This is a genomic window from Geobacillus sp. C56-T3 (assembly GCF_000092445.1).
GTDB classification, from domain to species: Bacteria; Bacillota; Bacilli; order Bacillales; family Anoxybacillaceae; genus Geobacillus; species Geobacillus thermoleovorans.
The window spans coordinates 2,332,508-2,447,850 of sequence record NC_014206.1; the positions used below are offsets into that span (position 1 = coordinate 2,332,508).

The window sequence follows — 115,343 nt, forward strand, 5'->3', positions numbered from 1 at the left end:
AGCAAATAAAACATGCCGCTTAACTGGCGGTAGTCGATCGTTCGTCCTAAATACGTTTTCAAGCCAAGACGAATGACAATCAGCCCGAGCAAAATCCAAATAAAGGATTTTGAGCGTTTCAAATAAATATCGCTGCCGCGGATTTCAAATTTCGACGTTTTAATGAGAAACAGCGAGAAAAACAGGCCGAGAATGACCGCTTCGATGAGCTCCCCGCGCGTAACGCGAAAGACCGGATCGATGAACATCAGCGCCCCGGTGCTCATAAACAGCGGCGGCAAAATAATTTTTTTGGCATTCGTCGGCTTTTCCGACGCCTTCATGCGCACAAAAAAGATGAAAAACGCCATCACAACGGCGATGAGCGATGTAATGAACGCCAAAGCCATCACCTTCTTCCGACAAAATTCACGGACAACGCTATTATAGCAAAAACCGCTCCGCTTGCCTACCGTCCTCTAAAGCCGCCCCCGCCTTCGCCAAACATCGCGCTCGCTTCATCCCTCTCGCTTGCCAAGAGGAACGCAGCCAGCTGTCTTCCAGCGGTCATAAGCCGGCGCTTTCCTATGACGTACGGAGCCGAAGCCCGCTTACAAAAGACGGGCAATCGCCTCGAGCACGCGGGTTTCTTCAAACGGCTTGACGATGAAGTCGGCCGCTCCGGCTTCAATGGCCTCAACGACCATACGCTGCTGCCCGAGCGCCGAGCAGATGATGATTTTCGCCCCGGGATCGATCTCCTTAATCGCCCGCACCGCTTCAATCCCATTCATGACCGGCATCGTAATGTCCATGATGACAAGATCGGGGCGCAGCCGGCGATACAGCTCGACCGCCTCTTTGCCGTTTTCCGCCTCACCGGCTACGGTGTGATCCGTTTTTTCCAGTATGCGCGCCAGCGTTACCCGCATAAACTTCGCATCGTCAGCAATTAAAATGGCAGCCATCTTTCCATCGCCCTCTCCTCAACGATATTCCTCCAACAACAGCCGCACAAAGGGCGGCTCCATCGCCGCTAAAAACCAGTAAATCCGCCAAACAAGCTTGTCGTATAAGCAATCAGCTTTGTCATCCAGTCAAAGTACAAAACAACGCCCATCGCCACCATGACATAGCCGCCCGCCTTCATGATGGATGCGCTATGGCGGCGGATCCATTGCAGCTTGCCGATAAAAAACGACAACATGAAAAACGGAACGGCAAATCCGAGCGTATAAGCAAGCATATACATCATTCCTGAGCCCGGGTTGGTGGCGGCTAGAGCGACAACCGCCACCAAAATCGGCCCCATGCACGGCGTCCAACCGGCGGCAAACGCCATGCCGATCAGCACGGAGCCGACATATCCCGATGGCCGTTCACGAAACGAAATGCGCCGGTCTTTCAGCAAAAACGCCGGCTTCCACAGCCCGGCGACGACGAGGCCGAGAGCGACGATCACGACCGCGCCGATTTGCCGGATCGCATCTTGATAATCAACAAACAGCCTTCCAAGCAGCGAGGTGCCAAAGCCAAGCGAGATAAAAATGAGCGAGAAGCCGAGCAAAAAGCAAAGCGTATGCCATAAGCTGCGGCGGTTCAGCATCGCGTTTTCCTCTTTCAACTCGCTGACCGACACGCCGGTGATATACGATAAAAACGCCGGATAAAGCGGCAAGCAGCACGGGGAAATAAACGACAAAAACCCGGCGCCGAACGCTAAAAATAGATTGAGATCATTCATTGGTGAACCAGCCCCTGCTTTTTTACTTTTTATTTTAGCAGAATTCCTTCTTCCCGTAACGTGTTTCTCATTGTTCCTGGTCAATTTTTCTATTTTCCATTTTTGCGTTCACTGATAAAATAGTATAAAGCACCATACACAATACTTCAAGCAAAGGACGGTCGATTCGTGCCAAAATGCAAATTGTTGACCTTGATTGAACAAAAGCGGATGGAGCTTGTCGACACGGTGGCCAAAACGGGGTTAAACTCCGCGGCGGCCATGAAAATCAGCAAAGAACTTGACACGTTGCTCAATGCCTATCAACGCGAACAAACCAAGCGGCGAAAGCAAAGCGCCTCCCGCTAGGCGGGATGTGGCGCTTTCTTCTTTTTGTTCCAAGCAGGGGCGGCAAAACGCCGCCATTTACGCATGGACGTCGACGAGACCGTTTTGCAGCAAGTACATTTGGTAGTAAAGCCCTTTTTGCGCCAGCAGTTGCTGATGCGTACCGCGCTCGATGATTTCGCCGCGGTGAAGGACGAAAATTTGATCGGCGTCTTGAATCGTTGATAGACGGTGGGCGATGACGATCGTCGTCCGCCCTTTCCGCATGCGCATGAGCGCATCTTGAATCGCTTCCTCTGTTTCAGTGTCAATATGGGCGGTCGCCTCATCGAGCACCAAAATTTTCGGATCAGCAGCGATCGTGCGAGCAAAGGAAAGAAGCTGGCGCTGACCGCTTGATAACGTCGCCCCGCGCTCGGCGAGCACATGGTCGTAACGATCGGGCAATTGCTCAATAAACGCATCGGCCTGCACGAGCCGAGCGGCCTCCTTAATGGCTTCGTCGTCCAGTTCCTGATTATACATGCGAATGTTCTCTTTGACCGTCCCGTAAAACAAAAACGGATCTTGCAAGACAAGGCCGAGGCGGCGGCGCAGCTCGGCGCGCGAGTAATCGCGGATCGACCAGCCGTCAAGCAAAATATCGCCGCGGTCAAACTCATAAAAGCGCATGAGCAAGTTGATGATCGAACTTTTGCCGCTGCCGGTATGGCCGACAAACGCGACCGTCTGACCTGGACGGATGACAAACGACAGCCGTTTCAGCACATCCCGTTTGCCGTCGTAGGAAAAGCTGACATCCCGAAATTCGATTTCCCCGCGCTCGATCGCATGCGGCGACCAATTTGGATTGGCCGGCGCCTCTTCTTGATGATCAAGAAGGGCAAACACGCGAGAGGCGGAAACGATCGCCTGCTGGTAAAGAGACAGGCGCATCATCATTTGCGTCACCGGTTCGAAAAAGCGCTCCAAATAGTTGACAAACGCATACAGCACGCCGATCTCAACTGGGCCATCAAGCGCCGTGATACCAAAAAAGCTGAGCACGACCATGATCGACAACATATACACCACATCGATCGCCGGTCGAAGCAGCAGTCCATCGAGGTGGATGTTTTTCATCCCCGCCTTGTAATGCGCTTCATTGACGGCGGCAAACTCTTGATATAAACGGCGCTGCTGGCGGAACGCTTGAATGACGGCCATTCCTTGCAGCGATTCGTTCAATTTGGCGTTCAGTTCGCTCAGCCGTTCGCGCATCTCTTGATAAAACACCGAGCTGTAGCGTCGGTATGTGTGCATGATGAACGCGATCGCCGGGAGGATGAACAGGCAAAACAACGCAAGCTTAGCATCAAGCGAAAACATGGCGACAAACACGCCGATGACAAACAAGCCGTTTTGCACAAAGGCCGCTAGGACGCTGATGAACATGTCCTTGATCGCTTCTGTATCGTTCGTCACCCGCGAAACGATGCTTCCGCCCGGCGTCCGGTCAAAATAGCTCATCCCGAGCCGGTGCACTTTCGCAAACACATCCATCCGCAGCGCTTGAATGACGTGCAAAGCGAGCCGCTGAAATTCGACAAGCTGGAAGTAGGAAATGATCGTTTTCAAGACGAGCACGCCGAGATAGGCGGCGGCCAGCGCCGCCACCGGTCCAAAAGCAAGGCGGCCCGGCACCAAATAGTCGTCAATGAACACTTTCACCAAATACGGGCTGGAAAGCTCCCCGGCCGTTGCCAACAGAAGAAGCGTAAACGCAAGCGCAGTTTCTTTTTTGTATCTTCCCATATAAGCGAGCAGCCGCCATAAAACGCGCCGCTGCTCTTTTGTTGTCAACCATCGGTCGTTCATCCACTTCCCCCTATTTCACAAACAACTTGTATTTTCAAGCTTTTCGCTCCGCTCGTTTTTGGCGAGAGCTCGAACGTTCAGATCTGTTGTTACTCCGCAAGCGCCTCAAGCTGCTGGCGTCGATGCATGTCACGATACCAGCCGTCTTCTGCCATCAGCTGCTCGTGCGTTCCGGCCTGCACAATTCGCCCCCCGTCAAGGACGAGAATCCAATCGGCATGCTCAACCGCGCTTAAACGATGAGCGGCGATGATCGTCGTTTTTCCGCGCCGCTCCTGTTTGAGCGCCGCTAAAATCCGCGCCTCGGTTTTGGCATCCACGGCCGACAACGCATCATCAAAAATGAGCACTTCCGGGTCAATGAGAAGCGCCCGGGCGATTGACAGCCGCTGTTTTTGCCCACCGGATAGGGAAACGCCGCGCTCGCCGATGACCGTCTCATACCCGTCAGGAAACTGCAAAATGTCATCATGAATGTCGGCCAGCCGCGCCGCCCGGACGACCTCGTCCTCTCCGGCTTCCGGCTTGGCAAAGGCGATGTTGTCGCGGACAGAGGCAGAAAACAAGAAATGGTCTTGCGGCACATAGCCGATCGCCGAACGGAGCGCGGAAAGCGTATAATCACGAATGTCGCGGCCGCCGAAGCGAATCTCGCCGTCATAGCCGTCAAACTCACGCAGCAGCAAACGAAGCAACGTCGTTTTTCCCGCCCCGGTTTTGCCGACGACGCCAAGCGTCGCTCCACGCTTAAGCCAAAAACGAATGTCCGCGAGCGCCGGCTTTGTCTCTCCCGGATAGGCAAATTGATCAACGCGGTATTCAATATCCCCTTTCGGCGGGACATCTACGGCATCGGGGCGCTCGATGATTTCATCTTGTTCAGCCAACAGCGCCCGCACCCGGTCGTACGAAGCGCGCCCTCGCTCAACAATGTTAAACAGCCAGCCGAACGCCAACATCGGCCAAATGAGCAGGCCAAGGTAGGTCGTAAACGACACAAGCTCGCCGATCGTCAATTCGCCCGCCAAAACCATTTGGCTGCCAAACGCCACAGCGAGAAAAAACGACAGCCCAACAAGCAGCCCGATCGTCGGATCAAACAAGGCGTCAATTTTGGCGACGGCAACGTTTTTCGCCACGACGTCTTCCGATTGACGGCGAAACGCCTCGACATCGTGTTCCTCATAGCCGAACGCCTTGATGACGCGGATGCCGCTTACGCTTTCCTGCACCTTGTCGTTCAGCGACGAAAACGCCGCTTGCGCCGTTAAAAACCGACGATGGAGCATCGTCCCATAGCGGCTCGTCGCCGCCGCCATCACGGGCATCGGCAATAGGCTGATGAGCGTCAGCTTCCAGCTGATCGAAAACGCCATCGTTGCCAACACAAACCCGCCAAGCGTCACCGAGTCAACAAGCGTCAAAATGCCGCTTCCGGCCGTCTGCTGAATCGCTTGCAAATCGTTGGTCGCATGGGCCATTAAATCGCCGATCCGCTTCCGCTGGTAAAACGACGGCGACATGTTCGTAAAATGCTGATACAGCTCGTTGCGCAGCTGGCGGGCAAGCTTGACCGCCGAACCGAAAATGAAAATGCGCCAAGCGTAGCGGAGCCCGTAAAGCGCCGCCGCAACGGCGGCGAGGACGGCGATCCAGCGGATGAGCACTTCTTTTGTCATCGTGCCGTTTTTCATATGATCGACCAACAAGCCGATCACTTTCGGCGGGACTGTCTCCAAAAACGCCACGATGACAAGCACGAAAATGCCGGTGATATACGCCTTCTTTTCTTGACGGAAAAACCAAAACAAATCGCGAAACACGCGCATAAGGCCCGCCCTCCTTTCATTTGGCTGACGAACAATCGCCATATTATTGTAACAAAACTAGAAAAATTTTGAAAGAACATTTTGGCAAAATAAAAAGACACTCTCGATCGAGTGTCCGTTTCGCTTATTTCAGTTGATTGTTCATCATTTTCATCATCTGATTGATTTTCTTCTGGGATGGCGTCATTCCCATTTGCATCATCATCATGCGAATCATTTGTTCATTGATCGGCGGGTTTTTCTTCAAATAATTGATCATCGTTTTGCGGGCGACGAAAAATCCGATCGCCACCCCGGCGATGAGCGCCAGCACGCCAACGAGAATCGTACCCCACATAACAGCGATTTTCCTCCTTCTTGTTGTCTCCCTAACAGTGTACTAAACGATGCGTCATTAGACAATATTTCGCGACAAAAATCTTTTCATTACGCAAATTTTCTTCCTTGCCGAGGCGCAGACAGCCAGTAGTAATCGACAAAATCGGCGTCGACCGCCAAAAACGTCGGCGAAAGCCGAGCGAGCGCCCGCCCGATGTCCGAGGCAAGCGGCGCGCTGTCAGCGACAAGAAGCAAGCGGCGCTTTTGCACGACAAGCAACGCTTCCTCGCCGGAATCGTTTTGCAAAACAAACATATTGCGCTCCAAATTTTTGCCGACGCGGCCGGCAAAATATTGCTTTAAGCCAAGTTCCAGGCGCGAAAATGACAGCCGTTCGGTGATAAATTCGACTTGCTTGCGGCAAATCGCCTTCAGCGGCGCTTTCGCGTATTGATGCTCACGAAGCAGTTCGACAATTTTTTCTGCCCGATGGCGGTAATGCGACGCCACATCGTCATTCAACAAATAAATCCAATAGCGGACCATGCCTCATCCCCCATTTCTGTTCATCTATTTTCTATTATAGAAAAGGAAAAGGGAAAAATATGTCTATTAACGGCAAGTTTTTTCACTAACATTGTCGATTTTTGTTTGCGATGGCCATGCGGCCGCAAACAGGCCAACAAACAAGCCTTTGTCCTCGATTCAACCCCGAAAATACTTGACCAAAGCGCAGCCATCTTTCACAAAAACAAGCTGCCCCTGCAACAACGCAAGGGCAGCTTTTCCGGTTACTTGCCGAGCAGCGCTTTTGTGCGGCGGACGACGTTGTCAACCGTAAAGCCATACTCGGCCATGATTTTCTCTCCCGGAGCGGAAGCACCGAATCGGTCGATGGCCAAAATGTCGCCCTCGGCGCCGACGTAGCGCTCCCAACCGAGTGACGCGCCCATTTCAATGGCGAGCCGCTTCGTCACGGCCGACGGGAGCACTTCATCGCGGTACGATTTTGGCTGCGCTTCGAAGCGGTCCCACGATGGCATGCTGATGACGGAGACATGGATGCCCTCAGCGGCAAGCGCTTCTTGCGCTTTGACGGCCAGACCGACTTCCGAGCCAGTCGCCAACAACAGCGCCTCCGGAGCGCCGTTTTTCGCCGGTGAAACGACGTACGCACCTTTTTTCACGCCTTCATACGCCAACTCAGCTGTTGCCGCCAACGTCGGCACATCTTGACGCGTCAAGACGAGCGCAGTCGGCTTGTCCGTCGATTCGAGCGCCAGCCGCCATGCTGCCGCCGTTTCGTTTGCGTCAGCCGGACGGATGACCGACAAGTTCGGCATCGCCCGAAGCGAAGCGAGATGTTCGATCGGCTCGTGCGTCGGGCCGTCTTCGCCGACGGCGATGCTGTCGTGCGTCAAGACGTAGATGACCGGCAAGCCCATCAGCGCCGCCAAGCGGATCGCCGGACGCAAATAGTCAGAGAACACGAAGAACGTGCCGCCGAACACTTTCAGCCCGCCGTGAAGCGCCATGCCGTTCAGCGCCGCCCCCATGGCAAACTCGCGCACACCAAACCAAACGTTGCGCCCTTCGTAGCTGTCCGGCAAGAAGTTGCCGCCGCCTTTGATGAGCGTTTTATTCGAGCTTGCCAAGTCCGCCGAACCGCCAAACAATTGCGGCACCGCTTTGGCGATGGCGTTGATCACTTCCCCGGACGATGAGCGGGTTGCCAAGCTTTTGCCTGCTTCGTATACCGGCAAAGAAGCTTCCCATCCATCTGGAAGTTTGCCTTCGATCGCTCGCTTCAATTGGGCGGCCAGCTCCGGATGCGCCCGTTCGTACGAGGCGAACTGTTCGTTCCATTCCGCTTCTTTTTTCGCACCGGCCTCTTGCACCGTTTCTCGGAAATGGGCATATACTTCTTCCGGTACATAAAAATCTTCAGCAAACGTCCAGCGGTACGCTTCCTTCGTCAGCTTCGCCTCTTGGGCGCCGAGCGGAGCGCCGTGGACGCCGGACGTGCCCGCTTTATTTGGCGCGCCGTAGCCAATCGTCGTTTTTACTTCAATGAGCGTCGGCCGGCTGAGGTCCGCCCGCGCCTCCTCGAGCGCTTTGGCGATTTCTTCAATATTGTTGCCGTCCTCAACGCGCAAATATTGCCAGCCGTACGCTTGGAAACGTTGGGCGACGTTTTCCGAGAACGACAGGTTGAGCTCCCCGTCCAGCGAAATGTCGTTCGAGTCATACAGGACGATCAGACGGCCGAGCTTCAAGTGGCCGGCGAGTGACGCAGCTTCGCTCGCCACTCCTTCCATCAAATCACCGTCGCCGCAAATGGCGTACGTATAATGATTGATAATCTCAAACCCGTCGCGGTTGTATGTAGCGGCCAAATGCCGTTCCGCCATCGCCATGCCGACCGCCATCGCAATCCCTTGGCCGAGTGGGCCGGTCGTCGCTTCCACGCCCGGCGTATGGCCGTATTCCGGATGGCCCGGCGTTTTGCTTCCCCATTGGCGGAACTGCTTCAAGTCATCCATCGTGACATCGTAGCCGCTTAAATGCAATAAGCTGTAAAGCAGCATCGACCCGTGCCCGGCTGACAAGACAAACCGGTCGCGGTTGAACCAGTTTGGATTCGCCGGGTTATGATTCATAAATTTCGTCCAAAGCGTGTACGCCATCGGCGCCGCGCCCATCGGCATGCCCGGGTGCCCGGATTTCGCTTTTTCGATCGCGTCAATCGACAGCGTTCGAATCGTCGTAATCGCCAACTCCTCGATTGAATGCGCCATCGTCTTCCTCCCTTTCATTAACATGGTGTCATTTACTATCATATAGAAAATCGATCGGCTTGTACAACGTTATTTTCCGGGCACCCCTCTTTCGACCGTTTAATGGAAGCGCCGCCGCTGGCTTTCCTTTAATTTTTTCGGCGTCACGTCGTTGCCGTTCGGGTCAATGACGGTCACTGTATGGAGCATATCGGTCATCGCCTTGCGGAACGCTTGAATGTACTCACGGCGCAGCTTCGCTTGCTCGAAGGCCTCTTCGGCCGACAAGCCGGCCGTTTTCGCTTTTTTCGCCAGTTCATTGATGCGGGCTAATTTATGTTTGGCAAGCATTGATCATCTTCTCCTATCTGCCATATTCTCACTCTGTTTTATCTTATCTGATCAACCGGGAAGATGGCAACGATGGCATCTTGGCTTCCTTTGCCCGCTCGCCGCTTTAGGGTCAGGCGCAGTACACGATCAACGCCGCCTTTGTTGCTCGTCCATATATTCCTGGTAACGCCGATGGACGGTCGCCTTGGACGCCTCGTAACCGAAGCTTCGCATCGTCGCGGCGATATCGGCAAACGTCAGTCCGCGCTCGCGCAAGCGGACGATCTCCTCAACCGGCAGATCAATTCGATCGCGCCCGGCGTTTTCGCCCCGGCGCCTTAGGTTCCGCTCCGGTCGGTAGCCGCTGGCGATGGCTCGCTGCATGCCACGCTTAATTTTGGCGTTATGTATTTTTCTTTGGTACTCCTCGACAATCGCGATGATGGATAACACCATCTCATCGGCCTCCGACAGCGGCATCTCCCCGCGGTGGCTGGCGCTGTATATTTTCACCCCTTGCTTTTTCAAGCAATGCAGCACCGCCATGCGCGCATGGCCGCGCCCAAGCCGCGTTTCATCTTGAATGAGCAGCACATCGACCTCGCCTTCCTCGCAAAGCGAAAGCAGCTCCAACACGCCGTCGCGGTCGGCTTCATAACCGCTCGCCTGCTCGGCGATCACTTTAACGACTTCAAATCCACACTCGGCCGCCAGCTGCTCGAGCTCATCTCGTTGCCTCGCGAGCGACGTTTCCTGTTCAGCTTTGTCCGTGCTGACTCGGCAGTAAATGACCGCCCTCATGGCCAATCCCTTCTTTCCATCACTGATTGACGGCCACCGAGCCGCCCTGCTTTGATTTTAACACAGGAATGACAATTTGTTCACCGGCGGCAAGACGCGGGCTCGGCAAATGGTTGAAATCGACGACCCAGCGGATGAACTCATCAGGCGGCATATGGTGTTCCTGTTCGTACTGTTTTGCCAGCCCCCAAAGCGTATCGCCGGGAGCGACCGTGATCGTCACGTATTCTTTTTTATCGACCGGGTTGCTGGCGTAAACGAACCCTGCCAACACGAGCGCAAACAAAAATGAAAACAAAACATAGTGCAGCAACGTTTTCCCCATTCTCCCCACCCTTTCCAGAATGTTTGTTCGCTTTCCTTCATTATAGCCAGGAACATTTGTTTGTGTCAATAAAAAACTCGAACTTATGTTTGTTTTTTCGTCTTCCACATGGTATAATGAAGGCAAATGATGTGGCGAGAGGTGTGAAACAATGACGAAACTGTCAAAACGACAACAGCAAATTTTAGAGTTTATTAAACAGGAAGTAAAAACAAAAGGCTATCCTCCGTCGGTGCGGGAAATTGGGGAAGCGGTTGGACTGGCGTCAAGTTCGACGGTCCACGGGCATCTCGCGCGCCTAGAAAGCAAAGGGTACATCCGCCGCGACCCGACAAAGCCGCGCGCCATTGAAATTTTGGACAACGATATGGCCAAGGAGAGAGAAAAAGAGGAGATCATCTCGGTGCCGATCATCGGCAAGGTGACGGCCGGCCAACCGATTACAGCGGTGGAAAACATCGAAGGCTACTTTCCGCTGCCGAAGCGGCTCGCCGCCGGCGAGGAGCAGCTGTTTATGCTTGAAGTGATGGGCGACAGCATGATCGAAGCCGGCATTCTCGACGGCGACTACGTCATCGTCCGCCAGCAGTCATCGGCCAACAACGGCGACATCGTCGTCGCCATGACGGAAGACAACGAGGCGACGGTGAAGCGGTTTTTCAAGGAAAAAGACCACATCCGCCTGCAGCCGGAAAACGCCCATCTTGAGCCGATCATCGTCCGCGACTGCACGATTCTCGGCAAAGTGATCGGCGTCTATCGCCTGTTCGACTGACTCGTGCCGGCCTGCGCCCATAAAAAAGCTGCCCTGAAAAAAACGGGGCAGCTTTTTTATGAATCAGTAGAGTTCCATATATTGGTCCAATTCCCATTGATGAACCGTTGTCCGATACATATCCCACTCAATTTCTTTCGCTTCGACGAAATGCTCGAATAAATGTTTGCCGAGCGCGTGAATCATCACTTCATCGGACTTCAAGTTTTCCAACGCTTCATGCAGCGTTGCCGGCAAATCGACAATGCCTTCTTCGAGCCGTTCTTCTTTCGTCATGACGTAAATGTTTCGATCCACTGGCGCCGGAGGAGTGAGCTTGTTGCGAATGCCGTCAAGCCCAGCGGCTAAAAGCACCGCCATGGCCAAGTATGGGTTGGCCGACGGGTCAACGCTGCGCACCTCAATGCGCGTGCTCATGCCGCGCGAAGCTGGAATGCGGATGAGCGGGCTGCGGTTGCGCGCCGACCAAGCGACGTAGCACGGCGCTTCATAGCCTGGAACAAGCCGCTTGTACGAGTTGACGGTCGGGTTCGTCACCGCCGTAAAGTTCGGCGCATGCTTCAGCACACCGGCGATAAACTGCCGCGCCGTATCGCTCAACTGCAAGTCGCCGTTCGGATCGAAAAAGGCGTTTTCACCGTTGCGGAACAGCGACAGGTTGCAATGCATTCCTGAACCGTTAATCCCAAAAATCGGCTTCGGCATAAAGGTCGCATGCAATCCATGTTTGCGGGCGATCGTTTTGACGACGAGCTTAAACGTTTGAATGTCGTCGCACGCTTTAATCGCATGGGCGTATTTAAAATCGATCTCATGCTGGCCCGGGGCGACTTCATGATGGGACGCTTCGATTTCAAACCCCATTTCCTCAAGCTCGAGCACAATGTCGCGCCGGCAGTTTTCCCCAAGATCGGTCGGCGCCAAATCGAAATAGCCGCCGCGATCGTTCAGCTCCATCGTCGGGTGTCCTTTTTCGTCAAGCTTGAAAAGGAAGAATTCAGGCTCAGCTCCTAAGTTAAAGGCGTTGAAGCCAAGCGCCTCCATCTCTTTCAGCATCCGCTTCAAGTTATAGCGCGGACAGCCTTCAAACGGCGTGCCGTCCGGGTTGTAAATGTCGCAGATAAAGCGGGCGACTTTTCCTTTTTCTGAAGTCCACGGGAAAATGACGAACGTATCCAAGTCCGGATACAAATACATATCCGACTCTTCGATGCGGACAAATCCTTCGATCGACGACCCGTCAAACATAATTTTGTTATTAAGCGCTTTCTCCAGCTGGCTGATCGGAATTTCGACGTTTTTGATCGTGCCCAAAATATCGGTGAATTGCAGGCGGATGTACTTGACATTTTCCTCTTTGACGATGTGTAGAATGTCGTCACGCGTATATTTTGCCATGTCCAAACTCCTCCCCGGCTCGGAAATCATTTTCCGTCATTAATGAAAGAAGCGAGCGAGATCTCCTTGGCGAAGCGATGCGCGCTGGAACCGCCCGGCCTGCAGCAATTCATTCCGCAAAATTTCGCGCAGTTCTTCGTCCGACAGCTTCGGTTTTCCTACTTTTTCGACTTTCTCCGCCTGCTGGTGGCGTCCTTCCTCCCGCGCGGCAAAAATTTGCTTAATGCCCGCCAAGTTGACGCCTTGGTCGATCAAATCTTTAATTTCCAGCAAGCGGTCAATGTCATTGAGCGAAAACAGCCTCCGGTTGCCTTCGGTGCGCGCTGGCGAAACGAGGCCGTGCTCTTCATAATAGCGGATTTGCCGAGCCGACAAGTCGGTCAGCTGCATCACGATCCCAATCGGAAACAATGGCATGGAACGACGAATTTGGCTGCTCATGCCAATTCCTCCTCGCTTTTGATACCTTTATTTTACCATAATGTTAGGAAATGAGTCAATGAAACGTGACGTTTCCTCACAAACAAATCAACCGCTGTTCAAGCAAACGCTGAATGGCGGAACAGACGGCGATTTTCACATGCGAATACGTCAATCCGCCTTGCACATACGCGACATACGGGGGGCGCAACGGCCCGTCGGCCGTCAACTCAATGCTTGCCCCTTGGACGAACGTGCCGGCGGCCATGATCACTTTGTCTTCATAGCCGGGCATGTCGCTCGGATACGGAGTGAAATGAGCGTTGACCGGGGAGGAAGCCTGAATCGCTTGGCAAAACGCCACCATTTGTTCCGGATCGTCAAAACGGACGGACTGAACCAAATCCGTGCGCTTCGCCTTCCACGATGGCGAGGTTTTTAGTCCGATCCGCTCGAGCATCGCCGCTGTAAAAACCGCCCCCTTGAGCGCCTGGCCCACGGTGTGCGGCGCAAGGAAAAAGCCTTGATACATATCCGGCAAGCTGTAAAGCGACGGACCGACTTCCGCTCCAATGCCCGGCGAGGTCATCCGATAGGCGCACGCCTCCACATATTCCCGTTTGCCGACAATGTAGCCTCCCGTTTTCGCCAAGCCCCCTCCCGGGTTTTTAATGAGCGAGCCGGCCATCAAATCGGCGCCGACATGGCATGGCTCTTTCTCCTCGACGAATTCTCCGTAGCAATTGTCGACAAACACGACGACATCCGGTTTGATCGACTTGACGAATGCAATCATGTCGCCGATCTCTTCGACAGTAAACGACGGCCGGTCCGCATAGCCGCGCGAACGTTGAATGCCGATCATTTTCGTCCGCTCATGGATCGCTTCGCGAACGGCCGGAAAATCGACCATCCCTTCTGCTGTGAGCGGCACGCTGCGATAACGAATGCCAAACTCTTTCAGCGAGCCGACGCCGCGGCCGCGGACGCCTACGATTTCCTCAAGCGTATCGTACGGAGCGCCCGTGATGTAAAGCAATTCATCGCCCGGGCGCAACACGCCAAACAGCGCGATCGCAATCGCGTGCGTGCCGGAAATGATTTGCGGGCGCACAAGCCCCGCTTCCGCTCCAAACACATCAGCGAAAATGCGATCGAGCGTATCGCGGCCCGCATCGTCATACCCATAACCGGTTGACGGGATGAAGTGGGCGTCGCTCACTTGATGGCGACGGAAGCTCTCAAGCACGCGGTATTGGTTGACGTCGACCAGTTCATCGATGCGGCGGTGAATCGGCGCGATTTGTGCTTCGATTTCCTCGATGAGAAGAGCGATGGTTTCTCCGTGTCTCCATTGTGTCCAAAACATAGATGAACCCTTTCTACCGTTGGAATGATTGCAGCTCCCCATACAAGGGGTGCGTCGGCAGCACGTACCCTTGGCAGTCGTACGTGCCTCCCTGTTCATTATAATGCCATTCGTGCAAAATGGTGTCCGATTTTAACCGAGCGAGCAATTTTCCTTCACCGCTTGGGATCGACACGTCGTAACGGGCCATTTGCTGTTTCACCGCCTCTTCAAGAAAATAGCGGAGCCGGTCAATGTCGGCGGCGGAAAGCGCGCTGATCATGATGGAAGCAGTCGTTGTCGGAATGAATTCCGACGCTTTTTGATCGCTTTTATTGTACACCGTGACCATCGGAATGGAAGAAGCCCCTAATTCAGCGAGCAGCCGCGACACCGTTCGCTCGTGCGCAACGTAATCCGGATGAGACGAATCGACGACGTGAAGCAATAGATCGGCTTCCGTCACTTCCTCGAGCGTCGAGCGGAACGCGGCGACAAGCGTCGTCGGCAAGTCTTGAATGAACCCGACCGTATCGGTGACAAGCACCGTGTAGCCGCATGGCAAGACACATTTGCGCGTCAACGGGTCGAGCGTGGCAAACAACAAGTTTTCTTCCAACGAATCGGCGGCGGTCAGCCGATTGAAAATCGTTGATTTGCCGGCGTTTGTATAGCCGACGAGCGCCACTTGAAACGCTTGGTTTTTTTGCCGGCGCTCGCGGTACCGCCCTCGATGCTCAGCAATGCGCACAAGCTCAGCTTTAATGTCGTCAATGCGGCGGCGAATATGGCGGCGGTCGGTCTCGAGCTTCGTCTCCCCCGGGCCGCGCGTGCCGATGCCGCCGCCCAAGCGGGATAGCGCCTCTCCTTGACCGCTAAGGCGCGGCAACATATACTCCAGCTGGGCGAGCTCGACTTGCAGCTTTCCTTCTTTTGAGCGGGCGCGCCTTGCAAAAATGTCTAAAATGAGCTGCGTCCGGTCAATCACTTTCACCTCGCCAAGCATTTTCGTCAAATTGCGCGCTTGGCTTGGAGAGAGCTCGCTGTTGAAAATAACCACGTCCGGTTCCAGCTGCTTGACTATGGCGGCGAGCTCTTCCGTTTTCCCTTTGCCGATATACGTCGCCGGGTGCGGCGCTTCACGTTTTTGCGTCACCTCTGCCACAACCTCGCCGTTCGCCGTCGCAACGAGCGAAACGAGCTCCTCCATCGAATAGCGAAACCGTTCATCATCGACACCAGCGAGCTGGCAGCCGACAAGGATCGCTTGTTCACGGCTCATGGCATCCCCCTTCCTTTCCCTCGCGGCGAACATGTTCTCTACGTTCATGATACCAAATCCCACCGTCGGTCTGCTAGTTCGTTCCAAAAAAACGATTGATTTTCCGCCGCTTTTGCCCCTACAATGATACAAGAACACCGCACGGAAAGGAACAGCACGAATGACGTGGGAAGTATTGAGCATCATCGGCACGATCGCCTTTGCCATTAGCGGGGCGATCGTCGCGATGGAAGAGGAGTACGATTTGCTTGGGGTGTACATTTTAGGGATTGTCACCGCTTTTGGCGGCGGGGCGGTGCGCAATTTGCTGATCGGGGTTCCCGTGTCGGCGTTATGGGGACAGCAGCCGCTCTTTCTTGTCGCTTTGGCGGCCATGACAGTTGTGTATTTGTTCCCAAAGCAAATGCTGCCGCCGTGGAAGCGGTGGGGCAACTTTTTTGACGCCCTTGGGTTGTCCGCGTTCGCCATTCAAGGAGCGCTGTACGCGGCAAACATGGGGCATCCATTAAGCGCGGTCATCGTCGCCGCGGTGTTGACCGGAAGCGGCGGCGGCATGATCCGTGACGTGTTGGCGGGAAGAAAGCCGCTCGTGTTGCGCGCAGAAATTTATGCCGCCTGGGCCATTCTCGCCGGCCTCGCCGTTGGGCTGAAATGGGCCGAATCGCCCATGGAGCTGTATGTGTTGTTTATTGTCGTCGCCGCCCTCCGCATTTTGTCGTACACATACGGTTGGAAGCTGCCGCGGCGGGCGGTTGGAGAAAAAGCGGGCGAGCAATGATCAAACGGCAAAAACAACATCTACTCATTGATTCGTACGAAAAGATAGACGGCTCCTCGCTTTTATATATATAAGTTGCAATAAAGATTTTCCGATTGTTCGATTCTGTTTTCCTTCATAACAAGTCATTTTGATAGAATGCAGCGGGCGCTCTACTGGATGTAAAACAAAGTTTCAACTTATATAGATGCAATTTAAAGCTTTGCCATTTTTCTTTTTTACCGGTCATTTCATCCGACTGTCGAGTGACCGAACAACGCCGCTTAAAGACCCATATATGGGTCTGTGAAGCAGGCGGTTGTTCGGTCCTCCGTCACGCCAAGGCGTGACGGAGAAGCCTGTGGCTTTCCTCCGACAGTCGAAAAGGGGAAAACCGCTTTTCCGTCAAGGATATGTTAAACTTCTTCGTTGCATCTATATAGTTTGCTGACGCTTTCCTTTACGCGCTTTGCCCGCTTCGCACCGCCACGACCACCCCAGCAACGATCAGCGCCCCACCAAGCCAAAACGAGGCGGTGAGCTCCTCATGCAACAGCAGCCAGCCAAAGAGCGAGCCGACAAGCGGCTGGAAAAAGAAAAAGAGCGAGCCGACGCCGGCGTCGATCATTTCCATCCCTTTGTTCCAAAGAAAAAATGCCCCCGCCGTCGATACAACGCCAAGATACAACACTCCAAGGGCGACGGGAACGCTCCAATGGCTCGCGGCAAGCCCTGGCCCTTCGGCGAACATCATCGGGGTCATGCCAATGAATGCCACAAAAATAGCATACGTAGTGACCGAAAGCACGGACAGGCGGCCCGAAGCGATTTTCACAAGCACCGACAACAGCGCCCAAGTGATCGCCGCGCCGACTAACGCCATATTTCCAGCGAACGTCGACTCCCCGCTGCCCCCGAGGCCAACGATGACGATGACACCCGCTGTCGCCAGTAGCAGCGCGGCCATTTTCCGCCATGTAAGCGCCTCGCCAAGCAGCCAGCGGGCAAACAAGACGACAAACGCCGGCGTTGAGGCGGTAATGAGCGAAGCAGTATGGGCGTTCGACCATTTCGTGCCGACAAACTGCAAGGAAATAGAAACGACGTAGCCGATGATTCCGATCGCGATGACCATTCCCCAATCACGCCCGTTTTTCGGCGGGCGCTCACGTTTCATCGCGGCGATGGCACCGAGCACAATCAAGGCAACGGCGTAGCGCAGCCAGACGAGCGTAAACGGCGGAATGTAGTCCAACACGTATTTGCTCACGACGTACATCCCGCCCCAAATGCTGGCAGCAAGCGATAAACACAAGGAAGCGAGAACAGGTTGTTTCATGGCATCGATCCCCCTATGCGTTCTTCTTTCTGCTGCTGACATCAAAGGCGAAGCCGTTATTTCCAGAGATGGCAGTCAAACAAGGCTGTTCTCCATCAGCTACACATCGCTTTCTTCCGGAGGAAACACGGGGGCGAGCGAAACCGTCAAATCCGGTTGCCAAAAAGAAACCAACTCATCGCTTGGCCCAAAAACCGCTCGCTGCTCGAATCGTCCATCTTGCCAGCTGAGCACTTCGATCGTTCGATTGCTGGGGTCTACCATCCAATATTCATGCACACCATATTTTTCGTATAAATAGTATTTCTGGTTTCGATCGCGTAGAGCGGTGCTTGGTGACAGCACTTCCACAACGAGATCGGGAGCCCCCTTCATTCGCCGATTCCCGATTCGCTCCACCCGACAAACGACTGATAAATCCGGCTGAACAACCGTTTTCGCCATCCGTTCCGGCTCCTCAGGATCAAGCTGAACATCAAACGGGGCCAGAATGACATGACAGCCACGCGCCTGAAAATGCGAAGCCAATGCAAGGTGCAGTTGTCCGACCACATACTGGTGCTCAAACGACGGAGACGCCAATAAATAGGGAACGCCATCGATCAGTTCCCAATTCCCTTCCCAATGTTGAATGTCGCCATACGTGTAAAACGGCTTCTCCTTCTGCACTGCGCTTCCCCTTTCACTTTCTTTTCTTTCATCTTATCACACGGCACTGGCTCCGTCCCATACTTTTATGTTCCCGTCACGAAAGAAAAAACAGCGGGCGCCCCCGCTGTCGAGCGTGTGTCACACAAATGTTTTTCCGCACGTTGCCCTTACTCCCGTTCGATGATCGTCGCCGTCGCCATCCCGTGGCCGATGCAAATCGTCAATAGCCCATAGCGGCCGCCGCGCCGTTCCAGTTCGTGAACGAGCGATGTCATGAGCTTCGCACCGGTGGCGCCGAGCGGATGGCCAAGCGCAATGGCGCCGCCGTTGACATTCACCTTCTCAAGCGGAGCGCCGATTTCCTTTTGCCAAGCGAGCACGACCGGGGCGAACGCTTCATTGATTTCAATAAGGTCGATGTCGTCGATCGTGAGGCCGGCTTTTTTCAATACTTGCCTCGTCGCCGGGATGACGCCATCCAGCATATACGTTGGGTCGGAGCCGACGACCGTTTGCGCGACAATGCGCGCTTTCGGCTTCAGTCCGAACCGCCTCGCCGCCTCCCGTTCCATCAAAAGCACAGCGGCCGCCCCGTCGCTCATTTGGCTCGCATTGCCGGCGGTGATGACGCCGTCTTCTTGAAACACCGGCTTGAGCGCGGCGAGCGCTTCCGGTGATGTATCGGCCCGCGGCCCTTCATCATCGGTGACAAGGATTTCGCGGCCATCGCGGTCAAGCCCTTTCACCGGAACGATTTCGGCGCGAAATTTCCCCTCGCGCAAGGCGGCCAAGGCGCGTTGATGGCTTTCGTACGCGTAGGCATCCAGCTCCGCGCGCGTCAGGCCGTATTTTTTGGCGATCCGCTCAGCCGAGACGCCCTGGTGGATGAATTCGTATTTTTCATGAAGCGACGGCGGAATCGTCTGCTCGTTGCCATCGCTTAAAATCGGCACTTTCGTCATGCTTTCGACTCCGGCGGCGATCGTGACATCCATATCGCCAGAGCGGATTTCCTGGGCGGCGAAATGAATCGCCTGCTGCCCCGAGCCGCACATTCGGTTGATTTGCACGGCCGGCACTTCAATCGGGAATCCGGCCTCGAGCGCCGCCAGCCGGCCGATGTTGTACCCTTGTTCGGCGATCGGCGTCACGCAGCCCATGACGATGTCTTCGACCATCCGTTTCTCAATGCCCGCCCGGCGCACGACTTCATCGAGCACCACCGCGGCAAGATGCACCGGATGAACATCCCGGAAGACGCCGTTTCGCTTGCCGACCGGCGTCCTGACGACTTCCACAATCACCGCTTCACGCACCATTTTCTCCTCCTTGTTGATGTTGTCAACGCCACGCCTTGACGGCGCAGCCGCACCGTTGTATCCAACGATGCACCGCGGCGCCGCCAAACGAGCCCGTTTCTGTCCACCTCTCCGTGAGAGGCGCTTGTTCATTTTGCATACGTATAGAACCCTTTCCCTGTTTTCCGCCCTAAATGCCCGGCTTCAACGAGCTTGCGCAAAAGCTGCGGCGCCCGGAACCGGTCGCCGTATGCTTCCGTCATGTTTTCACTCACAAACAGGAGCGTATCAAGCCCGACCATGTCGGCGAGCTCAAAGGGACCCATCGGGTAATTGAGCCCAAGGCGCACCGCTTTATCGATGTCTTCCACAGAGGCTACTCCCTCTTCGTACATGCGGATGCACTCGATCATATGAGCGGCGATCGCTCTTGTCGTCACAAATCCTTGCCGGTCTTTCACGACGACCGTTTCTTTGCCAAGCTCCACAGACAGCCGACGGATGGCGTCGACTGTGTCGTCAGAAGTCGTCTCACCTTTCACAATTTCGATCAACTTCATCACTGGCGCCGGATTGAACCAATGCATGCCGATGACGTTTTCCGGCCGCTTCGTCGCGGCGGCAAGCGCCGTGACGCTCAGCTCGGATGTGTTGGTCGCTAAAATGGCGTCCGGCTTCGCCAGTTGATCAAGCTGCTGAAACACGTCTTTTTTCAGCGCCAAGTTTTCCGGCACGGCTTCGATGACGACATCCGCCCCGCGCACCGCTTCGGCCAAATCGACGGTCGAGCGGATGCGCCCGAGCGCCGCTCGCGCTTCCGGCTCGGACAGCCCGCCGGTTTTGACAAAGCGGCGCAAGCTTTTTTCCGCCGAAGCGAGCCCATTTTGCAAGGCCGCTTCGGACACGTCATATAAATACACCGTTTTTCCCGCCATCGCCGCCGTTTGCGCGATGCCGCTTCCCATCACCCCGGCGCCAATGACCGCAATTGTGTCTGCCACGGTGTCCGCCTCCTTTACTCCTTCGCCGCATCGGCATAGCGCGCTGCCATCTCATCGCGCAGTTTTCTCTTTAAAAACTTGCCGACGCTCGTTTTCGGAATTTCATCGAGAAACACAATGTCATCCGGCAGCCACCATTTTGTAAATTGCGGGCGCAAAAAGTCGTACAGCTCTTCTTTTGTCACGCTTTTGCCTTCTTTCAGCACGACGCAGGCAATCGGGCGCTCTTGCCATTTCGGATGCGGCACAGCGACGACCGCCGCTTCGAACACCGCCTCATGGGCCATAAGCGCATTCTCCAAATCAACCGATGAAATCCATTCGCCGCCGCTTTTAATGACATCCTTCGTCCGGTCGACAATTTTCACAAACCCTTCTTCGTCCACGGTGACGACATCGCCGGTATGGAGCCAGCCATCGCGAAATGCTTCGTTCGTTCTCTCATCGTTGTAATACTCGGCCGCAATCCACGGACCGCGCAAGCAAAGCTCGCCCATTTCCTGGCCGTCCCAGCGAACCGGCCCGTTTTGGCCGATCACTTTCATCTCAAGCCCCGGCGCAAGCAGCCCTTGCTTGGCGCGAATGTCCAGTTTCTCCTCGTACGACAGCCCGTCTTGATAGCTTTTCGGGCGTGAGACAAGCACAAGCGGGCTCGTTTCCGTCATGCCGTACGCGTGAATGAACGGAATGCCGTATTTTTCTTCAAACGCACGGATGATCCCTTTCGGCGCGGCTGAACCGCCGCAAATGACACGCGTCAGGCTGCTGACGTCATAGTTTCCTTTCTCCAACTCTTGCAACAGCCCGAGCCAAATCGTCGGCACGCCGGCGGTGATCGTCACCCGTTCGGCGTCAATCAGCTCGGCAAGCACTTTCGGCGTAAACGCCGGTCCCGGCATAACGATCGTCGAACCGAACCAAGTGGCGGCAAACGGCAGCCCCCACGCGTTGACATGGAACATCGGTACGACCGGCATGACGACATCGCGCTCGCATAACCCTTGCGTATCAGCCAGCCCTAACGCCATCGCGTGCAAGACGGTGCTGCGGTGCGTATACACAACCCCTTTTGGATTTCCCGTTGTCGCCGACGTATAGCACATGCCAGCCGGTTGGTATTCATCGAGGTCTTTCAAGAACGGAAATGTTGGATCGCCCTCGGCAAGCAGTTTCTCGTAATGGTACACCGGAGAAAGCGTCGTTTCCGGCAGCTCGTCGGCATCGGTCATGACGATGAAAGCGCGTACATTCGGGATCTCGTCCTTGATCGCTTCAATTGCCGGCAGCAAATCATCATCGATCAGCAGCACACGGTCATCGGCGTGGTTGATGATGTAAGAGATATGCTGCGGCGAGAGGCGGATGTTGATCGTATGGAGCACCGCCCCGATGCCGGGAATGGCAAAATACGCTTCCAAATGGCGGTGATGGTTCCAAGCGAACGTGCCAACGCGGTCGCCGACTTCCACCCCGAGCCGCTTCAACACGCTTGACAGCCTGCGCGTCCGCTCGCCGATCTCCTTGTATGTATGGCGGACGACGCCTCCTTTCATGCGCGAAACGACTTGCTTTTTTGGGAAAAACAACTCCGCCCGCTCAAGCATCATGGAAATGTTTAACGGTGTTTTCATCATCGGTCATTCCTCCCCCTTTACCAAATGCGCATGTTCATTGACTTTAGGCGGCTCCCCGCCGCCCCATTGGCCGTCCGGCCCATGTGCGGCCGTCCATGCGCCGCCCGGCTGCAGCCGAACGAGATGGCGGAGCCGGCTGTCAGCAAACAGCGCCTTCGCCTCACCCGTCTCCAGCACCGGGGCAAGGCAGACGTCGACCGCTTCGGCGAACGCGCTCCACTCATCCAATGTCTTTTCACGGAACAAGGCGGCGAGCTCGTCATATACGGCTTCCCCCGATCGCGCCGGCGCCCATTGCGCCTCCGTCCATTCCGGATGGCCGACCGCCTCGCAAAACCGCTGCCAAAAGTGCGGCTCGAGCGCCGCTAAACTCATATAACGGCCGTCTTTTGTCTCATACAGCTGGTAGCACACCACCTCCCCAGACAACTCGGAAAGACCGGTCTTCGGCCCACCGCCGTGTTCAATGGCAAAATGGCCAGCCATCATCGCTGCCAAGCCATCGACAAGCGAAACATCAAGATGGGCGCCTTTGCCGGTTCGCTCGCGTGCAAAGAGGGCAGCCAAAATGCGCTCGGCCGCCGCCATGCCGCCGATAAAATCGGCAAGCGTGATCTTCGGATGAACCGGGCGGCCGCGTTCATCGGCCAGCTGCGCAAGCAAGCCGGAGAGCGCCATATAGTTTAAATCATGGCTGCCAAGCAATGAGCGGCTGCTCTGTTGACCGAAGCCGCTGATCGAGCAATAGATGATTTGTTCGTTCATGCGGCACATATCGTCATAACCGAGCCCAAGCCGCGCCATCACCCCGGGGCGGAAGCTTTCGATCACTACATCGGCGCGGGCGGCGAGCCGCCGGGCTTGCTCGCGACCCGCGTCCGTTTTTAAATCCAACCCGATGCTTTTTTTGCCGGCGTTATAGGCGGCAAACAACCGGCCCTCGGCGAACGGGCGCAGCCGATCGCCGGACGGCGGCTCAATTTTGATGACTTCCGCTCCGAGCTGGGCGAGCCGCCAGCTGGCAAATGGGCCCGGCAAGTAATGGGAAAAATCAACGACTACAATGCCACGAAGCATATCTTTCCCTCTCTCTACAAATCTAGCTGCCGGGCGATGATTGTTTTCATCATCTCGTTCGTCCCAGCGTAAATGGCGCTTACGGGAATGTCGCGATAGCGCCGGGCGATCTCATATTCTTCCATATAACCATAACCGCCGTGCAGCTGCATCGCCTCGGCCGCGACACGTTTTGCCATCTCGGTAATCCACCATTTCGCCATCGACACTTCCGTGACGATCTGTTTTCCCGCCATATGCTCTTCAATGACGCGGTCGACAAACGTGCGGCCAAGGGCGATTTCCGTCGCCATCTCGGCAAGGCGGAACTGGACGGTCTGAAACTCGCTCACCCGTTTGCCGAACGCCGTGCGCTGTTTGACATATTGCTTCGTCAAGGAAAACATCACTTCCGCCGCCGTTTGTGCGGCAATGGCGACAACGAGCCGCTCCTGCTGGAGCTTTTCCATCAAATAGTAAAAACCTTTTCCTTCCTCGCCGAGCAAATTATATGCTGGCACTTTCGCATCTTGGAAAAACAGTTCGGCGGTATCTTGGGCGTGCAGCCCGACTTTCTCGAGCTTCCGACCGCGCGTAAACCCCGGCGTATCCCGCTCCACGACGAGCAGGCTGATGCCGCGGTGCGGCGGCTTTGCCTGCGGGTCGGTTTTGCAGGCGACGACGATCAAGTCGGCATGAATGCCGTTCGTGATAAACGTTTTTTGTCCGTTGACGATGTAGTAGTCACCGTCTTTTACTGCCGTTGTCGAAATGTTGGCCAAATCCGAACCCGCCCCCGGCTCGGTCATGGCGATCGCCGTGATGAGCTCGCCGGTGACGCATTTTGGCAGCCATTTTTGTTTTTGCTCCTCGGTTCCGTACGATGCGATATACGGCGTGACGATGTCGTTGTGCAGGCCGATGCCGACGAGGCTCGATCCGACTTTTTCTAGTTCTTCGTTAATGACAACCGAATAGGCAAAATCGGCGTTTAGACCCCCATACTTCTCATCGACCCACGGGCAAAGAAAGCCGTTCTCGCCCATCTTCGCCCAAAACGAACGCGGAATGATGCCGCGCTTCTCCCAATCGTTATAATGCGGGTACGCTTCTTTTTCCAAAAACTTGCGAAACGCCGCGCGGAACATATGGTGCTCCTCACGCAAATAGCGAGCCGTCACCCGTTCATCCCTCTCTTCTGTTCGGTCACTTTTTCTCTGTTCCGCCCGCCGCCTGTTTTTTCAGCTGTTTGCGCAGCAAAAACTTTTGGATTTTCCCGCTCGCGTTGCGGGGCAGAGCATCGATGAAATAGTAGGCGCGCGGACGTTTGTACGGAGCAAGGCGGTCGCTCGTTTTGCAAAACTGCTCGAGCTCATCGGCGGTCAGGAGGTCGTCTTTTTTGACGACGAAGGCGACGACTTTTTCGCCCCACAACTCATCCGGCTCACCGAGCACAGCGACATCGAGCACTTTCGGATGCTCGTACAACACGTCCTCGACTTCGCGCGGATAGACGTTTTCCCCGCCGCTGATCACCATGTCATCGACCCGGTCGGCGACATACAAGTAGCCGTCTTCATCAAGGTAGCCGAGGTCGCCGGAATGATACCAACCTTTGTACAACGCTTTTTCCGTCGCTTCCTCGCGCTTGTAGTAGCCAGCCATCATGCACGGCCCGCGCATCACAATTTCACCGACTTCATATGGCGGCAGCACATCGTCTGGGTCGGACGGCCCGTCTTCACGCGCACGGACGACGCGGATCTCATGGTTCAGGCAGGCGCGTCCAGCGGAACCGGCTTTTTTCAGCTGCTCGTCTTCCAACAAAAACGTCACCGCCGGCCCCATTTCCGTCATGCCGTACGCTTGAATCAGCTCGATGCCGAGCTGCTCTTGGCATTGCCTGACAAGCGCTGGAGCCATCGGAGCGGCGCCGTATAGGCCGAGGCGAAGCGAAGATAAATCGTAACCGCTTACATTCTCCTGCAAGATCATGTTCCACATCGTCGGGGCTCCGAATAGGATCGTAATCCGCTCCCGTTCGATCGTTTCAAGCACGAGCTTGGCGTCAAAATGGTGCAAAATGACGCTCGCCGCTCCGGCATGCACGCGCGGCAGCAAGCAGCAATGCAGCTCGGCGCAATGGAACAGCGGCGCTGCCGCCAGCCCGCGATCCGTCTCGCGGATGCGCATGACGCCATGGCAAATGACGCTTTGCTCGATCATGTCGCGGTGACGGTGCATCACTCCTTTTGGACGCCCAGTTGTGCCGCTTGTATACATAATGGCATAAAGATCGCTCTCATCCACATGAACACGCGGCGCTTCCCCTAGGGCCCGCGCGGCCTGCTCGTGAGCGTTTTTGGCAAACGGCGGCGGATCGCGGTCGATCGACCAAAATGACACGTGCGGGAAACGGCTGTGAATCGCGGCAAGTTCCGGTTCCACCGCCCGTTCAAACAGCACGATTTTCGGCTCGGCGTCCGTCAAAATATAGGCGATTTCTTCCGCCCTCAGCCGAAAGTTGATCGGATTGAACACCGCGCCGATTTTGGCGCAGGCAAACAAAGCGGTCGCGAGCTCAAGCGTATTGTACAGCACCGTCGAAACGCGATCTCCTTTGCGGACGCCCGCTTCCAAAAACGCGTTCGCCCACCGGTTCACTTCCCTCTCCCATTCGGCGTACGTATAGCGGCGTCCGGTCGCCGCGTCGACGACCGCCTCCCGGTTTGGAAACTTTCGCACTGTCTGGGAAAACATCTCCCCAATCGTCATGTACAAGCGCCTTTCCCCCTTTTCTCCGAATGGACGCAGGGCGTGCAGATCCACTAGACAGATAATTCAGATAAATAGGTGTATGATGCCCCCGCTGTTTATGTATTCGCTCTTTTTGATCGCATTCCTCTTTTTTGCGGCACAAAAAAGAAAGGAAGACCTCTTTCTTTCGACAAGAAAAAGAAAGAGGAGCCTCCTTTGCTTTTTTTCATCTCGCGCCGAGAAGACCCCCACTTCCACGTGTGAGCGTAGGTGGGAGAGCGTTCAAGCATGAATCACTAAATCGCGGTCACGGATCGTCATCAGCTCTTTTTTGTCGTAGCGCCCTTCATGAAGAAGGCGGACCGCCTGCTTGCGGATCGCTTTTTCGATTAAGTTGCGCACATAGCGGCCGTTGCTGAACTTGAGGCGGCCGGTCGCTTCCAGCGTCCCTTCGAGATGAATGTACAGTTTCCGCTCCGCTTCCGGCGTCATTTCATACTCGCGTTCGCGCAGCATTTGCTTGGCGATTTGCACAAGCTCCTCGACCGTATAATCGGGAAACTCGATTGTGAGAGGAAAGCGCGACGGCAAGCCGGGATTTAGCGACAAAAAGTAGTCCATTTCTTTCGGATAGCCGGCCAAAATCACAACCAAGTCGTCGCAATAGTCTTCCATCCCTTTGACAAGCGTGTCAATCGCTTCTTTGCCGAAATCTTTTTCGCCCCCGCGGGCGAGCGAATACGCTTCATCGATGAACAAAATTCCGCCGCGCGCTTTTTTGATCAAATCGCGCGTTTTGCTCGCCGTATGCCCGATGTACTCTCCGACCAAATCGGCCCGCTCCGCCTCGATGAAATGCCCTTTGGACAGCACGTTCATCTCAAAAAACAGCTTGCCGAGCAAGCGCGCCACCGTCGTTTTGCCGGTGCCGGGATTGCCTTTGAAAATCATATGGAGCGCCTGGCGGTTGGCCTTTAAGCCGTTCTCCTTGCGCAGCCGGTTGATGTACAGCCAGGCGTAAATTTCCTTGATGATTTTTTTGACATGATCAAGGCCGATCAGCTGATCAAGCTCCTTTTGAATATTGCGGAGCGCCTGATGCTCTTCGCCATCGAGCCAGTCGTTTCTCTCTTCTTTCACTAAATGGTTTACCGTTTTGGAGTTCAACACGATGTTGATTTGCCCTTTCGCCTTGTTCATCGTCAATTCTGACAAGGGGCGTCACCTCGCTTCCCGTTTTCTGCCATCCGCACCCGTTCCGACTTGGCTTTTGACGCCTTGCCTTTTCGTTACTAGTATACGTACGCCACCGCCGATCCGTGACAATCGCCCAAACGAACAGCGGGTCGGCTATAGCGGAAAAAGTTTGTATATGTTTATTCACAAAAGCGGCGGTTTACGCATCTGAATTCACCTCGTCCCTCACTTCCCTTCGGGTGACGCAGGAGCTTGTCGATCAAATAGCGGGCGCGGAAGGAAAACGGGAAATGGCAAAAGGCGCCCTCCGCGAAGGAAGGCGCCTTTTTTCGGCGGCGTATGTACCGTCGGTCTTACTGTTCGGTTTCAAAATGGATGTTCCGCTCCGGCGCAAACGTCGAAATGGCGTGCTTGTAAATGAGCTGTTGTTTTCCTTGCACTTCCAAAAGTACGGTGAAGTTGTCAAACCCTTTAATGTACCCGCGCAGTTGGAAGCCGTTCAATAAGAAGACGGTCACTTGAATGCCCTCTTTGCGCAGCTGGTTTAAAAACTGGTCTTGAATATTGATCGTATTTTTCATCAAACGTCCTCCTCTTTTCTCTCTAAGGATATACTTATATATTCGCTTCAAGTTGAAGCTTTCCTGCTACATAGCGAGAAATTTCCTGCACCTTGGCGGCGAACTGCCCAGCGTCGGTCATGTCAAACCATTTCACCGGCATTTGGTTGCGAAACCAAGTGAGCTGCCGTTTCGCATAGCGGCGCGAATTTTGTTTCAGCTGCTCGATCGCTTCATCAAGGGAAACGCGGCCGTCAAAATAGTCGTACAGCTCCTTGTAGCCGATGGCTTGCACCGCCTGGCAGTCGCGCAGGCCGCGGTCATAAAGCGCCCTCGCCTCTTCGATCAACCCTGCGGCGATCATCTCATCGACCCGCTCGTTGATGCGGCGGTAAAGCGCCTCCCGCTCCGCCGTCAAGCCAACGATGGCCGCCTCATACAAAAGCCGCTTTGACTGCCCTTGCTGCCACTCGCTGAACGGCTTCCCGGTGCAATGATACACTTCTAAGGCGCGGATGACGCGGCGGATGTTGTGCGGATGAATGCGGGCCGCACTTATTGGATCAACCGCCTCAAGCCGCCGGTGAAGCGCTTCGGCTCCTTGCTCGGCCGCCAGCTGTTTGAGCGCCCGGCGGTACGCTTCGTCGGAAGGGGCGGCGGAAAATTGGTAATCGTAAAGGGCTGCCTGAATGTACAGCCCGGTGCCGCCGACGATGATCGGCAGCCGGCCGCGCGCCGAAATCTCGGTGATGAGCGCACGGCAAAGCCGCTGAAATTCGACGACGGAAAACGGTTCGCACGGCTCTTTGATGTCCAGCAAATGATGCGGGATTCCTTCCATCTCATCGGGCTTCACTTTCGCCGTGCCAATGTCCATCCCTTTATAAATTTGCATCGAATCGCCGCTGATGACCTCTCCGCCCAGCTTTTTCGCCAACGCGATGCCGAGCTTCGTTTTGCCGACCGCCGTCGGCCCGACGATGACGGCGACTTTTTCAGCCATAGCGCGTCACTGCTTTCTGTTGTGGGACTTGTGTCAACCATCATTATACATAAAAACAGCTGTGCATGGAACCATTTCTTTCATACGTTTTCGCCATCCACAAATCGTTTTATACATGGCAACGCGAAAAATCGCCTTTCTTCCCTTTCGCCATAACCATATGGAAAAAAATGAACGCCATAAAAGGCGCTCATCATAATGAAAACTTGTTGACAATCGCCTGCAAATCGTCCGCCATTTTCGAGAGCGACGCGGCCGAAGCTGAAATTTCCTCCATCGAGGCCAGCTGTTCCTCGGTCGCCGCCGACACCTCCTGCGCACCGGCCGATGTCGACTCGGCCACGTCGGCGACAAGCCGGACGGAGCGCACCATTTGCTCCGAAGAAGAGACCATGTCGCTGACCGCGGTGGATACGTCGCGGATTTGCGCCGCAACTTCGTCCACGGCGGCGCGAATGCGGGCGAACATTTCTCCCGAGGCGCGAATGACGTTCGTTCCGGCCGTCACTTCGTTGACGACCGACTCCATCGATTGGACGGCATGGACCGTTTCTTCTTGAATGGCAGCGATCAATTCCGCGATTTGCTGGGCCGATTGGGCCGATTGCTCGGCGAGCTTCCGCACTTCGTCAGCGACGACGGCAAAGCCGCGCCCGTGCTCGCCGGCGCGCGCCGCCTCAATGGCGGCGTTTAAGGCGAGCAAGTTCGTCTGCGCCGCGATGCTGCGGATTGCTTCGATGATCGAGCCGATTTGCTCGGAACGGTGGCCAAGCCCTTTAATGAGGTCAGCCAGCCGCTCGACCGTATCGTTCACTTTGTTCATTTGCGCGACGCCCGCCTCGATCGTTTGCCCGCCCTCAGCCGCTTGTCTCGACGCCTCACTAGCGATGGCGGACACGCTTTGCGCCCGTCCGGAAATTTGCTCGATTCTCTCAGACATCGAATCGACGGCGGCGGACGTTTCTTCCACGCTTTGCATTTGCTTGTCCATGCCGGAAGCAACGCCCTGAATCGTCATGGCGATTTGCTCGGTCGCTTTGCTCGTCTGTTCGGCGCTCGCTGCCAGCTCCTCCGACGAAGCGGCGACTTGCTCGGCGTTTTGCGCCACTTCTTGGAGCACTTCGCGCAAGTTTTTCGCCATTTGCTCAAACGAAGCGGCAAGTTCGCCAATTTCGTCGCGGTTACGGACACTGGTTTTTGTCTCTGTCAAATCGCCGGCGGCGATCCGCTTCGCCGCTTCCGACAGCGTCAATAGCGGGCGGGAAAGCGAGCGGCTGATGTAGTAGCTGACAGCTGCCCCGGCCGCCGCCGTCAACAAGCCGACGATGATGATCAGCCGCTGGACCGCAGCCGCCGATGCGCTCGCATCATCATTAGCCTCCTTCATTTCCCGCTGCTGGAGAGCGACCAATTGATTCACCTTTTCATCAAATTGGGTTGTTAAGTCGCGCCCTGTTGTGGTCATAAGGGCGATGTACTGCTCTGGTTTGTTTTGCACTTTTAAGTCGAACGTTTTTTGCCCAAGTTCGTAAAACTGCTGTTCAAGCAAATCGAGCTCGGCAAGCAGTTGTTTCGTTTCTTCCCGCGTCAGCTCCGCCGCAAGCTTTTCGCTTATTTTCTTGTACTCCCCATGCGCTTTTTCAAAGTTTTTCCTTGACGTCTCATCGCCGGTCAACAAATAGCCGCGCATGCTGCCGACCTCGCGGCGGATCAATACTTCAAGCTTTTTGGCATTGACAAGCTTCGTCACCCGTTTGTCGATCACATCGGTGTATGTACGGTCAAGAGTCGAAATCTCGTAATAAGAAAACCCGACTAACAGCGCGATCAACACGTAGACGAGGCCGAAGCCGGCCAGCAGTTTTTTGCGCACGGTCATTTTCATGTTCATTGGCAAGTCCTCCGTCTGTGAATCAGTATGTTGTTCCATCTACATTATCGGATGATAACAGCCAATGTTTAGTTTTTTTTTGGCTCTTTCGCCATCTTTGATGAAAAAGCCTGCTTCATTGAGGAAATCAACTGGATTTTCTCAATGAGCCTCCTCTTTCACCGTAAACTCGCAAGAAGAGCAAACAGGCCGCACCCATGCCGCTTCCCAGCCTTACGCCGTTCCTTCCGGCTGCCACGTGTTTCGGCCGGCTTCGGCTTCATCATGAATGAAAAGCGAGGTGACAAGCGCCGCGATACTGCCAATGAGGCCGAATAAAAACAAATGATGGATGCCGGTCATAAACGTCGGCGCCTTCGTCAAAAACGCTCCCATGACGGTCACGCCGATCGCCGTGCCGATATTGCGGCAAAACATAAAAAAGGACGTCGCGATTCCTTTTTCATGAGCGTCGGCAAGCTGCTGCGAGCCGATGACGCCGACGGTCGAGGTCAACCCAAACGACAGCCCTTGGACAAACATGACGAAAAACACATACCAAAATCCGTGACTTTCGTTCAGCAGCGCCAGAAGCAGGCCGGACGCGACAAGCAACACATTGCCGATGATGAGAAGCGGACGGTAGCCATAGCGCAAAATCCATTTCCCGGCCGGCACGGCGGCGATCATCCAGCCAACGGACGAGCCAAGCAAGGCAACGCCGCTTATAAATACGGACAAATGGGCGACGTTTTGCAAAAAGAGCGGGATGTAGCTTGACGTTCCAAACAACGCGACGCAGCTGACAAAGCCGTTAATGTTCATCCATTTGAGCGTCCGGTGCTGGACAAGCGACAGCGGCACGAGCGGAGACGGCTGCCGTTTTTCGAAAAAGTAAAACGCAACAAGTAAGAGCGCGCCGGCCGCCCCGTACCACCATTGCCCCCGCGCAACGACGGTGACGAGCAAAAGCAAACTGACCGCCGCCGCAAACAACGCAGCCCCCATGTAATCGACCGCCGCCCGCTTCGGTTCATATACTTCTTTATATGGAAACAACGTCACAAGCGAGAGCAAGCAGATGGGAATGTTGACATAAAAAATCCAGCGCCATGTCGCGTATTCGACAAACAGCGAGCCTAAAAGCGGCGCCAAGACGGCGGAAATGCCCCACATGGCGGTAAAAAACGCCTGGATCTTTCCGCGCTTTTCCACCGGAAACAAATCACCGGCGATAATGGCCGGAAACGGCATCATAAACCCGGCGCCGACCCCTTGTACGGCGCGGAACAGGACGAGTTGCACCATATTTTGCGACAAACCGCAAAGAAGCGAGCCAATCAAAAATAAAATGATGCCAAAGCTGAATACGTTTTTGCGGCCAAACAGGTCGGACAGACGGCCGGCAATCGGCGACAGGACGGTCGTCGTAATCATATACGAAGCAAACGCCCACGCGTAAAGGGAAAATCCCCCGAGTTCTTTGGCGATGATCGGCATCGTCGTGTTCATGATCGTCGTATCCATCGAGGCGACGAGCATGGCAAGGACGATGCTGACCATGACCGACAGGCGGCTGTTCATACCAATGACCTCCTTTTTAAGTAAACTACGAATATTTTATTTTACATGATAAAAAATGATAGCACCAAATGATATGCGTTGAACATTCGAATCATTTGTATCCGTTGTCGAATTTTGTTACCCTATAAATGGAAATCCCCAAAACCGCTAACCCGACTCCCATCATATCATCGCACCAGTAAGGAGGAGAGAGATGAAAAAAACAACGACTATCTTTTCGATTTCGATTGTGATTGCCATTGCGTTTATTATTTGGGGGATTATTCCCGAATCTTTATTGCCGCGCTACAATTTAAATGCGGTCAGCAGCGCGGTGCACACGTTTCTAATCGATAAATTCGGCTGGTTTTATTTGCTCAGCGCTTCATTGTTTTTAGCGTTTTGTTTGTTTCTCATTTTTTCCCGCTACGGAAATATCCGTCTTGGCCGCGACGGAGAAAAACCAGAATACAGCTATATGACATGGTTTGCCATGCTGTTTAGCGCCGGAATGGGAATCGGGTTAGTGTTTTGGGGAGTGGCCGAACCGGTGTCCCACTATTACACGCCGCCAACAGGGGAAGGGGCGACAGCGGAAGCGGCCCGTCTGGCGATGCGCTACTCGTTTTTCCATTGGGGGCTGCATCCATGGGCGATCTACGGCGTCCTAGCCTTGGCACTCGCTTACTTCCAGTTTCGCAAACGGGAGGCCGGTGTTGTTAGCCGCACGCTGCGCCCGCTGTTTGGCGCACGCACAGAAGGCGGCCTCGGGGTAGCCATTGATACGTTAGCCGTCTACGCGACCGTGTTTGGCGTCGCCACTTCGTTAGGGCTGGGAGCCATTCAAATTAGCGGGGGATTGCATCAGCTGTTTCCCCGTATTTCAAACAGCTTTTCGACGCAGCTGCTCATCATTGTCGTTGTCACTGTTCTGTTTATGCTTTCAGCGCAAACCGGCCTTAACAAAGGCATAAAATGGCTGAGCAACTTAAATATTGCGCTCGCGTTGCTGCTCATGGTTTTCATGCTGTTTGCCGGGCCGACGAATTTTATTATGGATGTGTTCACATCAACGATCGGGACGTACTTGCAAAACCTCCCATCGATGAGTTTCCGGCTTAACCCGTTTGAACAAAATGATTGGCCGAAAGTGTGGACCATTTTTTATTGGGCGTGGTGGATCGCGTGGGCGCCGTTTGTAGGGACGTTCATCGCCCGCATTTCCCGAGGGCGCACGATCCGTGAATTTATGATCGGCGTCTTGGCGGTTCCAACGATTTTTAGTGCTCTCTGGTTTTCGGTTTTTGGCGGTTCGGCCCTTTATCTCGAACAGTTCCGACATGCCGGCATTGGCGAAGTGATGAATGAAAAAGGAATGGAAACAGCCTTGTTCTTTACATTCGAACATTTCCCGCTCGCTACGTTGCTTTCAGGAATCGCCATTTTGCTCATTTGCACGTTTTTTGTCACATCGGCCGACTCGGCGACGTTTGTGCTTGGCATGCAGACGACCAACGGCAGCTTAAACCCGCCAAACTCAGTCAAATTCGTCTGGGGCATTGTCCAATCAGCGACAGCGGCCATCCTCCTGTTCGTCGGCGGACTTGAATCGTTGCAGACAGCATCCATTATCGCCGCATTCCCATTTGCGATCATCATGATTTTGATCGTTCTGGCCCTTATCCGCTCCTTCCAGCAAGAAACGGTGCGAAAAGCGAAAAAACCTGTCGAATAATGACTAAAGGTGTCCCGCTTTTAGGGACACCTTTTCTTAATTATATACCTAATGATTGTCAACCCCTGCGATTCATACCGTTCTCCTGATGGGCAACTGGGGCAATAGGCTTTGCCTCGAAAACATACGAAAAAGGCTGCCCGCCAAAGCCACAAATATGCTTTATGCGAGCAGCCTTCCGCCGTATTCGGTTATGTGTTTAGGCAAAAGGCAAAACGCCCATACTCATTCCGTTAGTTAAGCACCCGAACCGCTTTTACAAACCGCGTTTTCCAATAGGAGGAAGTGAGCGATGAATACGTAACACCTAACGAAACAGTCGCATTGATCATTTGCCCGTTGCCAGCGTAAATGCCGACATGGTTGATCGTCCCATTTGAATCGGTGTCAAAAAAGACGAGATCGCCTTTTTGCAACTGGCCAAACGACACCGTTCTTCCCGCTTGCGTCTGAGCGATGGATGTGCGCGGCAGCGAAATGCCGGCTTCGCTGAAGACGCGCATCGTAAACGATGAGCAGTCAAACACATCGGTGCGCGACGGGCTTGCTCCGTACAAATAACGCGCCCCTAAATATTTTTCCGCAATATCGATGATTCGGTCGGCAAGCGATGCGGACGACTCGGCAACAGCCGAGTTGGCGGCCGATACTTGCTGCTTGGCCTCCCGGACATCAGTCGTTCCGCCCGCCACTTTAATGGCTTGGCCAATGCGGATGGTGTTCGGGTTTGTAATTTGTGGATTCAGTGCCAATAGACGGTCGACCGTCGTTTGAAACTTGTTCGCAATCTCAAGCAACGTATCCCCCGCCTGCACGATATACCGGCCGCTTGTCGGCACGGCTGCCGGCTGCACATTGTATGTATTGGAACGTTCCTGTTCCCCTGCTACTTGCAGCTTCTGCCCGGCGCGAATGAAGTCTGGGTTCGTAATGCTTGGATTGAGCTTGAGCAGCGCATCTACAGTCGTGCCAAACTTGCGGGCGATTCCGCTTAGCGTATCACCAGGCTCGACCGTATATGTATTCGAAGAAGTTTCGTTCGATTTATTTGGTTCATTGACGCGCAATACTTGTCCGGGAAAAATCAAATCCGAAGACAAATCGTTTTCTTGCTTTAACGCTGCGACCGTCGTGCCGGATTGCCGGGCAATCTTCCAAAGCGTATCGCCTTTTTGCACCGTATAGCTCGCCGCCGATGCCGCGTGGCCGGCCAACAAGGAACCGATCAACGTGCTTGTCAATACAACCGTTTTTTTCATGCTGCATCCCCCTATGACGTCGATGTATCCATCTTTATGTATCCATGTTTATACAAAATTCGCTATCACTCTACAAAATTCACCACGTATTCCTACACATGAGCCATTATAGTAAAATCAAAGCAATCCGTCTGTAACAGAAAGAATAAAAGTAGATTACAAAACGATTACAAAAAGCGCCCCCTTTGTCGCGCAAAGGGGGCGCAGGCTACATCACCCGTTTAAATAGTTTTTCAATTTCATATGTCGAAAAATGAACGATGATCGGCCGGCCGTGCGGACAAGTAAATGGGTCCGTCGTCTGCCGCAGCGCCTCAAGCAAAGCGAACAGTTCATCCTGGCGCAAATGTTGGTTTGCTTTAATGGCGCGCTTGCAGCTCATTAAGATGGCCGCTTGTTCGCGCAATTGCTTGATGTCGACCGTTTTGGCCGCCAACGCTTGTTCGATCATTTCCTCGATGATTTCCTTTTCTCTCCCTTTCGGAAACCACGTCGGATGGGAGCGAACGAGAAACGCCCGCGGCCCAAACGGCTCAAGAAACACGCCGCAGCGCGCCAGCTCATCGCGGCAGGCGGCGATCCGCTCGTACTCGTCGGCTGGATATTCAAACATCAACGGAACGAGCAGCTCCTGCACTTCCTTCGTGGCTTCGCCGAGTTTTTCCCGGAAATATTCATAGTTGATCCGCTCTTGAGCCGCATGCTGATCGATCATATACAGCCCATGTTCGTTCTCCGCCAAAATGTACGTTCCATGCAATTGTCCGATCGGATAAAGCGGCGGCAGGCGATCGGCCGCCGCTTTATCCTCCGCTTGCCCATCTGTCGGCAAGCGGGGAGAGCACCGCTCTTCTCCCTCCTCTTCCTCCTGCTTTCGCTCGAAAGCGGGCCCATGTTCGTCCGGTATTCCACATTCATCCGTCTGCACAGCCGCGGATGGCCGCTCAGCCGGTGCGTCACCGGTTAGCGGCGCAAGAGGGGCGGTCGCATCTTCCCCGCCGCCGATGTCGCTCGATAAGACAGACGGCTCGCGGACGCGATGAGTGAACGTCCAAGCCGCCTGCTCCGCCTTTGGTTTTGCCATCTTGCTGTCGGCAGATACAGACGGAATGAGCGTCCGCTCGCGAAATGCCTGGCGGATCGCGTCTGTGACGAGCTCATTCAGCTCTGCTTCCTTGCTAAAGCGGACTTCGAGCTTTGCCGGATGGACGTTGACATCGACAAGCACCGGATCCATTTCAATGGATAAAAACACAATCGGATAGCGGCCGATCGGCAAGAGCGTATGGTAGCCGGCTTCAATCGCTTTCATGAGCGGCACGCTGCGCACATAGCGGCCGTTGACAACAAGCGAGATGTAGTTGCGCGAGGCGCGCGTCACGTCCGGCGGCGAAATGTAGCCGCGAACGGTAAAATCGAGCGATTCCGCTTCGATGGGGATCATTTGTCTCGCCGTCTCGGCGCCGTAAATAGCGGCGAGCACGTGCCGGACATCGCCGCTGCCATTGGTGGCAAGCAATGTTTTGCCCTGGTGGCGGAGGCGAAATGATACGTCCGGATGGGCGAGCGCTAGCCGGTTGACGACGTCGGCCGCATGGCCGAGCTCGGTGTGGATCGTTTTCATATATTTCAAGCGCGCTGGGGTGTTGAAAAACAAGTTTGATACGGTAATATCCGTCCCTTTGCGCCCCGCCGCCCGCTCGCGGGAGACGAGTGCGCCGCCTTGAAGCACAAGCTTCGTTCCCGGTCCGCTGCCCGTGCCGGTCGTCAGCTCCACTTCGGATACAGAAGCGATGCTCGGCAGCGCCTCACCGCGGAACCCGAGCGTGCGGATGCGGAACAAATCGTGCTCGTTGTGAATTTTGCTTGTCGCATGACGTTCAAAAGCGAGCAAGCAGTCGTCTTCCTCCATGCCATCGCCGTTGTCGATGACGCGGATTTTCGCCATTCCCGCCTCTTCAAGCTCGATGTTGATGACCGTACTATGGGCATCAATGGCGTTTTCCACCAACTCCTTGACGACCGAAGCCGGCCGCTCGACGACCTCGCCGGCGGCGATTTTGTTTGCCAGCAGGTCATCGAGCTTGCGGATGCGTCCCATCGGGCCTCCCTCCTTTACTTGAGGAGCTTTTGCAGTTCATACAGTTTGTTGAGCGCCTCAAGCGGCGTCATCTCGAGCAAATTGATCTCTTTCAGCGCCGCGAGCGCCTTTTTCTCTTTGCTTGAAAGAGGCGGCTCCACAGGCGCCGGGGCAAGGTCAGGAAACATGCTCAGCTGCTCAAACGCCGCTTCCGCCAAAATGCCCTCCCGCGCCGCGCCGGCTGACGGACGGGAGGCCTTCTCGCGCTCAACCTTGCTGCTGACGTCTAACGCTTCGTTCCCCTGAAAAGCCAAACCCGCTTCCGCCAAAGCGCCATCGTCCATCCTGCCTGCGGCGGCTTCCTGTTTTCCCGCCGCTTTCTCCAGTTCCGCTAAAATGGCCCGCGCGCGTTCAATGAGCGAAGCCGGCAGCCCGGCCAGCTCGGCGACGTGAATGCCGTAGCTCTTGTCGGCCGGCCCGTCGGCGATTTGATGCAAAAAGACGACTTTGCCGTTTTCCTCGATGGCGCGGGCATGGACGTTCGAAAGCCGCGGGAGCGAACGCTCCAAGGCGGTGAGTTCATGGTAGTGGGTGCTAAATAGTGTTTTCGCGCCGATATGGTCGTGAATGTACTCAATGATCGCCTGAGCGAGCGCCATGCCGTCGTACGTCGATGTGCCGCGCCCGATTTCATCAAACAAAATGAGGCTGTTTTGCGTCGCATGAGCGATGGCGTGGCGCGCCTCCAACATTTCGACCATAAACGTGCTTTGTCCTGCCGACAGGTCGTCAGCAGCGCCGATGCGGGTGAACACTTGGTCAAAAATGGGCAGCACCGCCCGCTCGGCGGGAACGAAACAGCCGATTTGCGCCATGACGGCGGTGAGCGCCACTTGCCGCATGTACGTGCTTTTTCCAGCCATGTTCGGTCCAGTGATGAGCAGCATTTCCCGCTCGCGGTTCATGTAGCAGTCATTCGGCACGTACATTTGCGCGCCGAGCACTTTTTCGACAACCGGGTGGCGGCCGCCTTGAATCACCAAGACGCGCTCCGTGGAAAACTGCGGACGCACGTAGCGATACTCGTCGCTGATCGTTGCGAATGATTGAAGCACATCAAGCTCGGCAATGGCTTTCGCCAACGTCTGCAGGCGCGGGATGTATTGCTTCACCTGCTCGCGAATGGCGACAAACAGTTCATATTCGAGTTCGATGCTTTTTTCTTCCGCCTCCAAAATGAGCGCCTCTTTTTCCTTCAACTCCGGGGTGATAAAGCGCTCGGCGTTGGCGAGCGTCTGCTTCCGTTCGTAACGTCCTTCCGGAACAAGGGGGAGATTGGGCTTTGTCACTTCAATATAGTAGCCAAACACTCGGTTGTAGCCGACTTTGAGCGATTTGATGCCGGTCGCTTCCCGCTCCTTCGCCTCAAGTTCAGCGATCCACGCTTTGCCGTTGCGGCTCGCATCGCGGTAGCGGTCGAGCTGCTTGTCATACCCGTCTTTGATGAGGTTTCCTTCTTTGACGGAAAGCGGCGGCTGTTCTTGAATCGAGCGCTCGAGCAAATCGACGAGCTCTTCGCACGGGTCAAGGCGCTCGCACAGCTTGTCCGCTTCAGCGACCGGCAGCGCGCCGACCGTCTGGCGGAGCGCCGGCACTTGAAGAAGCGACTTTTTCAGCTGCACGAGATCGCGGGCATTGGCGTTGCCGTAGGAGACACGGCCGACAAGGCGCTCAATGTCGTAAACGCCGCGCAGCCTGTCGCGCAGCTCCTGCCGTTCAAAATAGCTCGTTTTCAACGTTTCCACAAAATCGAGGCGCCGTTCGATTTCGCGCCGATCAATGAGCGGCCGGTCCAGCCATTGTTTTAAGAGCCGCCCGCCCATCGCTGTCACCGTTTCATCCAAAAGCCATAACAACGAGCCTTTCCTTCCTTTTGACCGCACCGTTTCGACCAATTCCAAATGCAGCTTGGAATGTCGGTCCATTTTCATATAGTGGTCAACTTGATACAACTCAGCCGGCTGCAAATGATCGAGCCGCCGCTTTTGCGTGCGGACGAGGTAATGAAGCAAGCGGGCTGCGGCCATCCGCAGCTTTTCTTGCGCCACATGGCCGATGACGCCGTTCCATTCGTCGCATAGAGATGTGTCGTCCTCATAAGAGACCGCCGCCCCGTACCGCTCTTTCAGCTCGCGCACCCACTCTTCGCCGCTGTCTGTGGCAACGATGATCTCCCGCGCTCCAACGGCGTGCAATTCGTTTGCCGCTTCCTCCCACGAAGAAAGAAGCGTCAATCGGACCTCGCCGGTCGACAAATCGGCGTAAGCCAATCCGTATGTACCATCAGCAAACGGCGTGAGCGCCGCCAAGTAGTGGTTTTCCTTCTCGGTGAGCCCTTTGCCTTCCATGAGCGTCCCTGGGGTGATGAGCTGCACAACTTCGCGGCGAACGACGCCTTTGGCCGTTTTCGGGTCTTCGACTTGTTCGCAAATGGCGACTTTATATCCCTTTTCGATTAACTGTTCAATATATCCTTGCGCCGAATGGTACGGCACCCCGCACATCGGCACCCGTTCATCGCCGCCGCCATCGCGGCTTGTGAGCGTAATTTCCAGCTCTTGCGCCGCCTTGATGGCGTCGTCAAAAAACAGTTCGTAAAAATCGCCAAGCCGGAAAAATAAAAACGCGTCCGGATATTGCGCTTTAATGTGCAAATATTGCTGAATCATCGGTGTGTACGATGGCATCGCTTCTCCCCAACCTTTTCGGCCCGAAGGCTCGTTGATTGCGCTACTATTATAACAAGCGGCAAAAGAAAAAACTAGGAAAGAAATTTCCTAGTTTTATTCTTCTTCGCCAAGCAGCAAATCTGGGCTTAAATCTTCTAATTCTTCATCAAGGTCATCCTCGTCGCAAAAATCGTCGTCCTTGCCGCAGCCTTCCGGATTGATGGCAACGCACACCTTCGTTTCGCCGATCACTTCGGCGACAAACTCCCGCTCAACATCGACGACGATTTTATTGCCGTTTGGCGAAATCGTGCATTCGAGGCAGTTCGGCTGCTGGATGACGCGGACGATGACATCGGTGTCATCGCTGATTAAATTATCTTTGTCGCGATATTTTAATTTGACGACGTCCGTATACGACACCGTTTCGGTGACGACTTCGGTTTTTGTATTGTGGTTGTACGAATACCAGACGTTGATGTCATAATGGCCGTGAATTTCGACCGTTTTATCGCATTTTTTCGCTTCATAACGGTGGTTGATGATCCAGCAGCCGAGAATGCTTGACGGGCGGTTCGGCGCCGTCACCGTATGGGTCGATTGTGTAAACTTGCGGCCTTTGCCGACAACAGCTTTCGTAATAATTTCTCTGTATTCAGACATCGAACGGAACCCTCCTCAAATGAATCTTCATTTCATCCTATGCGCCATCTCCGCTAATGTGCACAGCAAATGAATCATTATTCCGTATAGTTCATTGTATGCGCCTGCTCCGTTCGATGTGCCTTCTTTTTTGCCGCCAGGCAGCCGCCCGCGGTTCGGGGAAAGGGAGAGCGCGCCCATAAGAAAAAAAGCGCCCCAAAGGACGCTTTTGAGCCGCATGCCATTAATGGCAGCCGCCGTGTTTGTTGTAGCGAAGCGCGGCGCCGGTTTCGCCGCGCAGCACGTCGCCGCCCGTCGAAGCGAGAATTTCATCGGTCACCGTATTCGAAATCGTCGAGGCGACGAGCTGAAGCAGGTCGTTCACATCGGATTGGGACTGCTGGAATTCGCTGACGATCGGGATTTGCGACAACTCTTCGTAAATGGCGTCAATTTTGGCCTCAACCTGTTTCAGCGCTTCATGTTTTCCGTAATGCTGAAGGTTGACCGCTTGCTTTTGCAGCGATTTCAGCTCGTTGATCAACGTGCGCACTTTTTCGTTTTGGTGGATTTTTTCTTCCGCTCGTTTGAAAAAGTCGACTTCTTCCGTTTCGGCGATCATTTTCGCCAGCTGCTTCGCCTGGGCCAAGATATCATCCCGCGTATATTTTGCCATGTTCGTTCACCTCGATCGCTTCATTGACTAGCTCGCCCGTCAGCGTCCACGTCTTTGCCTGCGTAATGCGCACGTTGACCAATTGGCCAATGAGCGATTTGGGGCCGACGAAGTGGACGAGCTTGTTTTTGCGCGTATAACCCGCCAATACATCCGGATTCGTTTTGCTTTCGCCTTCCACAAGCACTTCGACGACTTGCCCTTCGTATTGCTTCATTTTCTTGGCCGCGATTTCTTGAACAAGGTCGTTGAGACGCTTGAGCCGCTCTTTTTTCACTTCCATCGGCACGTTGTCCTTCATGTTCGCCGCCGGCGTGCCTTCGCGCGGTGAATAGATGAACGTGTAGGCAGAGTCAAATTCGACTTCACGGTAAAGCGACAGCGTTTCTTCAAACTGCTCGTCCGTCTCGTTCGGGAAGCCGACGATAATATCCGTCGTCAACGCGACATCCGGAATGGCGGCTTTGATTTTGCGAACGAGCTCCAAGTACTCCTCGCGCGTATATTTGCGGCCCATCATTTTTAAAATTTCCGTGCTGCCCGATTGCACCGGCAAATGGATATGCTCAACCAAGTTGCCGCGTTTGGCGAGCACTTCGATGAGCCGGTCGTCAAAGTCGCGCGGATGGCTCGTTGTGAAGCGGATGCGCGCAATGTCAATTTTGCGCAGCTCATCCATTAAATCGCCAAGGCCGTACTGGATGTCGGTGAAATCTTTTCCGTAAGCGTTGACGTTTTGCCCAAGGAGCGTAATTTCTTTATAGCCTTGGGCGGCGAGCTGGCGCACTTCTTGGATGATGTCTTCCGGACGGCGGCTTCGCTCTTTGCCGCGCGTGTACGGAACGATGCAGTACGTGCAAAACTTGTCACAGCCGTACATAATGTTGACCCATGCTTTAATCTTCCCTTTGCGCACTTTCGGCAAGTTTTCAACAACGTCGCCCTCTTTCGACCATACTTCGACGACCATTTCTTTCGACATGTACGCCTCATGCAAAATGTACGGCAGGCGATGGATGTTGTGCGTGCCGAAAATAAGGTCGACGTATTGGTATTGCTTTAAAATTTTCTTGACAACCGATTCTTCTTGCGACATACAGCCGCACACGCCGAGCAATAAGTCCGGGTTCGTCGTTTTGAGCGGCTTTAAGTAGCCGAGCTCGCCAAACACTTTGTTTTCCGCGTTTTCACGGATCGCGCACGTGTTGAGCAAAATGACGTTTGCCTCTTCCGGACGGTCGGTCGGCTCATAGCCGAGCGCCATGAAAATGCCGGCCATCACTTCCGTATCGTGCTCGTTCATTTGACAGCCATACGTGCGGATGTAAAACTTCCGTCCGCGCCCCATGCCGCGAAACTCTTCAGGAATCGCAAAGTCTTTGACATACTTGACTTCCTCTTTGCCGCGTTTCTTCGCCTCTTTTAAATTCGGCGGGAGAAACACGCTCGTGAAATATTTCTCATAGTCTTTCGTCGTTTTTTCTTTCAGCCGGTCCAAGGCGGATTTTCTGTCCGCTGGATGGCTTTCGGTTTTGATTTGTCCCGTTTGCTCCAAACGTTGTTTTTCGTTCATAGCAATCTCCTTTCTTCACAAAATCATTCGATCATCCGGGACGAGCGGCCGCCTTTTCCTGTGCAGCCGGCCTCGCCTCGGCAAATTTCTTCCAACCACACACTACCATAGTATATCGCGAGCGGCAAGGAAACACAATGGGGTTTGTTCCGGAGGACCGGAACATGTCATGATAACAAAAAACACCCAATGAGGCAAGCCTCCATCGGGTGCAAATGGTTTCCATTTTTACATAAACTCTGCTACGAGTTCGGCGAACTTTTCTTTGCTCATTTTCAGCTCCGCCTCGGCAAGCGGCGCCTCGCTGTAGCCTGGCACAAGCTCTTGGTACGACTTTTGTTCTTTGTTTTGATAAATGATCCCGGTGACGAGACCATCGTATTTCATGACCGTCTGCATCGCCATCTCCCGGTCGGACGGGTCGTATCCTTCGATGTCGCTCACCTTGATGAGCCGCTCTTTGAACCACTCGTACGTATTCACTTTGTTGTACGTCACGCACGGGCTGAAGACGTTGATGAGCGCAAAGCCTTTATGCTTGACGCCTTCCTCAATCAAGCTTGTCAATTCTTTTAAATCGCTTGAGAAACCTTGCGCGACAAACGTCGCTCCGGCGCTTAACGCGATCTCAAGCGGCGACAAAGCCGGCTCGATCGACCCGTGCGGCGTGCTTTTTGTTTGGAAGCCGGCAGCACTGCGCGGCGATGTTTGTCCTTTCGTCAACCCGTAAATTTGGTTGTCCATGACGATGTATGTGATGTCGATGTTGCGGCGAATGGCATGAACCGTGTGCCCCATGCCGATCGCGAATCCGTCGCCATCCCCGCCGGCGGCGATGACCGTCAAATCGCGGTTCGCCATTTTCACTCCTTGCGCCAGCGGCAAAACGCGGCCGTGCGTGCCGTGAAAGCCGTAAGAGTGAATGTAGCCGGAAATGCGGCCCGAGCAGCCGATCCCGGAAATGACCGCGAGTTCGTGCGGCTCCAACCCGAGATTGGCGGCCGCGCGCTGGATGGCGGCCTGCACGGAAAAGTCGCCGCACCCCGGACACCAGTTCGGTTTCACATCATTGCGGAAATCTTTAAAGGTGGCCATTGCGCTAACAACTCCTTGCATTTAGTATAGACGTCGCCCGGCAAGAACGGATTGCCGTCGAATTTTAAGACGCTGGCGATTTTATCAGCGTGCCCGACGTTCATTTTCAACAAGTTCGCCAGCTGCCCGGTAGCGTTTTGCTCGACGACGACGACTCGTTTCGCTTTCTCGACAAGCGGCCGCACGTCGTCAACCGGGAACGGATGAAGCAGACGGATGTGCGCATGGTTGACTTTGACGCCATCTTGCTCGAGCCGCTCCATCGCTTCTTCAATGGCTCCGCGCGTCGATAAAAAGCCAACAAGGAGCAAATCCGGTTCTTCGTGGCGGAGTTGTTTGTGCACCGGCGTCGGGAAGTGGATGTGCTCAAGTTTGCGCATCCGTTTTTCCATTTGCGCCCGGCGGTTTGCCGCCGTCTCTGACGGGCGGCCTGTTTCGGCGTGTTCGACCCCGGTGACATGGTGGATGCCGTATTTTGTTCCCGGCAGCACCCGCGGCGAAACACCGTCCGGCGTGATTTCATACCGTTTGAAGTTGTCTTTGTCCGGAAGCGGCGGCAGTTCACCATTCATCAGCTTGCCGCGGCGGATCTCGATCCGATCGTAATCAAGCGGCTCAACCGTCTGCTTGCCGAGCGACAGCTGCAAATCCGACAGGAAAATGACCGGGCATTGGTATTCCTCAGCTAAGTTGAACGCTTCCGCCATATCGTAAAACGCTTCTTCGACCGTGCTTGGCGCCATGACAATTTTGGGAATTTCCCCGTGCGTGCCATAGATCATCGCGAGCAAATCCGACTGCTCTTGCTTTGTCGGCAAGCCGGTGCTTGGACCGCCCCGCTGCGTATCGACGACAACAAGCGGTGTTTCCGTCATCCCGGCCAGTCCAATCGCTTCGGCCATAAGCGACAACCCGGGTCCGGCGGAAGCGGTGAACGCCCGCACGCCCGCATAGTTGGCGCCGATCGCCATCGTACAGGCTGCGATTTCATCTTCTGTCTGGATGACCGCGCCCCCAAAATCCGGCAGCTTTTTAATCAAATACTCCATAATCTCCGAAGCTGGGGTGATCGGATAGGCGGCCATAAAGCGCGCCCCGCCGGCAATGGCGCCCAAGGCGATGGCATCGTTGCCAATCATGAACATTCGCCGTTTGCCGTCGGCTTTGGCTAGTTTCATCGTTTTCGTCGAACCATCGAGCTGCTCTTTCATATATTGCGCTCCAGCGCGAATCGCTTCCATGTTTTTCTCAACGACTTGCGCCCCTTTGCGCCCAAATGTATCAACGACAACACTTTCGAACACGGCGGCGTCCAAATCGAGCACCGCACTTGTCGCGCCGATGGCAACCATGTTTTTCATCAGCGGATTGCCAAGCTGTGTGGCGATATCGGTGAACGGAACGGCGTAAAGCGCCACTCCTTTTCCTTCCGGAATCACCGGATTGAATTTGGCGTCCGCCATGACGATGCCGCCGTCACACAGCTCGTGGAAGTTGAAGTCGATCGTCTCTTGGTCGAACGCCACCAAGATGTCCAAATCATCAGCGACCGCCCGCACCGGTTTTGTGCTGACGCGAATTTTGTTGTTCGTATGACCCCCTTTGATGCGTGAAGAAAAATGGCGGTATCCATATAAGTAATATCCGAGGCGGTTCAGCGCTGTGGAGAAAATTTCCCCTGTACTTTCAATTCCTTCCCCTTGCTGGCCGCCCACCTTCCATGACAGCTGTTCGATCATGCATTACACCCCTTTATATTCACTCCAGCCTTTCGCTACTATTGTACCACTTTTCTGACAAGGAAACTACCATTTTGGACGCCTTTTTCAGCCGGCGCCGCCGATGCCCTGTCTTCTATTCTAGGATACGCAGAGCCGATACTCAGTGATATTCGTCACTCCGGCAAATGGGCGTAGAAGTTGCCGAATAAAAAGCGGGATACTTGCTCGGCGGAGTAATGCTTGTACAACTCGTTGACAAGCCGCGCATATTCCCTTACCGTTCCAAGGCCGGCGACCGTCTCCGTGATGCCATCGAAGTCGGAACCAAACCCGACGTTGTTTCCCCCCCCGAGCGCGCATATATGGTCGAGATGGCGAAGCACATCAGCGATCATCGCCTCGTTTTTCTTCGCCGTCAAAAAATACGGAACGAAATTAATGCCGATCATGCCGTCTTTTTCGATCAACGCTTTGATCTGCTCGTCGGTTAAGTTGCGTGGATGCGGGCATAGACGATGCACGTTGGAATGGGAAGCGATGGGGAACCGAGCCATCTCGATGACATCCCAAAACGCTTTCTCCGATAAGTGGGACACATCGACCCATCGTTTTGCTTCATTAAGAAGCGCAACGACTTGCCGGCCAAACGCCGTCAGCCCGGCGCCGCGCTTCTCCCACGCTCCGTCAGCAACAGCGTTCGGGAAGTTCCATGTCAACCCTACGGAAGCGACGCCGAGGCGGAGGAGCGTCTTTAGCTTGACAAGGTTGGCGCCGATGGCGTCGCACCCTTCCAGCGTCAACATGGCGCCGACTTCCTCTTTTTTAAGGGCGGCGATATCCCGTCTCGTCCGCACGAACTTCACAGACGGAAACGCCTCGATCACATGGGTAAAGAAGATATCCACCATCTCCAGCGCAACAGTGAACCGGGCTTCCTCCGGCACCGTTTCCGGTATGTAGATGGCAAAGCATTGCACTTTCACCCCTGCTTCCGCCATCCCGGAAAGAGTGACGTGAAGCGAAGCTCCGTCGTAAAACGACAGAGAGCGATCTTGCCATAACTTCATCAACACATCGCAATGTGCATCGAAGATCATTCCGTTCCCCCCTTGAAAAAGCAAAAATAACCTGCCTGCCTTCGCAGCCGAAGGCGCCAACAGGTTATAGCCGCCATTGTCTGATCATCCAGTTAACGAGGTTCGACAATCAATTTGATCGCTGTCCGCTCTTCTCCGTCGATGATAATATCCGTAAACGCCGGAATGCAAATCAAGTCCATGCCGCTCGGTGCCACAAACCCTCGTGCGATCGCTACTGCTTTAACGGCTTGGTTCAATGCACCTGCGCCGATCGCTTGAATTTCCGCCGCGCCGCGCTCGCGCAGCACCCCGGCAAGTGCACCAGCTACAGAGTTCGGATTCGATTTTGCTGAAACTTTTAATATTTCCATTCCTAGCTCCTCCCTCGTTTCCTTGGAAAATGATTTCGGTAAAAGGTCTTCATTGTAACTATATTCACTGTTTCGACAACTATTCCTGCATGGGAGGAGGACATTTTAAAAAATTTTTAAAAGATGGACTATTCAAAATAAGGGTGGTCATCGTTAATGATCAACCGTTCAATGCGAAACGCCCGTCCGCTTTTTTCGTCTACATCAACAAAGACGGCATTCAATTGGCTTCGTCCTTCCTTGACGTCGAAACGAACTGGCAGCCCGGTTAAAAATTTGCGCAGCACCGCCTCTCGATCGACGCCTAAAATGCCGTCGTATGGACCGGTCATGCCAACGTCGGTAATGTACGCCGTCCCTCTTGGCAAAATGCGGTTATCGGCCGTCTGGACGTGTGTATGCGTGCCGATGACCGCGGATACGCGGCCGTCTAAGTACCAGCCCATCGCCTGTTTTTCACTCGTCGCCTCGGCATGGAAATCGACGATGATGACCGGCGTGCGCGCGGAGGCGGCGGCGATCAGCTCGTCCGCCTTTTGAAATGGGCAGTCAATCGCCGGCAAAAACGCCCGCCCTTGCAAATTGATGACCGCCGCTTCGCCATGCTCGGTCGGCACAAAGACGATGCCTTTTCCCGGCGTGCCGGGCGGGTAATTCGCCGGGCGGATCAGCGCCTTCGCCTGATCGATAAACTCAAAAATATCGCGTTTGTCCCATGCGTGATTGCCCAACGTGATCACATGAGCCCCCCAAGCGAGAAGCGCCCGGTAAATCGGTTCGGTGATTCCTTTCCCGCCGGCGGCGTTTTCGCCGTTGATCACAACAACGTCCGGCCGATGTTTTTCCTTCAGCCTTGGCAAATAGTGCTCCACCATTTTTTGCCCCGGCAAACCGACGACGTCGCCGATAAATAAAATTCTCATCCCTGATCCCTTTCTAAACGAAAAATATCGCCTTGCGCCCATCTCCGCATCGTTATACCCTCCTATTTTACGCACAAAAAAAGAAAGTGGCAATAGCCACTTTATTTCGCGTATTCGACCGCCCGCGTTTCGCGGATGACCGTCACTTTAATATGGCCCGGGTAATCGAGCTCTTCTTCGATTCGTTTGCGGATGTCACGCGCCAGCCGGTGCGCTTCCAAATCGTCGATCATATCTGGTTTGACCATAATGCGCACTTCACGTCCAGCTTGAATGGCGTACGATTTTTCCACGCCTTCGTACGATTCGGCGATTTCTTCAAGCTTCTCTAGACGACGGATATAGTTTTCCAGCGTTTCGCTGCGCGCTCCCGGCCGCGCCGCCGACAGCGCATCGGCCGCCGCGACGAGCACAGCGATGACCGACGTCGGTTCCGTATCGCCATGGTGGGAAGCGATGCTGTTGATGACGACCGGATGTTCTTTATACTTCGTCGCCAGCTCAACGCCGATTTCCACATGGCTTCCTTCCACTTCGTGGTCGATCGCTTTGCCAATGTCATGAAGCAAGCCGGCCCGGCGCGCCAGCATTTCGTCCTCCCCAAGCTCGGCCGCCATCAGTCCGGCTAAAAACGCCACTTCCACCGAGTGTTTTAAGACGTTTTGTCCGTAGCTCGTTCGGAACTTGAGCCGCCCTAAAATTTTGATCAAATCCGGATGCAAGCCGTGAACACCGACTTCAAACGTCGTCTGTTCGCCGACTTCGCGGATATGCTCATCCACTTCGCGGCGCGCCTTTTCGACCATTTCCTCAATGCGCGCTGGATGGATGCGGCCATCTTGCACAAGCTTATCGAGCGCGATGCGCGCCGTCTCGCGGCGAATCGGGTCAAATCCGGACAAAATGACCGCTTCCGGCGTATCGTCGATGATCAAATCGATGCCGGTCAACGTCTCGAGCGTGCGGATGTTCCGCCCTTCGCGCCCGATGATCCGCCCTTTCATTTCGTCGTTTGGCAAATTGACGACGGAAACAGTCGTTTCGGCGACATGGTCGGCGGCGCAACGTTGGATGGCAAGCGACAAAATCGCCTTTGCCCGTTTGTCTGCCTCCTCTTTCGCCCGCGTTTCCGCCTCTTTGATCATCATCGCAATCTCATGCGACAGCTCTTTCTCAACGCGCTCTAAAATGAGTTGGCGGGCATCGTCGCGCGTCAGGCCGGAAATGCGTTCAAGTTCGGCTTGTTGTTGTTTGACGAGCGCTTCCACTTTGCTTTCCATTTGTTCAATATGCTGTTGTCTTTCGTTCAACGCTTCTTCCTTTGCCTCAAGCAACGCCTCACGTTTGTTGAGCGCTTCATCTTTGCGGTCGAGATTTTCCTCCTTTTGCATCAGGCGGTTTTCTTGTTTTTGGAGCTCGCTTCTCCGGTCGCGGATATCACGCTCCGCCTCCGTACGCAGTTTATGAATCTCGTCTTTCGCTTCGAGAAGCGCCTCTTTTTTCAAGGCGTCCGCCTCGCGTTTCGCCTCCTCAATCAGCTGTTCGGCAGCGGCTTTCGCCCCGCCGATTTTCGCTTCGGCAATCGATTTGCGAACAAAAAAGCCAACAACGGCACCAATGACTAAGGCAAGCAAAGCGGAGATGATGATCGAACCCATCGTTTCACCTCCTCTTGCTGTTCGGTTTCCTTTCGCTCTCTCTTCTCACCGCCATGACCGGCGCAGATGGACATTCCCGTTTTCAATCCATTAGCTCAGTCGCTTGGCATAGCAATCGCCCGCGCAGCCTTCCGCACGAAGGCGGTCCGCCGCAGCGGGCGGGCGTATGGCCCTGCCGCGCGTATGGACAAATATACATGTTCATTGTAAAGGCGGCAATAGGAATTGTCAAGATATTACACCCACGCGGAGTCAGTCAAGACTTTGTGGAGAACATTTTTTCGGTTCACTACGGGCGTTGTCAATCACTAGTTAGCGAACCATTTTCAGGAATTAATATCGTAAGCGCTTTCGGACTCTCATCCCTCATCTTGAGGCGATGATACGATATTCCATTTTTTTACACCCAACCACCATCCCGGAGCGCCGACAACGCTTGATGGATCGGCGTCCCGGATGACCGCTGCAGACACGGTAGATTCTGACGCACCACATCTGCCCATAACCGTCCGGCCTTCCGTTTGGCCTGTTCGATCCGCTTGGACTTTGTTGAGGCCGAGACGGCCGACTGGGGCTCTTGCTCCTCCCACCGTCCCTTTCTCCACCCGATCCCGTCGATTCGGGCCGCCATCGCCCTCAGAAACGCCCGAAGCCCTTGGTCTTTCCAGCTGCGGCGGGATTTCACCCGATGCGCAAACCGGCTCATCACGCTCTCGGCGTGGCCCATCGGACGCATGCCGGTCGTCTCCACCCCTTGCTCCGACAGCCACTCCCGATAGTCCCGGATGCATCCCGGCATCGACTCGATCCGGCGGATCATGGCAGCCATCTGCTTCTCTTTCGCTTCGTCCTCCAACGTGCCGACCGCGCTGTTCAGCTCCACCAGAAGCCCCTCTTCGTCTTGTTTCGCCAGCTTCTTCCGCACCTCCCGCCAACGCGGATGGCCGGACAGACACTGACGCAGCTCCCGCGCCACATGAAATCGATCCAGCTGAAAGCACGCCCGCTTCCCAAAATACTCCCGGCAGGCCGTGATCCACGACGCCGCGTCGCCGTTGATGATCAAAAGGTCCCGGCACGGATCATAGGCATATTCGTTCATCAGCCACTCTTCAAACCGTTCCCACACGTCTCCCGCCCCTTCATGGAGGTAGTGGCGCCGGTTTACCAGCTCAAGCTGCGAACCGTTTCGTTTCCATCCCTCGTGAATCGCCAGGATTTTCTCTTCTTTCGCCCGTTTCCCTTTCCCCTGGCGGGAAATGAACAGCCCATCCGCCTCCACAAACAGCACTCGGCCGTGCCGTTTGGAAACAGGGTGGTGCAGCGAGACAGGGGCCTCCAGCACCAGTTGGCGAATCGCCTCGTGGCTCATGACCGCATACCCTACGATCGACTCGAGTGTGCGAGCCGCTTTGCGGTAGGAAGAGCACTCTACGGCCAACTCGACCGCCGTTTCCTCGAGGCAAGGACTGATCGATCGGGCCCCATCAAAGCCTAATTCGGCATCCAGCAAGAAGGTATAGTTCCCCGTTTGCCGGTCATAGTAGTAGTTCCGTCGAAACGTCACTTCTCCAAACAGCGTTTGGATCGTAGTCGGCCGTTTGTCTTTCAGCTGATACCGGCGCTTGTCCCGCGCTTCCGCCAGTTGTTGATCAATCTCCTCCAAAAGGGCCGCCAACAAGACAGCGAACACCTTTTGAAGAGTTCTGACTAATTGTTCCTCCAGCTCTTTTAATAAAGGCCATTCTGTGGTAAGATGTTTCATGGACTCTCTCCCTCCTGTTTTCGGTTGATGTTGACAATCACCATCATAGCAGGGAGAGAGTCCTTTTTGCATGACATTTGCTTTTTTCTACCGCGCTTCGCTTGGTGGCCCCGACGAGCGTCGCGAACAAAAGTTCGCAACCCTCGTCGGGGATCATTTCGGAATGTCACCCACAAATATTTTACTCACACCACCCACGCGCCTAGAGGATGACAACGGAACAAGACCGTTCCGCACGCCGTCCTTTTTAGGATTATCGCTCTCCTTGGCAGGCCGGACGGATGGAAAAAGGCGCCCCGGCAGCTTGCCAGGACGCCTTGTGCCGTTATTCTTCAAGCAATCCGAACCCGTCTTGCTGCGGTTCGCTCGTTCCCTCTTCAACGTCGATGCCGTAATGCTGGCGGATGGCGCGGGCGATCTCATCGGCGATGTGCGGGTTTTCCTTCAAAAATTGCTTCGCGTTTTCCCGCCCTTGGCCAAGCCGCTCGTCTTTGTACGAATACCACGAACCGCTTTTTTGCACGATGTCCAATTCGGACGCCATGTCGAGAATTTCCCCTTCGCGGGAAATGCCTTCGCCGTACATAATGTCGACGTCAGCCGTTTTAAATGGCGGCGCAACTTTGTTTTTGACGACTTTAATTTTTGTCTTGTTGCCGACCATATCATTGCCTTGCTTAATTTGCTCGGCGCGGCGCACCTCTAGGCGGACGGAAGCGTAAAACTTGAGCGCCCGCCCGCCCGGCGTCGTTTCCGGATTGCCAAACATGACGCCGACTTTTTCGCGAATTTGGTTGATGAAGATGGCGATCGTTTTCGATTTGTTAATGGCGCCAGACAGCTTGCGAAGCGCCTGGGACATAAGCCGCGCTTGCAAGCCGACATGGGCGTCGCCCATCTCCCCTTCAATTTCCGCTTTCGGCACAAGCGCCGCCACCGAGTCGATGACGATAATATCGACCGCGCCGCTTCGCACGAGCGCTTCCGCGATTTCGAGCGCCTGCTCGCCCGTGTCAGGCTGGGAAAGCAGCAATTCATCGATATTGACCCCTAATTTTTGTGCATAGATGGGGTCGAGCGATAGCGATAGGTAATAGTCACCCTCGGCATTACCCGGAGGGGCTATTTTCCCCCGCTTCACACCGTGCGTGCGAGTTTCCCCGCACACGGCGTTCCATCGAGTACCCCGGTTACTAATCCGCTCTAGACTTTACTAGTGTACGCACTTTCTGTATTCCTCGAGTTTCCTTATTGCGTTTGTTTTTAAGCGACTGAGGTTGACATCACTTAGATCCTTTAAATGGATCAATGTATGACATTTGTCGCAGACCGTTACGAGATTGCTTACCTTATTAATTTCGTTCAGCGGAAGTTTCGTATTGATATGGTGGGTTCTAGTGTTAAATGGCTGCAGAATGTCACCACATATTTTACATTTTCCTTTATCTCTGTTAAACGCATAACACCGATTCATGAAGAATTCGAAGTTGTAAATTTTACTAGACTTAACTCCTTGAATTAGGTTTAGGTAACCACTGTCTAATAACCATTGTGCTCTTACGGTCAGCGGCTTCTTACCCGTGTTTTGAAGCCTAATTCTTCTTCCTTCCGCTGTGTATGGTGTTTCCTTCTGATTTTTCTGGTTTGTTTTAATCCAAGTTGCGAACCCAATACTCATTATACCAAGCCATCTTCCATTTATTTTGATTGCAGGCACTTGTTCTGTTCTATCTGGGTACAGGGGTGCTAAGTTGTAGCATTGATTAGCAGGTATCCATTTCGCTCCATATCTCTTTAGTGCTTTGTAGGACGCATATTTAAGTTTTTCCTTAAATGGCCTTACATCTCTGTTGACGCTAGGAGCACTTGAGTAATAATTAATGATACCTCTAATTTTACTGTTAATTCGGTTGATGTCCGTTATAAGCCATTCTTGATTCGTGGCGAATTTTAGTTTACGCAGATCTTTCCTGATCTGTTCAACTTTCCCTTTAATTTTTTTCGTGTCTGCACTCGCGTATCCGATGTATTTTCCACCTTTACCGTGTGGTATCATTTTAATTTTGAAACCTAGGAATTTCATTGGTTTCTTCTTAATGTTGGTTATGAGTGTTTTGTCATCGGATAGTTCAAGTTTAAGGTTTTCTTTTAGATATTTCTTGATTCGATATTTCCATTTTTAGGCATTCCCCCTGCTATTGGTGAACAGTACCCAGTCGTCTGCGTATCTTACGTAGAACTCTGGTTTGGTTATTGTTGAGTGATCTCGGAGGGACTTGTATTTTGCCGTGCGAATGGTTGTACCATTTCGCATTTTCTTCTCTTCCCATTCTCTTGTTATCCATTGGTCGAGTTTATGAAGATACACATTGGCTAATAGTGGGGAGATAATTCCACCTTGTGGCGTGCCCATTTCATTTATCTTGGTTTCTTTTATAACTCCTGCTTTCAGCATGGCTTTGATAATCATGAGCATTCGTCTATCACGTATACCCATGTGCCAAAGCTGCTTGATCAGGATAGTGTGGTTCACGTTATCGAAGAAACCTTTTATATCTCCCTCTATCACCCAATTGTACCCTATTCGGTTACATATAAATACACATCTTTCGATGGCTTGTTTTGCGTCTCGGTAGGGTCTGAACCCATATGAGTGTTGAAAAAATTGTGCTTCAAGAATTGGTTCAATGACCATCCTCACACATTCTTGGATTATTCGGTCTGCGATCGTCAGAATGCCTAAAGGTCTCTTTTCCTTTTTCCCGGGTTTTGGGATATGGACCCTTCTGATCGGGTTAGGTGTATATTTCTTAAAGCATCTTTTAACGAAGTTTATCGCTTCGTCATAGTTCAGCGTTAGTATGTCGCTGATGGTTTTCCCATCTGTACCCGCTGTACTATTTCCTTGGTTTGATTTGATTTTGTGAATGGCGGATACGATCACGACATCGCTGCTTGCTATTTCGACCAATCCCTTAAATCTTGGAACATCACCTTTTTCCAGACATTCCTTTGTAATGGCGTACATCTTGTCTTGTAGGTCGCGGAATTCCTGCTCCGACCTAGGAATGATTAGTTCTTGAAACGTTTGGTTGATAGTATCAAATCCTTTCTAGCGGATTTGTACCATACACGTTTTTAGTCAGTTTTGCTCACCGAAACCCTTACGGATTTCCTCACGGCTTCCTAATCATTGTCTGGGTTAGTAACCTAGGGTACTCGACTATGCCCCTTCGCTCCGCAGGAGTTACCCTGCTTCATCACTACTACGGGCTGCTGCCCCACCCCTTCAGCAGTCATTTCCTCCTGCTTAGCGGCATCGGGATGCGCATCCCTTGGCATCCGCTGGGGTGGTTCACCTGTACCGCATCACCTATCCTTGCATGCTCCCTTAGGCTCCACCTCTGACCCGTCAGCCGCCTTTCTGCCCATGGTTGGAGGGCTCAAGGCAAAGATCCTCTACGGGATCAATCCAGACTCGGCAAACACGAATACCTCATCCAGGGCTGAACCTCACTTAGGAGGTGAGCGCCTTCTTTTTTCGGCGCCCCACGCCTTACGAGCCGTACTTCCGGTGGTTCGTTCCAACGCTATGCGTTCTCTAGCCATAGGAGCTTTATGGACCCCCGGCTACTTCGCTAACCGCTTCTCAGGTCTGCTTTTCGCCGTCCTCTCCGAGCTTCGTACAGCCATGTTGCGCACCATGACCGCACGTCGGGGTATTAGGGCGGGAATGCCAACCTTCATTCCCGTCTCGGATTTTCACCGAGCTCTCGGTGATGCAGTTAGGACCTACTCATGCTCAGTCCCGCTGACTTTTCGCACGGCGTTTCCGCCATACTTCAGTCAGCAACAGGTCGCACCGTGCTCTGCGTCGATGAAAGCTGCTTGCCCGCCCCGCTTTTGCACTTCAGCGATCGCGTGAAGGGCAACGGTCGTTTTCCCGGACGATTCCGGGCCGTAAATTTCCACAATCCGCCCGCGCGGATAGCCGCCGACGCCTAACGCGATGTCGAGCGCCAGCGAACCGCTCGGCACGACCGACACTTTGCGGTCGACTTGCTCGCCGAGCTTCATGATGGCCCCCTTGCCAAACTGTCGTTCAATTTGTTTTAATGCCTGCTCCAATGCAGCTTGACGATCTTGGTTCACTAACCTACTCCTCCTTATTCTAGGACTACTTATACTATACCGCGTTTTGCGGCCATTGCCAAGCAAAAAACGAACGTCCATTCGTTTTTTCGGTGGAGAAACTAGCAACAATCGCCATACTCATGCGGTGGAAAAAACGATGTGCGGTGGAGAATGGAGAAGGAAGGGGGCGGCCGATCAGCAGTCGGCCGCGAGCATCTCAAGCAGAAAAAAACAGCCGTATTTGGCGGTGCGGATGCGAATGGCATCACGCGTGCCGGACAGCGTCAGACGGTGGACAGTCGCATCGCGCCCGCGGACGGCGATGCCGATATACACGGTGCCGGGCGGGTGGCCCTCAAGCGGATCGGGTCCGGCGACGCCGGTGAAGCTGATGCCGATATCCGCATCGCACATCGCGCGGACGTTTTCAGCAAGCAAACGGGCGCACGGCTCGCTCACCGCCCCTTCTGCCTCAAGCAGCGGGCGCGGTATGCCAAGCACCTGTTCTTTGACGCCGTTTGTGTAGCAGACGACACCGCCCTGCACGACTTGCGACGCGCCGGGGATGGCGGTGAGCTGTTCGAGGAAAAGGCCGCCGGTCAAACTTTCGGCCGACGCGATCGTCCATCCTTTTTCTTTTAACCGCTCGAGCGTCTTTGTAAACAACGTTTCATCGTTATATCCGTAGCAGTGGCGGCCGACGCGCGCCAAAATGGCCGCTTCCACTTCGTCAAGAAGCCGCTTCGCCTCCGCCTCATCCTGATGCTTCGCTGTCAGACGAAGCGTCACTTCACCGTCGCCGGCCAGCGGCGCGATCGTCGGATTCGACTGGGCGTCGATCAAATCCGCAATCGCCGTCTCGAGCGCTGATTCACCGATGCCAAAAAAGCGGAGCACGCGCGACTCGATGCGCTCGGAAAGCGAAAACGTACGGCGCAAAAAGGCGTTTCCGTATTTTTTGAACATCGGCCGCATTTCTTTCGGCGGCCCGGGCAGCAGCATGTACGTAATGCCGTCTGCCACAAGCGCCATCCCTGGCGCCATGCCGTGCTCGTTTTTCAGCACCGTCGATCCTTCCAAGACGAGCGCCTGCTTTTTATTGTTTTCTGTCATCGGCCGGTTTGTGCGGGCAAAATACACCTCAATCGCTCGGAGCGCTTCCTCGTCGATCACGAGCCGGCGGCCAAGCAAACGGGCGATCGTCTCCTTCGTTAAATCGTCTTTCGTCGGGCCGAGGCCGCCGGTGAAAATGATGAGGTTCGCTCTCGTTTGCGCCGTTTTCACCGCCTGTTCGAGGCGGCCGGCGTTGTCGCCGACGACGGTATGGAAATAGACGTTAATGCCAAGCATCGCCAGCTGCCGCGACAAAAACTGGGCGTTCGTATTGGCGATTTGCCCAAGCAACAGCTCGGAGCCAACGGCAATGATCTCCGCGTTCAACAGACTTTCTCCCCCTTTGCGGCCGGCTATTTCGAATGGGAAAACGCATGTCTGTTTTTCGCAAAATAATCCCAGCCAGACCAAATCGTGAAAATGACCGCCACCCACAGCGCCAATTCAGCGAACGGAAACGAAATGAGCGAGAAAGGGAAGTTATGTAACAATAAAGCGGAAATGGCGACAATTTGCGTCCATGTCTTGATTTTGCCAAGCATGTTGGCAGCGACGACTTCCCCCTCGCCGGCAAGCACGAGCCGCAAGCCGGTGACGGCAAACTCGCGGCTGATGATGACAATCACCATCCACGCCGGAACGGCCCCGAGCTCGACAAGCACGATCAGCGCCGCCGACACAAGCAATTTATCGGCAAGCGGATCTAAAAATTTTCCTAAATTCGTCACCAACCCGTATTTGCGGGCATAGTAGCCATCGATCCAGTCCGTCGCTGAGGCGATGATGAAAATGAGCGCGCCGGCAAGATGGGCCACCGGAAGCTCTGTCCCGCCGATTTGGATGCTTCCCCACCCGAACGGAACGAGCATCACGATCAAGAAAAACGGGATGAGCATAATGCGCGCTACCGTAATTTTATTCGGCAAGTTCACCACAAATACCTCCGCTCATTCAACATAGTTCAGTCCGTGCGAAAAGCAGGCGCCTTCCTGCGGAAAAGCGCCCTGTTCCATCATTTCTTCAACACGAAATGCAGCTTTTGGTATACTTCCTCTTTCGGGGCAAACGGATAGGCAAACGGCTGGCCGTTTACCTTCATGTCGACGTCCAGCGTACGCCCGATTTTCACCCATACTTCGCTTTCGGCCGACAGATCGAACGTTTTCGTCTGCCCGCTTGTCAAGTTTCCGCGGTAAAACGTATGGCCTTTCGTATTGTATACTTCGACCCATGACGTTCCTTTGGATGAAAGCTCGATGGAAAACGCGCCGGAGCTGGCGACTTCAATCGTCGCCGTGTTGCCGCGCTTTTCCGTCACATTCATCGCCGCACCCGGCTGTTCTTCTTCGCCAGTCGGCGCTGGCTGTTCATTTTGCTGTCCGTTTTCATTCGTTGCCTTCTCGTCCGTTTCCTTCGCCGGCTGCTTTTGTTTCGCCTGCTCAAGCGGCGAATGTTTCGGCTTTTCGACCTCCGCTGTTTTTGGGCTTGTCTTTGTCGGCGGCTCATTTGCGGCGCCGTGCTGGAGCAGCACCCAAACGAGGACAGCCGCCCCGATGACGACCGCCGCGACAATCACTTTCGGCAGCCAATCGAGCCATTTCGCCCCCTCGGCAGACAGTTGCTGGCGCGTCTTCACGCGCGACAGCGTCTGCGGAATGTCATCTTGATAAGACTGGGGAATGTCCTGTTTATACTGTTCAAACAGCTCATCCGGATCAAGTCCGACCGCTTCAGCATATTGCCGGATGAAGGCACGCACATAAAAATTTCCAGGCATGATGGCATAGTTGCCTTCTTCGATGCCGATCAAATACCGCTTTTGAATTTTCGTCATCTCCTGCAGCTCGTCCAAACTCATCTTTTTTTCTTCCCGTGCTTCCCGCAAACGTTTTCCTAGTTCCGTCAACGGCCAACACCTTCCACTTTTTTTAAATTAAAACCCAAATTCGGAAAACCCGTCATCGCCCAACAATGACGGGCGGTCAATCGCTTCGTAGGAAATATCTTCGTCCGGTTCATGGCGCAGCTCAATAATATAATCAAAATCATCGAGCGTGTATTCCGTATGGCGAACAAACATGTCCGGATGCTCGACGACTTTCGTCGCCTCAAGGCGCATGAGCTCACGGATGAGCTGCCAGTGCTGCTCGTTCCCGCGGCGCGTTGAAACGATGCCGTCGATAATGAAAATGTTGTCCTCGCTATACTCATCTTCCATCAACTGCGTGCGAACCGTCTGTTTAATCAGCGTCGATGAAACAAACAGCCATCGTTTGTTGGCGCACACGCTGGCGGCGACGATCGATTCTGTCTTGCCGACGCGCGGCATCCCGCGAATGCCGATGAGCTTATGCCCTTTTTCTTTAAAAAGTTCCGCCATAAAATCGACAAGCAGTCCAAGTTCATCACGGACGAAGCGGAACGTTTTTTTGTCATCGGCATCGCGCTGGATATAACGGCCGTGGCGGACGGCGAGGCGGTCGAGCAGCTTCGGCTGGCGCAGCTTCGTCACCGTAATGTTGTCCATCGTCCGCAAGATCGTCGCCAACCGTTCAATTTGCTCGTTATTGTCGCACAAAAGCAACATGCCGCGGCGCGAATCCCGGACACCGTTGATCGTCACGATGTTAATGGACAACATACCGAGCAGCGAAGCAACGTCGCCGAGCAACCCCGGGCGGTTGACATGAATTTCATATTCCAAATACCATTCCTGCTTGCCCATCCCGTCTCCTCCCTTGCCGGTGTCCGCACGAACGCCTTATGCTAAGTTCATACTACTATAATTATAAATGGAAAAGCAACCGAAAAGGAGGAAGAAAAAAGAGAGGGAGGCCCCTCTCTTTTACCGGGTGATTATTTTTGTTGGACCAGCTTGACCATCATGTTGGCAAGGGCGTGCTGCTCTTTTTCATCCGCAACGCTCCAAAGATCAGCGAGCACCCGTTCTTCCGGGTTTTTCGGGTCGACGTGTTTCGCCAAATAATCCCCGATTTGGTAAGCGACATCTGTGATCACTTGCTGAGTCAATCCTTGCTGTTGCGCTTGTTCTAAACGTTCCGCCAAAAAGTCTTTCCATTGTTCAAAGTTATCCAGTACCGACATGTCAATCCCTCCTTGTTGAATGTTTCAAGGATAGTTTGCCTGCCGAACCGGAAAATATACGTTCAACAATACCAGCCGCCGTTGACGGAAATGACTTGGCCGGTGATATACGAAGCGGCATCAGACAGCAAAAACGCCACCGTTTCTGCCACCTCATCCGGGGTGCCGAGCCGGCCGGCTGGAATTTCGTCAGTGAGCGCTTCCAGCTCCTCAGGACGAAACACCCGCAGCATATCGGTATCAATCGCCCCCGGTGCAACAGCGTTGACGCGAATGCCGCTTGGGGCAAGCTCCTTGGCCAGCGCCTTGGCAAACGCGTTCTGCCCTCCCTTTGTCATCGAGTACACCGCCTCGCACGAAGCGCCGCACAATCCCCAAATCGAGGAAATGAACACAATATGACCGCGCTTTCTCGCCACCATTGATGGGATCAGCCTTTTGATGAGCAACGCCGGGCTTGTCATGTGAAGCCGCACCATCCGCTCGATTAATTCATCGTTCATGTCGGTCAACAATCCGTAATAGCTTGCACCGCTGTTGTAAACGATGGCATCAACCGGGCGATCGATTTGCGAAACGAGCTTTTCCACCCCATCCGGTGCCGACAAATCGGCCTCAATCGGCACAATATGCACATCGTTAAGCTCTTCTTTCAGCGCTTCAACAGGCGCCCGTCGCCGATAGTAATGGAGAAAAAGTCCGTACCCCTCCCGAGCGAGCACACGGGCGATGCTTTGTCCGATGCCTCCAGAGGCTCCCGTAATCAAGGCGTAGCGCATGAAACCATCCTCTCCTTTTTGCCGCAAAAAAGCATCCTTCTCAGGAAGGATGCCTTATTGCCCTTTTGGAACGACTTCGCAAACCGCGATTTGCGAATCGCGGAAGCAAGAAGAGGCAACCGCCGCGATATCGTCCATGGCAAGGGATGAAAGCGCCGGCAAAATGTCAAACAAGTTGGATCCGTAAAACGCGTAGCGCGTAAACTGGTTGGCGATGTATTCCGGCGAGTTGAGCGCGCGCAAAAAGGCGCCGATTTTTTTCTTTTTCACCCGTTCAAACTCTTCCTTTTTGACTGCTTCCGACGAAAACGACAGCAGCACCGTTTGAATTTCCGAAGCGAGCCGTTCAGCGTCCCTTGTATCGCCGCCGATCAACGCGAAGCCGAACCCGCGCTCTTCTGTATAATCGTACATAAATGTATCATCGATCAATCCTTCGCGGTACAGCCGTTCATAATGCGGCGAGCTTTTTCCAAACAAATAGTCCAATGCGACGTGGAAGGCAAGCTCATGCCGAAGTTTTTGTTCGCCGGCTTCAGGAACGGACGGCGCTTTGATGCCGACAAAGCACTTGTTCGTCTGCACATGCATCGGAATCACTTTTTTCTTTTCCGCTACTGCGCTCGGTTCTTCATACGCAAACCGCTTCACTTCCGGGGCTTGCGGGAACGACTTTTTCGCCTGGTTGTCGCGGATTTGCTGCATGATTTTTTGTTCATCGACCGGGCCGACGACAAACAAAAGCATGTTGCTCGGGTGGTAAAACGTTTCGTAGCACTCATACAGCAACTCTTTCGTAATTTGGGCGATCGATTCAACTGTGCCGGCGATGTCGATTTTGACCGGATGGTTGTGATACATGCTTTCGATGGCGCCGAAATAGACGCGCCAGTCTGGGTTGTCGTCGTACATCCGGATTTCCTGGCCGATGATCCCTTTTTCTTTTTCCACTGTCTTGTCGGAAAAGTACGGGCTTTGCACAAAATCGATCAACGTTTCCAAGTTTTTCTCGACGTTGTCGGTGCTTGAGAACAAATAGGCGGTGCGGGTGAACGTCGTAAAGGCGTTCGCCGAGGCGCCTTGTTTGCTGAACTGCTGAAACACGTCGCCGTCTTCTTTTTCAAACAGCTTATGCTCCAAAAAATGGGCGATGCCGTCCGGAACGCGCTTCATCTCCGTTTTACCGAGCGGGACGAACTGGTTGTCGACCGAACCGTAGTTCGTGGTGAATGTCGCATACGTTTTGTTGAATCCTTTTTTCGGCAAAATGTACACGTCAAGGCCGTTGTCCATTTTTTCATAAAACAGCTCTTCGTGCAGCGTCTCATACACCCGTTTTTCCATCTTCCGTCGCCTCCATTCCGGTCAAAAAGTACACCGTATCAAGCTCCACCTTGTCAGCGACGCGCACCACATCCTCGCGCGTCACTTGATCGGTGCCGGCAATCCATTCATCGATCGGGCGCTTTCGCGTTGAGACGACGTTATGGTACAACACCTCCACAAGCCCGCGCGGCGTATCGAGCGTCTCAAGCAGCTGGTTGCGGATGACCGCTTTCGTCTGCGCCATTTCTTCATCTGTGAAATCGCCGTTTTTCATCGCCTGCATTTGCTCATCGATGATGCGGCGCGCCTTCTCATAGTTGGCCGGTTCAATGCCGGACATGACCATCAAAAGCCCTTTATGGCTCTCAAGCCTTGAGGCGGCATAATAGGCAAGGCTTGCCTTCTCGCGGACGTTGATGAACAGCTTCGAATGGGAAAAACCGCCAAAAATGCCGTTAAACATTTGCAAGGCGTAATAATCGTCATCTTCATACGTCACATTTGTCCGATAGCCGATGTTGAGCTTTCCTTGCTTCACGTCTTGCCGCTCGATGACTTCGCGAACTTCCCCTTGCGGCTTGACAGAAACCGACGATGCGCGCTCCCGCTTTGGACGATCCGGCAGAGAAAAACGCTGCTTCACCGCATTGAGCACCGCCTCTTCAGCCACGTCGCCAATGACATATAGATCCAGCTCATCCTCGGCCAGCGCTCGTTCATAATAGCGATACAGCCCTTCCGCCGTGATGCCGTCCACGTCTTCAAGCTCGCCGTTTGGAGAGAGGGCGTACGGTTCGCCTTTGCACATTTCTTCTACAAGGCGCATGTTCGCATAGCGCATTTTGTCATCATACACCGCCTGAATGCGTTGACGGAGCGCCCGCTTTTCCTGCTCAACAATGTCAGTGACAAACCGGCCGCCATCAAGCGCCGGGCGGAACAGAAGATCGGCCAAGAACTGAAACGCTTTCGCAAGAAGCGGCGTTTGCTCCGGCAAAAATCGTTCATTGGCGACATCGATGCGAATCGTCATGATATGATGTTCGCCTTTTTTCGTTAAATCGACGTTCAGCGTCGCCCCATACAGTTCATCCAAATAGGTGCGCAGCGCCTTAACGCTCGGATAGTCGGCCGTGCCGCTTTGCAAGACGTATGGCAAAAGCGCGCGCAGCGTGACCGTCTCTTTAGCAAGAGGGGCCTTCATTTTCCAAACGATCGTGTTCGTTTTGTACTTATCGGTCGAAATCGTATGGACGCGAACCGGTCCGACCGCTGTGACTTTTTCGTCGACCAATCCAACTCCTCCTTACTTTTTCTCTTTGCAAACATGCACTACCTTTATTGTAAAGCGTCTTATCAACAATATACCTTTTGCCAATGGAAAAATGCAAATCATTCCATTCAGCAAAAACGGCCGTCCGTTTTTCGGACAGCCGCTTTCATCACCGTTTTCCTTTGATGTATGGCGTGCCAGCCGCTTTCGGCGCCTCAGCGCGGCCGATGAAGCCCGCCAGCGCCAAAATCGTGAGTGCATACGGGGCGATGAGCAAGTAAACGGTCGGGACGTTTTTCAAGAACGGAATCGTTTGCCCGACGATGCTTAAGCTTTGCGCCAACCCGAAAAAGAGCGCCGCCCCCATCGCGCCGATCGGATGCCACTTGCCGAAAATCATCGCCGCAAGCGCCATAAATCCGTGCCCGGAAATCGTCGCATGGCTGAAATCGCGGGAAATGATCGTCGCGTATACCGCACCGCCCAAGCCGCCGAGCGCGCCGCTGATCATGACAGCGATGTAGCGCATTTTGGCGACATGAATCCCCATCGTATCCGCCGCCATCGGATGTTCGCCGACCGCACGCAGCCGCAGGCCAAACGGCGTTTTGTAAATGACATACCATGATACAAACGCCAGCGCAATGGCGATATACGACGGCGCGTACGCGTTGGAAAACAACAGCGGCCCGATGACGGGAATGTCGCTTAACACTGGCACGTCAATTTTGTCAAACCCAACTTGAATTTGGTCCGTCTGCCCCTTGCCGTACATTTTCTTCACTAAAAACAGCGACAGACCAAGCGCCAAAAAGTTGATCGCCACCCCGCTTACGACTTGGTCGGCGCGAAATGTGACCGACGCGACAGCGTGCAGCAGGGAAAATACAGCGCCGACCACCATGGCAGCCAATAAGGCAAGCCACGGCGTCCATTCGCCAAACCGATCGGCAAACGTCAAATTAAAGACGATGCCGACAAACGCGCCGATGGTCATCAATCCTTCAAGCCCGATGTTGACGACGCCGGACCGTTCGCTAAACACGCCGCCAAGGGCGGTGAAAATGAGAGGAGCCGCAAAGAAAATCGTTGTCGGGACAATCGTTTGCAAGACGTCATACACGCTCACTTACTCCGCCCCCTTTTGCCAACGAGATAACAGCCAGCGGATCATGTAGCTGGATGCAACAAAGAAAATGATGAGCGCGATAATAATATCGACGAGTTCGGTCGGCACGCCGGCGCTTGACGGCATTTCCAACGCCCCGACTTTTAAGGCGCCAAACAACAAGGCGGAGAGCAAAATGCCAAACGCGTTGTTTCCTCCGATCAAGGCAACCGCGATGCCATCAAATCCAAGGCCGGTAAAGCCGGCTTTCGTCGAGATGTTTCCAAATGTGCCAAGCCCCTCCATCGCCCCGGCGACGCCGGCAAAAGCGCCGGAGATGACCATCGCTAAAATGATGTTGGCGCGCACATTCATGCCCGCGTACTGTGACGCATGCTGATTGAAACCGACCGCCCGCAGCTCAAACCCTTTCGTCGTCCGCTCAAGCAAAAACCACATGACAAATGCGGCGGCGACAGCGATGAAAATGCCGTAATGCATGGTGGAATGATGCGTAATGGCATCAAAAAAGTCGGAGTGAAGCGATGCGCTTTCTTTCACCGGCTTTGATTTAAATCCCTCATCAGACAAAACGGAACGGATGATGGCATTCGTTACATGCAAAGCAATATAGTTCATCATGATCGTAATAATGACTTCGTGCACTTTTAAATACGCCTTCAGCACACCCGGAATCAAGCCCCATAGCGCCCCGGCCAACGCGGCGGCCAACAAGGCAAGCGGCAAATGGATGATTTTGGGCAAATCAAAGGACACCCCGACCCAGACGGCAGCGAGCCAGCCGACGATCAGCTGCCCTTCAACCCCGATGTTAAACAAGCCGGTGCGAAAGGCAAACGCCACCGCCAAGCCCGTTAAAATGTATGGCGTCGTCTGGCGGATCGTTTCGCCGATATAGTACGTATCGCCAAACGCCCCGTACACGAGAGCGCCAAAGCCGGCGATCGGGTTGTAGCCGCTTGCAAGCATCACGATCGAACCGGCGATCATGCCAAGAAGAACGGCCAACAATGGTATCAAAAATTGCTGGAGACGATTCGACTTCATCACGACACACCTGCTTCCTTCCGTTTGCTTCCAGCCATCAACAGCCCGAGCTCCTGTTCGGTTGTTTCTTTCGGATCAACGATGGCGACGATGTTTCCTTCATAAATGACAGCGATCCGGTCGCTGACGTTCATCACTTCGTCAAGCTCAAACGAGACGAGCAGCACCGCTTTCCCGCGGTCTCGCTGTTCAATGAGCCGCTTATGAATAAATTCGATCGCTCCAACATCAAGCCCCCTCGTCGGCTGGGCGGCGATCAACAAGTCCGGGTCGCGGTCGACTTCACGGCCGATGATCGCTTTTTGCTGGTTTCCGCCCGATAGCGCCCGCGCCTTCGTATATTCATCCGGCGTGCGCACGTCAAATTCGCGGATGAGCTGGCGCGCTTTTTCGTAAATGGCTTGAAAATTCAACAGACCCCGTTTCGAGTACGGCGGCTGATAGTACGTTTGCAGCACCATGTTTTCGCCGATCGGAAAGTCAAGGACAAGCCCGTGCTTATGCCGATCTTGCGGAATATGGCCGACGCCGGCTTCGATGATTTTGCGCGGCGGCAAATTCGTAATGTCTCGGCCGTTGAGGCGGATTGTCCCTGATTCAGCTTTGATCAAGCCGGTTATGGCTTCAATGAGCTCGGTCTGGCCGTTGCCGTCGACTCCAGCAATGCCGACGATCTCACCGGCGTGCACCGTCAAGTTCAAACCGTTGACCGCTTTGATCCCGCGCGCGTCCTTGACGACTAAGTCTTTAATTTCCAACACCGGTTTTCCCGGCTCAGCCGGTTTCTTAGCGGTCGTAAACTGCACCTCGCGGCCGACCATGAGCGCCGCCAGTTCGTTCGGATTCGTCTCCGCCACATTGAGCGTCGCAATTCCTTTGCCGCGGCGGATGACGGTGACGCGGTCGCACACTTCCATAATTTCTTTGAGTTTGTGCGTAATTAAAATGATGGATTTTCCTTCGCGGACGAGCGTGCGCATAATTTGCATGAGCTCGCGAATTTCCTGCGGCGTCAACACCGCTGTCGGTTCGTCAAAAATCAAAATATCGGCGCCGCGGTAAAGCGTCTTTAAAATTTCCACGCGCTGCTGCATGCCGACGGAAATGTCGGCGATCTTCGCTGTCGGATCGACCGCGAGTCCATATCGTTCCGACAATTCGCGCACTCCCCGCTCCGCCCGCTTCATATCGATCGTTCCGGCCCGCGTCGGCTCGCTGCCTAAGATGATGTTTTCCGTCACGGTGAACGTATCGACGAGCATAAAGTGCTGATGCACCATGCCGATGCCAAGATCATTGGCGACATTCGGGTCGGTGATGCGCACCGGCTTTCCTTTCACGCGGATTTCGCCGCCGTCCGGCTGGTATAAACCGAACAGCACGTTCATGAGCGTCGATTTGCCGGCCCCGTTTTCGCCAAGCAGAGCGTGTATCTCCCCCTTTTTCACTTGCAGCGTAATGTTGTCATTGGCGACAAACGTGCCAAACACCTTGCGGATATTGAGCATTTCAATCACGTATTCCAAGCGATTCACTCCTTACTCAAGCAAGGTCAAAATCACAAAATGAAAGGCGACAGCGAAACAGCCGCCCTTCATTTCATGATTTTGAAGAAGGCTAGCGGCGCGCACTAGCCTTCTTCGCCGTTGTTCGTCACTTGATCGTCGCAGCGAATTGCTCGTACTCTTTCCGGTTTGTCGGAACTTTCACTTCGCCTTTGATGATTTTTTGCTTCCATTCGTCAACTGTTTTTAACACGTTCTCCGGAATGTTGTCTTGCGTCGGGGCAATGCCAACCCCATTTTCCGGCAACCCGTACTCAATCGTTTTGCCGCCCGGGAAGTCGCCCTCTTTCGCCCGTTTCGCCGTGTCATAGACAGCGACGTCGACGCGCTTCACCATCGAAGTGAGCGTTACGTTGTACGTTTTGCCGCCGACTTTCACTTCTCCCTCCGGCGCTTGGTCTTTGTCAACACCGATGACCCAAATTTCGCGGTTCGGATCTTTCTTCTTCAAATCTTTCGCTTCCGAGAAGACGCCGTTCCCAGTCGCTCCAGCTGCATGGTAGATGATGTCGATGCCAGACGCGTACATGCTCGAGGCGATCGCTTTCCCTTTATCCGCTTGGTCGAACGCCCCGGCGTATTGCACTTCCACAGTCGCCTTCGGATTGACCGCTTTCACGCCGGCGCGGAATCCGCTTTCGAATTTTTCGATCAACGGAATCTCCATCCCACCGACAAAGCCGATTTTATTCGTTTTCGTCATTAGCCCGGCGACAACACCGACAAGGAACGAGCCTTCATGCTCCTTGAACGTGATGCTGGCGACATTTGGCTCGTCAACAACCGTGTCGACGATGGCGAAATGTTTTTTCGGGTTTTGCTTCGCGACTTCTTTCACCGCGTCGCCCATCAAATACCCGATGCCGAAAATCAAGTCAAAGTCGCTGCGCACAAGCTTGTTTAAGTTCGTGGCATAGTCAGCGTCGCTCGATGACTGCAAGTAGTCGTAGCCGCCGCGGCCTTTTTCAAGCCCGTTGTCTTTGCCGAACTTTTGCAGCCCTTCCCAAGCCGACTGGTTGAACGATTTGTCGTCAATGCCGCCGACGTCGGTGACCATGGCGACGCTGAACGTGTCTTTTCCGCCCCCGGCATTATTTCCCCCTTGACCGCCACAAGCGGCAAGCAGCGTGCTGGCGGCGAACAAAGTGGACAAAAGCAATCCCATTCGCTTTTTCATCCATCACTACCCCCTGCTTTGAAAATTGGTTCCTTTATTTAGTATGAAACTTCCGGCTTCTTTCTATGTACCCATTTTCACCCCCCTTAAAAGCTGAACCGCTTCCGCATGACATGGAAGCTGAACTTGTCGGAGCGGAAGTAGTTGACGGAATAAAAAATCGGCTCATCGTTTTTATCGAAATGCATTTGCTTGAGCACAAGCAGCGCTGTTTCCGGGTCGCATTGCAAAATCGGCGACACTTTTTCATGATAGCCGAGCGGCACGATGCGCGCGACCGCATAGGCGATGTCGCGATGCGTTTGGTTGTGCAAGTTTTCAAACAGCGACTCATGTTCATAGGAGATGCCCTTCGGCAAATATTTGCATAAAATTTTATCCAAGCAATAAACGACCGGCTCCCCATCGGCGGTGCGCACCCGCTCGATGAGCAACAAATTCTCGTCCGGCCGGCATTGGAAGCGGCGCATATCGTCTTCCGTCGGCTGTTGGATGGAGGAAGACAAAAAAATCGTTCCTGGCTTGCGCCCCGCTTGACGAATCATATCCGTGACGCTTGAGAGCTGCTCGATGCCGGACGTAAACAGCGGACGGGCGTTGACAAACGTTCCGACGCCGTGGCGGCGGATGATAATGTTTTCTTCTTCAAGCACCCGCAGCGCTTCCCTCAATGTCGCCCGGCTGACGCCAAGCTGTTTGGCGAGTTCAAACTCGGACGGCAGTTTTTGCTTTTCTTTGTACACTCCCGTTTCAATATCGCGCTTGATGCGATCAATCACTTGCAAGTAAAGGTGGCGGCTGTCTGATTTGATTGACATGACAACGTCCTCCGTGTTACGCATTTCCGTTGAGATCAGACCTCTGACATTAGACATATAACCTTTTTGAGATTACTATATCATTTTTTACTGGGCAAATAAATAGGTGATATCAAATTTTGTCGAAGAAAAAGAAATAGGATTGGCAACGCTTCCAATAAGATGTATGATTGAGCGGGCAGGCTTTTTTCGCCCGCCCTTTTTCCCATTTATGATGTCTTTTTTAAATCTTCCTTCGACCAAAGAACGGCGCGCGGCTTGCTTCCTTCATACGGGCCGACGACGCCGCGCTCCTCCATGGCATCAATGAGCCGAGCGGCGCGATTGTAACCGATGCGGAAGCGGCGTTGCAGCATCGAGACGGAGGCGCTTTGCATTTCAACGACAAGACGGACCGCCTCATCGTACAACTCGTCTTCAAGGGCTGAGGAAGAGGGTTCGCTGTCTTCGACGAACATCTCCTCATAATATTGCGCCTGCTGCTGTCCGATGACAAACCGAACGACTTCTTCCACCTCTTGGTCGGAGACAAACGCCCCTTGGACGCGCACTGGTTTTGAGGCCCCCATCGGCAAAAACAGCATATCGCCGCGGCCGAGCAGTTTTTCCGCCCCGCCCATATCCAAAATGGTGCGCGAGTCGATTTGCGATGATACACTGAAGGCGATGCGCGACGGAATGTTCGCTTTGATGACGCCGGTGATGACGTCCACCGACGGGCGCTGGGTGGCGATGATCAAATGGATGCCAGCGGCGCGCGCCATTTGCGCCAAACGGGTGATCGCCTCTTCCACATCCGAGGAAGCCACCATCATCAAGTCGGCCAATTCGTCGATGATCACGACGATGTATGGCAAAAGCGGCTGCTGTTCCGACGCCGTTTCGTTATGGTGGCGGATATGCTCGTTATATCCTTCAATGTTGCGCGTGCCGGTATGCGAGAACAGCTCGTAGCGCCGCTCCATTTCTTGGACGACTTTTTTCAGCGCCTGGGCCGCTTTTTTCGCGTCGGTGACGACCGGTGTCAACAAATGAGGAACTCCGTTGTACACACTTAACTCCACCATTTTCGGATCGATCATCATCAGCTTCACCTCATGCGGCTTCGTGCGCATGAGCAGGCTGACGATAATGCCGTTGATGCAGACGCTTTTGCCGCTGCCGGTCGCGCCGGCGATCAACAAATGCGGCATTTTGTTTAGTTCCGCAGCGACGACTTCACCGGAGATGTCGCGCCCAAGCGGAATCAAAAGCTTCGCCTTGTCCCGTGTATGCTCAATGGCTTCCAGCACTTCGCGCAGCGAAACAGTGGCGATCTCTTCATTTGGCACTTCGATGCCGATCGCGGACTTGCCGGGGATCGGTGCTTCAATGCGGATGTCTTTCGCCGCCAAAGCGAGCGCCAAATCGTCGCTTAAGCTGACAATTTTGCTCACTTTCACCCCGACGTCCGGATACACTTCATATTTCGTCACCGCCGGACCGAGGTGCACTTGCGTCACTTTCGCCTTGACGCCGAAGCTTTGGAACGTTTTCTCCAGTTTTCGCGCGTTGGCGTAAATGTTCGCATGATCGGCCGATTGCCCGGCCGGCTTCGGCAGGCGAAGCAAATCAAGCGGCGGCAGGTCGTAATTGGTGTTTTCATGCTCGGAAAACGCAAGCGGCGGCGCCGGTTTGTCCTCCTCCCCCCCACTGTCGCCTTCCACCAGTGGATTCTTCTCTTCTTCCGGCTCAGCGGCCGACCGGACCGCGGCAAAATCGGAAATGATCGGCGGCGGGGAAAGCAGTTCCTCATCCGGCTCGACGCTGCTTGCTTCAGCCGACTCGTCTTCCCGCTTTGCGGCCGCCCGCCGCGAGCGTCGGCTTCGGCCGCCGCTTTCCTTGCGCTTCCTCCCCGCCCGCCATTGCTTTATATCTTCGACAAACGCCAACCATTCTTTTCGCACAAACGCTGCGGCAAAAGCAACCCATTTGCCGGCCGTCTCGCGCAGCGATTTCCCGGTCAGCACGACAAAGCCGACGATGAACAGAAGGAAACAAATCCATTTCGTCCCGGGCGAATCGAACAGCTGGTAGCTGGCGGCAAATAACAGGGCGCCGACCATTCCGCCCCCTAAATCCACATCGGCCGCCTTGCCGCTTGCTTCGTTCCAAAACAGCCCCCACGTCGTCCGAATGATGCTCGGATCAAGCTCGCCGCGCCGCGACATGAGTTCAAACAGCTTGTCATGGCTCAAAAGCAGAAGCGCCGCGGCGATGGACGAAGCGCCGACAAACGGGCGGCCCGTCCATGACGGCCACTCCCGCCGCCACATGACGATGAGCGATAATAGGAAAAGTCCGCCTACTAATAGCATGTACCATTCGCCGAAAAAAAAGCGGCCCACAAGCACGAGCGTCTCCCCGACAAGCCCGAGGCGGGCCATCGCAACGACAGCGACCGCGAGCAAGCCAAGTCCGATCAATTCAAAGCGGATTGTTTCCGTCCATGGCTGTGTTTTTGACGGCTTCCCTTTTCTTCTTCGCTTTCGTTTCGCCATGATCGTTCACTCCAGCATGAATGAATTGGCAAGCCGGAAAAAAGCAGCCAACAATGGCTGCTTTTTTCCGTTTGTTTACTATTATATCATGAACGGCTGAACAATTCATTACGATGTTGCCAGAGAAGCCGGAAATCGCGCCCCAGGCGCATATTTGGCGTTTAAAAAATGGAACGGATTGGTGCTTAAGTTTTGCACGATTTCATATTCTCCCGTTTCTACAGATTGGACGAGAAACGGAATGCCATCGTAATACACCATTTTCCGCTTCTCATAAACAGCGGCATCGACCGGAAAAATCAAATGTTCGGGCATGATCGTATACAAAATCATTGGATCATCTTCCCTTCCCCGTTTTTCCTCATCGCGATCAGCCCGCGCAGCTTCGCCATCGCTTGGGACACGCCCCCGACTTCATCGATGAGCCCGTACCGGACGGCGTCAGGCCCAACGACGTTCGTGCCGATGTCGCGCGTCAAATTGCCTTTGGAAAACATGAGCTCTTTAAACTTTTCCTCGCTGATCTTCGAATGTTTCGTCACGAAGCGGACGACGCGCTCCTGCATTTTATCCAAGTACTCAAACGTCTGCGGCACGCCGATGACAAGCCCCGTCAAACGGATCGGATGAATCGTCATCGTCGCCGTCTCGGTGATGAACGAATAGTTGCACGACACAGCGATCGGCACGCCGATCGAATGGCCGCCGCCAAGCACAACGGAAACAGTCGGTTTCGAGAGCGAGGCGAGCATTTCGGCAATGGCGAGCCCTGCTTCCACATCGCCGCCGACCGTATTTAAAATGACGAGCAGCCCTTCAATTTTCGGGTTTTGCTCGATGGCCACAATCTGTGGAATGACGTGCTCGTATTTCGTCGCCTTATTTTGCGGCGGCAGCTGAATATGCCCTTCAATCTGTCCGACGATCGTCAAACAATGAATGTTCGTATCGGGATCCATTTGCGGGACGTTCGTCTGCCCAAGCTGGGTGATGGCCGCAGTCGCTTCCTCGGCCTTTGTTTCCGGCTGTTCGCCCTCGGTTTCCGCTTGAAAATAACGTTCCTTCTCCATCCATTTCGTCTCCTTTCTTGTCGATCATACGCTTAGTATGGCCGAAAGAAAAAAGAAAAATGCCGGCAACGGCTGACCGTTTCCGGCATTTTCCAGTTGACTTTGAGCATGATTGCATTATACTTCCATAATAATAGGCAAAATCATTGGTCTGCGCTTCGTTTTTTCAAATAAAAACTGGCTTAACGCTTCACGGATGTTCGCTTTCAACGACGACCATTCAAGCATGTACGATTCAAGGCAGCGCTCGATGATTGCCGCCACCATTTTCTCTGCTTCCTCAAGCAGTGTCTCAGACTCGCGCATGTAGACGAACCCCCGCGAAATGATTTCCGGGCCGGCGGCGATCGTTTTCGCTTCTTTATTCAGCGTGACGACGGCGATCAAAATGCCGTCCTGGGACAATAAGCGGCGGTCACGCAACACAATGTTGCCGACATCGCCAATGCCGAGGCCATCAATTAAAATGTTGCCGTACGGCACTTTGCCGCCGGGGCGGGCGGCACCGCCGCGGAACTCGATCACTTCGCCTTTGTCGATTAAAAACGTCCGCTCCTCCGAGATGCCGACCGCCTTCGCCAACCGGGCGTGCGCTTTTTGCATCCGATATTCCCCATGCACCGGAATAAAGTATTTTGGCTTCATTAAATTGAGCATCAACTTTAATTCTTCTTGGCAACCGTGCCCAGATACGTGCACTTGCCGGTCGCGGTAAATCACGTTGGCGCCGGCCCGATACAAGGCGTCGATCGTTTTCGCGAACCCAAGCTCATAGCCCGGCATGACGGATGCGGCGACGATGACGGTATCCCCTTCTTTGATGTTCACTTGTTTGTTCGCTTGACGCGCCATGCGCCAAAGCGCGCTCATCGGCTCGCCATGCCCGCCGGTTGTCAAAATGACGAGCTCGCGGTCATTGTAGCGATCGATATCGTGCGCAGAAATCGTCACCTTGTCTGGAACGTGCAAATAGCCAAGGCGCACGGCGATGTCCATTACTTTATGCAGCGTTTTGCCGATGACTGCCACTTTACGCCCGGATTGGTGGGCGGCGTACAGCACTTGCTGGATGCGGGTGATGTTGGAAGCGTAGCAGGCAACAAACACGCGTCCTTTCGCATGGCCGATCACGTCAGCGATCTCATAGGCGACTACCGTATCGGAGCCGCTGTAGCCGGGGCGTTCGGCGTTTGTGCTGTCCGACAAAAGACACAGCACCCCTTCTTCGCCGATTTGCGCCATTTTCCCTAAGTCGGTGCGGTTGTTGCCGTACGGGGTTTGGTCAAATTTAAAATCGCTCGTGTACACGATCGCACCTTGCGATGTATGCAGACTGATGCCGATCGAATCGGGGATGCTGTGGATCGTGCGGAAAAACGTCACTTTCGCCTTGTCAAACACGAGCTCCGCATCCGGATGAACTTCATTGAGCTTTGCGCCCGACACCCCTTGTTCTTTTAACAGCGCCTCCGCCAACCCGAGCGTCAGCTTCGTTCCGTATACCGGCACAGACAGCTGCTTGAGCACGTAGGCGATCGCCCCCATATGCTCCTCGTGCCCGTGAGTGAGAAAAATTGCCTGAATGCGATGCTGCCGTTCAATCAAATATGTGATGTCCGGGATCACTTTGTCGATGCCGAGCATTTCGTCTTCCGGAAACATCACCCCGGCGTCGATGACAAAAATGTCCTCGTCCAATTCGACAACATACATGTTTTTGCCGATTTCTCCGACTCCCCCAAGGGCAAAAATGCGTATTTTCTCTACCGGCTTTATTTTCGATTTCAAGGCTGCGTCCTCCCAATTGTGATGCTAACCCGCTCAAAGTCACTTGCTTTTATTATAACGAATCGATGCTGAAAAACACAAGATGGTTCATTCACCAGCCAATGGATTTCACAGCCAAGGCAAAAAAAGTCCCCAACGCGCAAGCAAAGCGTTGGGGAATCGTTTCGTTACGACAGCGCATCGAGCAGGCGGCTTAGCTCCTTCCGCTCTTGTTCGGCAAGCGGCACAAGCGGAAGGCGCACCGAACCAACGTCCAGCCCGCGCAGCTGCAGCGCCGTTTTCACCGGCACCGGGCTTGGGGCGGCAAACAAGCCTTTCATGAGCGGCAGCCATTTTCGATGCAGCGCCGCCGCCTTCTGATGATCGCCCGCTAAAAAGGAACGAATCATTTCCTGCATTTCATTGCCAATGATGTGCGAAGCGACCGAGACGACGCCATTGCCGCCGATCGCTAGCACTGGAAGCGTCAAGCTGTCGTCGCCGCTGTAGAGCAAAAAGTCGTCCGGCGTACGCTCAATGATTTCCGCCATGGCGTCCAAATTGCCGCCCGCTTCCTTGACAGCGACAATGTTCGGAACTTCGGACAGCCGGATGACCGTCTCCGGAGCAAGACTCACCGACGTGCGCCCTGGAACGTTATACAGCATCACCGGAAGCCGTGTGCTTTCGGCAATCGCTTTGAAATGTTGATACAGCCCTTCTTGGTTCGGCTTGTTGTAATACGGCGCCACAAGCATGACAGCATCGACGCCCGCCTCTTCCGCCTTTTTCGTCAGCTCGATCGACGCGCGCGTATCGTTCGTGCCCGTTCCAGCAATGACCGGCGCTCGGCCGTTGACGACGGAGACGACATGGCGAAAAAGCGCGATTTTTTCCTCGGTCGTCAACGTCGGCGACTCGCCGGTCGTGCCGGCGACAACGAGCGCATCTGTGCCATTGTCAAGCAAATAGTTGACAAGCTCCGTTGTTTTTGCCAAGTCGAGATTCCCTTTTCGGTCAAATGGCGTAACCATCGCCGTTATGATGTTCCACTGAACCACGGTTTTCACTCCTCGCTCCCAATCGCTTCATCTTCGCCCGCATCCGCCTCGGATAAACAGAAGGCGTCATGCAGAGCGTTGACCGCCTTTTCCATATCGTCTTGCTTCACTAACACCCAAATCGTCGTATGGCTGTCGGCGGACTGCAAAATTTGAATGCCTTGCTCCGACAAGGCAGTGACGATTTTCGCCGTCACCCCCGGTACGCCGGCAATGCCGGCGCCGACGACCGACACTTTGGCGCATCGGGGCGTCACGGCCGGTTCGTAGCCGATGCGGCGCAGGGCGGCCACCGCTTTTTCCGTCATGTCGCCGCTCACGGTGTACACAACACCGTACGGGGAAATGTTGATAAAGTCCACGCTGATCCCTTCATGGGCCATCGCTTGAAACACGTCAGACTGCAGCTCATAGTGGCCTTCTTTCGCCAGCACTTTGATTTGTGTGACGTCGGCGACGTACGTAATGCCGGTGACAAGCCGCTCTTTCACATCGCTTCCTTTTCGGCCGCGCACCGATGAAGTGACGAGCGTCCCGGGGGCATCGGAGTACGTCGAGCGAATGCGCAGCGGCACTTTCGCCTGCATGGCGATCTCCACCGCGCGCGGATGGATCACTTTCGCCCCTTGGTACGCCATGTTGCAAATTTCCGTATACGTAACGACGTCAAGCGGCCGGGCGCTCTCAACGATGCGCGGGTCGGCGGTCATGACGCCGTCGACATCGGTGAAAATATCAACCCACTCCGCGTTTAACGCCGCGCCGAGCGCTGCCGCCGACGTGTCGCTCCCGCCGCGGCCGAGCGTTGTTATGTCGCCGTTTTCCGCCATGCCTTGAAAGCCGGCGACAACGACGACGTCGTATTGCCGAAGCGCCTCAAGGAGGCGGTCGCAGCGCATTTCGAGAATTTTCGCGTTCGTATGATCGCTGTTCGTGCAAAATCCTGCCTGGGCGCCGGTGAACGCCGTCGCTTTGATGCCGTGTTCGTTCAACAAGTTGCTGAACACAACGCTTGAGATGATTTCTCCGCACGCCATAAGCATATCTTGCTCTCGTTTTGTGACATGGTGATGAACGCCGCCGATCAAACTAAGCAGCGTATCGGTCGCATATGGATCGCCGGAACGTCCCATAGCCGATACGACGGCCACGACTTTATAGCCATCTTCCAACGCCCGTTCAATATGGCGGCGCGCCAAGTTCCGCCCGCGCTCGTCGCGGACGGACGTGCCGCCGAACTTTTGAACAATGAGTTTCATGCTAACACCTCGATGCTTTTTCAAATGAGCCCGAGCTTCAACAAACTTTCTGCGATTTGCACCGAGTTCGAGGCTGCACCTTTTAGCAAGTTGTCAGCGACAATCCATAGATGGAAGCCGCGGCGGTTGTCCAAATCGCGGCGGATGCGGCCGACAAACACGTCGTACTTACCGACGCAATTGGCCGGCATCGGATACAACTGTTCGCTCGGATCATCTTGAAGCACGACGCCCGGCGCTTCGCGGAGCACCGCCTGCAAGTCAGAGGCGGTGACGCCGTCTTGTTCAATTTCGATGTACACCGATTCCGAATGGCCGCTCGCCACCGGAATGCGCACGCACGTCGCCGCCACTTTCAGCTCAGGCATATGCATGATTTTTTTTGTTTCATTGATCATTTTCATCTCTTCAAACGTGAATCCATTGTCTTGAAACTTATCGATTTGCGGAATGGCGTTGAACGCAATTGGGTAATGCTTCCGGTCCGATTTCACTGGCAAAATGTTCGCCTCAACCGGCTTGCCTTCGAGCACGGCTTTCGTCTGCTCGTTGAGCTCTTCAATGGCCTGCGCTCCCGCCCCGGAGACGGCCTGGTACGTCGAGACGATGACGCGCTCTAAGCCAAACGCTTTTCGAATCGGCTCCAACGCCACGACCATTTGAATCGTCGAGCAGTTCGGATTGGCGATAATGCCGTTATGCCACGTCAAATCGCTTTCGTTCACTTCCGGAACGACAAGCGGCACGTTTTCCTCCATCCGAAACGCGCTCGTATTGTCGATCACGATCGCCCCGCGCCGCACCGCTTCCGGCGCCAGCGCTTTCGATACGGCGCCGCCGGCGCTGAACAAGGCGATGTCGACCCCGTTAAAGCGCTCGGGCGATGCCGCCTGCACTTCGATCTCCTCGCTGCGAAAGCGCATTTTTTTGCCGGCTGACCGCTCCGATGACAACAAAGTCAATTTTCCAACCGGGAAGTTCCGGTCTTCAAGCGTCCGCACCATTTGCTGCCCAACTGCCCCCGTTGCTCCGACGACAGCGACATGATATTGTTTTTGAGCCATCAACCATTCTCCTTCCACATCGTCACTCTAAGAAGTGAATTCATAGTCTTTATTTTATCACATTCCGCTGTGGACGAGAGAACATTTTTATGCGGAACATTGATTTTTGATTCAGTTGTAGCGGAACCGCTCGATAATGACCGGCTGCAGCTGCTTCCCTTCAAGCGCGGCGAGAATCGTATCGCGCAAAAGCGGCATGTAGGCGACCATGGAGTTCGGCTTCGCCTGCGGGGCGTCTTGGCCGAACGGGATGAAATAAATGTTTTTTGCTGCCATAAGCCGCATTAGATTGACGCCGTTTAAGCCGAGCGCATCGTTCGTGGAGATGCCAAGCACGACCGGGCGGTGGTTGCGCATCGTCGCTTTCGCTGCCATCAGCACGGGGGAATCCGTCATGGCATTGGCCAGCTTGCTCATCGAGTTGCCGGTGAGCGGGGCGATCACCATGCAGTCGAGCGGGATTTTCGGTCCGAGAGGTTCTGCTTTGACGATCGTATCGATCACCTCGTTTCCGGTCAGTTGCTCCAGTTTTTTCACCCATTCTTCCCCTTCCCCGAAGCGGGTGTTCGTCGTTTTCACCGTATAGGTGACGATCGGCAGCACCTCCGCTCCTTCGTTGACAAGCTTCTCGATCTCCGGGAACACCGCATCATATGTGCAATGCGACCCGGTGAGGCCAAAGCCGATCCGTTTTCCTTTCAAGCTGTTTCCGCTCATGCATGATTCTCCTCCCGTTTTTGTAAATCTGCATATAACAGCTGCGCCAAGACGTTGGCGATGATTTGCCCAGCTGTCTTCGGCGCGACGATCCCCGGCAGCCCGGGCGCCAAAATGGCTTTCACTCCGCGTTTTTCGGCATAGCGGAAGTCAGTGCCGCCCGGTTTTGACGCCAAATCGATAATCAGCGTATGGGGCGGCATTTTGGCGATGACGCTCGCCGTCACGATGAGATGAGGCACGGTGTTGATGCAGACGTCAATGTCACGCACTTCTTTTTCCAAATCGTTTAAGTGAAACGGCACGAGCCCCATTTCTGTAATGCGGGCGAGATGCTCCGACCGGCGCGCCCCGACTTTCACTTTCGCCCCCAACGCGGCGAACGTCCGGGCGACGGTCATGCCAACGCGTCCAAGCCCCAAGACGGCAACGCATGAGCCGTGGATCGTAAAATCCGTATGCTGAATGACCATCATCACCGTGCCTTCCGCGGTCGGAATGGAGTTGTAAATGGCGACATCGTCGCGCTCAAACAACTGCACGTGCTTGCGCCCTGTTTTTTTCACCAATTCGTCCAAATACGCGTTGCTGATGCCGGAATAAATCGTGCATTGCCGCGCCGTTTTTTGCACCATCTCTTCTGTAAACGGAATCGGTTCGTGGGCAAACACGCTGTTGACGTTTCCGTCCAGCGTCGTGCCGTGAACCGGCAAAATGATCGCATCCAAATCGGCAAAATCGACTTCGCCAATCGGCAGCTTCATCGCCCCGGTGAAATGATGGGCGAGCTGGTCGAAGCCGACAAGCGACAACTTCGCGTCGAGTTCAACGAGTTTGCGGATGACTTCAAGCTGCCTAGCATCGCCGCCGATGATGGCGATATGCATTCCTGTCAGCATCATGTTGTACGCTCACCTTCTTTTCTGGCAAACTGCTCCGTTTCCTTTCTCATCTTATGTTGGAAGGAAAATATAGGTGAATATCCTTGCAGGAAAAAATGGGCGATATGCGCCCAAAGCTGACAAGAGGCAGTCATTTTTTCTGTTTTTGTTCCTTACATATAAAGTAAAGAAGCGAAAAAGGAGGAAACCAGCATGAGGCTGAGCGAATTAAGCGGAAAAGAAATTGTCGATGTAAGCCGAGCCGAGCGGCTCGGGGTGCTCGGGCAGACCGATTTGGAAATCAACGAGCAAACGGGGCAGATCGAGGCGCTGCTCATCCCAACGGGAAAATGGTTCGGGTTTCGCAAAGACGGACAGGAAATTCGCGTGCCGTGGAAATATATTCGCAAAATCGGCGCCGATATGGTGATGATCGACGTCCCCGAGGAAGGGTGAAAGAGGCGGAAACGAAAAAGCTAACAACCTAGCGAAAGGTCGTTAGCTTTTTTGAGCTCGGTCTATGAACGGAGCGGGCGCGGCAGCACGCCGTCCGGGCTGATTAAGGCGAGCGCGTAATCGTCCGTGAAAACCGTGCGCGCCAGTTCGTTTACTTTTTCCACCGTGACACTTTCAATCTCTTCAATGATCTCATCAAGCGAGCGGTGGCGGCCGAGAAGGAGTTCATTTTTGCCGTTGCGGCTCATCCGGCTGTTCGTGCTCTCGAGCCCAAGCATCAGGCTTCCTTTCATCTGCTCTTTGCTGTTATGCAACTCTTTTTCGGTCACTCCGTCCTCCTTCAGCTGGCGAATGGTCTGCTGGATCGTTTCGAACAGCACATCAAGCTGGCTGCTTCCTGTGCCGGCGTAAATGGCGAGCAGGCCGCTGTCTTGGTAGGCGGAATGGTATGAGAACACCGAATACGCCAATCCGCGCTGTTCGCGCACTTCCTGAAACAGCCGGCTGCTCATGCTGCCGCCTAAAATATTGTTCAAGATGAGGAGCGGGTACGCGTCCGGATGGCCGATCGGCAACCCGTTGAATCCGATGCATACGTGCGCCTGCTCAGTGTCCTTTTTGCGCGCGATCTTTTGCGGCACAAACGCCGGCGTCCCTGAAGAAGGCGGCTTGCTCTCTGCGGCGAACGAGCCGAAATAGCGCTCGACCTCATCAATAAACCGTTCGTCGACGTTGCCGGCGACCGAAATGACGACGCGATCCGGTGTATAGTAGTCCGCCATATATTGGCGCAGCGTGTCGCCAGTAAACGTGCGCAGCGTCTCTTCCGTGCCCAAAATCGGATAGCCGAGCGGATGACCCGCATAGCACGCTTTGCCGAGCAAATCGTGGACGATGTCATCCGGTGTATCTTCATACATTTTGATTTCCTCGAGCACGACGTTGCGCTCCTTTTGCAGCTCATCCTCCACAAATGTCGAGTGGAAAAACATATCGGCGAGCATTTCAAGCGCCAGCGGCGCGTGTTCATCCAACACTTTGGCGTAGTAACACGTATACTCCTTCGATGTAAAGGCGTTTACTTGCCCGCCGATGCTGTCGAATGCTTCCGCAATGTCCCGGGCCGTGCGCGTCGTTGTCCCCTTGAAAAACATATGCTCTAAAAAATGGGAAATGCCATTGGTTTGCTCCGTTTCATTGCGCGAGCCGGTCCCGATCCATATGCCGATGGCCACCGACCTTACAGTCGGAATTTGCTCGAGCACGATTCGCACACCGTTTTTGCACGTATATTTGTTAATCAACTCCATGTTCCTCCTGTTTGTTTGCCAGTCTTTTCTCATCGAATAAGGCCGTCAAGCTGCCTAGGGCGTAGCCTTTTTGCTTAATCGAGGTGATCAGCTCGTCAAGTGCAGCCGCCGTCGGCATCGTTGGGTGCATCAAAATGATGGCGCCAGGATGAACTTTCGATGTCACCCGTTTCACTATAACAGATGGCGACGGTTTTTGCCAATCAATTGTATCGACGCTCCATAGAATCGTTTTCATGCCGAGTTCCGCGGCGACCTCGACGACCTCGTCGCGGTAGCTGCCGCTTGGCGGGGCAAACCATTTGCATTTAACCGATGTCGCCGCCTTAATCACTTCGTTTGTTTTCTCGAGCTCGCGGCGGATGTTGTCGACAGCGAGCGTTTTCATATCGGGATGGCTGTAGGAATGGTTGCCGATTTCATGGCCGGCGTCTGCTATCATTTTTGCCATCTCCGGGTGTTTTTTTACCCATCGTCCTTCCAAGAAGAACGTCGCCTTGACATTGTATTTTTTCATCGTCTCAAGCATGTCGGGGAGGTATTCTTCCCCCCAAGCGACATTGACCGCAAACGCCACCATCGGCTTGTCAGGATGGCCGCGGTAAATCGGCGCCGGCGGCAAATCGTCCAAATGGACGCGCGGGGGCACTTGACGGAACACGAGTTTTCGCTCATCAAACATCCCCGTTTTCTTCATGTTTTGATAGGAGGCGTCAATGTCAACGGCGAGCCCGTTGTAGCCGGGCGTCGCCTTCCATACTTTATCGATGACCGCATCTTGGGCGGGAATTTCATATTGCTTCGCTTGTTTGACGATCGTGTCGTACAGCTTGTCGCGCTCTTTCATCGCGGTTGTTTCCATCGGGCGCCAGCTCGCGATGTAATCGCCAACCGGAGGCCAATGAACCGCCGCCCAGGCGGCAAGAAACATGACCGCTAGCGCCATATAGCGGGCAATTCCGTTGTTCACCCTTGTCCCCCTCCTTTTTTACTACTACAACATATGTCTTAGGGGGACAGGATAGAACATAACAAAAGAGCCTTAAGAAACAAATTCCTAAGGCTTCATGCGATGGCGCTCCGGCCGTCTTCCTCGTTTTTCCCTAGATTCCCGCGGCAGTTCCCCTCCAATGTTGCGGGCATCGCGCAACACCGCTTTGCGCGACAGGTTGACGCGCCCTTGCTTATCGATTTCCGTTACTTTCACTAAAATTTCATCGCCAATCGAAACGACGTCTTCGACTTTGCCGACCCGCCCTTCAGCGAGCTCGGAAATATGGACAAGCCCGTCTTTGCCGTTGAACAACTCAACGAAGGCGCCGAATTTTTCAATCCGTTTCACTTTGCCTAAGTACACTTGGCCGACTTCGACTTCGCGGACGATGTCTTCGATGATTTGCTTCGCTTTTTGGTTGGCCGCTTCATCCACAGACGAGATGAAAATCGTGCCGTCTTGTTCGATGTCGATTTTGACGCCGGTTTCGTCGATGATTTTGTTGATCTGCTTGCCGCTTGGTCCGATAACCTCCCGGATTTTGTCCGGGTTGATGTGCATGATCAAAATTTTCGGTGCATATTTGGACAGCTCTTTGCGCGGTTCGCTGAGCGTTTGCATCATATGATCCAAAATCTCGAGCCGCCCTTTGCGCGCTTGCATGAGCGCCTCTTCCAAAATCTCGCGCGTCAATCCTTTGATTTTAATGTCCATTTGCAATGCCGTCACGCCTTTTCTCGTGCCGGCGACTTTAAAGTCCATATCGCCAAGATGGTCTTCGATGCCTTGAATGTCCGTCAAAATCGTGTAATGGTCGTCGTTTTTCACAAGCCCCATGGCAATGCCGGCGACCGGTGCTTTAATCGGCACCCCAGCATCCATCATCGCCAGCGTGCTGGCGCAAATGCTGGCCTGCGATGTCGAGCCGTTCGACTCAAGCACTTCTGAAACGAGGCGGATCGTATACGGGAATTCGCGCTCCGACGGCACGACCGGCTCGAGCGCCCGTTCGCCAAGCGCCCCGTGTCCGATTTCACGACGCCCCGGCCCGCGCATCGGCCCGGTTTCCCCGACGGAAAACGGCGGGAAGTTGTAATGGTGCATAAACCGCTTCGATTCTTCAAGGTCAAGCCCGTCCAAAATTTGCACGTCGCCAAGCGCCCCAAGCGTACAAACGCTCAACACTTGCGTCTGCCCGCGCGTAAACAAACCGGAGCCGTGCGTGCGCGGCAGGACGCCGACCGCCGATGAAAGCGGACGGATTTCATCGACTTTGCGCCCGTCCGGACGGATTTTCTCGACCGTGATCAAACGGCGCACTTCCTCTTTTACGAGTTTATGCAAAATTTCCTGTACTTGCTTGAGCTTCTCCTCATCCGCTTCTTCCGCCTCATATTTGGCGATGACGCCAGCTTTCACATCTTCAATGGCAGCATCGCGCGCCAGTTTCTCCGGCACTTGCACCGCTCGCTTAATGTCCGCTTCGGCAAGCTGGCGGATTTCCGCCTCCAGCGCTGGATCCGGCTCGTAAAGGACGACTTCCATTTTTTCTTTGCCGACTTGGGCGGCGATTTCCTCTTGGAAGGCGATGAGCCGCTTCACTTCCTCATGGCCGAACATGATCGCTTCAAGAATCACTTCTTCCGGCACCTCATCTGCCCCGGCTTCCACCATGTTGATCGCATCTTTTGTGCCGGCGACGACAAGATGCAGATCGCTTTTTTCCATTTGCTCGACCGTCGGATTGATGACAAACTGGCCGTCGACGCGGCCGACGATGACACCGGCGATCGGCCCTTCAAACGGAATGTCGGAAATCGTCAGCGCCACCGACGAACCGATTAAGGCCGCTACTTCCGGCGCGCAGTCTTGATCAACGCTCATGACCATCGATACGACTTGCACTTCGTTGCGGAATCCTTCGGCAAACAGCGGGCGAATCGGTCGGTCGATGAGACGGCTCACCAAAATGGCTTTCTCGCTCGGGCGACCTTCGCGCTTAATAAACCCGCCAGGAATTTTTCCAACCGCATACAACCGTTCCTCGTAGTTGACGGTGAGCGGGAAAAAGTCAACGTTTTTCGCCTCTCGCGACGCGGTGGCTGTGCTCAACACGACCGTATCGCCGTAGCGGACGAGCACCGCGCCATTCGCCTGTTTCGCCAGCTCGCCGGTTTCGACGATGAGCGGCCGCCCGGCCACATCGATGGAAAACACGCGTTTCTCTTGTTCCATACAGACGAGTACTCCTCTCTATGTACAGATGAAATTATAGATCCGCTGATGATTAGTATAGACGAATTGGCACCATTGTTATCATCGCCGTGTCAATCACGCCTATAAACTAGCAAAAAAGCGGGAATGCTCCCGCTTTTTTATCGACGTAATCCAAGTTTCTCAATCAATTCACGGTAGCGCGCCACATCTTTCTTGCGCAAGTAGGCCAATAAGTTGCGGCGCTTCCCGACCATTTTCAGCAAGCCGCGCCGTGAATGATGGTCTTTTTTATGAATGCGCAAATGCTCGTTCAAGTTGTTGATTTGCTCCGTCAGGATCGCAACTTGCACTTCCGGAGAACCGGTGTCGTTCTCATGGATTTTAAATTGCTCGATGATTTCGCGTTTGCGCTCCTGCGTCAATGCCATCCTTGTTCACCTCCCTAGTCCTAGATCCCCGATTGCCGAGCGGGCGTCGGTGACTCGCCTAGCCAAGCAATGGTTCGCATACATTGATTAGAATACCTCTTTTTCCGGCAAAATGCAAGTCTTTTCGCTGAAACAGCGGAAATACTGCTCCGCCTCTTTCTTGTCGCGGGCGATTTGCGCCGTCAGTTCGTCGACACTGGCGAACTTCTGCTCGCTCCGCAGACGGCGGTGCCACTCAATGGTCATCGTTTGTCCATAAATATCGCCGGAAAACTCGAATAAGTGCACCTCAATATTCGGCAATCCTTCGCGCGTTTTATGGAACGTCGGTTTGTAGCCGACGTTCGCCACCCCTTCATATACTTGCCCGCCGATCACCGCCTTGACTGCATAGACGCCGACTGCCGGCAAGACATAATCGCTGTTTAAAGCGATGTTCGCCGTTGGAAAGCCGATCATCCGCCCGCGCCGTTCCCCGGCAACGACCGTTCCTTCAAGCTCATAAAAGCGGCCGAGCAGGCGGGGAAGCTGTTCGACCGCCCCGTCTTCGAGCAGTTTCCGCACCCGGGACGAGCTCACTTTTTCCCCGTCGACCGCGAGCTTCGGAATGACCGTCTGTCCAAAGCGGCCGCGCGCATGAATCGGCATCGTCTCCATCGTTCCTTTTCCGAACCGCCCATAAGTGAAATCGAAGCCGGCGACGACATGTTTCACGTGCAACCCGTCCAAATATTGGTCAACGAACGCTTCTGGCGACAGCGCAGCAAACGTCGGCGTAAATTCAACGATGTACAGCCGGTTGACGCCAAGTGATGCAATCAGCTGCTCCTTTTTGCCAAGCGGCGTGATCGAGCGCAGCTCGGACTGTTTGCCAAGCACAACGGACGGATGAGGATGAAACGTCATCACCGCGCTTTCGTACCCACGCTCGTTGGCGATCTCGACCGCGGTGCGGATCACTTTTTGATGGCCGAGGTGGATGCCGTCGAAATAGCCCAGCGCCATCACCGTCGGAGGGAGCGCCTGGCGTTCGAGACGATGCGGATGCGAAAGAAACAGCGTTTCCATGTCCATGACCTACCTTCTTTATTTCCGCGCTGCACCCGCGGCGTTAACGAAACACTTTGAGCGGTTTCATCAAGCCGGGGCGCGCCGGATGCTTCACGTACAGGGCCAGCGCTTCCCGCTCGGGCGAAACAAGCACGACCGGCCCGTCAAGCTTCTCTAAAAAAGCGGGAAGCCGGAGCAGCGCCCCGTTTTTTACCTTCTCTGCTACTTTATCATTGATTTCATATTTCGGCAAATGAAAAAGCGCCCGCTCGATCGGGATGAGCAAGGCATCAGCCGTCCCGTCGGCCGCCCGGCGCTCAACGTCTTCAAACGTTACGCAATCTTCAAGCCGAAACGGCCCGGACGCCGTACGGATGAGGTCGGACATATGCGCCGGATAGCCGAGCCGCTCGCCGATCATCACCGCCAGCGTACGCACGTACGTGCCTTTGCTGCACGTGACGCGAAAGCGAAATGACACCGTTTCCCCAAAGAATTGTTCACGTTCATCAAGCAGTTCGAGCTCATAAATGGTCACGCGCCGCGTCGGACGTTCGACTTCGATGCCGGCGCGCGCGTATTCATACAGTTTTTTGCCGCCCACTTTCACCGCGGAGTACATCGGCGGCGTTTGCTCAATTTCTCCGGTCAAGCTGTCAAACACCGCTTCGATTTCCGCGCGCGCAATCGGCCGGTCAACCGGACGGGCGGCGATGATGTCGCCGTCCGCATCTTCGGTTGTCGTCGCGGCGCCAAGCGTCACTTTTCCTTCATACGCTTTCGTCGTCCCGGTCAAAAACTCGGCGATGCGCGTCGCCTTGCCAAGGCAAATGGGCAGCACACCGGACACGTTTGGGTCAAGCGTGCCGGTGTGTCCCGCTTTTTTTACGCCAAGCAGACGGCGCACTTTGGCCACGCAGTCGTGAGACGTCATCCCTTTCGGTTTATTCAGCAGCAATACCCCGTCCATCGACGCACCCTTTCCGTTTCCATGATCATGAATGGAAATGGATAGACGGTTCGTCTATCCATTGTTTGGCTCCCCATCCGCCTCTTTCGCCGGGTGGTCATCGCTTGAAATTTGCCGGATCAGCTGTTCGATGCGGCTGCCGTATTCAATCGTTTCATCGATTTCAAAGAAAATTTCCGGCGTCTTGCGAAGGCGGATGCGCTGCCCGATTTCCGAACGGATAAACCCTTTCGCTTTCTCGAGCGCCTTCAATGTATTTTCCCGCTGCTTGTCATCGCCGAGGACGCTGATGTACACTTTCGCCTGCTGCAAATCACCGGTGACCCGCACATCGGTCACCGTGACAAAGCCGATGCGCGGGTCTTTCAGCCTGCGGCTGATGATGTCGCTCAACTCTTTTTTCATTTGCTCGCCAACGCGAGTTGCCCGTATATTCATCACCCATCACCTCGGTTACAACCACTCGAATGATGTGGCCGCCCGCTCCAGCTCAGGGAACGAGTCGATCAAAGCAAGCGCCCGCTCGAGCTCCCGTTCGGTCGCCCGGCGGCTGGACGTAATGGCAACAAGGCCGATGGTCGCTCGTTGCCATGCATCTTGATGATCGATTTCGGCCACAGAGACGTTATATTTTTGCCGGATTCTTGTCATGACCCGCTGCAGGACGGCCCGTTTATCCTTGAGCGAGCGGGCGTTGTAGATGATGCATTCGCACGCGGCGAAGCCGATCATGCCCGGGCCACTTCCTGCATGATGTATGCTTCGATGACATCTCCTTCTTTGATATCATTGAAGTTTTTGATCGTCAGCCCGCATTCATACCCTTGCGCCACTTCGCGCACATCGTCTTTATACCGCTTGAGCGAATCGATTTCCCCTTCGTAGACGACGATGCCTTGGCGAATGAGGCGCACCTTGCTGTCGCGGGTAATTTTGCCGTCCGTGACATAGCAACCGGCGATCGTGCCGACTTTCGATACTTTGAACGTTTGCCGCACTTCCGCCTGACCGATCACTTTCTCTTCGTACTCCGGATCGAGCATCCCTTTCATCGCCGCTTCAATTTCCTCGATGACATTGTAAATGATGCGATGGAGGCGGATGTCGACTTTTTCCGATTCAGCGGCGCGCTTTGCGTTTGCATCCGGACGGACGTTAAATCCAATGACGATGGCGTTCGATGCCGTCGCCAGCGAAATATCCGATTCGGTGATGGCGCCGACAGCCGCGTGGATGATTTTCACCCGCACGCCTTCCACATCGATTTTTTGCAAGGCGGCGACAAGCGCCTCAACCGATCCTTGAACATCGGCTTTGACGATCAAATTCAGCTCTTTCATTTCGCCTTGCTTAATTTGTTCAAACAAATCATCCAAGCTGACGCGCGTTTTGACGCTTCGCTGCTCCTGCAGCTGCCGCTGCGCCCGCGCCTCCGCGATTTGCCGCGCCTTTTTCTCATCCTCAAACACCATGAAGCGGTCGCCGGCTTGCGGCACTTCATGCAGCCCAGTAATTTCGACTGGCATCGACGGAGTCGCCTCTTTGACGCGCCGGCCGCTGTCGTTCACCATCGCGCGCACGCGCCCGTATGTTGTGCCGACGACGATCGGATCGCCGACACGCAACGTTCCCGCTTGAATCAAAAGCGTTGCCACCGGGCCACGCCCTTTATCAAGCTTCGCTTCGATCACCGTACCGACCGCACGCCGGTTCGGGTTGGCTTTTAATTCTTCCATCTCACTGACAAGCAAAATCATTTCCAAAAGATGATCAAGGCCCTCTTTCGTTTTCGCCGACAACTTGCAGAAAATCGTATCGCCGCCCCATTCTTCCGGAACGAGGTTGTATTCCATCAATTCTTGCATGACGCGGTCCGGGTTCGCTTCCGGCTTATCGATTTTGTTGATGGCGACAATAATCGGCACGTTTGCCGCCTTGGCGTGGTTGATCGCTTCCACCGTCTGCGGCATCACCCCGTCATCCGCGGCAACGACAAGAATGACGATATCGGTCACTTGCGCGCCGCGCGCCCGCATCGTTGTAAACGCTTCATGCCCCGGCGTATCGAGGAACGTAATTTTTTTGTCATTGACCGTCACTTGATACGCACCGATGTGTTGCGTAATACCGCCGGCTTCTTGCTCCGTCACTTTGGAATGGCGGATCGCATCAAGCAACGTCGTTTTCCCGTGGTCGACGTGCCCCATGATCGTCACGACCGGCGGCCGTTCAACCAAATCTTCCGGCGCATCGACAATTTCGATCGCTTCAAAGTTCGTCTCATCGATCGTCACTTTTTCTTCGACTTCAACGCCGTAATCCGAGCAGATGAGCTCGATGGCGTCTTTGTCTAAATCTTGGTTGATTGTCGCCATCACGCCGAGCATAAACAGCTTCTTAATAATTTCCGACGGTTCGCGGCCAAGCTTTTTCGCCAGTTCGGCCACGGTAAGCGAGCCTTCAAACGTAATTTTTTTCGGCAGCTCTTTTTCTTTTTTCGCCGGCTGCGGCGCTTGTTTTGCGGCTGGTGCTGCCTGCTTTTTCCCTTTCGCCGGCCCTTTTCCTTTCTTTTTCGCCGTTTGGAGCAGTTTCTTTTCTTGCTGTTGCGCCTCGGTTTTTTTCGTTTCCTTCCCTTTTGGCGCTCCCTTTTTCTTCGCCGGTTTCATTTTCGCCGCTTCTTTGCTGTCGTCAAAAATTTCCTCATCAGCAAAATCGGCCGCTTTCGCCGGCGTCGGCCGTTTCGGCTTCTCCGTTTTCTTTTCCGCTTTTTTCTCTTCTTTTTTCCCGGTGTTCGGGCGATATTGATGGTCGAGTTTTTCGACGACATCAGCCTCCAGCATCGCCATATGGTTGTTCACTTCAATGTTCATTTCTTTCAATTTATGAATGACGTCCTTGCTTGGAACGTTCTGTTTTTTCGCGTATTCATACACACGCATTTTCGACATACATTCACCCCCATTAAGATCGGTCGAGCATCGTTTGCAATTGGCGCGCAAACCCTTCGTCGATGACAGCGACAACGACGCGGGCGTCCTTGCCGATCGCGCCGCCAAGCACATACCGGTCCGGCACTTTGCAAAGCGGGACGCCATAAAACGTGCATTTGTCCGTCACTTTTTTTTCGGTGTTGACCGATGCGTCTTGCGAAAGCAAGACGAGCCGCGCCCGGCCCCGCTGCACTTCTTTGACGACAAGCTCCTCGCCGGAGACGACTTTGCCCGCCCGCTGCGCCAATCCAAGCAGCGATGCCCAACGGTTATGCTTCATGTCCGGCCTGTTTCTCCTTTTCCGCCAAGGCAAGCAATTCGTCATAAATCGCATCATCGATGTCTGCTTTTAAATGGCGGGCCAAAATGTTTTTCTTTTTCGCCTGCAAAATGCATTCCGGATCAAGGGTAATATACGCGCCGCGCCCCGCCTTTTTGCCGGTTGGGTCGATCGACACTTCCCCCTCTTTCGAGCGGACGATGCGCACCATCTCCCGTTTCGGCTTCATCTCTCCAGTGACGACGCATTTGCGCAACGGAATTTTCTTTTGCGCTGCCATTTTTCATTCCCCCTCACTCGATTTCCGCCGATTGATCAAACGATGGGCCGTTTTCTTCGCTATTTTCATTATCGGCCGCCGCATCGCTGAAATCAAGCGAAGTGGATGGCGCATGCGGATCAATGCCCATCTCCCGCGCTTCCGATTCGCTTTTAATATCAATTTTCCAGCCGGTCAATTTCGCCGCCAGCCGTGCGTTTTGCCCGCGTTTGCCGATGGCGAGCGACAGCTGATAGTCCGGAACGATGACCGTCGTCGCCTTTTGCTCCTCGTTGACAATGACGCGCAACACTTTCGCCGGGCTTAACGCGTTGGCGACAAACTCCACCGGATCGGCCGACCAGCGGACGATATCGATTTTTTCTCCGTTCAGCTCATCAACAATGGCCTGCACGCGTTGCCCTCTCGGTCCGACGCATGCGCCGACCGGATCGACTTCCGGGTTGTCGGAGTGGACGGAAATTTTCGAACGGTCGCCGGCTTCGCGGGCGATCGATTTAATCTCGACCGTTCCGTCGTAAATTTCCGGCACTTCGAGCTCAAACAGCCGTTTCAACAGTCCCGGGTGGGTGCGGGAGACGAAAATTTGCGGCCCTTTTGTCGTTTTTTCCACTTTCGTAATGTATACTTTCAACCGGTCGTGCGGCTTATATGTTTCATTCGGCATTTGTTCGTTTGCCGGCAGGAGCGCCTCCGCCTTGCCGAGGCTGACGTAGACAAAGCGCGGGTCGACGCGCTGAACGATGCCGGTCATAATGTCCTCTTCACGGTCGACAAATTCGGCGTAGATGATGCTCCGCTCTGCCTCGCGCACGCGCTGGGTGACGACTTGCTTCGCCGTCTGTGCGGCGATGCGCCCGAAATCGCGCGGCGTCACTTCGAGCTCCACGACGTCGCCGATTTGATAATTCGGATTGATCCGCTGCGCGTCCTCAAGCGAAATTTCAAGGCGCGGATCGGCCACCTCTTCGACGACATCTTTGCGCGTGAACACGCGGATCGTGCCGGTGTCCATATTGAGATCGACGCGCACGTTTTGCGCCTGGCCGAAATTGCGTTTATACGCCGAAACGATCGCCGCTTCGATCGCTTCCATCACGACTTCTTTGCTGATGCCTTTTTCCCGCATCAGATCGGCTAACGCCTCAAGCAATTGCGTGTTCATGCAACAAAAATCCCCCTTTTGCGATTAGAAGAAAATGACGGCTAATCGGGCGCTTGCCACTTTTTCATACGGAATGGCGACCGTTTTTTGCCGTCCGCGGTCTTTGACCAACAGCGTCACGGTCGTTCCGTCAAAAGCGGTTAGTTCGCCTTCAAACTGCCTTTCTCCTTCAATGGGCTCATACGTTTTGATATATACATTTTTCCCAATGGCCTTGGCAAAATCTTTTGCCTTTTTCAGCGGCCGCTCCGCTCCGGGCGATGATACTTCCAAAAAATAGTTATACGGAATCGGATCAACTTCATCCAGCTTTTCGCTCAATTTTTCGCTGACAGCACCGCATTGTTCAATATCGACGCCATCGTCAGAGTCAATGAAGACGCGCAAAAACCAATTTTTCCCTTCCTTCACATATTCAATATCGACGAGTTCAAGCCCCATTTCGTCTAAGATCGGTGTGACGAGTTGTTCGACCGTTTCTGTCACCTTTTTGCTCATTGTGTTCCTCCTTACCGAGCAAACGTGCATGCGTGGCATAATGAGAAAATCCCCTGCACAAGGCGGGGAATGAACGAGAGACGGGTGCCCATTCAAGACGAAAGAGTGGGTTTCCCCACTCTCTGCTTGCCATTATCTTTGCCAATTCCACTAAAACTATAACACATTGGGAAATATATTGCAACGGGAAACTGCCGCTCGGGCGAAAGAGCGCTGTCCGCTTCCTTCAGCGGCGGCGTTTCCACTAAAACAGCGACAGCTGGTTATGGTCTGGAAGCGAGTCAAGGCAGCCGCGGCTTTCTAGATACTCGAGCAGCGTTTTCGACAATTTGCCGCGCTGTTGCAAATCCTCCTTCGACAAAAACTCGCCTTCCTCGCGGGCGCGCACGATCGCCTGCGCCACGTTCGTCCCAAGCCCCGGAATGGCGTTGAACGGCGGAATGAGAGAATTGCCGTCAATGACGAATTCCGTCGCCTGCGAGCGGTACAAATCGATATTTTTAAAGGAAAAGCCGCGCTCGCACATCTCTAAGGCCACCTCAAGAACCGTGAGCAAGCTTTTTTCTTTCGCCGTCGCCTGAATGCCTTTGGCGTTGATTTCCTCAATCCGCTTGCGAATGGCGGCTGATCCTTTGATCATGGCGTCAAGGTCAAAGTCCTCCGCCCGCACCGTAAAGTACGACGCGTAATACAAAAGCGGATGGTGCACCTTAAAGTAGGCGATGCGCACCGCCATTAACACGTAGGCGGCGGCGTGCGCTTTCGGGAACATGTACTTGATTTTTTTGCATGAATCGATGTACCACTCCGGCACGTCATGTTTGCGCATTTCTGCTTCAAACTCCGGCGTTAAGCCTTTTCCTTTGCGCACGGATTCCATGATTTTAAAAGCGAGCGACGGCTCGAGCCCGCGGTAAATCAAATAGACCATAATGTCGTCGCGGCAGCCGATGACTTCCGATAACGTACACGTGCCGTTTTGAATGAGCTCTTGCGCGTTGCCGAGCCACACATCGGTGCCGTGCGACAAGCCGGAAATTTGCACGAGTTCGGAAAACGTTTTTGGCCTTGTCTCTTCCAACATTTGCCGAACGAAGCGCGTGCCAAACTCCGGAATGCCGATCGTGCCGACATTGCACATGATTTGCTCCGGCGTAACGCCAAGCGGCTCGGTGCTGCTGAAAATGCCCATCACATCCGGGTCGTCGGTCGGGATCGTTTTCGGATCGATGCCGCTTAAATCTTGCAACATGCGAATGACCGTCGGATCGTCGTGCCCGAGAATATCGAGCTTCAACAAATTGTCGTGGATCGAATGGAAGTCGAAATGGGTCGTCCGCCATTCAGAGGACGTGTCATCGGCCGGATATTGAATCGGCGTAAAATCGTAAATTTCCATATAATCCGGGACGACGATGATGCCGCCCGGATGCTGCCCGGTCGTCCGCTTCACCCCGGTGCAGCCAGCCGCGAGCCGGTCGATTTCCGCGCCGCGCAGCTCTAAGTTATGGTCGCTCGCATACGCTTTGACAAATCCGTACGCCGTTTTGTCAGCGACCGTGCCAATCGTCCCGGCGCGGTAGACGTTGTCTTCGCCAAACAGCACTTTCGTATAGTTGTGGGCGCGCGGCTGGTATTCGCCGGAAAAGTTCAAGTCGATATCCGGCACTTTGTCGCCTTTAAAACCGAGAAACGTCTCAAACGGGATGTCGTGCCCGTCTTTCTTGTATTTCGTCCCACATCGCGGGCAGTTTTTATCCGGCAAATCAAACCCTGAGCCGACTGAACCGTCGTTAAAGAACTCCGAATGCTTGCAGTTCGGGCAAACGTAATGCGGCGGCAGCGGATTGACCTCGGTGATTTCCGTCATCGTCGCGACAAACGACGAGCCGACCGATCCGCGCGACCCGACAAGGTAGCCGTCATCGAGCGATTTTTTCACAAGCTTGTGCGAGATCAAATAAATGACCGCAAAGCCATGGCCGATGATGCTTTTTAGCTCCTTCTCAAGCCGCTCTTCAACAAGTTTCGGCAACGGGTCGCCGTAAATTTCCTTCGCCCGCCGGTAGCTCATTTCCCTGATTTCCTCGTCCGCCCCTTCAATGCGCGGCGTATACAGCTCATCTTTGATCGGCTTGACATCGCCGATTAACGAAGCGATTTTTTGCGTGTTGTCAACGACGATTTCCTTCGCTTTTTCCGGCCCTAAAAACGAGAAGCAGTCAAGCATTTCATTCGTCGTACGGAAATATACATCCGGCAGTTCATGGCGGTTGAGCGGATTCGCCCCGCCTTGCGAATGGATTAAGATTTTCCGGTAAATTTTATCTTCTGGGTTCAAGTAATGGACGTTGCCAGTGGCGACAACCGGGATGTCAAGCTTCTCACCAAGGGCGACGATGCTGCGGATGATGTTTTTGATCATCTCTTCGTCTTTCACATAATCCATCTCGATGAGCGGCTTGTACACGTCCGGCGGATGCACTTCAAGAAAATCGTAAAAACGGGCGATGTCTTCGACTTCTTCCGGCGCCTTTTGGATCAAGTTGTCAAACAGCTCTCCTTTGTCGCAGCCCGAGCCGACAAGCAGGCCGTCGCGGTGCTTGACGAGCACGGAGCGCGGGATGCGCGGCACACGGTGAAAATATTGAATGTGCGACAATGACACAAGCTTGAACAAATTTTTCAATCCAGTCTCGTTTTGCGCCAACAGCGTCACATGGAACGGGCGCGCAAGCCGATAGGACGCTTCGCTGTGCGTGCGGCTGTTTAATTCGTCATGAAACAGTATGCCGCGCTCTTCCGCTTCCTTCAACAGCCGCATAAGCAAATGCCCGGTCGCCTCCGCGTCGTAGATGGCGCGGTGATGCTGCGTCAATTCAATGTCAAATTTTTTGCACAATGTATTGAGCCGATGGTTTTTCAAATCCGGGTATAAAAAACGGGCCAGCTCGAGCGTATCGATGACTGGATTCGCGATTTTGCCGCGCCCCATGCGAGCGAGGCCCGCGTTTAAAAAACCGATGTCAAAGCTGGCGTTGTGGGCAACAAGCGTCGCATCGCCGGCCCAGTCAACAAAACGGGCTAGCACCTCGTCCGGCTTCGGGGCGTCTTTCACCATCTCATCGGTGATCCCAGTCAGCTCCATCGTTGTCACCGACAACGGATGTCCAGGGTTGGCAAACAACATGAACCGGTCGATGATCTCGCCGTCTTTCACTTTCACCGCCGCCAGCTCAATGATCGTATTGTACACAGCCGACAGGCCCGTCGTTTCGACGTCGAACACGACGTACGTCTCGTCAGCAAGCCGGCGGTGCGTTTCATTGTAGGCGATCGGCACGCCATCGTCGACGATGTTCGCTTCAAGGCCGTAAATGACCTTCATGCCGTGTTTTTTCGCCGCGCTGTAGGCCTCCGGAAACGACTGAACAACGGCATGGTCGGTGACGGCGATCGCCGGATGCCCCCATTTTTTCGCTTGCTCAATGAGTTTTGTCACCGAGGTGACCGCGTCCATTTGGCTCATCGGGGTATGCAAATGGAGCTCGACCCTCTTTTCCCCTTCCGGCGCCGTATCTTGCCGTTCGTTTGCGGCGATTTCGTTCAAATCGTTGGCGATGATGACCAAATCACGGACGAACGTATCGTTTTGCACGCTGCCGCGCACTTTCACCCACATGCCTTTTTTGACGCCGCTCATGAGCTCGGCGTCCTCTTTGTCGCGCGAGAACATTTTGACTAAAATCGAGTTCGTGTAATCTGTGATTTTCATGGTCAACAGCGTGCGGCCGCTTTTTAATTCGCTCACTTCGGCGTCAAATACATAGCCTTGCACAACGACGCGCCGCTCTTCTTCGACGATCGTTTCAAGCCGCCGCACCGGCTCCTCGTCGCGGATCGGATAGCCGATGACAAGCGGACCGGACGGCGGCGCAGACGCGGCCTTTTCTTCTTCCCTCGCTAAATCGGTCAGTACAGCAAGCGCTCGCTCTTCGTCCTCTTGCTGTTTTTGCGCCAAAAACTGTTCCATTTCTTGCTTGGACGGTTCGACGCTGACGTCAAGCTGAAGGGGGGGAAACCCAAACGAAGCGTACACATCAGCGATTTTTTTGGCGAACCGCCGTTTGATCGCCAGCGCTTCCGCTTCATGGCGGGCAACGACAAGCAGCTTGTTTCCTTTCAGCTCAGGCGTCTGCCGGCTGAGCCAATCGACAAGCGGCGACATGCCTTCTTGCAGCTCGGCAAGGCAAAGCGGCCAATACGCCTGCACATCCGCCTCAGTTACGCGCGGCGCTTCGACCTCCATCGTATGGCGGACGGCGGCGATATGGCGGAACGCCGTCTGCAGCCGATCGGCAAACGTTTTGTATACATGAACCGGCAGCACGTTGTCGAACTGAAAATAAAAATGCCAGCTTTTCTCCTCTTTATCGATCACGACTTTGCGAATGGCTGCCTCACGAAAATGCGGCATCCATTCGTCCGACGTCATCTTCAGCTGCTCAAGCAGGATGAGAAACCGCTCTTTTTGCTCTTTTGTCACCATGACGTCCGTTTGTTCCCCTCTCAACATCATTCTCTTTCTATATCATACCATAACAAAAGCGCCGGCGAAAAAGACAGAATTCTTTTTCGCCAGCGCCGGCACTCATGATTGAAGGAGACGGCGCGCAGTGTCGACAAGCTCGCTGACCGGCACATCGAACGTCTCGCCTGTTTTCCGCACTTTTACTTCCACAACGCCTTCGCCCGCTCGCTTGCCGACGGTGACGCGGAGCGGAATGCCGATCAAATCGCTGTCGGCAAACTTCACTCCGGCCCGTTCGGGGCGGTCGTCATACAACACTTCAAACCCAGCCTGTCCGAGCTTTTCATACCACTCTTCCGCCAACGCGTGCTGTTCATCGCTTTTTGCGTTCGCTGTAAGCAAATGGATGTGAAACGGTGCGACCGAAGCCGGCCACACAAGCCCGTGTTCGTCAGCAAACTGTTCGGCGATTGCGGCCACCAATCTTGATACGCCGATGCCGTAGCAACCCATGATCATCGTCTGCGTTTGGCCGTTTTCATCCAAATAGACGGCGTTCATCGCTTCGCTGTATTTTGTCCCCAGCTTAAACACATGCCCGACTTCAATGCCGCGGGCAAAGCGGATCGTCCCTTTGCCATCTGGAGACGGGTCGCCTTCTTTTACGAAGCGCAAATCGGCGTATTGACTGACGGCAAAATCGCGGCCCGGGTTGACTCCGATGTAATGGTATCCTTCCTCGTTCGCGCCGCAAACGCCGTTGACGATGGCGGCGACAGCATGGTCCGCGATCACCGTGACGTCTTCGTTGACGCCGATCGGGCCGAGCGAACCGATTGGAGCGTTCATCACCCGCTCCGTTTCTTCCGGCGTCGCCAATTCGACGACCGTCGCGTCGAGCACGTTTTTCACCTTCACCTCGTTCGCTTCATGATCGCCGCGGACGAGAACGAGCACATAGCGGCCGTCCACATTGAACAAAAGCGATTTGATGCAGCGCTCCGGCGAGACTTGCAAATACGACGTGACTTCGTCAATCGTTTTTTGCCCCGGCGTCGCCACTTTTTTCAATTCGGCTGGCGGCTCATCGCTTTTTTCGTACGTCGCCACGACCGGCGCCATCTCGATGTTGGCGGCATAGTCAGACGCATCGGAGTAGGCGATCGTATCTTCGCCGATGTCAGATAACACCATAAACTCATGCGTATCTTTGCCGCCAATCGCCCCCGAGTCGGCGATGACGGCGCGGAAGTTCAATCCGCAGCGGCGGAAAATGTTCGCATACGCCTCATACATGTTGTTGTACGTTTCATCCAAGCTTTCTTTCGACGTATGGAACGAGTAGGCGTCTTTCATGATGAACTCGCGGCCGCGCAACAGCCCAAAACGCGGACGCTTTTCATCGCGGAATTTCGTTTGGATTTGATACAAGACAAGCGGCAGCCGCTTGTACGTTTTCACCTCGTCGCGAACGATCGCCGTGATCATTTCCTCATGCGTCGGCCCGAGGGCGAAATCGCGCTCGTGCCGGTCTTTTAAGCGCATCAGCTCCGGCCCGTACGAGTACCAGCGGCCGGACTGCTGCCAAAGCTCAGCTGGCTGCAAGGCCGGCATGAAGAGCTCCATCGCTCCAATCCGGTTCATTTCCTCGCGAATGATGGCTTCCACTTTTTGCAAAACACGCTGCCCAAGCGGCAAAAACGTATAGACGCCGCTTGCGCTTTGACGAATGAAGCCGGCCCGCAGCAGGAGCTGATGGCTTTTCACTTCCGCATCCGCCGGCACTTCACGCAACGTCGGAATAAATGCTTGACTTTGTCTCATCCATTAGCCACCTCGTTTTCTCTCTATAGGAAAAATTTTTGAATGTCATTCCATGTCACCACAAGCATAAGCAACATAAGCAAGGCAAAGCCGATAAAATGAACCATTCCTTCTTTTTGCCGGTCGACCGGCTTGCCGCGCACCGCTTCAATGGCGAAAAAGAGGAGCCGCCCGCCGTCTAGCGCCGGCAAGGGCAACAGGTTGACAATCCCCAGGTTGATGCTTAAAATCGCGCCCCATTTCATCAAGTAGTAGATCCCAGACTCAGCCACTTTGCCGGTCGATACGGCGATGCCGACCGGTCCGGACAGCATGTCAAGCTGAAACTGGCCGGTGATCAATTGGCCGAGCCCCGTTACAATTTCCCGCGTCCAGTAATACGTCTCAACCAGCCCTTGCTTGATCGAGCCCAACACCGATTTTTCCATCGGCTGATAGACGCCGATCAAGCCGATCGTCTCCCCTTGCACCGTTTTCGCCTCCGGAGTGACCGTCACACTCCGTTCTTTCCCATTCCGCTCAATTTGAAACTGAAGCGGTTCTCCCGGATGGGCGCGAATCGTGTTGACGATTTCCGTCCATGTTTCCATCCGTTCGCCGTTAATGGCGATCACTTCATCCCCTTGCTTCAAGCCGGCGGCGCGCGCCGCTCCTTCCGGCGTCAGCTCGCCGATCACCGGCTTGTCGACCGGATAGCCTTGCAAAAGACCGATGATGATAAAGACAACGAGCGACAAGAGAAAGTTGGCGAGCGGTCCGGCCAAAATCGTCATCGTTCGCTGCCCGAGCGTTTTTGCCGCAAATTGGCGATGGTACGGAGCAATTTGAATCTCTTGGCGGTCGACGACGAAAAACGCCGGCTCCTTGACCGTAAACCGCTCGAACCGCTCGCCGTCCGTATAGCCGGTCACATACATGCCATGCTCTAAATCGGCCTCTTCCACTTCCACTACGCGGATATTCGGATAATCGTCCTTATGGTTGAGGACGATTTTTTCCACTTGGCCGCTCTCATCAAGCAAAAGACCGACGACTTGCCCACGCTTCAATTCGATCGTCTCCGGGTCTTCACCGGCCATGCGGACGAAGCCGCCAAGCGGGAGCAGGCGGATCGTGTACACCGTTTCGTTTTTCTTGAACGAAAACACTTTCGGCCCGAAGCCGATGGCAAATTCGCGGCACAAAATGCCGGCCCGTTTTGCTAGCAGCAAGTGGCCGAGCTCGTGAAAAAAGACGAGGGCACCAAAGACGACGATAAATGAAATGATCGATTCCAACGTTTCAACCACCTTTATGATAGTAGTGAGCGGACGTAGGCGCGCGCGTCCGCATCGATTTCACGAATGTCCTCAAGCTGCGGATTGCTCACTGGCCGATGGCGCTCGAGCGCGCGTTCAATCCACTCCTCGATGGCCAAAAACGGAATGCGCCCGGCTAAAAACGCCGCCACCGCCTCCTCATTGGCCGCATTCAACACCGTCGGCAGCGAGCCGCCGCGCTTGCCAGCCTCATAGGCGAGACGCAAACAGCGATAGCGGTCGAAATCAACCGGGGCGAAATGGAGCGCCCCAAGCGAGATGAAATCAAGCGGCTTGGCGGATGGGAGCGGCAACCGCTTTGGATACGCAAGCGCATATTGGATCGGAACGCGCATATCCGGCGTTCCAAGCTGCGCCAATACACTTGTGTCACGGAACTGAACGAGCGAATGGATGATGCTTTCTCGATGCAAAACAACCTCAATCCGCTCATACGGCAGCCCGAACAGCCAACGAGCCTCAATGACCTCAAATCCTTTATTCATCATGGTCGCCGAATCAATCGTAATTTTTGCCCCCATCGACCAGTTCGGATGGCGGAGCGCCTCCTCAACCGTCACATGAGCGAGCTCTCGGCGCGTCTTGTCGCGGAAGCTGCCGCCGGATGCGGTCAGAATGAGTTTGTCAACTTGTTCCATCCTTTCCCCTTGCAGACATTGAAAAATGGCGGAATGTTCACTGTCAACTGGCAACAGCGGCACACCGCGCCGCTTGGCTGCAGCCATGACGAGATGTCCGGCGACAACGAGCGTCTCTTTGTTGGCGAGGGCGATCGCTTTTCCCGCTTCAATCGCCTTCAGCGTCGGCACAAGGCCGACGCTGCCGACGACAGCGGTGACGACAACATCGGCTTGTGGGCAAACGGCTGCTTCAATCAATCCTTCCTCTCCGTACACGATCGTCGTCCGCCCGCGGTACTCGCGATAAAGAACTTCATACGCATCACGGTCAGCGACGGCGACAAGACTTGGGGAAAATTCAGCGATCAGCCGCCTCGCCGCCTCGATATTTTTCCCGACCGATGCGGCGGCCAAGCGGAATTCGTCCGGATGGGCGCGGATGACATCGAGCGTCTGTGTGCCGATCGATCCGCTCGCCCCTAATATACTAATATATTTCAATCGTTTCACTCCTCACCCGCTTATCGTGCGATTTCAAGCAATATGTACAATATCGGCAGCACGAACAGCAAGCTGTCAAACCGGTCTAAAATGCCGCCATGTCCCGGCAAAATCGCCCCGGAATCTTTGACGCCGTAATGGCGCTTAAATGCCGATTCGATCAAATCGCCGAGCTGACCGAACACAGACAGCAGCAGCGCGACGCCAAGCGCGGCCGCCAAACTGCCAAACGGCGCCGCCGCCCACTCGTAAATCGCGGCGACAACAGCCGCGGAAGCGATGCCGCCGATGGCGCCTTCCACCGTTTTTTTGGGGCTGATCTCCGGCCATAGCTTGCGCCGGCCAAACGCGCGGCCAAAGAAATACGCCCCAATGTCAGTCGCCCAAATGACAAACAAGGCATAAACGAAGTACACGAACCCAACCAAACGAACAGCGCCGAAACAGAAAAACCCTACGCCGACATAGACGACCGCCAAAACGACAAACGCCGCCTCATCGAACGAGAGCGCATTTTTCGTCACGACCGTACCGACAAGCAACAAAAAAGCCAAAGCGGCGAGCACGCCAAATTTGGCGGTCCCAGATGCCAACCACTCGCCGCCGTAACGCGCGGGAACGAGCAACAGCCAAAGGGCGATCAATCCAGCCGCCCCGACAAACGACAACGGGTGCATCCCTTTCATCCGCAACAATTCAAACAGCCCAATCGTGGCCAATATATATGTTACTATTATAAACGGAAATCCGCCAAAAATAACAATCGGCAAAAAGAGCGCCGCCGCTATGACTCCGGTGATGATTCGCTGCTTCATCGCGCTGACACTCCTCCAAATCGGCGGTCGCGCCGCTGGTAAGCGGCAATCGCCTCTAAGAAATGTTGCTCCGTAAAATCCGGCCATAAGACATCCGTAAACCAAAGTTCCGTATACGCCAACTGCCAAAGCATGAAATTGCTCAAGCGAATCTCCCCGCTCGTACGGATGAGCAAGTCAGGGTCAGCGAGCCCGCTCGTCATCAAGTACGAGGAAATGAGCGGCTCGGTGATGTCTTCCGGCGCGAGCATCCCGCGTTCAACGTCTTTGGCGATCTGCTTTACGGCGGCAGTGATTTCCGCCCGGCTTCCATAATTAAGGGCAAAGTTTAACACAAGGCCGGTGTTGCCGCTTGTTTCCTTCACGGCTTTCTCGACCGCCCGGCGCGTATGATCGGGCAGCGCCTCCGTATGACCGATCACTTGGACTTTGACATTTTCGGCGACGAGCTCGGGAAGAAACGTCGTCAAAAACTGTTCCGGCAGCTTCATCAAATAATCGACTTCACTTTTCGGACGTTTCCAGTTTTCTGTCGAAAACGCGTAAAGCGACAAAATCTGAATCCCCAGCTCATTCGCAAAACGAGTGATTTTGCGCACAACTTGCATGCCTTCGTAATGGCCGGCCGCCCTCGGCAGCGCCCGCTTTTTCGCCCATCTCCCGTTTCCGTCCATAATGATGGCGACGTGGTTCGGCATCGGATGCCTGAGCACCTCTTCTTTCGTCACCGGGACGTCTTTCTCTTTTGTTTTTCGCATTTTATTGAACATACGAGTCCTCCGGGATCGTGTTTTGCCTTTCCATTATAGCAAAAAAACCCTCCATCAACATAGAGGGTTTGCATCGTTTTGCCTATACTTCCATCACTTCTTTTTCTTTTTCTTTTGTGATGGCGTCAATTTTGGCGATGTGGTCATCAGTCAGCTTTTGCACTTCGTCCGTGTAGCTGCGGAGCTCATCTTCCGTAATCTCGCCGTTTTTCTCGAGCTTTTTCAATTCATCGTTCGCATCGCGGCGGATGTTGCGCACCGCGACTTTCGCGTCTTCTGAATACTTTTTGACAAGCTTCGCGAGCTCGCGGCGCCGTTCCTCAGTGAGCGGCGGAATGACAAGACGAATGACGGATCCGTCATTCGATGGCGTCAGCCCTAAATCCGATGCTAAAATCGCTTTTTCCATTTCTTTAATGGCCGATTTGTCGTACGGCTGAATGACAAGCAGCCGCGCTTCCGGCACGCTGATGGAGGCCAGTTGGTTGATCGGCGTCGGCACGCCGTAATAGTCAACGGTTACTTTCTCAAGCAGCCCTGCGTTCGCCCGTCCGGCGCGAATGCTTGCCAGCTCGCGGGTGAACGCTTGCACCGCTTTATCCATTTTTTCTTTCGCCTGTTGGATCACTTGCTTTGCCATCGTTATTTCCCCCTTACGATCGTTCCGATGTTTTCACCTAACACAGCGCGTTTAATGTTTCCTTCCTCCATAATCGAGAAGACGATGAGCGGAATGTTGTTGTCCATGCAAAGCGAGGAAGCAGTCGAATCCATGACGCCGAGCCCTTGCTTGATGACGTCCAAGTACGACAGCTCATCGTATTTGACCGCATTGGCGTCGACGTTCGGGTCGGCGCTGTAGACGCCATCGACGTTGTTTTTCGCCATTAAAATGACGTCCGCCTCGATTTCCGCCGCCCTGAGCGCCGCGGTCGTATCGGTCGAAAAGTACGGGTTGCCTGTGCCGGCGGCGAAAATGACAACTCGTTTTTTCTCAAGATGGCGAATCGCCCGGCGGCGAATGTACGGTTCGGCCACTTGCCGCATTTCAATCGATGTTTGCACCCGCGTTTCCACACCGAGCTGCTCAAGGCTGTCCTGCAAGGCGAGGGCGTTCATCACCGTCGCCAACATGCCCATGTAATCAGCCGTCGCCCGGTCCATGCCCATTTCGCTTCCCGTTTTTCCACGCCAAATGTTGCCGCCGCCGACGACGATGGCGACCTCGACGCCCAGTTCAACAACTTCTTTCACTTGTTTGGCGATCGACTGAATGACCGCCGGTTGAATGCCAAACCCTTGCTTTCCGGCGAGCGCTTCCCCGCTCAACTTTAACACGACGCGTTTGTATTTTGGCTGTTCCATGTCCAACCTCCATGATGCGAATCACTTTGAAAAACAGGGAACACGCGCGTGTTCCCTGTTGCGGTCCGTCATTGTTTTCTGACTTGGCTCATGACTTCTTCTGCAAAATTGTCTTGGCGTTTTTCGAGCCCTTCGCCGACTTCGTAACGGATGAACTGCTTGACTGTTGCTCCGTTCGATTCGACGTATTGGCGCACCGTCACATCCGGGTTTTTCACGAACGCTTGCTCGAGCAGGCAGACGTCTTCGTAAAACTTGTTCAGCCGGCCTTCGACCATTTTTTCAACGATTTTCTCCGGCTTGCCTTCGTTTAAGGCTTGCTGCTTCAACACTTCACGCTCATGCGCAATCTCTTCCTGCGGCACGTCGTCGCGCGAGACGTATTTCGGATGAAGTGCGGCAATGTGCATGGCGACATCTTTGGCGACGTCTTCGCTCGCATTGCCGGCTAATAACGTTAATACGCCGATGCGCCCGCCCATGTGCAAGTACGCACCGAACGTTTCGCCGTCCGCTTTATTGACGACGGCAAAGCGGCGAAGCGTAATTTTTTCACCAATTTTGGCGATCGCTTCGTTGATGTAGTCTTGGACGGTCGAGCCGTTGTCCATCGTTTGACCGAGCGCTTCATCAAGCGAAGCCGGCTTTTGTTTCAGCAAGTGGGCGGCCAGCTCTTTGACAAGCGTTTGGAATGCTTCGTTTTTCGCAACGAAGTCCGTTTCCGAGTTCACTTCCAAAATGACGGCGGTATTGCCTTCCACCGCGATGTACGCCATCCCTTCGGCCGCGATGCGGTCCGCTTTTTTCGCCGCTTTGGCAATTCCTTTTTCGCGCAGCCAGTCGATCGCTTTCTCCATGTCACCGTTTGTTTCGGTGAGCGCCTTTTTGCAGTCCATCATGCCTGCGCCTGTTTTTTCGCGCAGTTCTTTCACCATTTGTGCTGTAATTGCCATAAAAAAATCCTCCTTCTCATTGTCCCGTATATGTATCGGTGCCGGCAGCGGCTTCCCGTTTTGCCCTTATTCGTTAGTATAGCCAAAAGTTGCTCATTTCTGTCTCAAAAAAAGGTGATAAAAGGCTTTCCCCTCTTATCACCTTTCTTGTGCATCGTTACTCTGCTGCGACGGCCGCTTCTTCGCCTTGTTTCGCCTCAAGCACGGCGTCGGCGATTTTCGAAGTCAACAGCTTAACAGCGCGGATGGCGTCGTCGTTGGCCGGAATGACATAGTCAATTTCATCCGGATCGCAGTTCGTGTCGACGATGCCGATGATCGGGATGTTCAGCTTGCGCGCTTCTGCCACCGCGATCCGCTCTTTGCGCGGGTCAATGACAAACAACGCATCCGGCAGCTCTTTCATGTCTTTGATGCCGCCCAAAAACTTCTCAAGACGCTCTTTTTCTTTTTTCAAGCGAATGACTTCTTTTTTCGGCAGAACGTCAAATATTCCATCTTCTTCCATTTTTTCAATTTCACGCAGCCGTTTGATCCGCTTTTGGATCGTAGCGAAGTTCGTCAGCGTGCCGCCGAGCCAGCGTTGGTTGACATAAAACATGCCGCAGCGTTCCGCTTCTTCCTTCACCGACTCTTGCGCTTGTTTTTTCGTGCCGACGAACAAAATTTTGCCGCCATTCGCCGCCAATTCGCGGACGAAGTTGTATGCTTCCTCGACTTTTTTCACCGTTTTTTGCAAGTCGATGATATAGATGCCGTTGCGCTCCGTGAAAATGTATTTTTTCATCTTCGGATTCCAACGGCGCGTCTGATGTCCAAAGTGGACGCCAGCTTCAAGCAGTTGTTTCATCGAAATAACCGACATGTATGCTCCTCCTGTTTCCTTAGTGGTTTTTGGTCCTCCGCCTGCCTCATCTTTCAGCAAGACTGGAGTTGCCAGCACCGTTGCTGAAATCATCAGGCGTGTGTATTCACACCATGAAAAAATATATCACAACTGCAAGCGGCAAATCAAGCTGTTATTCGCCTATTGATTCGTTTTTTGCGCAAATTTGAGCCATAGCTCGACTTCTGTTTTCCCTTTGCCGAGCTGTTTGGCAATTTCCTCGACCGTCGCCCCTTCCGCATATAGGCGGCGAGCAAGCTCACTCGCGTCCGCTGGTCGGGTGAGTGAAAGTTCGAGCGCATCCTTGACCGTTCCGATGTCTGGGAAATAGCCCGGAGCGGCGCTTGGGCGGCTTGTTTTGGTGCGTTTTTCGGTTTCTCCCCGCTCCGCCGGCTCGTTTTCCCCCTTTTTTGCTTCCGCTGTTCGCTTTTCGAACCCCGCTCCGATTTCACCGCCTCCTGCCCCCGGCATGGACGCCGTCTCTTTCCCGTTCGCGCCCCGTTGCACACTGGGCGCATCGTTCGTTTCCGGTGCAGAAACGAATGGAGCCGCTCCGCTGCCAAGCAACGAGTCAAGTTCAGCCAAAAAGCGCTCGTTTTCTTCCTTCCAAGCAGCGAGATAAGCGGTCATGGCTTCCTCGAGCTCCTCGGCCCGCCTCTCCGCCTCGCCAAGCCGCGACAGGCGAAGGAAAAGCACAATGATCAACCAAAACGACAAGGCGTGCAGCAGCAAACTGATCGTCAGCCAAAATGCCATCATGATGTCCACTATCCTTGAATGTCGATCGTTTTTCCTTTATAAGGGTGTCCTCCAAAACGGGACGCCTCCTGCTCAAGACGGGCGCTCGTTCGTTTATCCGTCACCCGACGGCGCGCACGCTCCGCCCGCTTTTGGCCGGCAGTTGCCATTTGCGCCTGCACTGCATAGGAGTGTTGTTGCGTCGAGGCTTGAAGCCTTTCCGCGTCGGGCGCTTTCGGCATGACGCTTTGCAACGCTGGAAGCTGGATGTCCATCGCTTTTTCTCTCCCCTCATGGCTCTTTTTCAAAAAAGCGGCGCAGTTTCCAAAGCGCTTTCGCATGAATTTGCGAAATTCTTGATGTCGACAAATGCAAAAGGCTCCCGATTTCTGTAAACGTCAGCTCCTCTTTGTAAAACAAACTGATGACGAGCTGCTCTTTTTCATTCAGCTGTCCGATGGCTTCAGCCAGCTTTTCGATCATTTCCTGCTTAACGATTTGCTCCTCGGGAAGCGGAGCGCGGTCGTCGCGAACCGAAAGCAGTCCTTCATCTTCGTCGACGGTCGTCTGCCCGAGCGGCAGCCAATGGGAAAAAAACGTTTCACTCGCCGCCGCCTGCACTTCCTCTTCCGTCATCCCGAGCTCAGCGGCGATCTCTTTCGCCGTCACCGATCGCATGTGCCGCTGTTCAAGCCGCTCGATCGCTTCCTCAATTTTTTTTGCCTTATCGCGCATGCTGCGCGGCAGCCAGTCTTCTTTGCGCAAACCGTCTAAAATGGCGCCGCGGATGCGGAACGAGGCGTACGTGTCGAACTTCAAATCACGCGATGGATCAAATTTCTCCAACGCATCGTATAAGCCGACGAGTCCAAGGCTGACGAGCTCATCCTTCGGCACGGAGCTCGGCAGCGTCGCCGAAAGCCGCTGCACGTGGTAGAAAACAAGCGGCATATAGCGCTGCACCAGCTCCTCGGCCGCGTGGCGGTCGCGGCCATGGATCCATTCATCCCAATATTTCCGTTCTTCTCCTTTTAGCGCGCTTCCCATTATTCTCCCCCTTGCCTTGCGGAAACGGCGCATCCCGGTCATATTTCCTTTATTTCTTGAGCGGCGGTGCGGATGGAGAGCACGCCCGTCTGCGGATTAAATTCGATCGTGCGGCCGCTATGGCCCCCGACATCTTCGGCGACGACCGGAATGTGAAGCCGCTCGAGCTGCTTTTTCACTTCCTCCACATTGCGCGCGCCAATGCGCATCATATCGCCGCCAACTGTCGAAAACGAAAACATTTGCGCCCCGCCGGCCAGCTTCGCTTTCAGCATCCCTTTCCGCCCGCCAGCGGCAATGACAAGCTGAACGAGCGCCTCGACCGCCGTATCAGCGTATTTGGCCGCATTGATGACTCCGCCGCGCGCCATCGAGGAATGCGGAAGCATGACGTGCGCCATGCCGGCAACCGCCTTGCCTGCATCGTAAATGACGACACCGACGCACGACCCAAGCCCGCACGTGCGGATGACATTCGGCGCTATGACGACCTCCATTTCCGCAATGCCGATTTTGACAGCCTGCGCTGTGCTCATAGGCCATCCACACCTAACGCTCGAAAGATGATGGAAAACGAATCCGGATCAGGAAGAAGAAAGAAATGGCCGTTGATGCTTTCGTCCGGACGCCGTTCATCGTAAATGGCCGTGTCGATCAAAATGGCGTAATCGCCAACACGCGACAGCTCAAGCAATCCGAACGACAGCACAGCCCCGATCATGTCAATGGCCAATGCCGGCACGGACGGGTGCAAGTTGAGCCGCGTAAAGTCGGCCAATGCCGACAAATACGAGCCGGCTAAAATATTGCCGAGCTCCTGAAGCGCCGAGCAGCCAAGCTCATGGGCTTCTCCTTGAAACGAAAACGAGTCATCGCCAATCATCCGGCGGACAAACCGCTCAGCCTGTTCCGGCGGCAGCACGAAAAACATGTTTCCCGGCGCTTCTCCTTCGATGCGCAAATAGACGCACGCCACTACTTGTTCCGGTCCACCGATTGATTCCATCATTTCGGCAAACGTCGCAATTTGAACGCGCGGCACCGCCATTTCAATTTTTTTGTTTAGCAACGTCGACAAAGCCGTCGCCGCGTTGCCGGCGCCAATGTTGCCGATTTCGCGCAAAATGTCAATATGCATCCCCGTCAAGTTGCGAATATCGTCCAATGTCAACGCTCCTCTCCACGGGTTATCGGTCGAGCACTTTCGCCAAATCGAGCAAAATGAGGAGCCGATTCTCCACTTTCGCCACGCCGTCGATGTAACTTGCCTCAACGGAGCCAATTGCCTCTGGCGGCGGTTCGATGCTTTCCGCCGGCAGATCAAGGACATCATTCGCGGCATCGACGATGAGCCCGACTTCCATATCCTCAAGAGCAACGATAATGATCCGCGTCTGTTCCCCATATGGTTCGGGGGCAAACCCGAACCGCTCGCGCAAATCGATGATCGGCGTCACAACACCGCGCAAGTTGATGACCCCTTTTACATAATGAGCCGTCCCCGGCACGCGCGTGATCGGCTGCATTTTCTCGATGGAACGGACATGCTGCACCGGCAGAGCATATTCTTCTTCTTTCAGGCGAAACGCAATCACTTTCCAGTCTGCTTGCACGCTGGCCGTCATCCAATCCTCCCCCTTTTTTTCGACATGCCACTGAAAACGGCAGATCAACGCCATAGGCGCCCCCGCACCGACACGGCCATCTCCTACTTCACGAGCGCGTTGCAGTCGATAATCAGCGCCACTCGGCCGTCTCCCAAAATCGTCGCCCCCGAGATGGCAAAAACCGAAGATAAATAGTTTCCTAGCGATTTCAACACGACTTCTTGCTGCCCGATAAACGAGTCGACCGCCAGCGCCGCCAGTTTTTCCCCTTTCCGAACGATCACGACCGCCACCGCATCTCCGTCATCGGCCGCTCCAGGAACAGCGAAGACGTCTTTCAGGCGGACGAGCGGCACGATTTTGCCGCGAAAATCGATGACCGGCTGGTTGTGGGCGGAAAAAATCTCTTCCTTTTTCACCAGCGCCGTCTCAATGATCGATGACAGCGGAATCGCGTACGTTTCCTCGGCGATTTGAACGAGCAACACAGAAATGATCGACAATGTGAGCGGCAGCTGAATCGAAAAGAGCGACCCTTTTCCAGGCTGCGAATCGACCGAAACGGTGCCGCCGAGCGACTCAATCGTGCTTTTGACGACATCCAAACCGACGCCGCGGCCGGAAATGTCAGAAACTTGCTCAGCGGTCGAAAAGCCGGGAGCGAAAATAAGCTCGTAAATTTGCTGATCGTTCAAATGCTCCGCCGCCTGCGGCGAGACAATGCCGCGGCTTTTCGCCTTTTGCAGCACCTTCTCCCGGGAAATGCCGGCGCCGTCATCCTCGATTTCAATAAAGACATGGTTGCCGCTATGGTACGCTCGCAATTGAACGGTCCCTTCTTCCGGCTTTCCGCGCGCCGCCCGGACGTCCGGCGCTTCGATGCCGTGGTCGAGCGCATTGCGGATCAAATGGACAAGCGGGTCGCCGATTTCATCGATCACCGTCCGGTCAAGCTCGGTATCCGCGCCGATGATGTCAAGGCGCACCTTTTTGCCGAGCTCGCGGGCTAGCTGGCGCACCATGCGCGGGAAGCGGTTGAACACCGTTTCGACCGGCACCATGCGCATATTTAAAATGATCGTCTGCAAATCGCTCGAGATGCGAGACATCCGCTCGACCGTTTCCGTCAATTCGGCATGGTTCAGCTCGCGGGAAATTTGCTCAAGCCGACCGCGGTCGACAACCAATTCTTCAAATAAGTTCATCAACCGATCGAGCCGTTCAATGTTGACGCGGATCGTTTTCGTCGCCTGTTTCGCTGTTTGTTTTTCCGGCGCCTCCGCTTCGGCCTGAACGGCCGCCGCCTGCTCCATAGCGGCCGGTTGTTGGGGCGCAGCCGCTTTCTCGCTTTCTGCCGACGGTTCATCGCTCGATAGCATAGACACCTTGACGTCATCAATTTCCGAAATGCCCATCAGCCGCTTTTGCAACTCATCGGCTGGCGCTTTGGATACGACCGTAACGAGAAACTCCCGGTCAAACTGTTCTTCCTCCAGCATCTCGACCGGCGGCGTTGCTTTCACAATTTCTCCGACTTCATTCAGCTGTTCAAACACCATATAGACGCGCGCTGCTTTCAACAAGCAATCATCGCGAAGCCGAACGCGGATTTCGTAGACGGAAAATCCCTGCTCCTTCGCCTGCTCGAGCACATGGTATTCAAATTCCCCATACGCATGTTCAAGGGGCGGTTCTTCCCTTGCTGCCTGCTTGTTGGGCATCTCCCCTTGCTCGATTCGTTTCAGCTGTTCGACTGTTCTCCTTACATCGCGCGTTCCGTCGCCGCCTGCAGCGATGGAACTGATCATCGCCTCCAAATGGTCGACGGCCTCAAAAATGACGTCAAGCAATTCCGGGGTAACGGAAAGCCGCCGATTGCGGATGCCATCGAGCACGTTTTCCATTTGGTGCGTCAAATTGGCCAAATCTTCAAACCCCATCGTGGCGGACATGCCTTTCAACGTATGGGCCGAACGGAAAATATCATTCACCACAGACATGTCCTCCGGAGTTTTTTCAAGTTCCAACAGCCGCTCGTTGATCGCCTGCAAATGCTCTTTGCTTTCATCAATAAATAAATCCAAATATTGGCTCATGTCCATGCCGTTTCCCCCTCACTCCCCGATCAATTGGACGATGGCAGCGGCGATGCTGTCAAGCGGAACGATGACATCAACGACGCCAGCCTCGATCGCCGCTCTTGGCATCCCAAAGACAACGGCTGTCTCGCGCGCTTCCGCGATCGCTTTTGTGTTCCCGCTTTCCTTCAGCTTTTTCAACCCCGCTGTTCCGTCGCTTCCCATTCCGGTCATGATCACCGCGATTTTCCGACAGCGGCGAATGGCAGCGAGCGACTCGAACAACACGTCAACAGCCGGACGATGGCCGGCGCGCGGCGGCGATTCGTCGAAACGGGCTTTAAGCGCGCCGCCTTCTTCGCGAACGATGAGATGGACGCCGCCTGGCGCGATATAGGCGGTGCCATTTTGCAGCACTTCCCCGTCTTCCGCCTCCTTGACCGTGATCGCGGCAAGCGCATCAAGCCGGTTGGCGAGCGATGTCGTAAATCCTTTGGGCATATGCTGGACAGCGACGACCGGAGCGGCTAGATCGGGCGGAAGCTGCGTCAGCACCGTCTCGAGCGCGCGCGGGCCGCCGGTGGAAGTGCCGATCGCGACGATGGCCTGTTGCGGCCGCGCCGCCGCTTTGAACGATGGGCGCCAAGACGGACGTTGGCGGCGCGGGGCAGTCAAGGCAGCCACGTTCGCTTCGCTCGCGTGCAGCACTTTGCCAATCAGCTCGTCTTTCACTTTGTACAAATCGAGCGAAATCGGTCCGGACGGCTTGGCGACAAAGTCGACCGCCCCGTACTGCATGGCGGCGATCGTGTTTTCCGCCCCTTCGGTCGTCGTGCTTGACACCATGACGACCGGCACGGGATGGTCCCGCATGATGCGCTGCAACGTTTCGAGTCCGTTCATGACCGGCATTTCCACATCAAGCGTCACGACATCCGGCCTTAGGGCAGCGATTTTCTCGAGCGCCTCCCGGCCGTTGCGAGCTGTTCCGATGACTTCGAGGCGCGGATGCTCGGACAAAAAATCACTGATCCATTTGCGCATAAACGCCGAGTCATCGACGACAAGCACCTTGATCGTCTTCATGTTCCGTCTCTACCTTTCTAGCAAAAGTTGACGCAGCTTCGCAAAAAAGCGGGGAGCCCGCTCCGGCTCTTTTTCTCCTCCCGCCGCATAGCGGCATGCCATTTGACGCACTGCCCGGCTCGCCTTCGCCGCCGGATCAAAGAGAACAAACGGCGTTTGCCGGACGACACAGCGCGCCACAGTCCGGTCTTCAGGAACGACGCCAAGCAAGGCGATGTCTTTATGGAAAAACCGACTGGCGGCATGCTGCAGGCGCGAAAAGACGCCGTATCCTTCCCGCTCGCTGCCGGCGCGGTTGACGATGACGGAAAACGGAGCCTCGCTGCCGGCGGTGTGCATATATTTCATCATGGCGTACGCATCCGTCATCGCGGTCGGCTCCGGCGTCGTGACAATAAACACATCGTCGACGGACTTTAAAAAATACAATCGTTCTTCTGAGGCACCCGCCCCCATATCGAAAATGAGATAATCATATCGCGACGCCACCGTCTGCAGCTCGGCCAACAAATAGTCGATAGCGGATCGATCGACACTCAACCATTGCGCGGCGCCCGTCCCCCCAGCAATATACGATAGATGCTCCGGTCCGCTTTTTACCAGCTCGGAAAGCGGCAACCGCGCGGAAAACCAATCCGAAAGCGTCAATGGCGACGACTGGCCGAGCAAAATGTCGATGTTGCCCATGCCGATGTCCATATCAAGCAGCAAGACGCGAAACCCGAGCTTCGAGAGCGACAGCGAAAAATTGAGCGAAAGGTTTGACTTGCCGACTCCGCCTTTCCCGCTCGTCACCGCGATGGTCCGCGGCCCCGCCGCCGGCGTCAGCCGGCGGCCCAGCTCATAGCGCAGCCGTTCTGCTTGATCGCTCACCATCGCTCCGCCCCAAACAGCAGATGAACGAGCCGGTCTGCGGACGCTTCCACCATGTCGTCCGGCACATTTTGCCCGTTCGTGAAATAGGCGGCGGCAAGCCGGCTGTCAAGCAACACATTGACGATCGTTCCAAACGAGTCCGTCTCATCGAGCTTCGTCACGATCAGCCGATCGATCGGCAGGCGGGAAAAGTGGTTGTAAATCGTTTTCATATCGTCATACTTTCCCGTGGCGGCGAATACAAGAAACGTTTCCGTTTCGCTGTCAAACTCGAGCGTTTGCTGCAGTTCATCCACGTATTGCGGGTTGCGGAAGTTGCGGCCAGCCGTATCGACGAACACGAGATCGCAGCCGGCCAATTTCCGCTTCGCCGTCCGAAAATCGTCGGCATTGTAGCATACTTCCAACGGAGCGTGCAAAATGTCGGCATACGTCTTCAGTTGGTCGATGGCGGCGATCCGGTACGTGTCGGCCGTGATGAACCCGACTTTTTTCCCTTGCTCGAGGACGGCGCGCCCTGCCATTTTGGCGAGCGTCGTCGTTTTTCCAACCCCGGTCGGACCAAGCAAAATCATATACTTTTTTTGCTCCGCCGTTTTGACAAACGGAAGCGTCGACAATAGATCGCGCACCGCTTCTTTCGTCCAGGCGGAGACCGCAGCGGGCGACCGGCCGTCTTTGTCGGCATACCACCGTTCAAGCAGGCGATCCATCACTTGGCGGACGTACACATCCGCCATCCCTTGCCGAACGAGGCGCCGTTCCGCTTCCGCAAGCGGTGGAGGATACAAAAGCGAAGACGAGCGGGCGTTGAACTGACGGATGAGCGCCTTGACTTCCTCGATCTCACGGGCAAGCGAGCCGTCTTCCTCCCGCTCGGCCGCCGGCAAAGGGGCAAAGGACGCAGCAGCACTCGGCTGACGCGTCAAAGACGCGGCGGCATCCGGCTGACGCGTCAAAGACGCGGCGGCATCCGGCTGACGCAGCGGCAGTGGATCCGGATCAACGCCGGCCAACACTTCGATCTTTTTTTTCGCAAACAGACCGAAAAATCCGCCGGTCTGCACGACTTTCGAGTGCAAAATGACGGCGTCGCGGCCAAGTTCGGCGCGAACCATTTTCATCGCTTCGTTCATGGACGGGGCGACAAATTTTTTCACTTTCATTCGATTTCCACCATCCCCACGCTTTGAACTTCGACATCCGCTTCAAGCTCGTTGTACGACAGCACCGGAACAGTCGGAAAATGGCGCTCGGTCAGCTGGCGGACGTACATGCGCACCGCCGGGGAGCAGAGCAAAATCGGCGTCTGGCCGGCGAACGGATAGCGTTCAAGCGCCGCGGCGACCGCTTCCACAAACGCCTGCGCCCGCGCCGGCTCGAGCGCCAAATAGCGGCCGTGTTCGGTTTGCTGCACGGCGTCGGCGATCGTTTTTTCCGCCCTGCCCGACAGCGTAATGACGCGCAGCGGCTCGCCCGGCACGGCGTACTGCGAGGTGATTTGCCGCGCCAACGCTTGGCGGACGTATTCCGTCAACAAATCGGTGTCGCTGGTCAGGCGGGCAAAATCGGCAAGCGCCTCAAAAATGAGCGGCAAGTTGCGGATCGACACTTTCTCTTTCAGCAGCTTGGCGAGCACTTTTTGCACGTCGCCGACAGACAACGGATTCGGCGTCACATCGTCGACAAGCACCGGATACGATTCTTTTAAATGATCGATCAGCTGTTTTGTTTCCTGACGCCCCAGCAGTTCGTGGGCATGGGCTTTCAGCACCTCCGTTAAGTGTGTCGAGACGACCGATGGCGGGTCGACGACTGTATAGCCAAGCATTTCCGCCCGGTCTTTTACGGTCTCGGAAATCCATTTCGCCGGCAGACCAAACGCCGGCTCGATGGTGTCAATGCCATCAATCGAATCGTCGTCAACTCCGGGGCTCATCGCCAAATAATGGTCAAGCAGCAGCTCGCCGCGCGCCACTTCCTCGCCTTTCACTTTGATCCGGTATTCATTCGGCTGCAACTGGATGTTGTCGCGAATGCGCACAACCGGGATGACAATGCCAAGCTCGAGCGCGAGCTGACGGCGAATCATGACGATCCGGTCAAGCAAATCCCCGCCTTGATTGGCATCAGCGAGCGGAATGAGCGCATAGCCGAACTCAAATTCAATCGGATCGATATGCAGCAGTTGGATGACGCTTTCCGGGCTTTTCAATTCGTCGGCGGCCGCCGCCTCCTCTTCCGGAGCGGCCAATGCCGCTTCTTCTTGCTTTTGCCGCTCGATAAATCGGTAGCCGCCAAGCGCCAGCAGCCCGGCAATCGGCATCGTCAACAAGTCGTTGATCGGCGTAAACAAGCC

At 54.4% G+C, this 115,343-nt stretch carries 105 protein-coding genes and 1 pseudogene (2 of these 106 running past the window's edge); 5 read left to right on the plus strand and 101 right to left on the minus strand.

The genetic code is table 11. From position 1 onward, the window contains the following. The 3 genes from GC56T3_RS11530 to GC56T3_RS11540 all read right to left on the minus strand — a co-directional run. On the minus strand, nucleotides 1-389 hold the 5' portion of the coding sequence (locus GC56T3_RS11530) for a CcdC family protein (RefSeq protein WP_020278238.1). 91 nt of this gene lie to the left of the window's left edge; 389 of the gene's 480 nt are visible here — the first part of the coding sequence; its start codon is at nucleotides 387-389; the stop codon falls past the left edge of the window. A gap of 201 nt (nucleotides 390-590) precedes the next feature. Further along, entirely contained in the window at nucleotides 591-947 is a 357-nt protein-coding gene (locus tag GC56T3_RS11535; RefSeq protein ID WP_011230839.1) for a response regulator, read from the minus strand. Between the two features lie 68 nt (nucleotides 948-1,015). Further along, nucleotides 1,016-1,723, minus strand: coding sequence for a cytochrome c biogenesis protein CcdA (locus GC56T3_RS11540; protein WP_011230838.1), 708 nt, complete (start codon nucleotides 1,721-1,723; stop codon nucleotides 1,016-1,018). Between the two features lie 168 nt (nucleotides 1,724-1,891). Between GC56T3_RS11540 and GC56T3_RS11545 the strand changes: the two genes are divergently transcribed. Continuing rightward, a complete protein-coding gene (locus GC56T3_RS11545) occupies nucleotides 1,892-2,071 on the plus strand; it encodes an aspartyl-phosphate phosphatase Spo0E family protein (protein ID WP_011230836.1) in 180 nt (59 codons plus the stop codon). A gap of 57 nt (nucleotides 2,072-2,128) precedes the next feature. Here GC56T3_RS11545 and GC56T3_RS11550 read toward each other — a convergent pair whose 3' ends face one another. The 8 genes from GC56T3_RS11550 to yneA form a co-directional block, all read right to left on the minus strand. Further along, complete coding sequence (locus GC56T3_RS11550; protein ID WP_013145678.1) at nucleotides 2,129-3,907, minus strand: ABC transporter ATP-binding protein; 1,779 nt, start codon at nucleotides 3,905-3,907, stop codon at nucleotides 2,129-2,131. An 89-nt stretch (nucleotides 3,908-3,996) separates the two neighbouring features. Beyond that, nucleotides 3,997-5,736, minus strand: a complete 1,740-nt coding sequence (locus tag GC56T3_RS11555) for an ABC transporter transmembrane domain-containing protein (RefSeq protein ID WP_013145679.1) — start codon at nucleotides 5,734-5,736, stop codon at nucleotides 3,997-3,999. A 124-nt stretch (nucleotides 5,737-5,860) separates the two neighbouring features. Next, nucleotides 5,861-6,073, minus strand: a complete 213-nt coding sequence (locus GC56T3_RS11560; protein ID WP_011230833.1) for a YneF family protein — start codon at nucleotides 6,071-6,073, stop codon at nucleotides 5,861-5,863. An 89-nt stretch (nucleotides 6,074-6,162) separates the two neighbouring features. Beyond that, on the minus strand, nucleotides 6,163-6,600 hold the full coding sequence (gene sirA / locus GC56T3_RS11565; protein WP_013145680.1) for a sporulation inhibitor of replication protein SirA: 438 nt from the start codon (nucleotides 6,598-6,600) through the stop codon (nucleotides 6,163-6,165). A 245-nt stretch (nucleotides 6,601-6,845) separates the two neighbouring features. Further along, nucleotides 6,846-8,852, minus strand: a complete 2,007-nt coding sequence (gene tkt / locus GC56T3_RS11570) for a transketolase (RefSeq protein WP_013145681.1) — start codon at nucleotides 8,850-8,852, stop codon at nucleotides 6,846-6,848. Nucleotides 8,853-8,951: 99 nt separating this feature from the next. Further along, nucleotides 8,952-9,182 (minus strand): DUF896 domain-containing protein, encoded by a 231-nt coding sequence (locus GC56T3_RS11575; RefSeq protein ID WP_013145682.1) that lies wholly within the window; start codon nucleotides 9,180-9,182, stop codon nucleotides 8,952-8,954. 129 nt (nucleotides 9,183-9,311) lie between these two features. Further along, nucleotides 9,312-9,965, minus strand: coding sequence for a recombinase family protein (locus GC56T3_RS11580; RefSeq protein ID WP_013145683.1), 654 nt, complete (start codon nucleotides 9,963-9,965; stop codon nucleotides 9,312-9,314). Nucleotides 9,966-9,984: 19 nt separating this feature from the next. Beyond that, the gene (yneA, locus tag GC56T3_RS11585) at nucleotides 9,985-10,290 is read right to left on the minus strand and encodes a cell division suppressor protein YneA (RefSeq protein ID WP_013145684.1); all 306 of its coding nucleotides are present in this window, start codon (nucleotides 10,288-10,290) and stop codon (nucleotides 9,985-9,987) included. 151 nt (nucleotides 10,291-10,441) lie between these two features. On the opposite strand from yneA, the gene lexA reads away from it, so the two are divergent. Then, a complete protein-coding gene (gene lexA / locus GC56T3_RS11590; RefSeq protein ID WP_011230827.1) occupies nucleotides 10,442-11,065 on the plus strand; it encodes a transcriptional repressor LexA in 624 nt (207 codons plus the stop codon). 63 nt (nucleotides 11,066-11,128) lie between these two features. Here the strand turns inward: lexA and glnA are convergent, their stop codons facing one another. The 4 genes from glnA to hflX form a co-directional block, all read right to left on the minus strand. Then, complete coding sequence (gene glnA / locus GC56T3_RS11595; protein WP_013145685.1) at nucleotides 11,129-12,463, minus strand: type I glutamate--ammonia ligase; 1,335 nt, start codon at nucleotides 12,461-12,463, stop codon at nucleotides 11,129-11,131. A gap of 39 nt (nucleotides 12,464-12,502) precedes the next feature. After that, the gene (locus tag GC56T3_RS11600; protein ID WP_011230825.1) at nucleotides 12,503-12,904 is read right to left on the minus strand and encodes a MerR family transcriptional regulator; all 402 of its coding nucleotides are present in this window, start codon (nucleotides 12,902-12,904) and stop codon (nucleotides 12,503-12,505) included. 76 nt (nucleotides 12,905-12,980) lie between these two features. Beyond that, a complete protein-coding gene (locus tag GC56T3_RS11605; protein ID WP_011230824.1) occupies nucleotides 12,981-14,252 on the minus strand; it encodes a methionine gamma-lyase family protein in 1,272 nt (423 codons plus the stop codon). 13 nt (nucleotides 14,253-14,265) lie between these two features. Continuing rightward, nucleotides 14,266-15,513, minus strand: coding sequence for a GTPase HflX (hflX, locus tag GC56T3_RS11610; RefSeq protein WP_013145686.1), 1,248 nt, complete (start codon nucleotides 15,511-15,513; stop codon nucleotides 14,266-14,268). A gap of 160 nt (nucleotides 15,514-15,673) precedes the next feature. On the opposite strand from hflX, the gene GC56T3_RS11615 reads away from it, so the two are divergent. Continuing rightward, nucleotides 15,674-16,291 (plus strand): trimeric intracellular cation channel family protein, encoded by a 618-nt coding sequence (locus GC56T3_RS11615; RefSeq protein WP_013145687.1) that lies wholly within the window; start codon nucleotides 15,674-15,676, stop codon nucleotides 16,289-16,291. Nucleotides 16,292-16,730: 439 nt separating this feature from the next. Here the strand turns inward: GC56T3_RS11615 and GC56T3_RS11620 are convergent, their stop codons facing one another. The 13 genes from GC56T3_RS11620 to GC56T3_RS11680 form a co-directional block, all read right to left on the minus strand. Continuing rightward, nucleotides 16,731-17,609 carry a DMT family transporter gene (locus GC56T3_RS11620; protein WP_013145688.1) on the minus strand — a complete coding sequence of 293 codons (879 nt, stop codon included), beginning with the start codon at nucleotides 17,607-17,609 and terminating at the stop codon, nucleotides 16,731-16,733. Between the two features lie 99 nt (nucleotides 17,610-17,708). Next, entirely contained in the window at nucleotides 17,709-18,278 is a 570-nt protein-coding gene (locus GC56T3_RS11625; RefSeq protein WP_013145689.1) for a Uma2 family endonuclease, read from the minus strand. A gap of 149 nt (nucleotides 18,279-18,427) precedes the next feature. Next, a complete protein-coding gene (locus tag GC56T3_RS11630; RefSeq protein ID WP_013145690.1) occupies nucleotides 18,428-19,579 on the minus strand; it encodes a thiolase family protein in 1,152 nt (383 codons plus the stop codon). A gap of 128 nt (nucleotides 19,580-19,707) precedes the next feature. Beyond that, entirely contained in the window at nucleotides 19,708-20,559 is an 852-nt protein-coding gene (locus GC56T3_RS11635) for a 3-hydroxyacyl-CoA dehydrogenase family protein (RefSeq protein ID WP_013145691.1), read from the minus strand. A 14-nt stretch (nucleotides 20,560-20,573) separates the two neighbouring features. Next, the gene (locus tag GC56T3_RS11640) at nucleotides 20,574-22,193 is read right to left on the minus strand and encodes a long-chain fatty acid--CoA ligase (protein WP_013145692.1); all 1,620 of its coding nucleotides are present in this window, start codon (nucleotides 22,191-22,193) and stop codon (nucleotides 20,574-20,576) included. 3 nt (nucleotides 22,194-22,196) lie between these two features. After that, nucleotides 22,197-23,270: a CaiB/BaiF CoA-transferase family protein gene (locus GC56T3_RS11645; protein ID WP_011230816.1), complete on the minus strand. Its 1,074-nt coding sequence runs from the start codon at nucleotides 23,268-23,270 to the stop codon at nucleotides 22,197-22,199. Between the two features lie 14 nt (nucleotides 23,271-23,284). Beyond that, a complete protein-coding gene (locus GC56T3_RS11650; protein WP_011230815.1) occupies nucleotides 23,285-24,430 on the minus strand; it encodes an acyl-CoA dehydrogenase family protein in 1,146 nt (381 codons plus the stop codon). A gap of 25 nt (nucleotides 24,431-24,455) precedes the next feature. Then, entirely contained in the window at nucleotides 24,456-26,030 is a 1,575-nt protein-coding gene (locus tag GC56T3_RS11655) for a fatty acid--CoA ligase (RefSeq protein ID WP_013145693.1), read from the minus strand. A gap of 258 nt (nucleotides 26,031-26,288) precedes the next feature. Beyond that, nucleotides 26,289-27,221, minus strand: coding sequence for a stage V sporulation protein K (gene spoVK / locus GC56T3_RS11660; RefSeq protein ID WP_011230813.1), 933 nt, complete (start codon nucleotides 27,219-27,221; stop codon nucleotides 26,289-26,291). 335 nt (nucleotides 27,222-27,556) lie between these two features. Beyond that, a complete protein-coding gene (hfq, locus tag GC56T3_RS11665; protein ID WP_011230812.1) occupies nucleotides 27,557-27,784 on the minus strand; it encodes an RNA chaperone Hfq in 228 nt (75 codons plus the stop codon). A gap of 34 nt (nucleotides 27,785-27,818) precedes the next feature. Next, complete coding sequence (gene miaA, locus GC56T3_RS11670) at nucleotides 27,819-28,766, minus strand: tRNA (adenosine(37)-N6)-dimethylallyltransferase MiaA (protein ID WP_013145694.1); 948 nt, start codon at nucleotides 28,764-28,766, stop codon at nucleotides 27,819-27,821. Nucleotides 28,767-28,959: 193 nt separating this feature from the next. Beyond that, nucleotides 28,960-30,657, minus strand: coding sequence for a methyl-accepting chemotaxis protein (locus GC56T3_RS11675; protein ID WP_013145695.1), 1,698 nt, complete (start codon nucleotides 30,655-30,657; stop codon nucleotides 28,960-28,962). Nucleotides 30,658-30,870: 213 nt separating this feature from the next. After that, a complete protein-coding gene (locus tag GC56T3_RS11680) occupies nucleotides 30,871-32,220 on the minus strand; it encodes an MDR family MFS transporter (protein WP_013145696.1) in 1,350 nt (449 codons plus the stop codon). 193 nt (nucleotides 32,221-32,413) lie between these two features. On the opposite strand from GC56T3_RS11680, the gene GC56T3_RS11685 reads away from it, so the two are divergent. Then, the gene (locus GC56T3_RS11685; protein ID WP_013145697.1) at nucleotides 32,414-33,934 is read left to right on the plus strand and encodes a BCCT family transporter; all 1,521 of its coding nucleotides are present in this window, start codon (nucleotides 32,414-32,416) and stop codon (nucleotides 33,932-33,934) included. Nucleotides 33,935-34,167: 233 nt separating this feature from the next. Here the strand turns inward: GC56T3_RS11685 and GC56T3_RS11690 are convergent, their stop codons facing one another. From GC56T3_RS11690 to dpaA, 39 genes and pseudogenes are all read right to left on the minus strand, one after another. Continuing rightward, on the minus strand, nucleotides 34,168-35,193 hold the full coding sequence (locus GC56T3_RS11690; RefSeq protein WP_013145698.1) for a LysM peptidoglycan-binding domain-containing protein: 1,026 nt from the start codon (nucleotides 35,191-35,193) through the stop codon (nucleotides 34,168-34,170). A 208-nt stretch (nucleotides 35,194-35,401) separates the two neighbouring features. Further along, entirely contained in the window at nucleotides 35,402-37,294 is a 1,893-nt protein-coding gene (gene mutL, locus GC56T3_RS11695; protein WP_013145699.1) for a DNA mismatch repair endonuclease MutL, read from the minus strand. A 14-nt stretch (nucleotides 37,295-37,308) separates the two neighbouring features. Further along, the gene (mutS, locus tag GC56T3_RS11700; protein WP_013145700.1) at nucleotides 37,309-40,020 is read right to left on the minus strand and encodes a DNA mismatch repair protein MutS; all 2,712 of its coding nucleotides are present in this window, start codon (nucleotides 40,018-40,020) and stop codon (nucleotides 37,309-37,311) included. Between the two features lie 96 nt (nucleotides 40,021-40,116). Next, on the minus strand, nucleotides 40,117-40,665 hold the full coding sequence (locus GC56T3_RS11705; protein WP_011230804.1) for an outer spore coat protein CotE: 549 nt from the start codon (nucleotides 40,663-40,665) through the stop codon (nucleotides 40,117-40,119). 223 nt (nucleotides 40,666-40,888) lie between these two features. Continuing rightward, the gene (locus GC56T3_RS11710) at nucleotides 40,889-41,320 is read right to left on the minus strand and encodes a RicAFT regulatory complex protein RicA family protein (protein ID WP_011230803.1); all 432 of its coding nucleotides are present in this window, start codon (nucleotides 41,318-41,320) and stop codon (nucleotides 40,889-40,891) included. Further along, nucleotides 41,298-42,893, minus strand: a complete 1,596-nt coding sequence (gene miaB / locus GC56T3_RS11715) for a tRNA (N6-isopentenyl adenosine(37)-C2)-methylthiotransferase MiaB (protein WP_013145701.1) — start codon at nucleotides 42,891-42,893, stop codon at nucleotides 41,298-41,300. The genes GC56T3_RS11710 and miaB overlap by 23 nt, the downstream gene beginning before the upstream one ends. Nucleotides 42,894-43,121: 228 nt before the next feature. After that, nucleotides 43,122-43,988, minus strand: a complete 867-nt coding sequence (locus tag GC56T3_RS11720; protein ID WP_011230801.1) for a 2-oxoacid:ferredoxin oxidoreductase subunit beta — start codon at nucleotides 43,986-43,988, stop codon at nucleotides 43,122-43,124. Continuing rightward, on the minus strand, nucleotides 43,955-45,727 hold the full coding sequence (locus GC56T3_RS11725; protein ID WP_013145702.1) for a 2-oxoacid:acceptor oxidoreductase subunit alpha: 1,773 nt from the start codon (nucleotides 45,725-45,727) through the stop codon (nucleotides 43,955-43,957). Before GC56T3_RS11725 ends, GC56T3_RS11720 begins: the two co-directional genes overlap by 34 nt. Before the next feature lie 155 nt (nucleotides 45,728-45,882). Next, the gene (locus GC56T3_RS11730; RefSeq protein WP_013145703.1) at nucleotides 45,883-46,806 is read right to left on the minus strand and encodes a dipeptidase; all 924 of its coding nucleotides are present in this window, start codon (nucleotides 46,804-46,806) and stop codon (nucleotides 45,883-45,885) included. A 92-nt stretch (nucleotides 46,807-46,898) separates the two neighbouring features. After that, the gene (gene spoVS, locus GC56T3_RS11735) at nucleotides 46,899-47,159 is read right to left on the minus strand and encodes a stage V sporulation protein SpoVS (protein WP_003251598.1); all 261 of its coding nucleotides are present in this window, start codon (nucleotides 47,157-47,159) and stop codon (nucleotides 46,899-46,901) included. Nucleotides 47,160-47,287: 128 nt separating this feature from the next. Further along, nucleotides 47,288-48,082: a TIGR00282 family metallophosphoesterase gene (locus GC56T3_RS11740; RefSeq protein WP_011230798.1), complete on the minus strand. Its 795-nt coding sequence runs from the start codon at nucleotides 48,080-48,082 to the stop codon at nucleotides 47,288-47,290. A 101-nt stretch (nucleotides 48,083-48,183) separates the two neighbouring features. Then, nucleotides 48,184-49,740 carry a ribonuclease Y gene (gene rny, locus GC56T3_RS11745; protein ID WP_011230797.1) on the minus strand — a complete coding sequence of 519 codons (1,557 nt, stop codon included), beginning with the start codon at nucleotides 49,738-49,740 and terminating at the stop codon, nucleotides 48,184-48,186. A 400-nt stretch (nucleotides 49,741-50,140) separates the two neighbouring features. Beyond that, nucleotides 50,141-51,505: an ISLre2 family transposase gene (locus GC56T3_RS11750; protein WP_013145704.1), complete on the minus strand. Its 1,365-nt coding sequence runs from the start codon at nucleotides 51,503-51,505 to the stop codon at nucleotides 50,141-50,143. 325 nt (nucleotides 51,506-51,830) lie between these two features. Next, nucleotides 51,831-52,646: a recombinase RecA gene (gene recA, locus GC56T3_RS11755; RefSeq protein ID WP_021322290.1), complete on the minus strand. Its 816-nt coding sequence runs from the start codon at nucleotides 52,644-52,646 to the stop codon at nucleotides 51,831-51,833. Nucleotides 52,647-52,718: 72 nt separating this feature from the next. Then, complete coding sequence (locus GC56T3_RS20000; protein WP_227456648.1) at nucleotides 52,719-53,588, minus strand: HNH endonuclease; 870 nt, start codon at nucleotides 53,586-53,588, stop codon at nucleotides 52,719-52,721. A gap of 96 nt (nucleotides 53,589-53,684) precedes the next feature. Further along, nucleotides 53,685-54,533: a reverse transcriptase domain-containing protein gene (locus GC56T3_RS20005; protein WP_227456649.1), complete on the minus strand. Its 849-nt coding sequence runs from the start codon at nucleotides 54,531-54,533 to the stop codon at nucleotides 53,685-53,687. Between the two features lie 836 nt (nucleotides 54,534-55,369). Then, nucleotides 55,370-55,657 (minus strand): annotated as a pseudogene (locus GC56T3_RS11765) (DNA recombination/repair protein RecA); the annotation flags it as partial. Nucleotides 55,658-55,834: 177 nt separating this feature from the next. Further along, nucleotides 55,835-57,079 carry a competence/damage-inducible protein A gene (locus GC56T3_RS11770; protein WP_013145706.1) on the minus strand — a complete coding sequence of 415 codons (1,245 nt, stop codon included), beginning with the start codon at nucleotides 57,077-57,079 and terminating at the stop codon, nucleotides 55,835-55,837. 26 nt (nucleotides 57,080-57,105) lie between these two features. Then, nucleotides 57,106-57,684 (minus strand): CDP-diacylglycerol--glycerol-3-phosphate 3-phosphatidyltransferase, encoded by a 579-nt coding sequence (gene pgsA, locus GC56T3_RS11775; RefSeq protein WP_011230793.1) that lies wholly within the window; start codon nucleotides 57,682-57,684, stop codon nucleotides 57,106-57,108. An 80-nt stretch (nucleotides 57,685-57,764) separates the two neighbouring features. Then, the gene (locus GC56T3_RS11780) at nucleotides 57,765-58,658 is read right to left on the minus strand and encodes a RodZ domain-containing protein (protein WP_013145707.1); all 894 of its coding nucleotides are present in this window, start codon (nucleotides 58,656-58,658) and stop codon (nucleotides 57,765-57,767) included. Between the two features lie 27 nt (nucleotides 58,659-58,685). Further along, the gene (locus GC56T3_RS11785; protein ID WP_011230791.1) at nucleotides 58,686-59,477 is read right to left on the minus strand and encodes a DUF3388 domain-containing protein; all 792 of its coding nucleotides are present in this window, start codon (nucleotides 59,475-59,477) and stop codon (nucleotides 58,686-58,688) included. A 131-nt stretch (nucleotides 59,478-59,608) separates the two neighbouring features. Next, nucleotides 59,609-59,857: a DUF3243 domain-containing protein gene (locus GC56T3_RS11790; RefSeq protein ID WP_011230790.1), complete on the minus strand. Its 249-nt coding sequence runs from the start codon at nucleotides 59,855-59,857 to the stop codon at nucleotides 59,609-59,611. 62 nt (nucleotides 59,858-59,919) lie between these two features. Next, entirely contained in the window at nucleotides 59,920-60,663 is a 744-nt protein-coding gene (ymfI, locus tag GC56T3_RS11795; RefSeq protein WP_369769986.1) for an elongation factor P 5-aminopentanone reductase, read from the minus strand. A 27-nt stretch (nucleotides 60,664-60,690) separates the two neighbouring features. Further along, nucleotides 60,691-61,980 carry an EF-P 5-aminopentanol modification-associated protein YfmH gene (yfmH, locus tag GC56T3_RS11800; RefSeq protein WP_013145709.1) on the minus strand — a complete coding sequence of 430 codons (1,290 nt, stop codon included), beginning with the start codon at nucleotides 61,978-61,980 and terminating at the stop codon, nucleotides 60,691-60,693. Beyond that, nucleotides 61,961-63,256 carry an EF-P 5-aminopentanol modification-associated protein YfmF gene (yfmF, locus tag GC56T3_RS11805; protein WP_013145710.1) on the minus strand — a complete coding sequence of 432 codons (1,296 nt, stop codon included), beginning with the start codon at nucleotides 63,254-63,256 and terminating at the stop codon, nucleotides 61,961-61,963. Before yfmF ends, yfmH begins: the two co-directional genes overlap by 20 nt. 148 nt (nucleotides 63,257-63,404) lie before the next feature. Continuing rightward, nucleotides 63,405-64,364 (minus strand): ABC transporter permease, encoded by a 960-nt coding sequence (locus GC56T3_RS11810; RefSeq protein ID WP_011230786.1) that lies wholly within the window; start codon nucleotides 64,362-64,364, stop codon nucleotides 63,405-63,407. Then, on the minus strand, nucleotides 64,365-65,411 hold the full coding sequence (locus GC56T3_RS11815) for an ABC transporter permease (protein ID WP_013145711.1): 1,047 nt from the start codon (nucleotides 65,409-65,411) through the stop codon (nucleotides 64,365-64,367). Continuing rightward, entirely contained in the window at nucleotides 65,411-66,937 is a 1,527-nt protein-coding gene (locus GC56T3_RS11820; protein WP_013145712.1) for an ABC transporter ATP-binding protein, read from the minus strand. Before GC56T3_RS11820 ends, GC56T3_RS11815 begins: the two co-directional genes overlap by 1 nt. Nucleotides 66,938-67,064: 127 nt before the next feature. Then, the gene (locus tag GC56T3_RS11825; protein WP_013145713.1) at nucleotides 67,065-68,153 is read right to left on the minus strand and encodes a BMP family protein; all 1,089 of its coding nucleotides are present in this window, start codon (nucleotides 68,151-68,153) and stop codon (nucleotides 67,065-67,067) included. Between the two features lie 86 nt (nucleotides 68,154-68,239). Further along, nucleotides 68,240-68,971 (minus strand): GntR family transcriptional regulator, encoded by a 732-nt coding sequence (locus GC56T3_RS11830; protein ID WP_013145714.1) that lies wholly within the window; start codon nucleotides 68,969-68,971, stop codon nucleotides 68,240-68,242. A gap of 209 nt (nucleotides 68,972-69,180) precedes the next feature. Further along, nucleotides 69,181-71,511 (minus strand): DNA translocase FtsK, encoded by a 2,331-nt coding sequence (locus GC56T3_RS11835; RefSeq protein WP_013145715.1) that lies wholly within the window; start codon nucleotides 71,509-71,511, stop codon nucleotides 69,181-69,183. Between the two features lie 108 nt (nucleotides 71,512-71,619). Beyond that, the gene (locus GC56T3_RS11840) at nucleotides 71,620-71,844 is read right to left on the minus strand and encodes a YlzJ-like family protein (RefSeq protein ID WP_013145716.1); all 225 of its coding nucleotides are present in this window, start codon (nucleotides 71,842-71,844) and stop codon (nucleotides 71,620-71,622) included. Continuing rightward, nucleotides 71,841-72,581, minus strand: coding sequence for a ClpP family protease (locus GC56T3_RS11845; protein ID WP_013145717.1), 741 nt, complete (start codon nucleotides 72,579-72,581; stop codon nucleotides 71,841-71,843). Before GC56T3_RS11845 ends, GC56T3_RS11840 begins: the two co-directional genes overlap by 4 nt. Nucleotides 72,582-72,698: 117 nt before the next feature. Continuing rightward, nucleotides 72,699-74,369 carry a ribonuclease J gene (locus GC56T3_RS11850; protein ID WP_011230778.1) on the minus strand — a complete coding sequence of 557 codons (1,671 nt, stop codon included), beginning with the start codon at nucleotides 74,367-74,369 and terminating at the stop codon, nucleotides 72,699-72,701. A gap of 167 nt (nucleotides 74,370-74,536) precedes the next feature. Further along, nucleotides 74,537-75,409, minus strand: a complete 873-nt coding sequence (gene dapA / locus GC56T3_RS11855) for a 4-hydroxy-tetrahydrodipicolinate synthase (protein WP_013145718.1) — start codon at nucleotides 75,407-75,409, stop codon at nucleotides 74,537-74,539. 5 nt (nucleotides 75,410-75,414) lie between these two features. Then, on the minus strand, nucleotides 75,415-76,668 hold the full coding sequence (gene dapG / locus GC56T3_RS11860) for an aspartate kinase (protein ID WP_013145719.1): 1,254 nt from the start codon (nucleotides 76,666-76,668) through the stop codon (nucleotides 75,415-75,417). A gap of 20 nt (nucleotides 76,669-76,688) precedes the next feature. Then, on the minus strand, nucleotides 76,689-77,732 hold the full coding sequence (gene asd / locus GC56T3_RS11865) for an aspartate-semialdehyde dehydrogenase (RefSeq protein WP_013145720.1): 1,044 nt from the start codon (nucleotides 77,730-77,732) through the stop codon (nucleotides 76,689-76,691). Between the two features lie 111 nt (nucleotides 77,733-77,843). Then, on the minus strand, nucleotides 77,844-78,449 hold the full coding sequence (locus GC56T3_RS11870; protein WP_013145721.1) for a dipicolinate synthase subunit B: 606 nt from the start codon (nucleotides 78,447-78,449) through the stop codon (nucleotides 77,844-77,846). Then, entirely contained in the window at nucleotides 78,446-79,351 is a 906-nt protein-coding gene (gene dpaA / locus GC56T3_RS11875) for a dipicolinic acid synthetase subunit A (protein WP_013145722.1), read from the minus strand. The genes GC56T3_RS11870 and dpaA overlap by 4 nt, the downstream gene beginning before the upstream one ends. A 192-nt stretch (nucleotides 79,352-79,543) precedes the next feature. On the opposite strand from dpaA, the gene GC56T3_RS11880 reads away from it, so the two are divergent. Beyond that, nucleotides 79,544-79,786, plus strand: a complete 243-nt coding sequence (locus GC56T3_RS11880) for a YlmC/YmxH family sporulation protein (RefSeq protein WP_011230772.1) — start codon at nucleotides 79,544-79,546, stop codon at nucleotides 79,784-79,786. Between the two features lie 62 nt (nucleotides 79,787-79,848). On the opposite strand, the gene GC56T3_RS11885 is transcribed toward GC56T3_RS11880, so the two are convergent. From GC56T3_RS11885 to flhA, 34 genes are all read right to left on the minus strand, one after another. Further along, a complete protein-coding gene (locus tag GC56T3_RS11885; RefSeq protein WP_013145723.1) occupies nucleotides 79,849-81,096 on the minus strand; it encodes a pitrilysin family protein in 1,248 nt (415 codons plus the stop codon). Next, a complete protein-coding gene (locus GC56T3_RS11890) occupies nucleotides 81,083-82,066 on the minus strand; it encodes a polysaccharide deacetylase family protein (protein ID WP_013145724.1) in 984 nt (327 codons plus the stop codon). The genes GC56T3_RS11885 and GC56T3_RS11890 overlap by 14 nt, the downstream gene beginning before the upstream one ends. A gap of 87 nt (nucleotides 82,067-82,153) precedes the next feature. Continuing rightward, nucleotides 82,154-84,325, minus strand: coding sequence for a polyribonucleotide nucleotidyltransferase (gene pnp, locus GC56T3_RS11895; RefSeq protein WP_013145725.1), 2,172 nt, complete (start codon nucleotides 84,323-84,325; stop codon nucleotides 82,154-82,156). Between the two features lie 140 nt (nucleotides 84,326-84,465). Then, entirely contained in the window at nucleotides 84,466-84,735 is a 270-nt protein-coding gene (gene rpsO / locus GC56T3_RS11900; protein WP_011230768.1) for a 30S ribosomal protein S15, read from the minus strand. Between the two features lie 87 nt (nucleotides 84,736-84,822). Further along, entirely contained in the window at nucleotides 84,823-85,803 is a 981-nt protein-coding gene (gene ribF / locus GC56T3_RS11905) for a bifunctional riboflavin kinase/FAD synthetase (RefSeq protein WP_041468464.1), read from the minus strand. Between the two features lie 43 nt (nucleotides 85,804-85,846). Beyond that, nucleotides 85,847-86,755: a tRNA pseudouridine(55) synthase TruB gene (gene truB / locus GC56T3_RS11910; RefSeq protein ID WP_013145727.1), complete on the minus strand. Its 909-nt coding sequence runs from the start codon at nucleotides 86,753-86,755 to the stop codon at nucleotides 85,847-85,849. Between the two features lie 54 nt (nucleotides 86,756-86,809). Beyond that, on the minus strand, nucleotides 86,810-87,193 hold the full coding sequence (rbfA, locus tag GC56T3_RS11915) for a 30S ribosome-binding factor RbfA (protein WP_013145728.1): 384 nt from the start codon (nucleotides 87,191-87,193) through the stop codon (nucleotides 86,810-86,812). A gap of 15 nt (nucleotides 87,194-87,208) precedes the next feature. Further along, nucleotides 87,209-87,487, minus strand: a complete 279-nt coding sequence (locus tag GC56T3_RS11920) for a DUF503 domain-containing protein (protein ID WP_011230764.1) — start codon at nucleotides 87,485-87,487, stop codon at nucleotides 87,209-87,211. Next, nucleotides 87,484-89,703 carry a translation initiation factor IF-2 gene (gene infB, locus GC56T3_RS11925; RefSeq protein WP_013145729.1) on the minus strand — a complete coding sequence of 740 codons (2,220 nt, stop codon included), beginning with the start codon at nucleotides 89,701-89,703 and terminating at the stop codon, nucleotides 87,484-87,486. Before infB ends, GC56T3_RS11920 begins: the two co-directional genes overlap by 4 nt. A gap of 13 nt (nucleotides 89,704-89,716) precedes the next feature. Beyond that, complete coding sequence (locus tag GC56T3_RS11930; protein WP_011230762.1) at nucleotides 89,717-90,025, minus strand: YlxQ family RNA-binding protein; 309 nt, start codon at nucleotides 90,023-90,025, stop codon at nucleotides 89,717-89,719. After that, nucleotides 90,015-90,305 carry an RNase P modulator RnpM gene (gene rnpM / locus GC56T3_RS11935; RefSeq protein ID WP_011230761.1) on the minus strand — a complete coding sequence of 97 codons (291 nt, stop codon included), beginning with the start codon at nucleotides 90,303-90,305 and terminating at the stop codon, nucleotides 90,015-90,017. Before rnpM ends, GC56T3_RS11930 begins: the two co-directional genes overlap by 11 nt. A gap of 13 nt (nucleotides 90,306-90,318) precedes the next feature. Continuing rightward, nucleotides 90,319-91,470: a transcription termination factor NusA gene (gene nusA / locus GC56T3_RS11940; RefSeq protein ID WP_013145730.1), complete on the minus strand. Its 1,152-nt coding sequence runs from the start codon at nucleotides 91,468-91,470 to the stop codon at nucleotides 90,319-90,321. 24 nt (nucleotides 91,471-91,494) lie between these two features. Next, the gene (gene rimP, locus GC56T3_RS11945; RefSeq protein WP_013145731.1) at nucleotides 91,495-91,968 is read right to left on the minus strand and encodes a ribosome maturation factor RimP; all 474 of its coding nucleotides are present in this window, start codon (nucleotides 91,966-91,968) and stop codon (nucleotides 91,495-91,497) included. A gap of 244 nt (nucleotides 91,969-92,212) precedes the next feature. Beyond that, nucleotides 92,213-96,517: a PolC-type DNA polymerase III gene (locus GC56T3_RS11950; protein WP_041468802.1), complete on the minus strand. Its 4,305-nt coding sequence runs from the start codon at nucleotides 96,515-96,517 to the stop codon at nucleotides 92,213-92,215. Nucleotides 96,518-96,619: 102 nt separating this feature from the next. Then, nucleotides 96,620-98,323: a proline--tRNA ligase gene (locus GC56T3_RS11955; RefSeq protein ID WP_013145733.1), complete on the minus strand. Its 1,704-nt coding sequence runs from the start codon at nucleotides 98,321-98,323 to the stop codon at nucleotides 96,620-96,622. Between the two features lie 23 nt (nucleotides 98,324-98,346). Then, entirely contained in the window at nucleotides 98,347-99,612 is a 1,266-nt protein-coding gene (gene rseP / locus GC56T3_RS11960; RefSeq protein ID WP_173346434.1) for an RIP metalloprotease RseP, read from the minus strand. A 2-nt stretch (nucleotides 99,613-99,614) separates the two neighbouring features. Continuing rightward, nucleotides 99,615-100,763: a 1-deoxy-D-xylulose-5-phosphate reductoisomerase gene (gene dxr, locus GC56T3_RS11965; RefSeq protein ID WP_013145735.1), complete on the minus strand. Its 1,149-nt coding sequence runs from the start codon at nucleotides 100,761-100,763 to the stop codon at nucleotides 99,615-99,617. Nucleotides 100,764-100,783: 20 nt separating this feature from the next. Then, nucleotides 100,784-101,578, minus strand: coding sequence for a phosphatidate cytidylyltransferase (locus GC56T3_RS11970; RefSeq protein ID WP_011230754.1), 795 nt, complete (start codon nucleotides 101,576-101,578; stop codon nucleotides 100,784-100,786). Beyond that, nucleotides 101,575-102,348, minus strand: a complete 774-nt coding sequence (locus tag GC56T3_RS11975; RefSeq protein ID WP_013145736.1) for an isoprenyl transferase — start codon at nucleotides 102,346-102,348, stop codon at nucleotides 101,575-101,577. The genes GC56T3_RS11970 and GC56T3_RS11975 overlap by 4 nt, the downstream gene beginning before the upstream one ends. 82 nt (nucleotides 102,349-102,430) lie before the next feature. Continuing rightward, on the minus strand, nucleotides 102,431-102,988 hold the full coding sequence (frr, locus tag GC56T3_RS11980) for a ribosome recycling factor (RefSeq protein WP_011230752.1): 558 nt from the start codon (nucleotides 102,986-102,988) through the stop codon (nucleotides 102,431-102,433). A gap of 2 nt (nucleotides 102,989-102,990) precedes the next feature. Next, on the minus strand, nucleotides 102,991-103,713 hold the full coding sequence (gene pyrH, locus GC56T3_RS11985) for a UMP kinase (protein WP_011230751.1): 723 nt from the start codon (nucleotides 103,711-103,713) through the stop codon (nucleotides 102,991-102,993). A 68-nt stretch (nucleotides 103,714-103,781) separates the two neighbouring features. After that, the gene (gene tsf, locus GC56T3_RS11990) at nucleotides 103,782-104,666 is read right to left on the minus strand and encodes a translation elongation factor Ts (RefSeq protein WP_011230750.1); all 885 of its coding nucleotides are present in this window, start codon (nucleotides 104,664-104,666) and stop codon (nucleotides 103,782-103,784) included. A gap of 157 nt (nucleotides 104,667-104,823) precedes the next feature. Beyond that, complete coding sequence (gene rpsB, locus GC56T3_RS11995) at nucleotides 104,824-105,531, minus strand: 30S ribosomal protein S2 (RefSeq protein WP_013145737.1); 708 nt, start codon at nucleotides 105,529-105,531, stop codon at nucleotides 104,824-104,826. 162 nt (nucleotides 105,532-105,693) lie between these two features. Continuing rightward, nucleotides 105,694-106,311: a hypothetical protein gene (locus GC56T3_RS12000; protein WP_013145738.1), complete on the minus strand. Its 618-nt coding sequence runs from the start codon at nucleotides 106,309-106,311 to the stop codon at nucleotides 105,694-105,696. An 8-nt stretch (nucleotides 106,312-106,319) separates the two neighbouring features. After that, on the minus strand, nucleotides 106,320-106,565 hold the full coding sequence (locus GC56T3_RS12005; RefSeq protein ID WP_011230747.1) for a hypothetical protein: 246 nt from the start codon (nucleotides 106,563-106,565) through the stop codon (nucleotides 106,320-106,322). 16 nt (nucleotides 106,566-106,581) lie between these two features. Beyond that, nucleotides 106,582-107,337 (minus strand): FliA/WhiG family RNA polymerase sigma factor, encoded by a 756-nt coding sequence (locus GC56T3_RS12010; protein ID WP_013145739.1) that lies wholly within the window; start codon nucleotides 107,335-107,337, stop codon nucleotides 106,582-106,584. A 38-nt stretch (nucleotides 107,338-107,375) separates the two neighbouring features. Further along, a complete protein-coding gene (locus GC56T3_RS12015) occupies nucleotides 107,376-107,873 on the minus strand; it encodes a chemotaxis protein CheD (protein WP_011230745.1) in 498 nt (165 codons plus the stop codon). Beyond that, nucleotides 107,870-108,502, minus strand: coding sequence for a chemotaxis protein CheC (locus tag GC56T3_RS12020; protein ID WP_013145740.1), 633 nt, complete (start codon nucleotides 108,500-108,502; stop codon nucleotides 107,870-107,872). Before GC56T3_RS12020 ends, GC56T3_RS12015 begins: the two co-directional genes overlap by 4 nt. A gap of 22 nt (nucleotides 108,503-108,524) precedes the next feature. Continuing rightward, nucleotides 108,525-108,962 (minus strand): chemotaxis protein CheW, encoded by a 438-nt coding sequence (locus GC56T3_RS12025; protein WP_011230743.1) that lies wholly within the window; start codon nucleotides 108,960-108,962, stop codon nucleotides 108,525-108,527. Between the two features lie 83 nt (nucleotides 108,963-109,045). Next, on the minus strand, nucleotides 109,046-111,046 hold the full coding sequence (locus GC56T3_RS12030; RefSeq protein WP_013145741.1) for a chemotaxis protein CheA: 2,001 nt from the start codon (nucleotides 111,044-111,046) through the stop codon (nucleotides 109,046-109,048). A 12-nt stretch (nucleotides 111,047-111,058) separates the two neighbouring features. Beyond that, on the minus strand, nucleotides 111,059-112,108 hold the full coding sequence (locus GC56T3_RS12035) for a chemotaxis response regulator protein-glutamate methylesterase (protein WP_013145742.1): 1,050 nt from the start codon (nucleotides 112,106-112,108) through the stop codon (nucleotides 111,059-111,061). Nucleotides 112,109-112,117: 9 nt separating this feature from the next. Then, a complete protein-coding gene (locus GC56T3_RS12040) occupies nucleotides 112,118-112,984 on the minus strand; it encodes a MinD/ParA family protein (RefSeq protein ID WP_041468467.1) in 867 nt (288 codons plus the stop codon). Further along, on the minus strand, nucleotides 112,978-114,150 hold the full coding sequence (flhF, locus tag GC56T3_RS12045) for a flagellar biosynthesis protein FlhF (protein ID WP_013145744.1): 1,173 nt from the start codon (nucleotides 114,148-114,150) through the stop codon (nucleotides 112,978-112,980). Before flhF ends, GC56T3_RS12040 begins: the two co-directional genes overlap by 7 nt. After that, nucleotides 114,147-115,343, minus strand: the 3' portion of a protein-coding gene (gene flhA / locus GC56T3_RS12050) for a flagellar biosynthesis protein FlhA (protein WP_013145745.1). It continues 849 nt past the right edge of the window; the window shows 1,197 of its 2,046 coding nt (coding positions 850-2,046); the start codon falls outside the window, past its right edge; it ends in the stop codon at nucleotides 114,147-114,149. Before flhA ends, flhF begins: the two co-directional genes overlap by 4 nt.

Coding starts and splice junctions, on each gene's coding strand:
- GC56T3_RS11630 (WP_013145690.1), bottom strand. CDS start 19,579: ATGGTGCGTGAAGCGGTGATTGTGGAAGTCGTCAGGACGCCGGTCGGC.
- GC56T3_RS11955 (WP_013145733.1), bottom strand. CDS start 98,323: ATGAGACAAAGTCAAGCATTTATTCCGACGTTGCGTGAAGTGCCGGCG.
- rpsB (WP_013145737.1), bottom strand. CDS start 105,531: ATGTCGGTTATTTCGATGAAACAACTGCTTGAAGCTGGCGTCCACTTT.
- rnpM (WP_011230761.1), bottom strand. CDS start 90,305: ATGGCAGCGCAAAAGAAAATTCCGTTGCGCAAATGCGTCGTCACTGGA.
- GC56T3_RS11685 (WP_013145697.1), top strand. CDS start 32,414: ATGAAAAAAACAACGACTATCTTTTCGATTTCGATTGTGATTGCCATT.
- GC56T3_RS11825 (WP_013145713.1), bottom strand. CDS start 68,153: ATGAAAAAGCGAATGGGATTGCTTTTGTCCACTTTGTTCGCCGCCAGC.
- flhF (WP_013145744.1), bottom strand. CDS start 114,150: ATGAAAGTGAAAAAATTTGTCGCCCCGTCCATGAACGAAGCGATGAAA.
- asd (WP_013145720.1), bottom strand. CDS start 77,732: ATGGCTCAAAAACAATATCATGTCGCTGTCGTCGGAGCAACGGGGGCA.
- GC56T3_RS11680 (WP_013145696.1), bottom strand. CDS start 32,220: ATGAACAGCCGCCTGTCGGTCATGGTCAGCATCGTCCTTGCCATGCTC.
- GC56T3_RS11720 (WP_011230801.1), bottom strand. CDS start 43,988: ATGGCCACCTTTAAAGATTTCCGCAATGATGTGAAACCGAACTGGTGT.
- dapG (WP_013145719.1), bottom strand. CDS start 76,668: ATGAAACTCATTGTTCAAAAGTTCGGCGGCACGTCCGTCCGCGACGAG.
- GC56T3_RS12035 (WP_013145742.1), bottom strand. CDS start 112,108: ATGAAGACGATCAAGGTGCTTGTCGTCGATGACTCGGCGTTTATGCGC.
- tsf (WP_011230750.1), bottom strand. CDS start 104,666: ATGGCAATTACAGCACAAATGGTGAAAGAACTGCGCGAAAAAACAGGC.
- GC56T3_RS11975 (WP_013145736.1), bottom strand. CDS start 102,348: ATGTTCAATAAAATGCGAAAAACAAAAGAGAAAGACGTCCCGGTGACG.
- GC56T3_RS11785 (WP_011230791.1), bottom strand. CDS start 59,477: ATGGGCAAGCAGGAATGGTATTTGGAATATGAAATTCATGTCAACCGC.
- GC56T3_RS12015 (WP_011230745.1), bottom strand. CDS start 107,873: ATGAGCACAGCGCAGGCTGTCAAAATCGGCATTGCGGAAATGGAGGTC.
- GC56T3_RS20000 (WP_227456648.1), bottom strand. CDS start 53,588: ATGAAATTCCTAGGTTTCAAAATTAAAATGATACCACACGGTAAAGGT.
- GC56T3_RS11605 (WP_011230824.1), bottom strand. CDS start 14,252: ATGTTTTGGACACAATGGAGACACGGAGAAACCATCGCTCTTCTCATC.
- dpaA (WP_013145722.1), bottom strand. CDS start 79,351: ATGATGCTGACAGGAATGCATATCGCCATCATCGGCGGCGATGCTAGG.
- miaA (WP_013145694.1), bottom strand. CDS start 28,766: ATGGCTGAAAAAGTCGCCGTCATCGTCGGGCCGACGGCGGTCGGCAAA.
- GC56T3_RS11740 (WP_011230798.1), bottom strand. CDS start 48,082: ATGAGAATTTTATTTATCGGCGACGTCGTCGGTTTGCCGGGGCAAAAA.
- GC56T3_RS11710 (WP_011230803.1), bottom strand. CDS start 41,320: ATGGCAAAATATACGCGGGATGATATCTTGGCCCAGGCGAAGCAGCTG.
- pnp (WP_013145725.1), bottom strand. CDS start 84,325: ATGGAACAAGAGAAACGCGTGTTTTCCATCGATGTGGCCGGGCGGCCG.
- GC56T3_RS11540 (WP_011230838.1), bottom strand. CDS start 1,723: ATGAATGATCTCAATCTATTTTTAGCGTTCGGCGCCGGGTTTTTGTCG.
- tkt (WP_013145681.1), bottom strand. CDS start 8,852: ATGGCGCATTCAATCGAGGAGTTGGCGATTACGACGATTCGAACGCTG.
- frr (WP_011230752.1), bottom strand. CDS start 102,988: ATGGCAAAGCAAGTGATCCAACAGGCGAAAGAAAAAATGGATAAAGCG.
- spoVS (WP_003251598.1), bottom strand. CDS start 47,159: ATGGAAATATTAAAAGTTTCAGCAAAATCGAATCCGAACTCTGTAGCT.
- GC56T3_RS11870 (WP_013145721.1), bottom strand. CDS start 78,449: ATGAGCGGAAACAGCTTGAAAGGAAAACGGATCGGCTTTGGCCTCACC.
- GC56T3_RS11555 (WP_013145679.1), bottom strand. CDS start 5,736: ATGCGCGTGTTTCGCGATTTGTTTTGGTTTTTCCGTCAAGAAAAGAAG.
- glnA (WP_013145685.1), bottom strand. CDS start 12,463: ATGGCAAAATATACGCGTGACGACATTCTACACATCGTCAAAGAGGAA.
- infB (WP_013145729.1), bottom strand. CDS start 89,703: ATGTCGAAAATGCGTGTGTATGAATACGCGAAAAAACAGAACGTTCCA.
- hflX (WP_013145686.1), bottom strand. CDS start 15,513: ATGAGCCGTGAACAAGCGATCCTTGTCGGCTGCCAGCTCGCTGGTGTC.
- truB (WP_013145727.1), bottom strand. CDS start 86,755: ATGGACGGGGTATTGCTGCTGAATAAACCGAAAGGGATGACGTCTCAC.
- miaB (WP_013145701.1), bottom strand. CDS start 42,893: ATGAACGAAAAACAACGTTTGGAGCAAACGGGACAAATCAAAACCGAA.
- GC56T3_RS12005 (WP_011230747.1), bottom strand. CDS start 106,565: ATGGACATCCAGCTTCCAGCGTTGCAAAGCGTCATGCCGAAAGCGCCC.
- GC56T3_RS11600 (WP_011230825.1), bottom strand. CDS start 12,904: ATGAGCAGCCAAATTCGTCGTTCCATGCCATTGTTTCCGATTGGGATC.
- GC56T3_RS11845 (WP_013145717.1), bottom strand. CDS start 72,581: ATGGAGAAGGAACGTTATTTTCAAGCGGAAACCGAGGGCGAACAGCCG.
- lexA (WP_011230827.1), top strand. CDS start 10,442: ATGACGAAACTGTCAAAACGACAACAGCAAATTTTAGAGTTTATTAAA.
- GC56T3_RS11560 (WP_011230833.1), bottom strand. CDS start 6,073: ATGTGGGGTACGATTCTCGTTGGCGTGCTGGCGCTCATCGCCGGGGTG.
- GC56T3_RS11970 (WP_011230754.1), bottom strand. CDS start 101,578: ATGAAGCAGCGAATCATCACCGGAGTCATAGCGGCGGCGCTCTTTTTG.
- GC56T3_RS12010 (WP_013145739.1), bottom strand. CDS start 107,337: ATGGGAAGCGCGCTAAAAGGAGAAGAACGGAAATATTGGGATGAATGG.
- ribF (WP_041468464.1), bottom strand. CDS start 85,803: ATGGAAACGCTGTTTCTTTCGCATCCGCATCGTCTCGAACGCCAGGCG.
- GC56T3_RS11690 (WP_013145698.1), bottom strand. CDS start 35,193: ATGAAAAAAACGGTTGTATTGACAAGCACGTTGATCGGTTCCTTGTTG.
- pyrH (WP_011230751.1), bottom strand. CDS start 103,713: ATGGAACAGCCAAAATACAAACGCGTCGTGTTAAAGTTGAGCGGGGAA.
- GC56T3_RS11930 (WP_011230762.1), bottom strand. CDS start 90,025: ATGAAGCATAACCGTTGGGCATCGCTGCTTGGATTGGCGCAGCGGGCG.
- GC56T3_RS11705 (WP_011230804.1), bottom strand. CDS start 40,665: ATGTCTGAATACAGAGAAATTATTACGAAAGCTGTTGTCGGCAAAGGC.
- GC56T3_RS11615 (WP_013145687.1), top strand. CDS start 15,674: ATGACGTGGGAAGTATTGAGCATCATCGGCACGATCGCCTTTGCCATT.
- GC56T3_RS11640 (WP_013145692.1), bottom strand. CDS start 22,193: ATGATGAAAACACCGTTAAACATTTCCATGATGCTTGAGCGGGCGGAG.
- GC56T3_RS11835 (WP_013145715.1), bottom strand. CDS start 71,511: ATGGCGAAACGAAAGCGAAGAAGAAAAGGGAAGCCGTCAAAAACACAG.
- GC56T3_RS11790 (WP_011230790.1), bottom strand. CDS start 59,857: ATGTCGGTACTGGATAACTTTGAACAATGGAAAGACTTTTTGGCGGAA.
- rny (WP_011230797.1), bottom strand. CDS start 49,740: ATGGGTTCGATCATCATCTCCGCTTTGCTTGCCTTAGTCATTGGTGCC.
- sirA (WP_013145680.1), bottom strand. CDS start 6,600: ATGGTCCGCTATTGGATTTATTTGTTGAATGACGATGTGGCGTCGCAT.
- GC56T3_RS12025 (WP_011230743.1), bottom strand. CDS start 108,962: ATGACGGCCAGCGTGCAAGCAGACTGGAAAGTGATTGCGTTTCGCCTG.
- hfq (WP_011230812.1), bottom strand. CDS start 27,784: ATGAAAAATACGATCAATATTCAAGACCAGTTTTTAAACCAGCTGCGC.
- nusA (WP_013145730.1), bottom strand. CDS start 91,470: ATGAACACGCAATTGCTTGAGGCGTTAGCCGATCTGATGCGGGAAAAA.
- GC56T3_RS11675 (WP_013145695.1), bottom strand. CDS start 30,657: ATGAACATGAAAATGACCGTGCGCAAAAAACTGCTGGCCGGCTTCGGC.
- GC56T3_RS11885 (WP_013145723.1), bottom strand. CDS start 81,096: ATGGAGTTGATTAACAAATATACGTGCAAAAACGGTGTGCGAATCGTG.
- mutL (WP_013145699.1), bottom strand. CDS start 37,294: ATGGGACGCATCCGCAAGCTCGATGACCTGCTGGCAAACAAAATCGCC.
- GC56T3_RS12030 (WP_013145741.1), bottom strand. CDS start 111,046: ATGGACATGAGCCAATATTTGGATTTATTTATTGATGAAAGCAAAGAG.
- GC56T3_RS11535 (WP_011230839.1), bottom strand. CDS start 947: ATGGCTGCCATTTTAATTGCTGACGATGCGAAGTTTATGCGGGTAACG.
- GC56T3_RS11645 (WP_011230816.1), bottom strand. CDS start 23,270: ATGCTTCGTGGCATTGTAGTCGTTGATTTTTCCCATTACTTGCCGGGC.
- GC56T3_RS11575 (WP_013145682.1), bottom strand. CDS start 9,182: ATGCTTGCCAAACATAAATTAGCCCGCATCAATGAACTGGCGAAAAAA.
- rpsO (WP_011230768.1), bottom strand. CDS start 84,735: ATGGCATTGACGCAGGAGCGCAAACGCGAAATCATCGAGCAATTTAAA.
- GC56T3_RS11815 (WP_013145711.1), bottom strand. CDS start 65,411: ATGAAGTCGAATCGTCTCCAGCAATTTTTGATACCATTGTTGGCCGTT.
- GC56T3_RS11750 (WP_013145704.1), bottom strand. CDS start 51,505: ATGAAACATCTTACCACAGAATGGCCTTTATTAAAAGAGCTGGAGGAA.
- GC56T3_RS20005 (WP_227456649.1), bottom strand. CDS start 54,533: ATGTACGCCATTACAAAGGAATGTCTGGAAAAAGGTGATGTTCCAAGA.
- GC56T3_RS11880 (WP_011230772.1), top strand. CDS start 79,544: ATGAGGCTGAGCGAATTAAGCGGAAAAGAAATTGTCGATGTAAGCCGA.
- GC56T3_RS12000 (WP_013145738.1), bottom strand. CDS start 106,311: ATGATGGCATTTTGGCTGACGATCAGTTTGCTGCTGCACGCCTTGTCG.
- GC56T3_RS11730 (WP_013145703.1), bottom strand. CDS start 46,806: ATGATCTTCGATGCACATTGCGATGTGTTGATGAAGTTATGGCAAGAT.
- GC56T3_RS11580 (WP_013145683.1), bottom strand. CDS start 9,965: ATGAGGGCGGTCATTTACTGCCGAGTCAGCACGGACAAAGCTGAACAG.
- GC56T3_RS11920 (WP_011230764.1), bottom strand. CDS start 87,487: ATGATCGGCTTCGCCGCGTGCGAATGCATCATCTACAACGCCCGCTCG.
- mutS (WP_013145700.1), bottom strand. CDS start 40,020: ATGCCATCGTACACACCGATGATTCAGCAATATTTGCACATTAAAGCG.
- GC56T3_RS11725 (WP_013145702.1), bottom strand. CDS start 45,727: ATGATCGAACAGCTGTCATGGAAGGTGGGCGGCCAGCAAGGGGAAGGA.
- GC56T3_RS11840 (WP_013145716.1), bottom strand. CDS start 71,844: ATGATTTTGTATACGATCATGCCCGAACATTTGATTTTTCCGGTCGAT.
- rbfA (WP_013145728.1), bottom strand. CDS start 87,193: ATGAATATACGGGCAACTCGCGTTGGCGAGCAAATGAAAAAAGAGTTG.
- GC56T3_RS12040 (WP_041468467.1), bottom strand. CDS start 112,984: ATGGTGAGCGATCAAGCAGAACGGCTGCGCTATGAGCTGGGCCGCCGG.
- GC56T3_RS11830 (WP_013145714.1), bottom strand. CDS start 68,971: ATGTCAATCAAATCAGACAGCCGCCACCTTTACTTGCAAGTGATTGAT.
- yneA (WP_013145684.1), bottom strand. CDS start 10,290: ATGGGGAAAACGTTGCTGCACTATGTTTTGTTTTCATTTTTGTTTGCG.
- GC56T3_RS11620 (WP_013145688.1), bottom strand. CDS start 17,609: ATGAAACAACCTGTTCTCGCTTCCTTGTGTTTATCGCTTGCTGCCAGC.
- rimP (WP_013145731.1), bottom strand. CDS start 91,968: ATGAGCAAAAAGGTGACAGAAACGGTCGAACAACTCGTCACACCGATC.
- yfmH (WP_013145709.1), bottom strand. CDS start 61,980: ATGGAAAAACGGGTGTATGAGACGCTGCACGAAGAGCTGTTTTATGAA.
- GC56T3_RS11950 (WP_041468802.1), bottom strand. CDS start 96,517: ATGGTGACAAAAGAGCAAAAAGAGCGGTTTCTCATCCTGCTTGAGCAG.
- GC56T3_RS11550 (WP_013145678.1), bottom strand. CDS start 3,907: ATGAACGACCGATGGTTGACAACAAAAGAGCAGCGGCGCGTTTTATGG.